This window comes from Streptosporangium sp. OZ121, assembly GCF_051918885.1.
Taxonomy (GTDB): Bacteria; Actinomycetota; Actinomycetes; order Streptosporangiales; family Streptosporangiaceae; genus Streptosporangium.
The window spans coordinates 391,434-504,589 of sequence record NZ_JBPXMC010000001.1 but is presented as its reverse complement, the minus strand read 5'-3'; the positions used below and the strand labels follow the sequence as shown (position 1 = coordinate 504,589).

General features: G+C 71.9%; 96 protein-coding genes (2 of these 96 cut by a window edge). 48 read left to right on the top strand and 48 right to left on the bottom strand.

The genetic code is table 11. The features are described from left to right. Positions 1 to 1,310: the 5' portion of an ATP-dependent DNA helicase gene (locus ACTOQ1_RS02485; RefSeq protein WP_440064102.1), read on the bottom strand. 778 nt of this gene lie to the left of the window's left edge; only the first 1,310 of its 2,088 coding nucleotides appear in the window; the start codon lies at positions 1,308 to 1,310; the stop codon falls past the left edge of the window. A 265-nt stretch (positions 1,311 to 1,575) separates the two neighbouring features. Between ACTOQ1_RS02485 and ACTOQ1_RS02480 the strand changes: the two genes are divergently transcribed. Continuing rightward, on the top strand, positions 1,576 to 3,003 hold the full coding sequence (locus ACTOQ1_RS02480; RefSeq protein WP_440064101.1) for a hypothetical protein: 1,428 nt from the start codon (positions 1,576 to 1,578) through the stop codon (positions 3,001 to 3,003). A gap of 178 nt (positions 3,004 to 3,181) precedes the next feature. Beyond that, positions 3,182 to 4,765 carry a Na+/H+ antiporter gene (locus tag ACTOQ1_RS02475; RefSeq protein WP_440064099.1) on the top strand — a complete coding sequence of 528 codons (1,584 nt, stop codon included), beginning with the start codon at positions 3,182 to 3,184 and terminating at the stop codon, positions 4,763 to 4,765. Here the strand turns inward: ACTOQ1_RS02475 and ACTOQ1_RS02470 are convergent. Continuing rightward, entirely contained in the window at positions 4,762 to 5,019 is a 258-nt protein-coding gene (locus ACTOQ1_RS02470) for a ubiquitin carboxyl-terminal hydrolase 14 (protein WP_440064097.1), read from the bottom strand. The two genes, ACTOQ1_RS02475 and ACTOQ1_RS02470, sit on opposite strands and share 4 nt — an antisense overlap. A 200-nt stretch (positions 5,020 to 5,219) precedes the next feature. Here ACTOQ1_RS02470 and ACTOQ1_RS02465 point away from each other — a divergent pair, with 200 nt between their 5' ends. The 4 genes from ACTOQ1_RS02465 (at position 5,220) to ACTOQ1_RS02450 (ending at position 7,213) form a co-directional block, all read left to right on the top strand. Further along, entirely contained in the window at positions 5,220 to 5,621 is a 402-nt protein-coding gene (locus ACTOQ1_RS02465; RefSeq protein WP_440064096.1) for a hypothetical protein, read from the top strand. A gap of 160 nt (positions 5,622 to 5,781) precedes the next feature. After that, positions 5,782 to 6,123 carry a YidH family protein gene (locus ACTOQ1_RS02460; RefSeq protein ID WP_440064095.1) on the top strand — a complete coding sequence of 114 codons (342 nt, stop codon included), beginning with the start codon at positions 5,782 to 5,784 and terminating at the stop codon, positions 6,121 to 6,123. Positions 6,124 to 6,130: 7 nt separating this feature from the next. Then, positions 6,131 to 6,463, top strand: coding sequence for a DUF202 domain-containing protein (locus ACTOQ1_RS02455; RefSeq protein ID WP_440064093.1), 333 nt, complete (start codon positions 6,131 to 6,133; stop codon positions 6,461 to 6,463). 24 nt (positions 6,464 to 6,487) lie between these two features. After that, complete coding sequence (locus ACTOQ1_RS02450; protein ID WP_440064091.1) at positions 6,488 to 7,213, top strand: hypothetical protein; 726 nt, start codon at positions 6,488 to 6,490, stop codon at positions 7,211 to 7,213. Between the two features lie 64 nt (positions 7,214 to 7,277). On the opposite strand, the gene ACTOQ1_RS02445 is transcribed toward ACTOQ1_RS02450, so the two are convergent. After that, complete coding sequence (locus ACTOQ1_RS02445; RefSeq protein WP_440064089.1) at positions 7,278 to 8,399, bottom strand: ferritin-like domain-containing protein; 1,122 nt, start codon at positions 8,397 to 8,399, stop codon at positions 7,278 to 7,280. Positions 8,400 to 8,492: 93 nt separating this feature from the next. Between ACTOQ1_RS02445 and ACTOQ1_RS02440 the strand changes: the two genes are divergently transcribed. Continuing rightward, positions 8,493 to 9,143 (top strand): TetR/AcrR family transcriptional regulator C-terminal domain-containing protein, encoded by a 651-nt coding sequence (locus ACTOQ1_RS02440; RefSeq protein ID WP_440064087.1) that lies wholly within the window; start codon positions 8,493 to 8,495, stop codon positions 9,141 to 9,143. A gap of 75 nt (positions 9,144 to 9,218) precedes the next feature. Here ACTOQ1_RS02440 and ACTOQ1_RS02435 read toward each other — a convergent pair whose 3' ends face one another. Together ACTOQ1_RS02435 and ACTOQ1_RS02430 are read right to left on the bottom strand one after the other, a co-directional pair. Continuing rightward, a complete protein-coding gene (locus ACTOQ1_RS02435) occupies positions 9,219 to 9,713 on the bottom strand; it encodes a transglycosylase SLT domain-containing protein (protein ID WP_440064086.1) in 495 nt (164 codons plus the stop codon). A gap of 339 nt (positions 9,714 to 10,052) precedes the next feature. After that, positions 10,053 to 10,442, bottom strand: a complete 390-nt coding sequence (locus tag ACTOQ1_RS02430; RefSeq protein WP_440064084.1) for a transglycosylase SLT domain-containing protein — start codon at positions 10,440 to 10,442, stop codon at positions 10,053 to 10,055. 220 nt (positions 10,443 to 10,662) lie between these two features. Here ACTOQ1_RS02430 and ACTOQ1_RS02425 point away from each other — a divergent pair, with 220 nt between their 5' ends. Further along, positions 10,663 to 11,148, top strand: coding sequence for a glutathione peroxidase (locus tag ACTOQ1_RS02425; RefSeq protein ID WP_440064082.1), 486 nt, complete (start codon positions 10,663 to 10,665; stop codon positions 11,146 to 11,148). Here ACTOQ1_RS02425 and ACTOQ1_RS02420 read toward each other — a convergent pair. Continuing rightward, complete coding sequence (locus ACTOQ1_RS02420; RefSeq protein WP_362680727.1) at positions 11,120 to 12,118, bottom strand: LacI family DNA-binding transcriptional regulator; 999 nt, start codon at positions 12,116 to 12,118, stop codon at positions 11,120 to 11,122. The genes ACTOQ1_RS02425 and ACTOQ1_RS02420 overlap by 29 nt on opposite strands. 177 nt (positions 12,119 to 12,295) lie before the next feature. Between ACTOQ1_RS02420 and ACTOQ1_RS02415 the strand changes: the two genes are divergently transcribed. Then, a complete protein-coding gene (locus ACTOQ1_RS02415; RefSeq protein WP_362680724.1) occupies positions 12,296 to 13,516 on the top strand; it encodes an ABC transporter ATP-binding protein in 1,221 nt (406 codons plus the stop codon). A 187-nt stretch (positions 13,517 to 13,703) separates the two neighbouring features. On the opposite strand, the gene ACTOQ1_RS02410 is transcribed toward ACTOQ1_RS02415, so the two are convergent. Next, a complete protein-coding gene (locus ACTOQ1_RS02410) occupies positions 13,704 to 14,456 on the bottom strand; it encodes an SDR family NAD(P)-dependent oxidoreductase (protein ID WP_440064080.1) in 753 nt (250 codons plus the stop codon). Positions 14,457 to 14,678: 222 nt separating this feature from the next. Between ACTOQ1_RS02410 and ACTOQ1_RS02405 the strand changes: the two genes are divergently transcribed. The 5 genes from ACTOQ1_RS02405 to ACTOQ1_RS02385 all read left to right on the top strand — a co-directional run bounded on the left by ACTOQ1_RS02405 (position 14,679) and on the right by ACTOQ1_RS02385 (position 20,493). Continuing rightward, complete coding sequence (locus ACTOQ1_RS02405) at positions 14,679 to 15,113, top strand: DUF6223 family protein (protein ID WP_440064079.1); 435 nt, start codon at positions 14,679 to 14,681, stop codon at positions 15,111 to 15,113. 300 nt (positions 15,114 to 15,413) lie between these two features. Beyond that, the gene (locus ACTOQ1_RS02400; protein WP_440064077.1) at positions 15,414 to 16,640 is read left to right on the top strand and encodes a PQQ-dependent sugar dehydrogenase; all 1,227 of its coding nucleotides are present in this window, start codon (positions 15,414 to 15,416) and stop codon (positions 16,638 to 16,640) included. A gap of 206 nt (positions 16,641 to 16,846) precedes the next feature. After that, the gene (locus tag ACTOQ1_RS02395; protein ID WP_440064076.1) at positions 16,847 to 17,875 is read left to right on the top strand and encodes a hypothetical protein; all 1,029 of its coding nucleotides are present in this window, start codon (positions 16,847 to 16,849) and stop codon (positions 17,873 to 17,875) included. Continuing rightward, a complete protein-coding gene (locus tag ACTOQ1_RS02390) occupies positions 17,865 to 19,655 on the top strand; it encodes a DUF4012 domain-containing protein (protein ID WP_440064075.1) in 1,791 nt (596 codons plus the stop codon). The genes ACTOQ1_RS02395 and ACTOQ1_RS02390 overlap by 11 nt, the downstream gene beginning before the upstream one ends. A 106-nt stretch (positions 19,656 to 19,761) precedes the next feature. Further along, positions 19,762 to 20,493 (top strand): arsenate reductase/protein-tyrosine-phosphatase family protein, encoded by a 732-nt coding sequence (locus ACTOQ1_RS02385; protein ID WP_440064073.1) that lies wholly within the window; start codon positions 19,762 to 19,764, stop codon positions 20,491 to 20,493. On the opposite strand, the gene ACTOQ1_RS02380 is transcribed toward ACTOQ1_RS02385, so the two are convergent. Then, positions 20,471 to 21,862, bottom strand: a complete 1,392-nt coding sequence (locus ACTOQ1_RS02380) for a polysaccharide biosynthesis tyrosine autokinase (RefSeq protein ID WP_440064072.1) — start codon at positions 21,860 to 21,862, stop codon at positions 20,471 to 20,473. The two genes, ACTOQ1_RS02385 and ACTOQ1_RS02380, sit on opposite strands and share 23 nt — an antisense overlap. A 154-nt stretch (positions 21,863 to 22,016) precedes the next feature. Between ACTOQ1_RS02380 and ACTOQ1_RS02375 the strand changes: the two genes are divergently transcribed. Next, a complete protein-coding gene (locus tag ACTOQ1_RS02375; protein WP_440064071.1) occupies positions 22,017 to 22,229 on the top strand; it encodes a hypothetical protein in 213 nt (70 codons plus the stop codon). Further along, the gene (locus tag ACTOQ1_RS02370) at positions 22,222 to 23,406 is read left to right on the top strand and encodes an RNA-guided endonuclease InsQ/TnpB family protein (RefSeq protein WP_440064070.1); all 1,185 of its coding nucleotides are present in this window, start codon (positions 22,222 to 22,224) and stop codon (positions 23,404 to 23,406) included. The genes ACTOQ1_RS02375 and ACTOQ1_RS02370 overlap by 8 nt, the downstream gene beginning before the upstream one ends. 37 nt (positions 23,407 to 23,443) lie before the next feature. Here ACTOQ1_RS02370 and ACTOQ1_RS02365 read toward each other — a convergent pair whose 3' ends face one another. The 6 genes from ACTOQ1_RS02365 to asnB form a co-directional block, all read right to left on the bottom strand. Continuing rightward, positions 23,444 to 24,487 carry an MraY family glycosyltransferase gene (locus tag ACTOQ1_RS02365; protein WP_440064068.1) on the bottom strand — a complete coding sequence of 348 codons (1,044 nt, stop codon included), beginning with the start codon at positions 24,485 to 24,487 and terminating at the stop codon, positions 23,444 to 23,446. Continuing rightward, positions 24,484 to 25,473, bottom strand: a complete 990-nt coding sequence (locus tag ACTOQ1_RS02360; RefSeq protein ID WP_440064066.1) for an NAD-dependent epimerase/dehydratase family protein — start codon at positions 25,471 to 25,473, stop codon at positions 24,484 to 24,486. Before ACTOQ1_RS02360 ends, ACTOQ1_RS02365 begins: the two co-directional genes overlap by 4 nt. Before the next feature lie 57 nt (positions 25,474 to 25,530). After that, complete coding sequence (locus ACTOQ1_RS02355) at positions 25,531 to 26,496, bottom strand: NAD-dependent epimerase/dehydratase family protein (protein ID WP_440064064.1); 966 nt, start codon at positions 26,494 to 26,496, stop codon at positions 25,531 to 25,533. Then, the gene (locus tag ACTOQ1_RS02350; RefSeq protein WP_440064063.1) at positions 26,493 to 27,629 is read right to left on the bottom strand and encodes a glycosyltransferase; all 1,137 of its coding nucleotides are present in this window, start codon (positions 27,627 to 27,629) and stop codon (positions 26,493 to 26,495) included. Before ACTOQ1_RS02350 ends, ACTOQ1_RS02355 begins: the two co-directional genes overlap by 4 nt. Before the next feature lie 492 nt (positions 27,630 to 28,121). Further along, complete coding sequence (locus tag ACTOQ1_RS02345) at positions 28,122 to 29,405, bottom strand: lipopolysaccharide biosynthesis protein (RefSeq protein WP_440064062.1); 1,284 nt, start codon at positions 29,403 to 29,405, stop codon at positions 28,122 to 28,124. Further along, positions 29,390 to 31,300: an asparagine synthase (glutamine-hydrolyzing) gene (gene asnB / locus ACTOQ1_RS02340; RefSeq protein WP_440064060.1), complete on the bottom strand. Its 1,911-nt coding sequence runs from the start codon at positions 31,298 to 31,300 to the stop codon at positions 29,390 to 29,392. The genes ACTOQ1_RS02345 and asnB overlap by 16 nt, the downstream gene beginning before the upstream one ends. Before the next feature lie 398 nt (positions 31,301 to 31,698). Between asnB and ACTOQ1_RS02335 the strand changes: the two genes are divergently transcribed. The 3 genes from ACTOQ1_RS02335 to ACTOQ1_RS02325 all read left to right on the top strand — a co-directional run bounded on the left by ACTOQ1_RS02335 (position 31,699) and on the right by ACTOQ1_RS02325 (position 35,367). Continuing rightward, the gene (locus tag ACTOQ1_RS02335) at positions 31,699 to 32,778 is read left to right on the top strand and encodes a methyltransferase domain-containing protein (RefSeq protein ID WP_440064059.1); all 1,080 of its coding nucleotides are present in this window, start codon (positions 31,699 to 31,701) and stop codon (positions 32,776 to 32,778) included. Positions 32,779 to 32,930: 152 nt separating this feature from the next. Further along, a complete protein-coding gene (locus ACTOQ1_RS02330) occupies positions 32,931 to 34,205 on the top strand; it encodes a hypothetical protein (protein WP_440064058.1) in 1,275 nt (424 codons plus the stop codon). Positions 34,206 to 34,233: 28 nt separating this feature from the next. Continuing rightward, positions 34,234 to 35,367: a glycosyltransferase gene (locus ACTOQ1_RS02325; RefSeq protein ID WP_440064057.1), complete on the top strand. Its 1,134-nt coding sequence runs from the start codon at positions 34,234 to 34,236 to the stop codon at positions 35,365 to 35,367. Positions 35,368 to 35,535: 168 nt separating this feature from the next. Here the strand turns inward: ACTOQ1_RS02325 and ACTOQ1_RS02320 are convergent, their stop codons facing one another. Further along, on the bottom strand, positions 35,536 to 36,405 hold the full coding sequence (locus ACTOQ1_RS02320; protein WP_440064056.1) for a sulfotransferase family protein: 870 nt from the start codon (positions 36,403 to 36,405) through the stop codon (positions 35,536 to 35,538). A gap of 461 nt (positions 36,406 to 36,866) precedes the next feature. On the opposite strand from ACTOQ1_RS02320, the gene ACTOQ1_RS02315 reads away from it, so the two are divergent. Then, on the top strand, positions 36,867 to 39,227 hold the full coding sequence (locus tag ACTOQ1_RS02315) for a collagen-like triple helix repeat-containing protein (RefSeq protein ID WP_440064055.1): 2,361 nt from the start codon (positions 36,867 to 36,869) through the stop codon (positions 39,225 to 39,227). 36 nt (positions 39,228 to 39,263) lie between these two features. Here ACTOQ1_RS02315 and ACTOQ1_RS02310 read toward each other — a convergent pair whose 3' ends face one another. The 5 genes from ACTOQ1_RS02310 to ACTOQ1_RS02290 form a co-directional block, all read right to left on the bottom strand. Then, positions 39,264 to 41,642 (bottom strand): hypothetical protein, encoded by a 2,379-nt coding sequence (locus ACTOQ1_RS02310; RefSeq protein ID WP_440064053.1) that lies wholly within the window; start codon positions 41,640 to 41,642, stop codon positions 39,264 to 39,266. A 150-nt stretch (positions 41,643 to 41,792) separates the two neighbouring features. Beyond that, positions 41,793 to 42,488, bottom strand: coding sequence for a class I SAM-dependent methyltransferase (locus ACTOQ1_RS02305; RefSeq protein WP_440064051.1), 696 nt, complete (start codon positions 42,486 to 42,488; stop codon positions 41,793 to 41,795). A gap of 62 nt (positions 42,489 to 42,550) precedes the next feature. Beyond that, complete coding sequence (gene rfbB, locus ACTOQ1_RS02300; RefSeq protein WP_440064050.1) at positions 42,551 to 43,528, bottom strand: dTDP-glucose 4,6-dehydratase; 978 nt, start codon at positions 43,526 to 43,528, stop codon at positions 42,551 to 42,553. After that, complete coding sequence (locus ACTOQ1_RS02295) at positions 43,525 to 44,592, bottom strand: glucose-1-phosphate thymidylyltransferase (RefSeq protein ID WP_440064048.1); 1,068 nt, start codon at positions 44,590 to 44,592, stop codon at positions 43,525 to 43,527. Before ACTOQ1_RS02295 ends, rfbB begins: the two co-directional genes overlap by 4 nt. Positions 44,593 to 44,713: 121 nt before the next feature. Continuing rightward, positions 44,714 to 45,088 carry a GtrA family protein gene (locus tag ACTOQ1_RS02290; RefSeq protein WP_440064046.1) on the bottom strand — a complete coding sequence of 125 codons (375 nt, stop codon included), beginning with the start codon at positions 45,086 to 45,088 and terminating at the stop codon, positions 44,714 to 44,716. Positions 45,089 to 45,263: 175 nt separating this feature from the next. Between ACTOQ1_RS02290 and ACTOQ1_RS02285 the strand changes: the two genes are divergently transcribed. Continuing rightward, complete coding sequence (locus ACTOQ1_RS02285) at positions 45,264 to 46,280, top strand: glycosyltransferase family 2 protein (protein ID WP_440064045.1); 1,017 nt, start codon at positions 45,264 to 45,266, stop codon at positions 46,278 to 46,280. On the opposite strand, the gene ACTOQ1_RS02280 is transcribed toward ACTOQ1_RS02285, so the two are convergent. Together ACTOQ1_RS02280 and rffA are read right to left on the bottom strand one after the other, a co-directional pair. Beyond that, positions 46,231 to 47,133, bottom strand: coding sequence for a GNAT family N-acetyltransferase (locus ACTOQ1_RS02280; protein WP_440064043.1), 903 nt, complete (start codon positions 47,131 to 47,133; stop codon positions 46,231 to 46,233). The two genes, ACTOQ1_RS02285 and ACTOQ1_RS02280, sit on opposite strands and share 50 nt — an antisense overlap. Next, positions 47,115 to 48,269 carry a dTDP-4-amino-4,6-dideoxygalactose transaminase gene (rffA, locus tag ACTOQ1_RS02275; RefSeq protein WP_440064041.1) on the bottom strand — a complete coding sequence of 385 codons (1,155 nt, stop codon included), beginning with the start codon at positions 48,267 to 48,269 and terminating at the stop codon, positions 47,115 to 47,117. The genes ACTOQ1_RS02280 and rffA overlap by 19 nt, the downstream gene beginning before the upstream one ends. Before the next feature lie 455 nt (positions 48,270 to 48,724). On the opposite strand from rffA, the gene ACTOQ1_RS02270 reads away from it, so the two are divergent. Further along, a complete protein-coding gene (locus ACTOQ1_RS02270) occupies positions 48,725 to 49,984 on the top strand; it encodes a nucleotide sugar dehydrogenase (protein WP_440064040.1) in 1,260 nt (419 codons plus the stop codon). A gap of 102 nt (positions 49,985 to 50,086) precedes the next feature. Here ACTOQ1_RS02270 and ACTOQ1_RS02265 read toward each other — a convergent pair whose 3' ends face one another. Then, entirely contained in the window at positions 50,087 to 50,413 is a 327-nt protein-coding gene (locus ACTOQ1_RS02265; protein WP_440064038.1) for a carboxymuconolactone decarboxylase family protein, read from the bottom strand. Between the two features lie 236 nt (positions 50,414 to 50,649). Here ACTOQ1_RS02265 and ACTOQ1_RS02260 point away from each other — a divergent pair, with 236 nt between their 5' ends. From ACTOQ1_RS02260 to ACTOQ1_RS02250, 3 genes are all read left to right on the top strand, one after another. Continuing rightward, the gene (locus tag ACTOQ1_RS02260) at positions 50,650 to 53,994 is read left to right on the top strand and encodes an AfsR/SARP family transcriptional regulator (protein ID WP_440064037.1); all 3,345 of its coding nucleotides are present in this window, start codon (positions 50,650 to 50,652) and stop codon (positions 53,992 to 53,994) included. A 319-nt stretch (positions 53,995 to 54,313) separates the two neighbouring features. Continuing rightward, positions 54,314 to 55,858, top strand: coding sequence for an MFS transporter (locus ACTOQ1_RS02255; RefSeq protein ID WP_440064035.1), 1,545 nt, complete (start codon positions 54,314 to 54,316; stop codon positions 55,856 to 55,858). A 388-nt stretch (positions 55,859 to 56,246) separates the two neighbouring features. Further along, positions 56,247 to 58,910, top strand: coding sequence for a glycoside hydrolase family 3 N-terminal domain-containing protein (locus ACTOQ1_RS02250; protein WP_440064033.1), 2,664 nt, complete (start codon positions 56,247 to 56,249; stop codon positions 58,908 to 58,910). Between the two features lie 101 nt (positions 58,911 to 59,011). Here the strand turns inward: ACTOQ1_RS02250 and ACTOQ1_RS02245 are convergent, their stop codons facing one another. From ACTOQ1_RS02245 to ACTOQ1_RS02200, 10 genes are read right to left on the bottom strand one after another with little or no spacing between them, the layout of a single operon-like run. Next, on the bottom strand, positions 59,012 to 59,446 hold the full coding sequence (locus ACTOQ1_RS02245; RefSeq protein WP_440064032.1) for a gas vesicle protein K: 435 nt from the start codon (positions 59,444 to 59,446) through the stop codon (positions 59,012 to 59,014). After that, on the bottom strand, positions 59,443 to 59,718 hold the full coding sequence (locus tag ACTOQ1_RS02240; protein WP_440064030.1) for a gas vesicle protein: 276 nt from the start codon (positions 59,716 to 59,718) through the stop codon (positions 59,443 to 59,445). Before ACTOQ1_RS02240 ends, ACTOQ1_RS02245 begins: the two co-directional genes overlap by 4 nt. Beyond that, entirely contained in the window at positions 59,708 to 60,502 is a 795-nt protein-coding gene (locus tag ACTOQ1_RS02235) for a GvpL/GvpF family gas vesicle protein (protein WP_440064029.1), read from the bottom strand. Before ACTOQ1_RS02235 ends, ACTOQ1_RS02240 begins: the two co-directional genes overlap by 11 nt. After that, entirely contained in the window at positions 60,495 to 60,920 is a 426-nt protein-coding gene (locus ACTOQ1_RS02230) for a gas vesicle protein (RefSeq protein WP_440064759.1), read from the bottom strand. The genes ACTOQ1_RS02235 and ACTOQ1_RS02230 overlap by 8 nt, the downstream gene beginning before the upstream one ends. 10 nt (positions 60,921 to 60,930) lie before the next feature. Next, a complete protein-coding gene (gene gvpO, locus ACTOQ1_RS02225) occupies positions 60,931 to 61,377 on the bottom strand; it encodes a gas vesicle protein GvpO (protein WP_440064028.1) in 447 nt (148 codons plus the stop codon). Between the two features lie 45 nt (positions 61,378 to 61,422). Beyond that, positions 61,423 to 61,644: a gas vesicle protein GvpG gene (locus ACTOQ1_RS02220; RefSeq protein ID WP_440064027.1), complete on the bottom strand. Its 222-nt coding sequence runs from the start codon at positions 61,642 to 61,644 to the stop codon at positions 61,423 to 61,425. A 16-nt stretch (positions 61,645 to 61,660) separates the two neighbouring features. Continuing rightward, the gene (locus ACTOQ1_RS02215) at positions 61,661 to 62,539 is read right to left on the bottom strand and encodes a GvpL/GvpF family gas vesicle protein (protein ID WP_440064025.1); all 879 of its coding nucleotides are present in this window, start codon (positions 62,537 to 62,539) and stop codon (positions 61,661 to 61,663) included. 1 nt (position 62,540) lies between these two features. Beyond that, positions 62,541 to 62,981 carry a gas vesicle protein GvpJ gene (gene gvpJ / locus ACTOQ1_RS02210; RefSeq protein ID WP_440064023.1) on the bottom strand — a complete coding sequence of 147 codons (441 nt, stop codon included), beginning with the start codon at positions 62,979 to 62,981 and terminating at the stop codon, positions 62,541 to 62,543. Positions 62,982 to 63,006: 25 nt separating this feature from the next. Next, positions 63,007 to 64,170 (bottom strand): SRPBCC family protein, encoded by a 1,164-nt coding sequence (locus tag ACTOQ1_RS02205; protein WP_440064022.1) that lies wholly within the window; start codon positions 64,168 to 64,170, stop codon positions 63,007 to 63,009. A 5-nt stretch (positions 64,171 to 64,175) separates the two neighbouring features. Further along, on the bottom strand, positions 64,176 to 64,889 hold the full coding sequence (locus ACTOQ1_RS02200; protein ID WP_440064021.1) for a hypothetical protein: 714 nt from the start codon (positions 64,887 to 64,889) through the stop codon (positions 64,176 to 64,178). An 897-nt stretch (positions 64,890 to 65,786) separates the two neighbouring features. Here ACTOQ1_RS02200 and ACTOQ1_RS02195 point away from each other — a divergent pair. Both ACTOQ1_RS02195 and ACTOQ1_RS02190 read left to right on the top strand, forming a co-directional pair. Next, positions 65,787 to 66,479, top strand: a complete 693-nt coding sequence (locus tag ACTOQ1_RS02195) for a hypothetical protein (RefSeq protein ID WP_440064019.1) — start codon at positions 65,787 to 65,789, stop codon at positions 66,477 to 66,479. A 14-nt stretch (positions 66,480 to 66,493) separates the two neighbouring features. Further along, the gene (locus ACTOQ1_RS02190) at positions 66,494 to 69,436 is read left to right on the top strand and encodes an AAA family ATPase (RefSeq protein WP_440064017.1); all 2,943 of its coding nucleotides are present in this window, start codon (positions 66,494 to 66,496) and stop codon (positions 69,434 to 69,436) included. A 238-nt stretch (positions 69,437 to 69,674) separates the two neighbouring features. Here ACTOQ1_RS02190 and ACTOQ1_RS02185 read toward each other — a convergent pair whose 3' ends face one another. Together ACTOQ1_RS02185 and ACTOQ1_RS02180 are read right to left on the bottom strand one after the other, a co-directional pair. Then, positions 69,675 to 69,905, bottom strand: coding sequence for a DUF397 domain-containing protein (locus tag ACTOQ1_RS02185; protein ID WP_440064758.1), 231 nt, complete (start codon positions 69,903 to 69,905; stop codon positions 69,675 to 69,677). Positions 69,906 to 69,938: 33 nt separating this feature from the next. Further along, positions 69,939 to 70,763: a helix-turn-helix domain-containing protein gene (locus ACTOQ1_RS02180; RefSeq protein ID WP_440064015.1), complete on the bottom strand. Its 825-nt coding sequence runs from the start codon at positions 70,761 to 70,763 to the stop codon at positions 69,939 to 69,941. Between the two features lie 192 nt (positions 70,764 to 70,955). Here ACTOQ1_RS02180 and ACTOQ1_RS02175 point away from each other — a divergent pair, with 192 nt between their 5' ends. Both ACTOQ1_RS02175 and ACTOQ1_RS02170 read left to right on the top strand, forming a co-directional pair. Further along, positions 70,956 to 71,363, top strand: coding sequence for an ATP-binding protein (locus ACTOQ1_RS02175; protein WP_440064013.1), 408 nt, complete (start codon positions 70,956 to 70,958; stop codon positions 71,361 to 71,363). A gap of 152 nt (positions 71,364 to 71,515) precedes the next feature. After that, positions 71,516 to 73,345, top strand: coding sequence for a M14 family zinc carboxypeptidase (locus ACTOQ1_RS02170; RefSeq protein WP_440064012.1), 1,830 nt, complete (start codon positions 71,516 to 71,518; stop codon positions 73,343 to 73,345). 39 nt (positions 73,346 to 73,384) lie between these two features. On the opposite strand, the gene ACTOQ1_RS02165 is transcribed toward ACTOQ1_RS02170, so the two are convergent. The 3 genes from ACTOQ1_RS02165 to ACTOQ1_RS02155 form a co-directional block, all read right to left on the bottom strand. Beyond that, positions 73,385 to 74,194: a class I SAM-dependent methyltransferase gene (locus ACTOQ1_RS02165; protein ID WP_440064010.1), complete on the bottom strand. Its 810-nt coding sequence runs from the start codon at positions 74,192 to 74,194 to the stop codon at positions 73,385 to 73,387. 186 nt (positions 74,195 to 74,380) lie between these two features. Continuing rightward, positions 74,381 to 75,916, bottom strand: coding sequence for an aldehyde dehydrogenase family protein (locus tag ACTOQ1_RS02160; protein ID WP_440064008.1), 1,536 nt, complete (start codon positions 75,914 to 75,916; stop codon positions 74,381 to 74,383). 177 nt (positions 75,917 to 76,093) lie between these two features. Then, positions 76,094 to 76,525, bottom strand: coding sequence for a cupin domain-containing protein (locus ACTOQ1_RS02155; protein WP_440064006.1), 432 nt, complete (start codon positions 76,523 to 76,525; stop codon positions 76,094 to 76,096). A 97-nt stretch (positions 76,526 to 76,622) separates the two neighbouring features. On the opposite strand from ACTOQ1_RS02155, the gene ACTOQ1_RS02150 reads away from it, so the two are divergent. The 5 genes from ACTOQ1_RS02150 to ACTOQ1_RS02130 all read left to right on the top strand — a co-directional run bounded on the left by ACTOQ1_RS02150 (position 76,623) and on the right by ACTOQ1_RS02130 (position 84,601). After that, a complete protein-coding gene (locus ACTOQ1_RS02150; protein ID WP_440064004.1) occupies positions 76,623 to 78,122 on the top strand; it encodes an SWIM zinc finger family protein in 1,500 nt (499 codons plus the stop codon). Next, positions 78,119 to 79,531, top strand: coding sequence for a DUF5691 domain-containing protein (locus tag ACTOQ1_RS02145; RefSeq protein WP_440064003.1), 1,413 nt, complete (start codon positions 78,119 to 78,121; stop codon positions 79,529 to 79,531). Before ACTOQ1_RS02150 ends, ACTOQ1_RS02145 begins: the two co-directional genes overlap by 4 nt. Next, a complete protein-coding gene (locus tag ACTOQ1_RS02140; RefSeq protein WP_440064001.1) occupies positions 79,531 to 80,598 on the top strand; it encodes an ATP-binding protein in 1,068 nt (355 codons plus the stop codon). Before ACTOQ1_RS02145 ends, ACTOQ1_RS02140 begins: the two co-directional genes overlap by 1 nt. 102 nt (positions 80,599 to 80,700) lie before the next feature. Beyond that, positions 80,701 to 83,448 carry a DUF5682 family protein gene (locus ACTOQ1_RS02135; protein ID WP_440063999.1) on the top strand — a complete coding sequence of 916 codons (2,748 nt, stop codon included), beginning with the start codon at positions 80,701 to 80,703 and terminating at the stop codon, positions 83,446 to 83,448. After that, positions 83,441 to 84,601 carry a VWA domain-containing protein gene (locus ACTOQ1_RS02130; RefSeq protein WP_440063998.1) on the top strand — a complete coding sequence of 387 codons (1,161 nt, stop codon included), beginning with the start codon at positions 83,441 to 83,443 and terminating at the stop codon, positions 84,599 to 84,601. The genes ACTOQ1_RS02135 and ACTOQ1_RS02130 overlap by 8 nt, the downstream gene beginning before the upstream one ends. Before the next feature lie 146 nt (positions 84,602 to 84,747). Here the strand turns inward: ACTOQ1_RS02130 and ACTOQ1_RS02125 are convergent, their stop codons facing one another. After that, on the bottom strand, positions 84,748 to 85,383 hold the full coding sequence (locus ACTOQ1_RS02125) for an MFS transporter (protein WP_440063997.1): 636 nt from the start codon (positions 85,381 to 85,383) through the stop codon (positions 84,748 to 84,750). A 42-nt stretch (positions 85,384 to 85,425) separates the two neighbouring features. Between ACTOQ1_RS02125 and ACTOQ1_RS02120 the strand changes: the two genes are divergently transcribed. The 3 genes from ACTOQ1_RS02120 to ACTOQ1_RS02110 all read left to right on the top strand — a co-directional run bounded on the left by ACTOQ1_RS02120 (position 85,426) and on the right by ACTOQ1_RS02110 (position 88,457). Further along, positions 85,426 to 85,602, top strand: coding sequence for a TetR/AcrR family transcriptional regulator C-terminal domain-containing protein (locus ACTOQ1_RS02120; protein ID WP_440063996.1), 177 nt, complete (start codon positions 85,426 to 85,428; stop codon positions 85,600 to 85,602). A gap of 49 nt (positions 85,603 to 85,651) precedes the next feature. Further along, positions 85,652 to 87,127, top strand: a complete 1,476-nt coding sequence (locus ACTOQ1_RS02115; protein ID WP_440063995.1) for an MFS transporter — start codon at positions 85,652 to 85,654, stop codon at positions 87,125 to 87,127. A gap of 316 nt (positions 87,128 to 87,443) precedes the next feature. Further along, entirely contained in the window at positions 87,444 to 88,457 is a 1,014-nt protein-coding gene (locus ACTOQ1_RS02110) for an enolase C-terminal domain-like protein (RefSeq protein WP_440063993.1), read from the top strand. A gap of 96 nt (positions 88,458 to 88,553) precedes the next feature. On the opposite strand, the gene ACTOQ1_RS02105 is transcribed toward ACTOQ1_RS02110, so the two are convergent. Beyond that, a complete protein-coding gene (locus tag ACTOQ1_RS02105; RefSeq protein WP_440063992.1) occupies positions 88,554 to 90,032 on the bottom strand; it encodes an LCP family protein in 1,479 nt (492 codons plus the stop codon). 331 nt (positions 90,033 to 90,363) lie between these two features. On the opposite strand from ACTOQ1_RS02105, the gene ACTOQ1_RS02100 reads away from it, so the two are divergent. Beyond that, on the top strand, positions 90,364 to 91,302 hold the full coding sequence (locus ACTOQ1_RS02100) for an alpha/beta hydrolase (protein WP_440063990.1): 939 nt from the start codon (positions 90,364 to 90,366) through the stop codon (positions 91,300 to 91,302). 125 nt (positions 91,303 to 91,427) lie between these two features. Here the strand turns inward: ACTOQ1_RS02100 and ACTOQ1_RS02095 are convergent, their stop codons facing one another. Further along, positions 91,428 to 92,945, bottom strand: coding sequence for an alpha/beta hydrolase family protein (locus ACTOQ1_RS02095; protein ID WP_440063989.1), 1,518 nt, complete (start codon positions 92,943 to 92,945; stop codon positions 91,428 to 91,430). A 142-nt stretch (positions 92,946 to 93,087) separates the two neighbouring features. Here ACTOQ1_RS02095 and ACTOQ1_RS02090 point away from each other — a divergent pair, with 142 nt between their 5' ends. The 3 genes from ACTOQ1_RS02090 (at position 93,088) to ACTOQ1_RS02080 (ending at position 100,053) form a co-directional block, all read left to right on the top strand. Further along, positions 93,088 to 94,215: an exonuclease SbcCD subunit D gene (locus ACTOQ1_RS02090; protein ID WP_440063988.1), complete on the top strand. Its 1,128-nt coding sequence runs from the start codon at positions 93,088 to 93,090 to the stop codon at positions 94,213 to 94,215. Beyond that, the gene (locus ACTOQ1_RS02085) at positions 94,216 to 98,301 is read left to right on the top strand and encodes an AAA family ATPase (protein ID WP_440063987.1); all 4,086 of its coding nucleotides are present in this window, start codon (positions 94,216 to 94,218) and stop codon (positions 98,299 to 98,301) included. A 618-nt stretch (positions 98,302 to 98,919) separates the two neighbouring features. Continuing rightward, positions 98,920 to 100,053, top strand: a complete 1,134-nt coding sequence (locus tag ACTOQ1_RS02080) for an ice-binding family protein (RefSeq protein WP_440063986.1) — start codon at positions 98,920 to 98,922, stop codon at positions 100,051 to 100,053. A 125-nt stretch (positions 100,054 to 100,178) separates the two neighbouring features. On the opposite strand, the gene ACTOQ1_RS02075 is transcribed toward ACTOQ1_RS02080, so the two are convergent. Further along, positions 100,179 to 101,243: a DUF418 domain-containing protein gene (locus tag ACTOQ1_RS02075; protein ID WP_440063985.1), complete on the bottom strand. Its 1,065-nt coding sequence runs from the start codon at positions 101,241 to 101,243 to the stop codon at positions 100,179 to 100,181. Positions 101,244 to 101,354: 111 nt separating this feature from the next. Here ACTOQ1_RS02075 and ACTOQ1_RS02070 point away from each other — a divergent pair, with 111 nt between their 5' ends. From ACTOQ1_RS02070 to ACTOQ1_RS02060, 3 genes are all read left to right on the top strand, one after another. After that, complete coding sequence (locus ACTOQ1_RS02070) at positions 101,355 to 102,470, top strand: sensor histidine kinase (protein ID WP_440063983.1); 1,116 nt, start codon at positions 101,355 to 101,357, stop codon at positions 102,468 to 102,470. A gap of 82 nt (positions 102,471 to 102,552) precedes the next feature. Beyond that, positions 102,553 to 103,206, top strand: a complete 654-nt coding sequence (locus ACTOQ1_RS02065; RefSeq protein WP_440063981.1) for a response regulator — start codon at positions 102,553 to 102,555, stop codon at positions 103,204 to 103,206. Positions 103,207 to 103,271: 65 nt separating this feature from the next. Continuing rightward, on the top strand, positions 103,272 to 104,690 hold the full coding sequence (locus tag ACTOQ1_RS02060) for a serine/threonine-protein kinase (protein WP_440063980.1): 1,419 nt from the start codon (positions 103,272 to 103,274) through the stop codon (positions 104,688 to 104,690). An 11-nt stretch (positions 104,691 to 104,701) separates the two neighbouring features. Here the strand turns inward: ACTOQ1_RS02060 and ACTOQ1_RS02055 are convergent, their stop codons facing one another. Together ACTOQ1_RS02055 and ACTOQ1_RS02050 are read right to left on the bottom strand one after the other, a co-directional pair. Further along, the gene (locus ACTOQ1_RS02055) at positions 104,702 to 104,869 is read right to left on the bottom strand and encodes a hypothetical protein (RefSeq protein ID WP_440063979.1); all 168 of its coding nucleotides are present in this window, start codon (positions 104,867 to 104,869) and stop codon (positions 104,702 to 104,704) included. An 83-nt stretch (positions 104,870 to 104,952) separates the two neighbouring features. After that, entirely contained in the window at positions 104,953 to 108,504 is a 3,552-nt protein-coding gene (locus ACTOQ1_RS02050) for a WD40 repeat domain-containing serine/threonine protein kinase (RefSeq protein ID WP_440063977.1), read from the bottom strand. 91 nt (positions 108,505 to 108,595) lie between these two features. Between ACTOQ1_RS02050 and ACTOQ1_RS02045 the strand changes: the two genes are divergently transcribed. Further along, entirely contained in the window at positions 108,596 to 108,754 is a 159-nt protein-coding gene (locus tag ACTOQ1_RS02045; RefSeq protein ID WP_440063976.1) for a hypothetical protein, read from the top strand. A 161-nt stretch (positions 108,755 to 108,915) separates the two neighbouring features. Here the strand turns inward: ACTOQ1_RS02045 and ACTOQ1_RS02040 are convergent, their stop codons facing one another. Together ACTOQ1_RS02040 and ACTOQ1_RS02035 are read right to left on the bottom strand one after the other, a co-directional pair. Further along, the gene (locus ACTOQ1_RS02040; RefSeq protein WP_440063974.1) at positions 108,916 to 109,125 is read right to left on the bottom strand and encodes a DUF397 domain-containing protein; all 210 of its coding nucleotides are present in this window, start codon (positions 109,123 to 109,125) and stop codon (positions 108,916 to 108,918) included. Then, positions 109,116 to 109,946 (bottom strand): helix-turn-helix domain-containing protein, encoded by an 831-nt coding sequence (locus tag ACTOQ1_RS02035; protein ID WP_440063973.1) that lies wholly within the window; start codon positions 109,944 to 109,946, stop codon positions 109,116 to 109,118. Before ACTOQ1_RS02035 ends, ACTOQ1_RS02040 begins: the two co-directional genes overlap by 10 nt. Before the next feature lie 192 nt (positions 109,947 to 110,138). Between ACTOQ1_RS02035 and ACTOQ1_RS02030 the strand changes: the two genes are divergently transcribed. Beyond that, positions 110,139 to 110,696 carry an ATP-binding protein gene (locus ACTOQ1_RS02030; protein WP_440063971.1) on the top strand — a complete coding sequence of 186 codons (558 nt, stop codon included), beginning with the start codon at positions 110,139 to 110,141 and terminating at the stop codon, positions 110,694 to 110,696. Here ACTOQ1_RS02030 and ACTOQ1_RS02025 read toward each other — a convergent pair. Then, entirely contained in the window at positions 110,681 to 111,061 is a 381-nt protein-coding gene (locus tag ACTOQ1_RS02025; protein WP_440063970.1) for a VOC family protein, read from the bottom strand. The two genes, ACTOQ1_RS02030 and ACTOQ1_RS02025, sit on opposite strands and share 16 nt — an antisense overlap. 175 nt (positions 111,062 to 111,236) lie before the next feature. On the opposite strand from ACTOQ1_RS02025, the gene ACTOQ1_RS02020 reads away from it, so the two are divergent. After that, positions 111,237 to 111,884, top strand: a complete 648-nt coding sequence (locus tag ACTOQ1_RS02020) for a hypothetical protein (protein ID WP_440063969.1) — start codon at positions 111,237 to 111,239, stop codon at positions 111,882 to 111,884. Positions 111,885 to 112,077: 193 nt separating this feature from the next. Next, entirely contained in the window at positions 112,078 to 112,980 is a 903-nt protein-coding gene (locus ACTOQ1_RS02015; protein ID WP_440063968.1) for a DNA-3-methyladenine glycosylase family protein, read from the top strand. A gap of 13 nt (positions 112,981 to 112,993) precedes the next feature. Here ACTOQ1_RS02015 and ACTOQ1_RS02010 read toward each other — a convergent pair whose 3' ends face one another. Further along, positions 112,994 to 113,156, bottom strand: partial view of a class I SAM-dependent methyltransferase gene (locus tag ACTOQ1_RS02010; protein WP_440063967.1) — the 3' end only. The gene runs 566 nt beyond the window's last position; the window shows 163 of its 729 coding nt (coding positions 567–729); its start codon lies off the right edge, out of view — the gene reads right to left on this strand; the stop codon is at positions 112,994 to 112,996.

Here is a 113,156-nt window from a genome sequence, read left to right as displayed (position 1 = left end):
GCCAGGCCGTCGAAGGCGCCGCCCAGGGCGAGCGTGGCCGAGGTCAGGATGACCGTGCGGTCGCCGAAGAGCTTGTCGCGGAGCATGCCCGCCACCGTCAGCGGCGCCACCCGCAGCAGGGGCGGGCGCCGGTCGGTGCCCGCCTCCAGCCAGACCACCTCGGCGCGGTCGACCTCCTCGGCGTGGCCGAAGGCGTCGAGCATGCGCTGCGCGGTGTCGTGGACCTCGTCCAGCGAGGTGAAGGCCGCCCTGCGCAGCCCCGCGCCCTCCGGGTCGTCCTTGTCGCCGTTGCGCGGGCCGAGGGCCGTTATGCACGCCCACGCCGCGTCGCGGACCAGGGCGAGCGTCATCCCGAGCACCTGGGGAAGCTCGTCGAGGCGCCCGGCGGGAGCGGCGGCCAGCAGGGCCTTGAGGTCCTCGCCGCTCTCCATGAGCCGGTCGGCGAGGTGCTGCTCGATGAGCTTGCCGACCCGCCGCGCGGCCACGGTGACCATCGTCTCCGACAGCTCGCCGCTGACCACGGAGGTGACGCGGTCGACCAGCTCGTGGGCCTCGTCGACCACGACGACCTCGTGCTCGGGCAGGAGCGGGAAGTCCTCCATCGCGTCGATCGCGAGCAGCGCGTGGTTGGTCACGACCACGTCGGACTCGCCGGCACGGGCGCGGGCCAGCTCGGCGAAGCACTCGGTGCCGCTCGGGCAGCGGGTGGCCCCCAGGCACTCCCTGGCACTGACCGAGAACTGCCGCCAGGCCTGCTCGTTGACGCCGGGGACGAGCTCGTCGCGGTCGCCGGTCTCGGTCTCGTTCGCCCACTCCTGGATGCGCTGGACCATCCGGCCCGTCGCGTTGACCTCCCGGGGGTCGAAGAGCTGGTCCTGCTCCTCGTCGGGCCACCCCGCGCTCGCCTTGTAGCGGCACAGGTAGTTGCGGCGGCCCTTGAGGATCGCGAACGCCGGCTCGTGCGGCAGCTGCGGGGCGAGCGCCTTGGCGAGGCGCGGCAGGTCGCGGTCGACGAGCTGACGCTGGAGGGCGATGGTGGCGGTGGAGACGACCACGGCGCCCTTGGAGGTCATCGCGTGCCTGATCGAGGGGATCAGGTAGGCGAGCGACTTGCCGGTGCCCGTGCCCGCCTGCACGGCCAGGTGGTCGCCCGACTCGATCGCGTGCTGCACCGCCCTCACCATGGTGATCTGGCCGGGGCGCTCGACCCCGCCCACCGCCTCGACGGCGGTGCTCAGCAAATCCTCAACCGGGGGAATATCCACCTTTGAGGAGACGTCTTCGGATGGGGCGATGGAGTCGGTCGGCACGACAGCCAACCGTACCCGTTCGGCCCGACAGTCGCGGCTGCTCCGGCGAGTCGCGGCGTGGACGCATACCCGTATTCCGGAACCCGAGGTTCACCCCACATGGCAAACTGGCGGGATCACCCGGCTCATCAATCCTCGTAAGGTCAAGGGAAGGTCTACCGTTCTGGTGCCGCTGGGGCGGAAGATAGGGATGCAAAGACCGGTTCGGTAGGGTTTCCCGAGGTCGAGTGGACGAATAAAGGCTGGTTAAAGCACTATGTCCTCCATGTCGGAAGTTGTCCCGTTGCCGTCGTTCGGCGAGGTGTTCTTTGACGAGCGTGGCCAGGAGCGGGTGCTCCGGGTCACCTGGCACGAAGGCACGCTGGTGCTGAGCCTGTGGCGCGGCGAGATGTGCACCGCGAGTTTCCGCATGCCCATGAGCGACGTGGGGCGCCTGGTCGACACCCTCGACGAGGGCTTCGTCGAGGCCGGTGGGCAGTACCCCGACGAGGTGGGCGAGCCCGTGCACGCCGAGCAGCCCCCGCAGGACGAGCCGCAGGTCTACGGCGAGTATCCCGGCACCGGCCAGTACGCCCGGCCCCGGCCCGAGGACTACGCCCAGCCGCAGCAGTATCCCGACCCGGCGGGCCACCTCCCCTCGGTCCCCTCGCCGCTGGACGAACCCCGCCAGGTCGCCGCCCTCGGCCCGAACGACGTGCTCGTCGCGCGGGGCGTGGTGCCGCCGCCCCTGGACCGGCCCGACCGGATGCCCCCCGGGTACGGCTCCTCCGACGCCGTGCCGCGCGAGAACATGATCGTGAACGACTCCCTGCCCTACGGGCAGCCGCAGCCCGTCGAGCCGCTCGGCGCGGGCCCCGTCCTCGGCGTCCCCGGCGTCCCCGGTGAGCCCGCCTACCAGCTGTCCGGCGACCGCTACCCGCCCGCGCAGCCCCCGTACGGCGCCCAGCAGCCGGACCCGTACGCCGCGCCCGCCCAGCAGCCCGATCCCTACGCCGCCCCGCCCGCCCAGCAGCGGCCCGACCCCTACGCCGGGCCCGCCGACCGGTTCGGCGCCCAGCAGCCCGACCCGTACGGCGTGCCGCCCCAGCCCCGGCCCGTCGACCCGTTCGCGCCCCCGGAGGGCCGGCAGAAGCCGGCCGCCCCGTTCACGCCGCGCCCCGACCAGTTCTTCGGCCAGTTCGCCGACCCCGCCCAGCGGCCGGAGCCCGACCCCTACGGGCAGGGCCAGCAGAACTCGACCGACCCCTTCGGGTTCGCCGCCCAGCAGCAGGCCGCCTACGGGAACGCGCAGGCCGACCAGTACGGCGGCTACCCGCCCCCCTCGCAGCCCGATCCGTACGCGTTCGGCGCCCAGCAGCCCCACCAGTCCCACCAGGCCGGTCACCCGGCCGACCTGCGCGACCTGTACGGCTCGCCGCCCGCCTACCCGCAGCAGGACGTCGACCCGTCCGACCCGCTGGGCCTGCTCGGCCAGGCAGCGCCCGCGGCGCCCGACCAGAGACTGCCCCGCCCCTACGTCCAGGAACCGCCGCACTCCACCGGCGAGAGGCTCCGCCCCGAGCAGCGCTACGACGAGCAGCGCTACGACGACCGCCGCCGCGACGAGCGCCAGTACGACGACGGGCGCCAGTACGAGGGCGGGCGCCGCGAGGGCCGTCGCCGCGACGACCGGGACGAGCACCGCGACTGGTGATCTCCCTCCGGGACCCGGCGCCGCCGCGCCCCGGTCGCGAGCTCGCCGCCGGAGGAGATACCGTGTGGCGTCCGCCGGGTCCGTGGTCCGGCGCCGTGTGGTGGTTTCGGCCGCCCCGGGCGGTTCGCGAGGCGCGCCGGGACGCATAGGCTGATCGATTCCTATCGGGCGGGGTGGCGTGGACGAGTCGACGGTGCTGCAGATGCTGGCCGTGTCGGTCGTCGCGATCGCGGTGGCCGCGGTGGCCAGGCGCAAAGGATGGCCGGCGCCGCTGTTGCTGGTGCTCGCCGGGGTGGTGCTGTCGCCGTTCGTCCCCACCTACGAGCTCGACCCCCAGCTGGTCCTGCTGGTCTTCCTGCCCCCGCTGCTCTACTCGGCGGCGATCGACAGCTCCTACCTGAGGCTCAACGACTTCCGCAGGCCGGTCGCGCTGCTCTCGGTCGGCCTGGTGCTGTTCACCACGCTGGTCATCGGGTGGGTCACCCACCTGCTCCTGCCCCAGCTGCCGCTCGCCGCCGCGTTCGCGCTGGGCGCGATCGTGGCCCCGCCCGACGCGGTCGCCGCCGTCGCCGTGGCCCGCAGGCTCGGGCTGCCCCGCAAGGTGGTCACCATCCTGGTGGGGGAGAGCCTGTTCAACGACGCCACCGCGCTCACCGCCTACCGGGTGGCCATCGCCGCCGCGGTCGGGCAGGGCATCACCTGGCAGCACGCCGCCCTCGACTTCGCCCGCTCCGCGGCGGGCGGCGTGGTGATGGGCCTGGCGCTCGCCTGGGTGCTGGCCTGGGTGCTGGTCCGGCTGCGCGACGCGCTCGTCGAGAACACCGTCATGCTGCTCATCCCCTTCGCCGTCTACCTGGCGGCCGAGAGCGTGCACGTCTCCGGCGTGATCGTCGTGGTGATCGTCGGCCTCTACATCGGCCACCGCATGCCCAGGGCGGGCTTCGGCACCCGGCTGCTGTCCGACGCGGTCTGGAAGGTCCTCGACTTCTTCCTGGAGACGATCGTCTTCGCGCTGATCGGCCTGCAGATGTGGCCGATCATGAGGGGGCTGGAGTGGGGCGACGGGTGGAAGCTCGCCGGGATGGCGCTCACCGTCTTCGCCGCCGCGGTGGTCGCCAGGGTGGTCTGGGTCGTGCCCAGCATCTATTTGCCCCGGATGCTGTCGAAGAAGATCCGCAGGACCGAGACCCACGTGCCGACCTGGCAGAACGTGACCATCGTGAGCTGGGCGGGCATGCGCGGCGTGGTCTCCCTGGCCGCGGCCTTCGCCATCCCGGAGAACTTCCCCGGCCGTGACCTGCTCCTCTTCCTCACCTTCTCGGTGGTGATCGGCACCCTCCTCGTCCAGGGCCTGACGTTCCCGGCGTTGATCCGCAGGCTGAAGGTCTCCAACGAGCAGGAGACCTACACCGACAACCTGGCGGAGGCGGCCGCGCAGCAGGCGGCCGCCACTGCCGCGCTGGCCCGGCTGGACGAGCTGGTGGCGGAAGGTGTCGACGAGCTCCACCGGGAGGTCGTCGACCAGCTCAGGTCCCGCGCCGAGCGCCGTACCCTCACCGCCTGGGAGCGCCTGGGCGGCGGCACGGGGCCGGAGGGGGAGGAGACGCCGAGCAGCGTCTACCGGCGGCTTCGCCGGGAGATGCTGACGGCCGAGCGCGACGTGTTCGTCCGCCTCCGCGACGAGCGGCGCATCGACGACGAGGTGCTCCGCCGGGTCCTCCACGAGATCGACTTCGAAGAGGCCACCCTGGAGCGGGGCTAGCCGATGACGTTGTCCACGTAGCACCAGCGCCAGTCCTCGCCCGGTTCGAAGGAGGCGACGACCGGGTGGCCGTCCTGCGCGAAGTGGGCGGTGGCGTGCTTGCCGGGCGACGAGTCGCAGCAGCCGATGTGCCCGCAGGCCAGGCACCTGCGCAGGTGGACCCAACGGCCGCCCGTCGCCAGGCACTCCTCGCACCCCTGCGGAGTACGCGCGGGCGTGTCCTGGGCCTCCACGATGTGCTCACAGGTTGTCATGGTCTCCCCCTCATGTGACTACAGATGATCGTACGACCATCGCGGCGTCCCGAATCCGCCACCTCCCGCGTTCCGGTTTCGCGATCTTCCCGCGTCCCGGTTCCGCCGTCTCCCCGGCGTTCCGGCCCGCCGTCGGATCGGCGGGTAACGAGCCGGTACGGCGGCGCCTGCCGTGGCGGCCCGTTGGGTAGGGTCTGGGCATGCGACCCCTTCCGCGACGAATTCCCGTCCTCGCCGCCTCTGCGCTGGCCGCCGCCCTCATCACCACCGGCTGCTCCGAGCTCCAGGAGGTGAGCCAGGGCATCGACAAGGCGCAGCAGTGCGTGCAGGCCGCGGGCATCGTCACCGAGACCGCCGCCAAGGTCTCCGGGCTGCTCGACGACCCCGCCGCCATGGAGCAGGCGCTGAACGAGGGCGGCGCCAAGCTGGGCGACCTGGCCGACAAGGCGGCCAACACCTCGCTGAAGGAGGCCGCCGAGGGCGTCTCAGGCACCCTGGAGGGCTTCGACGTCACCGACGCCAACAGCGCCGTCGACGCCGCCCAGAAGGTGGCCACCGACTCGGTGCAGTGGGTCCAGCAGCTGACCAACGCCTGCGGGTAGCCTCCGCAGCCCCGGTGCGGCACAGCTCATCCCGCCGGGGATGGGGGCCCCGCCCGGCGGGGCCGGCCGGAGGTGCCCGCGGGTACCTCCGGAAATCCCGGGTTCTCTAGGGGAAATGTGGTTGAAATACCGTCATTCCTATGAAGCCCCAGGACAGTTCATGAACTCTCCGGACCATGAGCCGGATCCCCGGTTCACCCTTGCCAACGAACGCACGTACCTGACCTGGTTGAGCACGTCGCTCGCGCTGAGCGCGGGCGGCGTGGCCATGGCCGCCGTCTCCTCCGATGTCTTCGTCCCGTGGATGCGCACCGTGCTCGCGGTGGTCCTGGTGTCGCTGTCCGCGCTGGCGGCCGCGATGGCCTATCCCCGCTGGCGCCGCGTCCAGCGGGCCCTGCGCAGCTCCGCCCCGCTCCCGCCCCCCGCCCTCGCACCCCTGTTCGGGTACGGCGTGGCGGCGGTCGCCGTGCTCGCCCTGATCCTCATCCTGCTGTCCCGGTGAGCCCCCGGTGAACAGGCCGTGGGACGCGGGTCTGCAGAACGAGCGGACCCGCCTCGCCTGGGTCCGCACCACCGCCCTGCTGGCCGTCACCAGCCTGGCCGGCGCGGGGGTCGCCCTGCGGGCCGGCACGCCCGCGGTGGCCGTCGTCCCCTTCGTCCCGGCCCTGTTCTGCGCCGTCCTGCTGCTGACCCACACGGGCATCCGCTACCGGCGCGGCCAGGAGGCCCTGCACGGGAGCCGTCCCCTCGACAACCGGGCCGACGCCCTCATCGCCTGGCTCGGTACCCTCGCCGCCGTGGCCGGAGCCTTCGCCTTCGTGCTGGGAAGGTTCGGAAGGTAAAGAAATGCGGCAAGATATCGCAGCATGTCACGCTTCGATGATCTGCCCGGCTACGCGGCGTCGATCGCTTCGCTGATCGACGCGGTCAATCTCGGCGTTCACATCGCGAGCAGGCCCCTCAGCCGGGAGCTCACCGAGCGGTCCGGCCTCCAGACGGACCTGCTGGTCGATCTCCGATTCGTGCTCCCCGCCAGGCCGCTCACCGCCGAGGGGCTGGCCGCCCTCTACCGCTACAACCCCGTCGACCGGCCGGAGATCGACGTACAGATCGCCCAGGGCACCCTCGTGGACGACGGCGGCGCGCTGCGCGCCACCGCGGCCGCGCTCTCCTTCATCGCCTCCCTGTACGAGGTGCACGCGGCGGTGACCGGCGAGCTGTGGGCCGCCCAGGCCGACCGGCTGCCCGAGCTGGCGGATCTCGCCGGCAGGCTCCTGGCGGCCGGTGCCGCCGGTGGCGGCGGCGCGGCCTTCGCCCAGGCCTCGCCGCCCCACGAACCGGTGGGGACCCCGCCGGGCGTGCTGCTGTTCAACCGGCTGGCCGTGTTGCGCTACCACCGCGCCGACGCGCACGCCGGCGCCTGGATGCGGGAGGGCCTCACCGCGGCCCAGATCATCGCCCTGCCCCCGGGGCCCGCCCGCGACCGGATCGAGGCGGAGACGAACCGCCGCGCCGCGCGGCCGTACGAGAGCCTGACCACCCGTGACCGGCAGGCCCTCCTGCTGGGTCTGAGCGCCCTCGACCTGCCCTGAGGCCCCTCGGGCGCCGAGGAGCCCGGTCCTCGGGAAGGTCCGCCGGGGGGATCAGGTCATCAGGTCAGGATCGCGGCTCCTCGCCGAGGGAGACGGTCTCGGCGACCTCCGCGTGGCGTTCGGCCTCCTCGGCGGCGAACCGCTCGGCGTCGAGCCTCTCGGCGATGTCCTCGTCCTGCCGCATCAGCTTGTCCAGGCTCTGACCCGCCATGTCCAGCACGCCCATGTCGGCGTAGGCCTGCTGCAGGCGGGGGCTCCACAGCCCGATGTCCTTGACGCAGGGGACGATGCGGCTGAAAAGCAGAGAGCGAAAAATCCTGAGATATTCAGACTTGTCGACGCACTCCATGGCCTCGTTGACCTCGGCCTTGGTCAGCCCCAGGTTCTCCCACGTCTCCCGGCCGCGCAGCCGGTCGCGCATCAGGTAGCAGCCCTCGATGACGAAGTCCTCGCGCTCGCGCAGCTCGGACTCGCCGAGCTGCGCGTAGTAGTCGCGCAGCGCCATCCGGCCGAAGGCGACGTGCCGGGCCTCGTCCTGCATCACGTAGGCGAGGATCTGCTTGGGCAGCGGCTTGGTGGTGATGTCGCGCATCACGCCGAAGGCGGCCAGGGCGAGGCCCTCGATGAGCACCTGCATGCCGAGATAGGGCATGTCCCAGCGGGAGTCGCTCAGGGTGTTGTCGAGCAGCGACTTCAGGTGCGGGTTGATGGGGTAGGCCAGGCCCACCTTCTCCTGGAGGAACCGCGCGTAGGTCTCGGCGTGTCGCGCCTCGTCCATGGTCTGGGTGGCGGCGTAGAACTTGGAGTCGAGGTCGGGGACGGACTCCACGATCCGCGCCGAGCAGATCATCGCGCCCTGCTCGCCGTGCAGGAACTGGGAGAACTGCCAGGAGGCGTTGTGCAGGCGCACCTCCTTGCGCTGCCTGTCGTCCATCCGCTCCCAGAGCGGGGTGCCGAAGATCGCGATGGTCTCGTCGGGGACGCCGAGCACGTTGTACGGATCGACCTCCAGGTCCCAGTCGATGCGCTTGACCGAGTCCCACTGCTTGTCCTTGCCCTTCTGGTAGAGGGCGAGCATGCGGTCCCTGCCGTCGTCGTACTCCCAGGTGAAGCGGGCGGCCCCGGCCGCCTCGACGTCCCAGGTGGAGAGCTCGGCGGGAATGGTGTAGAGATCGTGTGTCGACATGCGGCCTCCAGAGACGTACACCGTACGTATCCATAGAGGTTGTCACGTACGCTGTACGTACGTCAATGGAACCGATGAGGGGACGACGGCCATATGCCTGTCCAGCCACTGTCCCGGCCGCGCATCGTCGCCTCGGCCATCGCGCTGATCGAGCGGGAGGGCGCCGACGCGGTGTCGATGCGCGCGATCGCCGCCGATCTGGGCGTGGGTGTGATGTCCCTCTACAACCACGTGCCGAACAAGGAGGCGCTGCTGGACGCGGTGGCCGAGACCGTCCTGTCGCAGATCGAGTTCACCGACGACCCGGACGCCGAGTGGACCGACCGGGTGCGCATGCAGGCGCTCGCCTTCCGGCAGATCGCGAGCCACTACCCGCGCTGCACGATGGTGGTGGTCAGCCGCCAGCTCCGCTCCACCGCCGGGCTGCTCCCCGTGGAGCGGGCGCTGGACACGCTGCGCGAGGCGGGGTTCGGCGGTGACGAGGCGGTGCGCGCCCTGCGCGTGTTCATCGCCTACATCGTGGGCTCGCTGCTGCGGGAGGTCGGGGTGACCCCGACGTTCGCCCCGGTGCACCGCTCGGACGTCAGGGTCGACGAGGTCGATCCCGTGCTGTTCCCCCAGGTCGGCGAGCTGGCTCCGATACTCAACGAGTGCGACCACGAGGCCGAGTTCGCCTTCGGGCTGGAGATGCTCATCCAGGCGATGGCGGTGCGGCTCGGGAGGCCCGGAAGGCCCGGGAGGTGACGCCCGGGGCCCTGGGGCCCCGGGCGTCTGGAGAGTGTTCCCTTCCCCTGGACACTCTCCGTGTCTCCGCGGGGGTCAGTACCAGTTGCTCGACCGGAAGTGACCCCACGCGCCGCACGGTGACCCGTAGCGGCTCTTGATGTAGCTCAGACCCCAGTGGATCTGTGTGATCGGGTTGTATCGCCAGTCCCTGCCGCTGCCGCCCATCTTCGAGCCGGGCAGCGCCTGCGGGATGCCGTACGCACCCGACGAGCGGTTGTACGCGCGGTGGTTCCAGTTGCTCTCCCTGGTCCAGAGACTGTCCAGGCAGCGGAACTGGCGGTGCGGCCACGCTCGGCGGGACACGAGACGATAGGCGATCGTCTTGTTCCTGCCCTTGGCGGTCCTCGCGACCGCTTTCACCCTTGGCTTCACCTGGGTGGCCCAGGTGAGGCGGTACACCGTCCTCGCCGTCCCTTTCCTGGACGTCTCGGAGGTGCTGTCAGCCTGCCCCGTCGTCGGTGGACCGACCATCGCCGAGGCGGTGAGCACGGTCATGACGGTGTTGCGCAGAACGCGGTAGCTGTTCACGTGGATCCTTGTCCTCGGGCCGCGTGCGGAAGGCGCGGGAGGGCACGTGGTGCCCTCCGGCGTCCGACGATCCGGCGTCCGTGGCTCGGACGGGGAACGTCCGCGCGGTCTCTCCGGCCTGTTTCCGGCATGAGACGCCGCGGCGATCTCTCTAGGCCGCTTTCTATTACGCGAGAGCGCGCCGGGCGGCGGATGGGACACGCGAAGGAAAGGTGTTTGCCCGATCTTCGGGATTTACGGGTGATTCGGAGAAGGGGCGGTTACGACCGGCGAATCACCCATGCTGGGAGACGGTGTGAAAATCACCCTGCCATGGGGTTTCAATTCACCGTTCCCTGATCAGTACCAGCCCCGCGTCGTGAAGTGCGCCCACGCCCGGCACGGCGAGCCGTAGCGCTGCTTGATGTAGCCGAGCCCCCACCTGATCTGCGTCCTGGGGTTGGTGCGCCAGTCGCGTCCGGCGCTGGCCATCTTGCCGCCGGGCAGCGCCTGCGGGATTCCGTACGCGCCCGACGAGCGGTTGTGCGCGCGGTGGTTCCAGTTGCTCTCCCTGGTCCAGAGCCTGCTGAGGCAGGCGAACTGGCTGTTGTTCCAGCCGTGCGCGGACACCATGGGCCTGGCGACGGCCTGGTTGCCCGGTCTTGCCGAGGACGCCTGGGCGACCGTGGTGGTGCCGAGGGCGAGCACCGAGGTGATCACCAGCACACCGGTACGGCGGAGCGTCGACATGGGACTCCCTGTGCTTCGGGGACGGGGGACGGCCGACACGATGCCCGGCCATCCGGCGGCGGGCCAGTCGACAGCGCCTGTCAGGGGTCCTGTCAAAGATCGGTAAGAGAATGATCAGAGCATTGGTGAGGCGGGCGTCGTCTCACCTGTGGTGTCGGTCACATTTCACTTGGTGGACGTCATAACTCTCAAATGTGACAGAGGGATTAGGGTGCCGATCATGGGAATCCGTGATATCGCCATTCACACTCTTTCCGGCGCGCCCACCACTCTGGCCGAGCTGGCCGGGGACCGGGCCGTCCTCGTCGTGAACGTCGCCTCCAGGTGCGGCCTCACCCCCCAGTACGCGGGCCTCGTCGACCTCCAGCGGACCTACGGCGAGCGGGGCTTCACCGTCGTCGGCGTGCCGTGCAACCAGTTCTACGGTCAGGAGCCGGGCACCGCCGAGGAGATCCAGGAGTTCTGCTCCACCACCTACGGCGTCGACTTCCCGCTGCTGGCCAAGACCGGGGTCAACGGCGACGACAGGCACCCCCTCTACGAGGCGCTGACCAGTGCCCCCGACGCCAACGGCGAGGCCGGTGACGTCAAGTGGAACTTCGAGAAGTTCCTCGTCGCGCGGGACGGGGAGGTGCTGGCCAGGTTCCGGCCGACCGTCCAGCCCGACGACCCCGCCCTCATCGCGGCGATCGAGAAGTCCCTTTAGGCGCGCAGCTGCCCCTGACGATCAGTTCCGTGGGCAGCAGCACGCCCCGCGGCCTCCTGGCGCCGCCGCGCAGCACCAGCTCGGCGGCGCGGTAGCCGATGTCCCTGGCCGGCTGGGCGATCACCGTCAGCGGCGGTGAGCACAGCTCGGCCCAGGGCACGTCGTCGAACATGATCAGGGACAGGTCCCTGGGAATGCGCAGGTCCAGCTCCCGCGCCGCCAGCACGGCCGCCTCGCCCAGCAGGTTGCCCCCGGCCAGCACGGCGGTCAGGTCCGGCCGGTGCTGGAAGAGCCCGGCGGCGGCGGCGTACGCGGAGTCGCGGCTGCCCCGGGCGACGACGATCAGCTCCTCGTCGACGAGGGGCCCCAGCGCCTGCCTGAAGACCGACAGGCGCTGCTCCTGCCCCGGGCCGCCCAGATAGGCGACGCGCCGGTGTCCCAGCCCCGTGAGGTAGTCGACCGCGGTCCTGACCCCCGCGCGGTCGTCGGCCACCACCGCGGGGATGTCGTCGCGCCCGGCGGCGAGCCGGTGCGCGAACACCGTGACCACCCCGGCCCGCAGGGTCGGCGCCCAGCTGTCGCCGTCGCCCGAGGGGACCGCGATCACCCGGTCCACGCCCTGCTCCAGCAGCGTGCCGATCAGCTCGGCCTCGGACTCGGGATCGTCGCCGGTCGCGCCCACGATCACCGGCTCGCCCGCCGAGCGCGCGCAGGCCAGCACGCCGTCGGCCACCCGGCCGTAGAAGGTGTCGGTGATGTCGGGCAGCAGCAGCCCGATCCCGCCCGAGCGCCGCTGGCGCAGGTTGCGCCCGAGCGCGCTGGGCCGGTAGTCGAGCTGGGCGGCGACGGTCAGCACCCGCTCCCTGGTCTCCGGGCTGGCCGATCCGCCCGACAGAACCCGGGAGACCGTGGCGACCCCCACCCCGGCCGCCCCGGCGACGTCCTTGATCGTCGTACGACGCATGTTCATGGAAACGATTCCATCATGATTTCCAGGTTCGATCCAGTGCGAAGCGGCAACAGCGGTCCTGCTGACAGGCCAGAACCGGGCAGACTCTTGACACGGATGTCCGTTTCCGATGAGATGCATGAAAACGTATCCAATATCGGGTGAACGCGGGGTTGGCCCGAGGCGACAAGGACTTCCATGGCATCCATTGTTCTCAGCAAAGTCGACAAGATCTACGCGGGCGGCGTCAAAGCCGTGAACGGCCTCGACCTTGAGATCAAGGACGGGGAGTTCATGGTGCTGGTCGGGCCGTCCGGATGTGGCAAGTCCACCGCCCTGCGCATGATCGCCGGGCTTGAGGACATCAGCGGCGGCGAGATCTCCATCGGCGACCGGGTGGTCAACCACCTGCCTCCGAAGGACCGCGACATCGCCATGGTCTTCCAGAACTACGCGCTCTACCCGCACATGACCGTCGAGGAGAACCTCGCCTTCGGTCTGAAGCTCCGCAAGATGCCCAAGGCGGAGATCGCCAAGCGCGTCGGCGAGGCCGCCAAGATGCTCGGCCTGGACCAGTACCTCAAGCGCAAGCCCGCCGCCCTCTCCGGTGGCCAGCGCCAGCGTGTCGCCATGGGCCGCGCGATCGTGCGCGAGCCGCAGGCCTTCCTCATGGACGAGCCGCTGTCCAACCTGGACGCCAAGCTCCGCGTCTCCATGCGGGCCTCCCTCAACACCCTGCACGAGCGCCTGGGCGTGACGACCGTGTACGTCACCCACGACCAGGTCGAGGCCATGACCCTCGGCGACCGCGTCTGCGTGCTGCGCGACGGCCTGCTCCAGCAGGTCGACACCCCGCAGAACCTCTTCGACAAGCCGGTCAACCTGTTCGTCGCGGGCTTCATGGGCTCCCCGTCGATGAACTTCGTCAACGCCGAGCTGGTGCGCGGTGACGGCGGCGCCGCCGTCGCCTTCGCGGGCTTCAAGCTGCCGGTGCCGGCCGAGACCCTCGCCGAGAAGCGCGGCCTCGACCAGTACTTCGGCAAGAAGATCATTCTGGGCATCCGCCCCTCCGACTTCGACGACTCGATCGCCGCCAACGGCTCCTCCTCCGGCTGGGTCCGCCTGCCGGTGCGCGCCGAGGTCACCGAGGAGCTGGGCTCGGAGATCAACGTGCTGTTCCTGATCGACGCCCCGCCGGTCCAGCACCAGGACACCGTGGCCGCCGCCGCCGACGACGGCGAGGAGGACGCGACGCTGCCGCTGGTGGGCGACAAGTCGCTGTGGACCGCCCGGGTCAACTCCCGCAGCCACGTCCGTCCCGGCCAGAACATCGAGCTGATCGTCGACACCCACAACCTGCACTTCTTCGACCCGGTCTCGGGCCTGGCGATCGGTCACGAGGCCAACGCCCGCGTCTGATCCACCGCGCGGGCCGCCGTCAGCGGCAAGGCCCGTCCCGACCACCACCGCAGGCCGGAAGGGCCCGCGCCACGACCCCCTCCCGTGGCGCGGGCCCTTTTCGTCTTCTTCGTCTTCTCGTCTTCTTCGTCTTCGCCGGTGGTCTCCCACCGCCGGTCTCCAGCGGTCTTTCTCCCGGGGTCTTCCCTCAGCGGCGGGCGAGGCGGCGCGAGAAGCGGCCGATCGGGCCGAGGGGGAGCAGCCTGCCGACCCTGACGATCACCTTGTAGCGCAGGTCGGGGATGCTCACCCGCACGCCCCGGGCCAGATCGCGCATCGCCTCGCGGACGACGTTGTCCGCCGACAGCCAGAAGAACTCGGGGATGCCCGACTTGTCCATCGAGGCGCGCTCGTGGAACTCGGTGTGCACGAACCCCGGGCACAGGGCCATGACCCGCACGCGGCTGTCGGCCATCTCGACGGCCGTGGACTCGCTGAAGCTGACCACCCACGCCTTGGACGCGCTGTAGGAGCCCCGGGGGAAGAACGCCGCCACCGACGCGACATTGATCACCGCGCCCCGGTCGCGGGCCCGCATCCCCGGCAGCGCGGCCAGCGTCAGCCGCAGCACCGCCTCGCAGTGCAGCTTGAGCATCCGCAGCTCCTCCTCCGCGGGCACGTCGAGGAAGTGACCCCGGTGGCCGAAGCCCGCGTTGTTGACCAGCAGGTCGACTCCCTCCCCGAGCCGCCGCTCCACCGCCTCCAGGCCCTCGTCGGTCACCAGGTCGGCGACGAGCACCTCGCTGCTCACCCCGTATCGCAGGCGCAGTTCCTCGGAGACGGAGACGAGACGCTTCTCGTCGCGGGCGACCAGGACGAGTGAGAATCCGTCGGCGGCCAGGCGGCGGGCGAAGGCGGCACCGATGCCGGCCGTCGCCCCCGTGATCAGTGCGGTTGGCATGCCAGCAGTCTAGGGACGACGCCGTGGACCGGACGTACGGGCCTACCGCGGATGCAGCAGGTCTTCGCGGCTCGTGCGGCGCCTGCGGTGGCTCGTGCGGCGCCTGCGGTGGCTCGTGCGGCGTCTGCGGTAGGGAGAGGTGTCTCCGTCAGCGGGATGACCGGCGACGGGTTCAGCGGACATAGTTCTGGCGTCCAGTCGCAGGAAGCGAAGGAGAACGTCATGTCCGTCCTGTTGGTGCTTGCCGCGCAGACGGCCTCGCCGGTCTGTACGACGTCGGCGGAATGCGCGGGCCAGGGTGTCGATACCTTCCTCGGGACCACGCAGCGAATCTGGGCCAGTGTGGCCGCGCTGGTGGCGCTGGGCGGCGTGGTCATCGGCTGGCTGGCGCTGCGCTCCGTGCGCCGCATCGGCAACGGCGGAAGGAGGGGAGCCATCGTGGCCCTGGTGGCGGGGTTGACCGGCGGGCTCAACGGCGCGGTGAATCTGGCCGTCGCCGACGGTGGTCTCGGCACCGGCAACGGAGTGTTCGGGGGAGCCATGGCCCTGGTGTTCGGGCTGGTCGGCGCGGTCCTCGGCGGGCTGGCTCTGACCCGCTCCCGCCGCGCCGAGCTGCTGACCGCGGCGAGTACGAGCGCGCGATCGAGGCCCCGATGACCGTACACGCCTCGATCACCGCACGGCGATCGCTCCTCGTGATCTTGTATGTACGTACAGGCGGACAGCTGTACATCGACCTCGGCTCGGGCCAGGAAGGCGATCACTGAGGCCGGGTACGCGCCGGCCGGGCTCGCCACCCAGCGGACAGGCCGGGGAGAAGGCCGGGGAGAATGGACATGCGCGGACGGGGGAGGGCAGGGGCGTGCGGGAGTCGCCCGGCGCGGCCGGAACCTTCGCGGCGCCCGGCGCGTACAAGTGATCGCCTGAGCAGGTGACGAACACAGGAGGCTGAGAACCGTGCCGATCTCCCGCCGGACAGGACGCCGGACAGGATGGGGCCTGGCCCTGCTGAGCGCGGCGCTGGTCGCCTGCTCCTCCACCGGCGCCACCGAGACCACCGGGACCACCGGGTCCGCCGACTCCGGATCCGCCCCTCCCACCGCGTCGCCCACGGCTACGGGCGCGGAACCCACCGGGAAGACGGGGACGGACGTCGCGCCGAAGGTCCGCTTCACCGAGTTCGCCCGGCTCGACATGCCGGTGGCGATGGCCCTGCGCGAGGACGACCCGACGCTCTACATCGCCGAGCAGACGGGACGGCTGCGCGCGGTGAAGGACGGGAAGGTCGCCGAGGCGCCCGTCGTCGACCTCTCCGGGGAGATCAGCACGGGCAACGAGCAGGGACTGCTCGGGGTGGCCTTCCACCCGGACGGGAACTTCCTCTACCTGAACTGGACCGACCGCGAAGGACACACCCACCTCACCGAATGGGCCTTCTCCGGCGGGAAGGCGACCGGCCGCAGGGACGTGCTGACCCAGCGGCAGCCGTACGCCAACCACAACGGCGGGCAGCTCGCCTTCGGGCCCGACGGGCACCTCTACATCGCCCTCGGCGACGGCGGCAGCGGGGGAGACCCGCAGGGCAACGGCCAGAACCTGGACACCTGGCTCGGCAAGATCCTCAGGATCGACCCGCGCGGCACCCCGTACAAGGTCCCCCGCGACAACCCGTTCGCCGGCAGGCAGGGCGCCAAGCCGGAGATCTGGTCCTACGGCCTGCGCAACCCCTGGCGGTTCACCTTCGACGCGAGGACCGGCGACATGTGGATCGGCGACGTCGGCCAGAACGCCTGGGAGGAGGTCGATTTCGAGCCGAAGGGCGAGGGCGGCCGCAACTACGGCTGGAACCTGAAGGAGGGCACCCACCCCTTCGAGGGCGGCGACGGCGGCGACGGCGGCGACACGGTGGATCCCGTCATCGAGTATCCGCTGGGCGAGGGCGGCAACTGCTCGGTCATCGCCGGATACGTCTACCGGGGCAAGAAGATCCCCGGCCTGGAGGGGCGGTTCGTCTACGGCGACTTCTGCGCGGGCTGGGTCAAGGCCGCGCCCCCCGGCGGGAAGGGGCGTGGCGACGATCTCGGCACGGTGGAACAGCTGTCGTCCTTCGGCCAGGACCACGACGGCGAACTGTACGCGCTCAGCCTGTCGGGGCCCGTCTACCGGGTCGAGGCCGCGCCGTGACCCGTCCGGCCCCGGGCAGCTCTCCGCCGGGACGGACCGTCTCGTCACCATAAATGATCAGAGAACAATCGGCGATCATTCGGTAAGGGACGTGAGCCGATCGGGCGGGCTTTTCGATAGGAAAATATAACGGGTTCCTGAGGCATGTCGTTTGTGTGCCAAGCGTCTGTTCCTGGACTGATCATATTCGCCATGAGGAGCCCGAAATGGCCGGAAAGTTCATTGTGTCCATTCTTCTCACGGTGATGGCCGGGAGCGGCGCGGGGATGGGGGCGGGCGGGACGGCGACCGCCGAAACCGGCCTCCGGACGTTGGCGGCGTCCCCGTACCCCCCGTCCGTCGACTTCGCCGCCGCCGCCGCGAGGCTCGCCGCCGAGGCCGAAGAGGTCCTCGCCGACGCCGAGGGCGTCGCCTCCGAGGCCGAGGCCGTCGCCTCGCAGGCCGAGGCGATCGCCACCGCCGTGGAGAACCTCGCCGGCGTCGTCGGCGGAGCGAACTTCGACGCCCAGCGGGCCTCCGTCGCCTCGGCGCGGGCCAGGCTCCGCGCCGTACGGGACGGCGAGGACGGCGCCACCAGCGCGGCGAGGGTCGCGCCCGCCGCCGCGCGGCTCGTCTCCGCGGCCCGGCGGGCCGCCTCCGCCGCGGAGATACGCCCCGGGGACGAGGGGGACGGCTCCTACGCCGCGTCGCTCGCCGCCCAGGCGGAGAAGATCGCCGCCAGGGCCAGGGACATCATCAAGAGGGCCAGGGAGATCGCCGGCAGGGCCGGGGACATCGCCTCCGAGGCCGGCGGCCTCGCGGTTCTCGCGGCGCCGTTCGACTCCGCCGCCGCGGTGGTGGCCACCGGCGCCCAGCGGGTGGCCACCGAGGCCGAGGAGATCGCCAAGGCCGCCGCGATCCTCGCCTCCGCCGCGGAGTCCCTCGCCCTCGCCGCCCGGAACCTCGCGCGCCTCATCGCCGACGCCGAGGCCGACACGGGTGACGGCGACGGCGACGGATTCGGGGACGGAGACGGTTTCGGGGGATGTGGCGACGACTGCGGTGACGACTGCGGCGACGGCGACGAGGGGTGCGTCCGCGGAGCCTCACTCGAGACGGGCGGCGGTGACGGCGGGCTGCCCTTCACCGGAGCGCCCCTGACGGCCGTGGTCGCGGTGGGCGGTGGCCTGCTGGCCGCCGGGGCCGCGGGCATCCTGATCTCCGTGCGGCGCCGTCGATCCTCCAGTGGCGCGTAGCGGGCGCAGCCGGCATCGGGTACCGCCGAGAAGGCGCCGCCGGGCCGTCACGGCCTGCCTGCTGGCCCTCGCCGTCGCCGTACCGGCCGGGGGCTGGTCCGCCCACCGCGGCCTGAGCGTGCGAGATCACCTGGAGGCGACCGAGAACGCGCTGATCCGGCTGCGCGCGGCGGTGGGCACGGGCGAACCCGGCCTCATGGCGGGGCCGCTCGCCGAGGCCCGGCGGCACGCGGCCGAGGCGCGACGGCTGACCGCCGGCGTGGACTGGTCGGTGCTCACCCGCACCCCGATGCTGGGCGACGCCGCGACGACCGTCCGGGCACTGGCCGAGGGGGTCGCGGAACTGACCGACGTGCTGGACGGCCTCCAGCGGGCCGGCGCGGCGTTCGTCGCGGCGGCCACGCCCTCCCCGGGCGGCCCGAGGCGGCTGCTGGCCATCGCCGAGACGGCGGCGCCGGTCCTCGGCGACGCCGTCACCCGGCTCGCGCGGGTGAGCGCCCGCCTGGCGGCCGTCCCGGCGCACACCGGCGTGGACCGGCTGGACCGGGCGCGCGGCACGGCGCTGCGCGAGGTCGACCGGCTGCGCGCCACGCTGGGCGACGTGGCGACGGCCGCCGCGCTGCTCCCCCCGATGCTGGGCGGCGACGGCCCGCGCCGCTACTTCCTGGCCTTCCAGACCAACGCCGAGGCGCGGGGCACCGGAGGGCTGGTGGGAGCCTTCGGCATCCTGAGGGCCGACCGGGGCCGGATCTCCGTCGAACGGCTGTCCGCCGACACCGGCCTGTTCACCAGCCCCGTCCCCGTCGCCGACCACGGCCGGGAGTTCCTGCGGCGCTACGGTCCGGGCGCGACCAGGACGCTGTCCGTCTCCAACCTCTCCCCGCACTTCCCGTACGCCGCCGCCACCTGGGCCGGGTTGTGGGAGCGGCGGGCCGGCACCCGGCTCGACGGCGCCGTGGCCGTCGACCCGGCCGGGCTGGCCCACCTGCTGCGGCTGATCGGCCCGGTCACCCTGCCCGGAGGGGAGAAGGTGACCGGGGGAAACGTCGTCGACCTCACCGAGCGGGCGGCCTACGCCCGCTACGCCGACCCGATGGCGCGCAAACGCTTCCTCCTCGAGATCGCCGGTGCCGTCGGCGAGGCGCTGCCCAGGTCGCCGGCCGACCCCGCGGCGCTGCTGCCCGTGATGGGCCGCATGGTGGGCGAGCGGCGGATCCAGGTGTGGAGCCGCCACGGCGCGGAACAGCGGATCCTGGCCCGCGCCCCCATCGGCGGCGTGCTGCCGTCGCGGCCGGGGCCGTTCGCGGGACTGGTGGTCAACAACTCCGCCGGAGGCAAGCTCGACTACTACCTGGACCGCTCCCTCGACTACGAGCTGGGCCCCTGCCGGGACGGCCTGCGCTCCTCGACGGTGCGGGTCGGGCTCACCAACGACGTCCCGCGGGGGACGCTGCCCTCCTATGTCACCGGCCGGCTCGACTCCTCCCGGGGTCCCCGCGTCCCCGGCTCCAACCTGCTGTGGGTGTCGCTGTACGGCGCGCTCGGCGGCCGGCTGACCGGGGCCCGGCTCGACGGCGACCGGACGGCCGTCGTCAGGGGGACCGAGCGGTCCCACCCCGTCTACTCGGTGATGCTGGAACTCGCCCCCGGGCAGTCGAGGTCCCTGGAGTTCGACCTCACCGAGGTCGCCTCGCCGGAGCCGCCGCTGGTCCCCGTCCAGCCGCTCGTCCGGCCGCAGCGGACCCGCGTCACCGAGGACCCACACGGTTGCGCACCCTGATGGGAACGGACCTCTTCCGTACGATCTGTCGCGTGCGTCGGTATAAAAGGGCAAAGAGCGGTGTGCCGCCGGCGGCGGCGCACGGGAGCCGATCTACCCTCTCGTCATGAGGGCCTCACCGGAGCACGCCGGGATCGCGCGGAGCCCCGCGACCGGAGGAGCCGCCGTGATCACCGGCTGCGGGGAGACCGGGCTCGCCCCGCCCGGACACGAGGGCTGCGGCTCGCGCTGCTGGCGGGACGTGCGGAAGGCGCCGGCGCCCCGGGAGGGCGCCCGGTTCAGCATCCTGTTCGTGTGCACGGGCAACATCTGCCGTTCCCCGCTCGCCGAGCGGCTGACCCGCGCGGCGCTCGGGCCGTGCCCGGCGGTTCAGGTGACCAGCGCGGGCACCCACGCCCGGCCCGGGATGGAGATGGCCGGGCACACCCGGCGCACGCTGGTGCGGCTCGGCGGGGACCCCGCGGACTTCGGCTCCCGCCTCCTCGTCCCCGGCCTGGTGGCCGAGGCGGACCTGGTGCTCACGGCCACCGGCCGGCACCGGGCGCACGCGGTGGCCCTGCATCTCGCGGCGGCCACCCGGACCTTCACCATCGCCGAGTTCGGCACGCTGGTGGGAGCCGTACCGCCGGGGAAGATCACCCGGTATCGCGATCCCGTGCGCCGGGCCCGCGCCCTGGTCGACGAGGCGCGGGCGCTGCGCGGGCTGGTGCGGGTGGACGAGCTCGACATCGCCGATCCCTACCAGGGTTCCCGGCTGGCCCACCGGGCGGCCGGGCGGAGCATCGCGAGGGCGCTCGCCGTCCCGCTCCGGCTGCTCACACACCCACAGGCTGATTGACCTTGGACGTGGACTTCTTGGGCTCGTACCCGTAGCCGTAGCCGTACCCGTAGCCGAAGTACGTGTTGTCCTTGAGCGGGAAGAAGTTCAGGACGGTCCCCACCACGCGGGCGTTGACCGACGCCAGCAGCTCCGTGGCGCGCGCCATGTGCTCCCGCCGGGTCTTGCCGTGGCGGGTGACGAGGAGAACGCCGTCGCAGAGCGCGCCGAGCGTCGCGGCGTCGGTCACCGGCAGCAGCGGCGGCGCGTCGATGATCACCATGTCGTACGTCTCGGTCAGCTGGGCCAGCACCTCGCGCATCCCGCCGGAGCCGAGCAGCTCGCTCGGGTTCGGCGGGATCTGCCCGCTCGGCAGGACCGACATGCCCGGCTCGCCCCAGACCTGGATGACCTCCTTCAGCTGGGCCCTGCTGATCAGCACGTCCGTCAGGCCCGTCGTCCCCTCGATGCCGAGATAGCCGGGGATGGTCGGGCGGCGCAGGTCGCCGTCCACCAGCATGACCCGCCATCCGGCCTGGGCCAGGGTTATCGCCAGGTTGGCCGAGATCGAGGACTTTCCCTCGCTCGGCAGGCAGCTGGTGACCACGAGCGACTTCGGCTGCCGGTCGACGCCGATGAACTGCAGGTTGGTGCGGAGCGTGCGAAACGCCTCGGACCTGGACGACCGGCCCTGGTTGCGCACGATCAGCGGATGGCGCCGCGCGTCCCGCTCGTAGCCGATGACTCCCAGGGTCGAGCTGCCCGACGCCTGCTGCAGTGCCTCCGTCGACTTGACGGTGGTGTCCAGGCGGTCACGGACGACGATGACGGCCATGGCCAGGATCAGGGCGACCAGCAGGGCCATCGCCAGGTTGACCACCGGCCTGGGACTGACCGGAGCCTCGGGCGTCTCCGCCCGGTCCACCAGCGTGATCTTCACGATGGGGCGGCTGGAGGGGGTGGGCCGTTCGATCTGGTCGATGAGCTCGGCGAAGCGCTCGCCCAGGGCGTTGGCCAGGCCGGCGGCCCGCGAGGGGTCGCGATCGCCGACCGTGGCGCGCAGCAGCACGGTGCCGGGGACGGCCTCCGCGGTGATGTTCGCCTGCACGCGCTCCACGTCGTCCTCGCCGGTGATCTGGCCGACCACCCGCCGGCTGGAGAGGAGGGTCGCGTACGAGTGCACCCGCTGCGCCGACAGCATTCCCGCCTGGTAGGCGGTGGACAGGCTCCCCTCCCTGTCGTGGCCCGAGACCAGCATGGAGATCGTCGCGACGTACTTCGGCGGCGTGCCGGCCGTGACGACGGTCGCCGCGCCCACGGCCAGGATCAGCGCCAGGAGGATGAACGGCCAGTTCCTGCGCGCGAGCCGCGTGTAGTAGAGGAGCTCCATCAGATCCTCCCGAGGGGACCGTCGCCTTTAGGCGACGGGGGAATCGGGAGCGGGAGGGCCGTCAGAGCCCGAGTGTGCCCTGGCCGGTCAGGTCTGCGCATTGGAGATTTCCGATCGTCGCGCGTTGGATGGATGGTGCTGTTGTAATGGTCGTGTGACTCGTCAGGTGCGCACCTGTCCCGGTGCGGCGTACGACCTCGGATACCACGTGGTGTGGTGTCCGAAGTACCGCCTGGAGGAGTTGTACGCGCTGTGGTCGCGGTCGTTCTTCGTGGCCACGGCCGGCGCGGTGTCGGTCGATACCGTGCGGCGCTCCATCGAGCTCCAGGACGATCGTGTCCCCACGGGCGGGGGTGCTCGTGCGTAGGTCGTTCAAGTTCCTGCTGCGTCCCACCCGCCATCAAGAGGTCGCCCTCACCGCGTGCCTGGATGACCACCGGCAGTTGTACAACGCCGCGCTGGAGCACCGCCGCACCGCCTACCGCAAGGCAGGCGTGACGGTCCGCTACGGTGAGCAGTCGGCCGACCTCAAGCACATCCGCGCCGACGACGCAGACGGTCAAGGCCGCTGGTCGTTCTCCTCCCAGCAGGCAACTCTGCGCCGTCTCGACAAGGCGTTCGTCGCGTTCTTCGCCCGCTTCCAAGCCGGGCGCACACCGGGTTTTCCTCGTTTCAAGGGGCGCGGCCGGTTCGACACGGTGACCTGGCCCAAGGACGGCGACGGCTGCCGGTGGGACTCCCAGCGCGAACACCCGTCCGCGACGTTCGTCCGCCTCCAGGGCATCGGGCATGTACGCGTTCACCAGCACCGCGCGGTGCGTGGCATCGTGAAGACGATCAGCGTGAAACGTGAAGGTTCGCGCTGGTATGTGATCCTCGCCTGCGACGACGTGCCCGCCGAGGCCCTGCCCGCCACAGGCGCCACCGTCGGGATCGACATGGGAGTGGCCTCGCTGGTCACCACCAGCGACGGAGAACACTTGGACAACCCGCGCCACCTGGCGGCCTGCGCAGAGCGCCTGGCCGTCGCGCAGCGGGACCTCGCCCGCACCAAGCGCGGCTCCAATCGGCGCCGCAAGGCGGTGGCGCGGCTCGCGGCCCTGCACGGCAAGGTCCGCCGCCAACGCCTCGACGGCGCGCACAAGGCGGCCCTGCGCCTGGTGCGGGCCTACGACGTCATCGCGCATGAGGACCTGCGGATCGCCAACATGACCCGATCGGCGTCCGGCACCGTGGAGGCACCCGGCCGCAACGTCGCGCAGAAGTCCGGCCTGAACCGCAGCATCCTGGACGCGGGTTGGGGGGTGTTCCTGGCGATCTTGTCGCACAAGGCTGAAAGCGCCGGTCGAGAGCTGATCGCGGTGAACCCCGCCCACACCTCCCGCACCTGTGCCGCCTGCGGGCACTGCGCGCAGGAGAACCGCCTCACCCAAGCCGGGTTCCACTGTCAGCGGTGCGCTCATACGGCGCACGCCGACATTAATGCGGCGATCAACATCCTCAGGGCAGGGCTTGCCCTTCGCGACGTCGCGCAAGCGGCTTAACGAGAAGCCGCTCCCTTCAGGAAGCGGAGGAGTCACGTCAGTGCCGCCTTTCGCGGATCTTAGGGAGAGGTTCGGAGGAGAGGGACGGCGAGCGCAGGCGTCCGCGCTCGCCCCGCAGCAGGCAGATGAGGACGACGGCGATCGCGCAGGCCGCGGCCGTCGCGGCGAGCGGGGAGACCCGGCCCAGGGCCATCGCGAGGCAGAGGGCGCCGGAGATCGCCGCGATCGCGCCGAGCGCCGCCGCGACCGCGCGGGTTCCCAGGCCGGTCCGGCGCAGCCGGTGGGACACGTGGTCGGTGCCGCCCTGCAGCGGTGAGCGGCCCGCCAGCATGCGGGAGGCGAAGACCACGCAGGTGTCGAGGGTCGCCAGGAAGGTCGGCAGGAACAGTCCGGCGACCGCCGCGTCCGCGGGGCGTCCGACGGCGAGGACGGCCGCCGAGCAGGCCAGCGTGAATCCGATGAACAGCGACCCCGAGTCGCCCATGAACACCCGCGCGGGCGCCCAGTTGTACGGCAGGAAACCCAGGCACGCGCAGGTGAGCGCGCACAGGAGCAGCGCGAGCGCGAGGTGGCCCTGCGCCAGGGCGGTGGCCGCCAGGAGGGCCGCGGTGACGGCGGTGACGGTTCCCAGCGCGCCGTCCATGTTGTCCAGCAGGTTGAAGGAGTTCGTCACCACGACGATCCACGCCACGGTGAGGACGCCGTCCAGCCACGTCCCGGTCACGGTCGCCTGGACGCCGGAGAGCACCACCCCGATCGCCACCGCGGTCTCCACGGCCAGCCTGGTGACCGCGGGCAGCGGGGCGATGTCGTCGATCAGCCCGAGGACGGACACCGCGGCCGCGGCGAGGACGATCGCGGTGATCTGCAGGTCGGCGAGGCCGAGGGCGATCAGGGAGGGCACGACGGTGCCCGTCACGATCGCGATGCCGCCGATGTACGGGGTCGGGCGGGCGTGCACCTTGTGGCCGCCGGGGCTGTCGACGAGGTTCCAGCGGACCGCGAGACGCCTCAGCGGTACGACGGCCGTGGCGCTGAGCGCGCAGGCCGCTCCCGAGACGAGGGCGACGGTCCCGCTCACGGGGTGGACGCCGCCGGCTCCCCGGAGGCCTCCCTGATGATCTCGGTGAGGATCTCGTCGAGGCTCCGCCGCGGGACCCAGCCGGTGAGCGCGCTGAGCTTCGCGGTGTCGGGGACCCTGCGGGTCATGTCCTCGAATCCCCGCTCGTAGGCCTCGGAGTAGGGGATGAGGTCGATCCCGGAGGTGGACCCGGTGAACTCGACGATGAGCTTCGCCAGCTCCATGATGCTCACCTCGTCGCCGGAACCGATGTTGAAGGTCTCACCGATCGCCGCGTCCTCGTCGAGCAGCCTGAGCAGCGCGTCGACGACGTCCGCGACGTGCGCGAAGCAGCGGGTCTGGGTCCCGTCGCCGAACACGGTCAGCGGGACGGCCGAGAGCGCCTGCCGGACGAGGCTCGGGATGACCATGCCGTAGCTCGGGCTCTGCCGCGGGCCCACCGTGTTGAACAGCCGGACGATGATCGTCGGCAGGCCGCGCTCCTTGTGGTAGGCGTTGGCGAGGATCTCGTCGACGGCCTTCGCGGTGCTGTAGGCCCAGCGGACCACGGCGGGGCTGCCCAGGATGCGGTCGGAGTCCTCGCGCAGCGCGCCCGAGGAGTTCTTGCCGTAGATCTCGCTCGTGCTGGTGATCAGGATCTTCTTCCGGTACCGGTGCGCGGCCTCGATGACGATCTCCGAACCCCGGATGTTGGTCGTCAGGGACCGCAGCGGCTGCTCGACGATCAGCTTGACGCCGACCGCGGCCGCCAGGTGGACGACGACGTCGCACCGGTGGACCAGCTCGTCGACCATGAGCTCGTCCAGGACGGAACCGTGCACGAAGCGCAGGTTCGGGTGCGGCCTGAGGTTCTCCAGCCGTCCCGTCGAGAGGTTGTCCAGGACGACGACCGAGTCGTCGCGGGCGAGCAGGGCGTCGGCCAGGTGCGAGCCGATGAATCCGCTGCCGCCCGTTATCAGATATCTGGTGGATGATGTCTTGCTCACGGGCTTCTCCTCATCATGTGCTTGGAGAGATCTCTGTCGTCGGCGGGAGACGGCCGCTCACGCCTGCATGCCGGCCACCGCCTCGACGTTGTCGGCCCGCGCCCTCTCGAACCAGGCCACCGTGGTGCGGAGCCCGTCCTCCAGGGAGACGGGGCGCGCCTCGGGGAACAGCTCGCGCAGCAGGCGGGCGGAGGCCTGGGACTCCCGGACGTCGCCCCTGCGCGGTGGCAGGGAGACCGGCTCCACCACCCGGCCGAGGATCTCGGAGAGGAGGTCCATCAGGTGCCGCAGGGAGACACGGGTGCCGAAGGCCAGGTTCACCGGCTTGGTGCTCGTCACCCGGCGGGCGGCCGCGTCGGCGAGGATCCCGGTCACCGACTCCACGTAGGTGAAGTCCCGCGCCTGGCCGCCGTCGCCGTGCAGCGGGACCGGCTCGCCCCGCAGCGCCGCGGAGACGAACGCCGGGATCACCGCCGCGTACGCGTGCCCGGCGCTCTGCAGCGGGCCGTAGACGTTGAAGAAGCGGAACGGCAGGACCGGCAGGCCGTAACTGTGCGCGTAGGCCAGCGCGTAGGCCTCCGCGGCGAGCTTGCCGGCCCCGTACGGGCTGAGCGGCCTGGTGGGCAGGTCCTCGTGCTTGCGGGGTTCGGGACGGTCGCCGTACACCGAGGAGGAGGAGGAGAGGATCACGTGCGGTCTGCTCGCGCGGCACGCCTCCAGCACGTACAGGGTGCCGGTCGCGTTGACGGCGTGCGAGGCGAGCGGGTCGGCCAGCGACCGGGGCACCGAGGGCCTGGCGGCGAGGTGTATCACGTGCGTGGCGCCGGCCACCAGGTCCGTCAGCAGGTCCCGGTCCAGGATGCTGCCGATCACGACGTCGGCCTCGACGCCGTCGAGGTTGGCGAGATCCCCGCTGCTCAGGTCGTCCAGCACCGTGATGTTCCCGACGTCGGGCCTGGCCGCCAGCGTCCGGCAGGTGTGCGCGCCGATGAAGCCGGCGCCGCCCGTCACCAGCACTCTCATCGGCTGTTCCCCCGCGCGAGCAGGTGCCGGCCGCGCGTCTCGCACAGCGACCGGTAGAGGCTCTCGGTGTCCGAGACGAGGCGGTCCAGGGCGAACGCGTGCGTCGTCCAGCCGCGGGCCGCGTCGCCCATCCGGCGGGCGAGGCCGGGATCGGACAGCAGGCGGACGGTGTGCGCCGCCAGTTCGTCCGGGTCGAGGCTCGACAGCAGGCCGGTGTGCCCGTCCCTGACGACCTCGGCGACGCTTCCCACCCGGGTGGAGACCACGGGGGTGCCGGCCATCCCCGCCTCGACGAGCGTGAGCGGGGTGCCCTCGTTGTCCGAGGTGAGCAGGACCACGTCGGCGGCGGCGTAGACCGTCTCCACGTCCCTGCGCCAGCCGAGCAGGTGGAAGGAGTCGCGGACGCTCTCGGCGTCCCGTTCGACCTGCCGCCCGAGCTCGCCGCCGCCGCACATGACGAAGTGGCAGCCGGGGATGCGGCCGAGCACCGCGTGGGCCACGGCGACGAACCGGTCCGGCCGTTTCACCTGGGTGAGGCGGCCCACGTACGCCACCACGGGCGCGTCCTGCGGGATTCCCAGCGCCGCGCGGGCCGCGCCGCGATCGGGGACCGGTCCAGGCCGGACCCCGGGCGGGATGACGACGTACTGCCCGGGACGGCCGATCCCCGCCTGCAGTAACTCGTCCCTGACCCGGGCCCCCACCGTCACCAGCCGGTCGGACACGCGGGCCAGCAGCCGTTCGGTCCTGACGTAGAGGTGACGTCTGGGCGGGGAGAAGTATCCGTGCAGGAGGTGCCCGTGGAACACGTGCACCCGGGCCGAGCCGACGCCCGACAGGCAGGAGGCCGCGCGTCCGAGCGCGCCCGCCTTGGCGGTCCGGGTGTGGACGATGTGCGGGCGGAACCCGCGCATGGCCCCGGTCAGCCCGGCCAGCGCACGGTAGTCGTCGGCCGGCCGGACCGAACGGCCGAGCCCCGGAATCCGGTGGACCTCCACCCCCGAGTCCCGGAGGCGGAGATGGTCGCCCTCGCCGCCCTCGACATGGCCCGTGTAGAGGCGGTGGTCGAATTCCTCGGGGTTCAGTCCCTCGTACAGTCCCATGACCTGAGTGGCCGGTCCGCCGACATTCATACGTGCGATGATCTCCATGACACGAATCCGACCGTCCGGCTTCATTACGGGCTCCTCGGTGATGGGCCTGGTCACTTCGGAGAAACTAACCTCTTTTTGATTCGTTCACCGGCATCGTCACGGCGGCGGCGGGATGTTTTCCCTTCTCCCTACCTGAACATGATCTAAGCCCCCACGCGGCTGGGCCGAGCATCACCGTCATCGGTGAAACGGGCAGGTCGGAGGCGACCGCAACCGCGAGCAAGATCATATGAATCGCGACCTATGACCTTTTTGGAAGAGCATTGTGCGCGCAGAAATGGAATGGTCGATGATGACAGGCCCGGCAGATCGCGATTGCCATACTCGGTCGAGGTTTCGGCGGTCGACGAGCCGGTCATCCCCTCGGGGGCGCGGTCAGGGTAATGTCACCGCGGAAAGTCTGACCCCCGTTCGACGATTCGGCGTTGTCGGCCGGAATTCCGGCGGGAGGCCGATCGCGCCGCCCCGGGATCACGGGTGCGGGAAAGCCGAGACCGCGGAACGCAGGTCGGACAGGCGCGGCAGCAACTCCCGCACCCCGGTCGCGGTCGTCCTGGCGAACCAGGTGATCTCGGCCGCCGCCAGGGCGGTGTAGGCGGTGCTCGCGGCCAGGGCGGCGCCGGTGGCCCCCCACCGGGGGATGAGCAGGGCGTTCAGCGCCAGGTTCGCCGCGAGGGCGCCGGAGGCGAAGGCGGTCATGGTCATCGGGCGGCCCAGCCGCACCAGATACTGCTCGACCGGCCGGAGCAGCGACAGGGCGACGATGCCGGGGGCCAGGAGGAGTATCGGCGTCACGCTGCCGGCGAACGCGGTGCCGTAGAGCAGCGGGACGAGCACCGGTGAGGCGGCCGCCAGGGCGCCGGCGAAGACGGACGACAGCAGCAGGTTGAGCCGCAGGACGCGGACGCTGACGTCCCTGGCGCCGAGCTCGTCCTCGACCGCCTGGCGGGGGAGCGCGACCTGCGTCACCGCGTCGGCGGGCACCCGCGAGAAGGTCAGGAACGCCGCTCCGACGGTGTACAGGCCCACCTCGGCGGGGGAGACGAGGACGCCCAGCAGGAAGACGTCGGCGGTCAGCAGGAGATGGAACGCCGCCAGCCCGGCGTGGTACCGGCACGACAGGGCGAGCTGGCGGCGGGTGAGCGCCGGTTCCACGCGCATGGCGCGCAGGCCGAGCGGCCGCAGGAGCAGCCAGAAGGGCGCGCTCACGGCGGCCGTCCAGCAGACGATCACCGCGGTGAGGGTGAGGTTCCCCGTCGCCGCGAGCACCAGGATCGGCAGGTTCAGGATGAGCGCGGACGCGACGACCCCCCGGTTGACCAGGCTGTTGCGCGACCGCAGCAACGCGATCCCGTTGAGGTTGACCGCCGCGACGCCGAACGGTACCGCGAGCAGGGCGATGACGAGCAGGTGAGGCGAGGGAAGGGGGAGGAACGCGGTCACGGCCGCCAGGGTGGCCGCGGCGGAGGCGAGACCGAGGACCAGCCCGAGGAGCAGGCCGTTGCCCGCCAGGGCGCGGTGTCGCGCGGGGTCCTGCCACAGCGCGATCTGCGACCTCCAGATCGACAGGTTGCCCAGGACGACCGCGATCCCGCCGGTGGTCGCGATCATCGCGTAGACGCCCCGGCCCTCGGGCTGGAGGGTGCGCGCTATCAGGACGCCCGTCATCGCCGCCAGGGTCAGCCGCAGGACGTGGCTGGCCATCGTCTGGACGGCCTGGGTGAGGGCCGCGCTCCCCTTCAGGACCCCGGGCATCCGATCTCCGCCATGACGGGGCCACCCGGGACCGCGTGCGCCCGGTGCCAGAGCTCGAACTGCAGCAGCGCCCACAGCCGGTCACCGTGGTCGGCTCCCTCGGCGTGCTGCCGGAGCAGGTCCTGGACCGCCTCCTGCCGGAACAGCCCCCTGCCCCTGGCGGCGCCGTCGGTGAGCACGTCGTGGGAGAGCTCCCGCAGCTCGCCCCTGAGCCAGGTGGCGAGCGGCACGCCGAACCCCCGCTTGGGACGGTGCGGGAGCCGGTCCGGCAGCCAGGGGGCGACCGCCCGCCGCAGCAGCAGCTTGGTCCGCCGGTCGCGGACCTTCAGCGGGTCGGGGAGCCCCGCCGCCCACTCCATCAGGTGGTGGTCCAGGAACGGTGAGCGGGCCTCCATCGAGTTGGCCATCGTGGTGACGTCGACCTTGACCAGCAGGTCGTACGGGAGGTAGGTGGTCGTGTCGACGTCCAGGACACGGCCGAGGGCGGTCACCGCGGAGGAGTCCCTGAAGGTCTCCTCCAGCAGCCCGTGGCTGTCCACCCCCGCCAGCCGCTCGCGGAGCGCGGGGCCGTAGAGCTCCGCCTTCTGCTCGGCCGTGAAGCAGGACATCAGGCCGGCGTAGCGCCGCGACGGGTGCTCCGCGGCGAACCGCATGACGCGGCCGAGCAGCCGGAGCGACGATCCGTACCCGCTCCGCTCGGTGATGAGGGTGCCGGCGCGGGTGGACGCCGCCGCCAGGGCGCGGGGCATGGCCGGGATCCTGCCGGCCTGGTTCATCAGGGCGTAGCGGCGGTAGCCGCCGAAACACTCGTCGCCCCCGTCGCCGTTGAGCACGACCGTGACGTGCCGCCGGCCCATCCGCGCCACGTGGAAGCTGGGGACGGCCGAGGAGTCGGCGAACGGCTCGTCGAAGTGCCAGGCGAGCAGGGGCAGGACGCCGAGGAGGTCCGCCGTCACGACGAGCTCGTGGTGGTCGGTGGAGTAGCGCTCGGCGACCAGCCGGGCCTCGGCGCGCTCGTCGTAGCGGTCGTCCTCGAAGCCGACGCAGAACGTCTTGACCGGCTCGCGGCTCTGCATGGCCATCGCCGCCACCACGGCCGACGAGTCGATCCCGCCCGAGAGGAACGCCCCGATGGGGCGCTCGCTCACCATGCGGATCCTGGTCGACTCCAGGATCAGCTCGCGCAGGCGCTCCTCCTCCTCCCGCTCGTCCGTCACCACTCGCGGGGTGCGGTCCAGCTCCCAGTAGCGGTGCGTGGTGACCCGCCCCCGCTCCCAGACCAGCACGTGGCCCGGGGGCAGCTTGTGCACGCCCTGGTAGATCGACCACGGCGCGGGCACGTAGCGGTAGGTCAGGTAGTGGTGCAGCGCCACCGGGTCGATCTCGCGGCGCATCCCGGGATCCCTGGCCAGGGACTTCAGCTCCGAGCCGAACCAGATCGAGGCGTGGTCGGACCTCCAGTACAGCGGCTTCTTCCCGACCCGGTCCCGGGCCAGGACCAGCCGCCGCCGGTCACGGTCCCAGACGGCGAAGGCGAACATCCCCCGCAACCGGTGGACCATGTCGACGCCGTACTCCTCGTAGAGATGGGCGAGGCACTCGGAGTCGCCCGCGGAGCTCAGGCGGTGGCCCCGGCTCGCCAGGTCCCGCCGGAGCTCGGCGAAGTTGTAGATCTCACCGTTGAAGACCGACACGACCCGCCCGCCCTCGCCGTAGACGGGCTGGTCGCCGGTCGCCACATCGATGATCGCCAGCCTGCGCATGCCGAGCGCCGCGTGCTCGTCCTCGTGGAAGCCGGAGCCGTCCGGGCCCCGGTGCGCGATCACCTCGCACATGCGGCGGACGAGTTCGGGATCGGGATGCGACATCGACACCATTCCGGCTATCCCGCACATCGGGCCCTCCATTGCTCACCGGCGCCGGCGGCTCGTGACGCCCCTGCCCCGTGCCCTCGTGACGAGCCTGGACGTCCGGGACCCGCCGTTACCGCGATCTTGCTGAGAGTAACCGACCCCGGCCGCTCGCAGGCTGTTGGTGCCGGGGGGCGTGTCGCGGCGAACTCCAACCGCTGGTAAGGATCACGAAGATCATTGCTCGCGCGGGAGCCGCCGGGCGCCGCCCGGCGGCCATGACGTGCGAGCTTGTGAGCGAACGTGGTGAACGGCATGGCTCCGTGCTCGTCGTGGGCGTCCGGCGCGTATGCCCGCCCACCCGGCGGACGCCCGTGGCGGGCCGCCGGGAACCGGCCGCGACGTCGCGGCCCTTCACTCCCTCTCGCTGAACGGGTGGTCGGATGACCTTTGCGGAAGACACGACGGCTGACACGGGTGCCGGTGTCCTCCGGCACCCCGCGCTGTGCTGTCCCCGGTGCGGTGGTCCGCTCCGCGACGAGGCCGAGCCGCGCGATGGTGGTCCGCGCGATGCCGGTCCGCTCCGCGACGGGGCCGGGTCGTACGGGGCCGAGGTGCGCGGGGCCGAGGCGCACGGGGCCGAGCTGCGCTGTGCCGGGTGCGGGGCGGGCTATCCAGTCGACGACGGGATTCCGCGGTTCGTCCCCCGGGACAACTACGCGGAGGGGTTCGGGTTCCAGTGGAACAGGCATCGGCTGACGCAGCTCGACTCGCACGTCGGCATGCCGATCTCACGTGATCGGCTGATGACGGGGAGCGGCTGGTCCGCGGACGGGCTGCGGGGCCGGAGCGTGCTCGAGTGCGGCAGCGGGGCGGGACGCTTCACCGAGGTGCTGTGCGAGACCGGCGCCCTCGTGACGTCCTTCGACATCTCCGGCGCGGTCCATGCCAACGCCGCCTCGAACGGCCGTTTCCCCAATCTGAGACTCGTCCAGGCGAGCGTCTACGAGCTGCCGTTCCCCGAGGAGTCCTTCGACTTCCTGCTCTGCCTCGGAGTCGTCCAGCACACCCCGGACGTGGAACGGACGTTCAAGACGCTGCTCCGCTACCTGAGGCCGGGGGGCCGGTTCTGCGTAGACGTCTACGCGGCGGTGATCGCCTACCCCCACCTGCGGCAGCTGATCCGTCCCTTCACCCGGCGGATGCCTCCCGCGCGGCTCTACACCCTGGTCGAGAGGGCGGTGCCGCGCCTGCTGCCGCTGTCCATGGCGCTCAGCGCCGTCCCGGGCGTGGGACAGGGGCTCGCGCGGCTGGTGCCGGTGGCCAACCACCGGCACCTGGGCCTGACGGACGAGGAGACGATGCGGAACTGGTCGGTGCTGGACACCTTCGACTGGCTGTCCCCGCGGTACGAGAAACCCCAGACCCGGCGGCGGATCAGGCGCTGGACCGAGGACCTGGCCCTGCGCGACGTCTCGATGGAGAGACGGCGCGGGATGTACGTGATCCGCGGCGTCAAATGACCGGCCGGCCGGGAGGCCACGGGCTCCCCGGGCTTTTGGAACGCCCTTTCCGGTGTGCCCGGCGGGTTTCCCGGGGAGGCTCCGCCGGCCCGCCGATCGCGTGGCGGGCCCACAGCGCATGACCTCGATGCGTTTCTAAGGTGATCTCATTCATGGAGTATTTTCTCGTCTTCTCGATGGCGGTATTTCTGGTTTTCCTGACCTATGCCAGTTTGGGGATGGAGCAGGCGAGCCGGGCGATCCCGGTGCTGCTCCTCGCCTTCGCCGCCCGCCTGGTCGTGCACGTCCTGGTGATGCAGCCCCGCCTCATCGAGTACGGCGGCGACAACCGCGTCTATCTGGCCAGGGCCATGGAGGTCGCCGCCTACTGGAGGTACGAGGGTTTCTGGTTCGTCACCTCCGACCAGATTCCCTCCATCTACTCCATGGAGGTGCCGTGCAACCTCTTCGGAGTCATCGTCTACCTGTGCGACGGACCGGCCACGCTGGCCTGCACGGCGGTCCTGGCCACCCTGTCCGGTGGGCTGTGCATCGTCATGTACAGGTTCGCGCGAACCGTCGGGGCCGACGAGCGGGCGGCGTTCCGGCTGCTGGTCGTGGTCGCCTTCCTCCCCGCCCTCCTGCTGCACACGTCCGACACGTTCAAGGACGGGATAAACGCGTTCCTCGTCGTCGCCTGCCTGTGGCTCGTGGTCTCCAACGTGCGGCGCTTCGACGTGCGGAAGCTGGTCGCCGTGATCCCGCTGCTGTGGGCGCTGTGGCACGTGCGGCCGTACATGGTGCTCATGTGCGCGGTGCCCCTGGTGTTCGGGCTCTCCCCGGTGAGGCGGAAGCTGTCCGTCCGCTCCCTGATCGTGTCGGTCCTGGTGCTGATCCCCGTCCTGGTGCTCATCGCGCAGGCGGACGGCGGGGCGTCCTTCACGGCGCTGCAGGAGCAGCTGGACCAGGGCCAGTCGGAGATGGTCCGCAGGTCCAGCGCGGAGGGCGGCTCCGGCGTGCTGTTCGAGGACGGCGGCGACGCCTGGGGCGCGCTCGTGCCGAAGGTGTTCTACACGCTCCTGGCCCCGTTCCCCTGGACGGGGGGCAGCATGGCGCTGCAGCTCGGAAAGGTGGACACGCTTTTGTGGTACTACCTCCTCTACAGCGCGCTGCGCGGGGCGCGCCGGCTGTGGGGGCACGACCGGGCGCTGCTGTTCGCCCTCGTGCTGTTCGTCGCCCCGGGCACGATCGCCTACGCGACGACGATGTCGAACATCGGCCTGATCTTCCGGCAGCGAATGCCGATCATGCTGGCCGTCAGCGTGCTGGCCGCGGTCGCGTGGACCGAGGCCGGGCGCGTGGGGCGCCCTCGATCCCGGCGGCCCCGGCACGCGCCGGGTCCCGCCGTCCCCCTCCAGCCCATCGCCGGATCCCGGGTGGCGCGGTGACCCCGCCGCCCCGACCAGGAAGGACGCGATGAGGGATCTTCGCGTGTGCGAGGTCGTCAAGACCCTCGACGCCGGGGGCGTCGAGGTGCTCCTCGTCGAGCGGCTGCGGCGCGCTCCCAGGGTGAACAAGGACTACACGGTCGTGTGCCTCCAGGCGTCGACCGGCGAGCTCGTGGAACAGCTGCGGGCCTCGGGGATCACGGTCGTCGACCTCAGCTCGAACGCGCGCCCGCTGGCCTACCTTCACCTCGTCAGAACGGTTCACCGGCTCGCTCCCGACGTGCTCAACGCGCACTCGCCGACCCCCGCCGCGGTGCTCTGGCCGTTCGCCAGGATCGCCCGCCGGCGGCCGGTCCTGGTGTCGACGGTCCACTACTGCCGACGGCCGTCCACCGTCCGCTTCGGCCGCCTGACGGCGGCGGTCAGCCTGCTCCTCGACTACCTCGTCCGCAGGCTCGACGACCGGACGGTCGCGGTCTCGTCACAGGTGGCGAGCTCCCCCTCCGTCCGGGGAGCGCGCCACCTGCTGACCCGGGTGCACGGCGTGGACGTCATCGGGCAGCGCTCCTGGGCGATGCGCGCGGGCACCGTCAGGCGCCAGTTCGACGTGCCGGAAGGGGCGTTCCTGGTGGTCTGCGTCGCCAACTTCCGGCCGGAGAAGAACCACGCGCTGCTGGTCAGGGCCGCGGCCGAGGTCCTCCTCGCGCGACCGGACGCGCTCTTCCTGCTGGCCGGGGACGGGCCGCTGCGGGAAGGGATCGTCCGCGAGACGGAGCGGCGCGGGCTGGAGGGCCGGGTACGCGTCCTGGGCCCGGTGAGGCAGGCGAGGAGGCTGGTGGCGGCGGCCGACCTGCTGGTCCTGAGCTCGCACTACGAGGGGCTTCCCGTGGTCGTCATGGAGGCGCTCGCGGCCGGCGTGCCGGTGGTCTCCACCGAGGTCGGGGGGATACCGGAACTGGTCTCCTCGGGCTGGAACGGGATCCTGACCGAGCCCGGGTCGCCGGAGGCCCTGGCCGCGGGGATCCTCAAGGCGATGGAGCCGTCCATGCACCGCCGGCTGCGGTCCGGAGCCGCCGCCGGCTCCGAGAGCGTGGAGATGGCCGGGACGGCCGAATGGTTCGAGCACCTCTACGAGGAGCTGGCGGCGGCGCGGCGCGCCTGAGGCCAGCGGCGCGCCCGCCGGGCCCGCCGGGCGTACGGTCGCCCGCCGAGTGTGCGGATGCCCGCCGGGCGTGCGGTCGCCCGCCGGGTGTGCCGTGATCGAGGCCCGCGGCGCGCCCGCCGTCGCGGGCGTCCGGGGAGCGCGCTCCCCGGACGCCCGGCGTCGAGCTCAGGCGCGGTAGCCGAAGTCGTGCAGGTGCCCGGCGAGGGAACGGTCGAGCAACGCCAGCTGCGACGGGGTGAGGTCGTGCCGGAAGGCCTCGCGCCGGGCGGAGGAGAAGGTGTGGCGCGCGAAGGTGCGCTCGAACCCGGGCGTCCAGGCGAGCCCGAGGAAGTCGAGGATCACGTCCGTCTGCTTGCGCGGGTCGGCGAGCAGGTCCTCGTAGCGCACCTGCAGCCACAGGTCCGGCGGGACGGCGGCGCGCGCCACGGCGGTGGCGTCCATCAGCAGCTTCCAGCCTATTCCCGCGAGATGGACCTGCGAGCGTCCCGCCTCGTCCCACTCCCTGGAGTAGGCCTCGGGCAGGGGGCCGAAGTGCCACCCCGGCGCCCCGAGGTGCCCGCGCCACCACGGCATCTGCAGCCACGAGTTGGCCACGGCGCGCCCGTCGCGCACGATGTGAACGAAGCGCGCCTCGGGGAACACCTCGTGCAGGAACGCCGCGCGGGGCCACCCGGTGAACTTGTGGACGTAGCGCCCGACCCGTTGCGCGGCGGCCCGGCTCCCGAAGAAGGTCCTCAACCGTTCTTCCAGCCAGGGCGTGACCTCGGCGGCCGAGAGGTCCTGGAAGGAGTCGACGATCAGCGGCGAGACCTCCCGCCTCAGCGCGCGGTGGGCCTCGCAGGGGCGCAACCGTTTCTCCGGGAAACGCAACGGCGCCCGGCGGTAGATCTCCCCGCCGATCCGCTTCGCCGAATCCGGGACCCGGGGGAAACGGTCGTCCAGGTTGGTCACGAATCCCAGGTCGGGATGACCGGTGAGCACCTCATGAAGAAGTGTGGAGCCGCAACGACCGCTGCCGACGAGAAAATCGAGCACTTTCCTCCCCGTTCCGAATGGTGCCGGAAATAACGATCCGGTTCAGCGGAACCGGGCGGGGTCTCCGACGTTAACATATCCGCCGGAGTTGTCGTCGGATGTCGTCTTCGCAGGTCCGTCGCCTGTGAAGCGGCCGGGGAAACCCAAGGGCCGAAAACCTGCGACCCGGATTCGAGTGATTGCCGGTAACGGCCGGACGGTGCCGTCCGGCGCGGCATACCGCTCCCGTCCGGCACAAAAGCCTGGCAAAACATCGCGGGCGGCGAATGTCCGGGACCGGTGAAGGTGCCCGCGTCGCCAGACTTACACGCATGATCAAATCGGCGTCCGGCAGCGATTCGACACTGAGCCCGCCCGAAGCGGCCGCGGACCCCAAAACGCCGGACATACTCCACCGAAAAAGGCGATTCTCTCGAATATGGGGAACGCCGCCCGTTCTCCTCCGGAAGTGGTCGCCGGCGGTGTTCGCGATCGCCGTCGTGGTGGCCGTGCTGACCTTCTACGGGGTCTCGGCCGCGGACATGGCGTTCTTCGGCGGCTACGTCGCGCTGGGCCTGGCACTGCCCGGCCTGTTGCTGGTCCGGGCCCTGTACCGCGGGACGCGCAGGCTCGCGCCGGTGGAGGAGGTCGCGCTCGGGCTGGCACTCGGCTACGCCGTGGAGGTGCTCGTCTACGTCGCCGCCCGGGCCGCCGGGTCGCCGTCGCTCGTCGCGGCGTGGCCGCTCGCCACGTACGTGGCCTTCGCCACCGCCCCCCGGCTGCGCCGGCACTGGAAGGGCGCCACCCGCCCGTGCGCGCCCGCCTGGTACTCGTGGTCCCTCGCGCTGCTCGTCGCCTACGTGGCCGCCTGGAGCTCCTTCACCTTCTTCAGGACGACCCCCCTCACCTGGCCGGGAATCGGGACGTCCCTGTTCGACATGCCGTACCACCTGGCCCTGGTCGGCGAGCTGAGGCACCACGTGCCGCCGACGGTGCCCATGGTCTCCGGCGAGCCCCTGCTCTATCACTGGTTCGTCTACGCGCACCTCGCGGCGGCGAGCTGGACCACCGGGGTGGAGCCGCTGGTCCTGCTGTTCCGCCTGGGGATGCTGCCCATGCTGGTGGCGTTCGTCGTCCTGGTGGGGGCGATCGGGCACCGCGTCACCGGGTCCCGGGCGGGGGCGCTGCTGGCCATCGGAGGCACGATCTTCGTCGCGGTTCCGAGCCTCTACGCGAACGCGAACGGGCTGTTCACCTGGACGGGCGTCCAGCACTCAGCGTGGGAGAGCCCCACCCAGACCTTCGGGGCCCTGCTGTTCGCCCCGGTGGTCCTCCTCCTGCTCGACCTCCTCGAACGCCGGCGGCGGGCGCGCGGGGCCGGCGGGTGGCCGCTGGTGGGCGTCTTCCTGGTGGCGGTCATGGGGGCGAAGGCCACGTACCTGCCCATGCTCGTCGCCGGGCTGGCCGCGGTGGCCGCGGTCGAGGTGTGGGTGCGGCGCCGGTCGCCGCGGCCCGCGCTCGCCGCGCTCGGGATGGCGGCCGCGTGCCTCGGCTACGCGCAGTTCGTGCTGTTCGGCGGCGCGAGACAGGCGACGATCGTCGACCCCCTCTCGCTCATGCGCAGAACCTGGGGAGAGCTGACCGGCCTGGGGGAGAACGCCGCGCCACCGCCCGCCTCGCTGGCCGGGATCACGCTGCTGTACCTACTGTGCTGGGCCGTCACCTGGTGCGGGGTGGCCGGCCTGCTGCGCCGGCCGCGGCTGCTCGCCCGCCCCGGGGTGGTGCTCATGCTGGGCGTCGGCGCGGCGGGCGTCGGCGCGGTGGTCCTGCTCGGGGGCCCCGCCATGAACCAGGGCTACTTCCTGCAGGGGGCCTACCCCTACCTGGCGGTCGCCGCGGCCTACGGTTTCCTCGTCGTCGCGCGCGGGGAACGGGCGTCGATCCTGGCGACGGCGTGCGCGGCGGGCGCGGGGGTGGCCGTCGCCCACCTGGTCCGCACGCTGTCCGGCGTCGAGGTCCCGCTGCCCCCGGGCGAGCCCGAGACCGCCCTGTACCGTCCGTACCTCGTCCTGTCGGCCCTCGCCGTGGCGGTGGCCGTCGTCCTGGTCGCGACGAGGCGCCGCTTTCGCGGCTGGACCCTCGTCATCGCCCTGGTCACCGCCGTCGGCCCCCTCTCCGCCTGGCACGCCCGCGCCCTGCTGATCATGCACGGTGGCGGCGAGGGCGGCGTCTACCGGGTGAGCCGCCCGGCGGCGCCGCAGGTCCCGCCCGGCGCGCTCGACGCGGGACGGTGGCTGCGCGCCCACTCCGACCCCGGCGACCTGGTCGCCACGAACGCGCACTGCGCCTGGGGGCGCGAGCCGTGCGACAGCCGCCACTTCTGGCTGTCCGCGCTGTCCGAGCGGCGCGTGCTCGTCGAGGGGTGGGCGTACACCGCGTCGAACCTGGACCGCTGGCGTCCGGGCGAGCCGATGACGGGGCTCCCGTTCTGGGACGGGGAACGGATCCGGCTGAACGACGAGGTCTTCCGGGCACCCACGGCGGCCTCGGTACGGCTCCTCGGGGAACGGTACGGGGTGCGCTGGCTCCTCGCCGAGGAAAGCGGGCCCGGCCCGGCCCCGGCCTTGGGCCCGGAGCCCGGAGCGACCGGGGAGGCCGGAAAGTCCGGGAAGCCCGGAGAGATCGGGAAGTCCGGGGAGGCCGGGAAGGCCGGAGAGCCCGGGAAGGCCGGGGAGATCGGGGATTTCGCCGACCTTCGGTTCCGTGCCGGGGCCTACGCCGTCTACCGGATCCCGGACCCCTCCGGGCCTTCCCGGAACGTGTTCCGTGAACCCGGGCCGTAGCGCGGACTCACCGAACGCGCCCCCGCCCGGCCGCCCTCACGCCGGTTCGCCGGGCAGCCGGTAGACGGCGTAGTCGCCGGAACGGAACCGCAGCGTCGCGAAGGCCCCGAGGCCGGGAACCGGGCCCCCGCGGTGCTCGTCGGCGACGAGCCAGCGCACCCCGTGACGCTCGCGCAGCTCCCGGACGGCCTCGCCGGTGGGCGCCTCGAAGACGGCGTCGTTCAGCGCGAGGAGCCGGGCGTCCCAGAACGGGAGCTCCAGCGCGGGCAGCTCCGGACGCCAGCGGGCCGTGTTCCTGGAGGTGTAGGTCCACCCCTCGACGAGGACGCGCCGCTCGGACAGCGCGGCCACCCAGAAGTGCCTGCCGTCGCACGGCTCCTCACGCCCCCAGCGGCAGTGCGCGTTCGTGGCGACCAGGTCGCCGGGGGCCGAGTGGGCGCGCAGCCAGCGCCCCGCGTCGAGGGCGCCCTCCGGGGGCGGCGGTGCGGCCACCGGAGGCAGCCCGCCCCCGGTGGCCGCACCGCCGCCCACGACACTGCTCACGACACCGTCCACGACCCACAGGGCGCGCGCGTGCACGACGGCGGGCAGGCCGACGACCGCGAGCGCGGTGACGACGAGGGACCAGGCCCGCAGGCGCCCGCTCGTGACGGCCAGGACGGCCGCCGCCGCGAGGATCGCGACCAGCAGCACGACGTACGGCAGGTAGAGGACGGTGTCGTCCGTCCCCGGCCGCAGGGGGATCCTGACGCCGCACAGCAGGGGGATCAGGTAGGCGGCGGCCAGCCCGGTCCCGGCCGCGCACAGCGTCGCCCGGCGTGACTGCCGGGCCCGCCGAGCCAGGGTGACGATCCCGAGGGCCGTGACGGCCGCCAGGTAGGGGTAGGCGCCCCAGAGGAAGAAGAGCTGGCTCCGGCCGGGATGCCCGAGCAGCAGGGCCGCGCCGACCCCCGCCGCGCCGATGCCGAGCGTGAGCGCCACGCCGGGGCGGGCGAGCAGCCGCGGCCGGCTCAGCAGGCCGGAGATCCCGCCCCACGTGACGGCCCAGCACAGCAGGAACACCGCCACCATCCCCAGGATCGAGAGCGGCGGGGGATCGGTCCCGTCTCCCGCGCCGGTCATCTCCCGCCAGACCGTCTCCATGAAGGAGAAGGGGTCGACGACGAGTGCCTGCCTCGCGCCGTCGAACAGCACGAACTGCGCGAACAGGAAACACGCCGCCGTCATCCCGAGCGCGGCGAGCACCGGCCCGGACGGCCGGCGCCGCCTGACCGCCCCGGCGGCGGCCACCGCCAGCAGCCCCGCGCCCAGCAGCGGGACGTACGTGGCCTTCGCCCCCGCCACCGCCACCAGGAAGACGCCCAGCAGCGCCCAGTGCCCGGCGGGCCGCCGGCGGCGCTCCAGGAGGTCGAGGAGGAACAGCACGACGGGCGCGAACATCAGGGCGCCGAACGTCTGGGTGGGGCTCGCCCACATGAGGTCGGGAACCCCTCCCCAGGTGAAGGCGCCGTTGCCGCCCAGGTAGAGGCTCGGTGTCGCCACGAGCACCGTGCCGGCCGTGGTCAGGGCCGCTCCCGCCCAGGAGCCCGTGATCCGCCGCCCGGTCATCCCGGCCAGGACGACGAACGCGGCCAGGACGGGAAACATGCCCAGCCGGAACAGCAGCACCAGCGGCTCCACCCCGGTCACCCAGCTCGCCGCCGCCAGGTGCGCGTAGACGAACCAGTGGTAGGAGAGGGGTTCCCCGGCCACCATGGGGACGGTGGGCGGCAGGTGGTGTCTCAACTCGCCGACCAGGGCCAGGTGGAAGGGCATGTCGGGGAAGGACCGTCCGAGGGCGGGCCAGCTCAGGGCGTTGAGTCTGAAGAACGCCACGGCGCTCCAGGCGAGCAGGTAGGCCGCCGGCAGTGCCAGGAACCACGACCACCAGGCGGGCGCCCGCTCCCGGCGGGCCGGGGCGACCGTCCAGTGCCGGCGCAGCCGCGGGACGGCGAGGAAGAGCAGGCAGGTGCCGGCCGGCCAGGCCAGGACGAGCAGCGGCACGCCGAGGGCACGGGCGCCGACGTAGGCGAAGACCTCCACGGCGTAGCCGAGCGCCAGCCCGAGCGCCACCTCCTCGGCGAGCGTGCGCCTGCCCCGGTACAGGAGCCGGAGCAGCAGCACGCCGGGGAGTCCCACGCACAGCACGACGTAGAGGCCGAACAGGACCATGTCCGGGACGGAGACGCCGTACAGGGCCGCCACCGTCGCGGTGAGGGCCGTCATCGACACGGTGGGCGCCCACCCGAGGAGGCCCTTCGTCCCGCGGGGCGGGGTTGCGCGACCTCGTCCGGCCGGGGGCCCGTCCGGCTCGTCGTCCCCGGCGGTCATGAGCGGGCCAGGCGCGGGAACCCGGCGGGGTGGGGTTTCTGTCATGCGCCCGAGCCTGGTGAAACGAGCGACGCCGGCGGCACCCGGCGCTCGCGCCCGTCGATGTCTTTTCCCGTCCTTGGCCGGGTTTTCACGACCGTCGGGGAACGCCGCCCCGGGGCGCGGGCACCGCCACGCGCCGGCCCGGGGCGGGGGTCAGGGGCGGTGCGCCCGGACGACGAGGGAGACGCCCGGCAGCGACCCGACGGGCAGATACCTCTCGGCCACGACCACGGCGGTCAGGGCCGCGTTCACCAGGCGCGGCGTCTGAGTGACGTCCGAGCCGGAGATCTTCCTCCTGCGCAGGGCGACGACCGGCCGCAGCAGGACGTTCCAGCTCCACAGGCGGTCGACGACCAGGCCGGCGCCGGTCAGCAGGGCGTTCAGCCCCTCCCGCGTGTACCGGCGGACGTGGCCGGACGCCACGTCGTGCGCCGACCACAGCGCCATGTCGCAGGGGACCGTGATCAACGCCGTTCCGCCCGGCCGGAGCACGCGCACCAGCTCGCCGGCGGCCCTGCCGTCCTCCTCGATGTGTTCCAGCACGTCGAACGCCGTGACGAGGTCGAAGTCCGCGTCCGGCAGGGGCAGGTCCCGGGCGTCGGCGTGGATCGCCCGCAGGCCGCGCTCCCTGGCGAGCTCCACCGCGGTCTCCGAGAAGTCCGCGACCAGCGCGTCCCATCCGTGCCCGACGAGCACGCGCGTGTTGCCGCCCCCGGCCGCGCCGACGTCGAGCGCCCTGCCGGGCGGGCCGAGCCCGCGCAGCTCGCGGGCGAGGATGGCGCGCCGCTCGCGGTACCACCAGTGGCGGTCCTCCACCTCGACGGTACGGAGAATCTCCGTGACCTCCATGTGTCCTCCCAGACGTATGCCTTGGCGTTCCGGCGTTCCGGCGATCGGCGGCCTCATCGGCCTCAGCGGCCGGTGCGTCCCGCGGGACGCCACCAGCTCTCGTGGTCGCGGTACCAGCGCACGACGCGTTCCAGCCCGTCGTCGAAGCCCACCCGGGGCTCGTACCCGATCGCCCGGATCTTGCGGCTGTCCACCGAGTAGCGCCGGTCGTGCCCCAGCCTGTCCGGCACGGTCTCCACCATGTCCCAGCCCAGGCCGAAGGCCGACAGCAGCCGCTCGGTGAGCTCCCGGTTGGTCAGCTCGACCCCGCCGCCGATGTTGTAGACCTCGCCGGGCCGGCCCTTGTCCAGCACGAGCTGGATGCCCCTGCAGTGGTCGTCGACGTGCAGCCATTCGCGGACGTGTTCGCCGTCCCCGTACAGGGGGACACGGCGCCCGTCGATCAGGTTGGTGACGAAGAGCGGGATGACCTTCTCGGGGTGCTGGTACGGGCCGTAGTTGTTGGTGCAGCGGGTGACCCGCACGTCGAGCCCGTAGGTCTGGTGGTAGGCCCGGCACAGCAGGTCGGCCCCCGCCTTGGCCGCCGAGTAGGGCGAGTTGGGCAGCAGCGGCCGCGACTCGTCCCACGAGCCCGCCGCGATGGACCCGTACACCTCGTCCGTCGACACCTGCACGACCGTGCGCACACCGGCCTCGAGCGCCGCCTGGAGCAGGCACTGCGTGCCGTGGACGTTGGTGACGACGAAGTTCCCGGGGCCGGTGATCGAGCGGTCGACATGCGTCTCCGCGGCGAAGTTCACCACGATGTCCTGGCCAGGCATCAGCTCGGCGAGGAGCCGGGTGTCGATGATGTCGCCCTTGACGAAGGTGTGGCGGGGATGGTCGGCGACCGGGCCGAGGTTCGCGATGTTGCCCGCGTACGTGAGCTTGTCCAGCACCGTCACGCGGGCGTTCTCGTACCCGGGATAGAGCCCGGACAGCAGCGACCGTACGTAGTGGGAGCCGATGAACCCGGCGCCGCCGGCGACCAGGATCCTCATGCGCGCACCTGGACCCTGCTGTGGTCGCCGATCATGAGCTGATGCGTGTTGGGCAGTCCCACGGCCCTCGTCACCTCCACGTTCCGGCCGATCAGAGAGTATGTGAGCCCCGAGACTCCCCTGATGGCGGAGTCACCGAGGACGATGCTGTACTCCACGCCTGCCTCCTCCAGCACGCACCCCTCGCCGATCGAGGTGTAGGGGCCGATGTACGACCCTTCGATCCTGGTGCCGGCGCCGATGATGGCCGGGCCCCGGATCACCGACCTCTCGACGGTCGTGCCAGGCCCGATGTCGACGCGGCCGGTGATCTCGGAGAACGCGTCCACCGTTCCCCGGACGTCCGGTTCGAGCGCCTCCAGGACCATGCGGTTGCACTCCAGCATGTCCTGCAGCCGCCCGGTGTCCCTCCAGTAGCCGGTGACGAAGTGCGAGTGCACCCGGTGGCCGTTGCCGATGAGCCAGGTGATCGCGTCGGTGATCTCCAGCTCGCCCCGGGCGGAGGGCATGATCGCCCGGACCGCCTCGTGGATGACGGGGGAGAAGGTGTAGACGCCGACGATCGCGAGGTCGCTGCGCGGGTTCCTCGGTTTCTCCTCGAGCCCGACGATCTCCCCGTCGGGCCCCAGCTCGGCGACCCCGTAGAACTGGGGTTCGGCGACCTTCGTGAGCAGGATCTGCGCGTCGTGGTCGGCCTCGCGGAAGGCGTTCACCAGGTCGGCGATGCCGTCCAGCAGGAAGTTGTCGCCCAGGTACATCACGAACGGCTCGTCGCCCAGGAACTCGCGGGCGATGAGCACGCAGTGGGCCAGGCCGAGCGGGGCCTCCTGGCGGATGTAGGTGACGTCGAGACCGAATCTCGAACCGTCGCCGACGGCCTCCCGTACCTCGGGGCCCGTGTCGCCGACGATGACGCCGACACTCGTGATCCCCGCGTCCCTGATCGCCTCCAGCCCGTAATAGAGCACCGGTTTGTTGGCGACGGGGACGAGCTGTTTGGCGGACGTGTGGGTGAGCGGGCGCAGCCTCGTCCCCTTGCCGCCCGCCAGAACAAGTGCCTTCAACGCTCTTGGATCCCTCCACGAGGAACGCGCGGCCACGGGGCCGATCATCGTTGAAAGCTACGGGGACATCCGTCCGGAGACCGTTCGCCGCCATCGCTTTTGCGGAGAAAAAGGGAAGGCGTTACCGGGCCTGGACATTGGCGCGTTCCCTGAACGTCCAAACCCGGTGTATCGCGTAGCTGACCGTCGGGCTGACGACCAGCAGCAGCGCCTGGGCCGCCATGACGGGAAGGTGGAACAGCTCCACCAGCACCGGGAGCCCGGCGAGCGAGGTCGCGAGGAATCCGAGCCCGACCGCGTAGAAGCGCAGGTAGCCGGTGAGCCACGACCGGCCGTGAGCGCGGAAGACCACCAGCCTGTACCAGGGATAGACGATCACCACGGTCGTCAGATGGGCCGCCATGGCGAGGAGAAGGTACGGGACCGCATCGTTGGCGGCGAGCAATCCCAGCCCCAGGAGAGAGCAATAGAGCAGGGCCGTCGTGGCGCTGGCCATCAGGTATGTGATGCGCTGTCCCCCAAGAGCGGGGATAAAACCTCGCCGTCGGTCATGTGGATGCTTTCCGTGTTTAGTCCGATTTTTAACATGCACCATGTCAGGCCTTTGTCGGAATGTATCGCGCGATGATCGAATGGATTTTATCCTGCTGTAAGAATTAATCGGGGGATTAATGTCCGTGTCGGTGGTTATTCCGTGTTACCGCTCCGCGCGTACTCTTCCGGTGCTGGTGAACAGGCTCATGGCCGTCCTTCGTGAGCTGTCCACCCCCCACGAGGTGATCCTCGTCGTCGACGGAAGCCCGGACGACACCTGGCGGACGGCCGCCGAGCTCGCGCGGCGTGTCGACGGTGTGCGCGCCCTGCACCTGTCCCGCAACTACGGCCAGCACAACGCGCTGGTCGCCGGGATCAGGGAGGCGGAGTTCGAGGTCGTCGTCACCATGGACGACGACCTGCAGCACCCGCCGGAGCAGATCCCCCTCCTGCTGGCCGCCCTCGAGGGCGACCGCCTCGACCTCGTGTACGGCGTCCCGCGCCGAGAGGAGCACGGCCTGGTCCGCAGCCTCGCCTCCCGGTCGGTCAAGACCGCCATGGCCGGTGGGCTGGGCATCCGCGCCGCGCGGACGATCAGCGCCTTCCGGGCCTTCCGTACGCGCCTGCGCGACGGCTTCCAGGGGCTGTCCGGGCCGCACGCCTCCGTCGACGTGGCCCTGTCATGGGTGACCACCCGGGTGGGGTCGGTCCGGGTGGACATGAACGAGCGCGACCACGGGCGCTCCAACTACACGCCGGGCCTGTTGCTGCGGCACGCGACGAACATGCTCCTCGGCTACAGCACGGCCCCGCTCCGCGCGGCCAGCTACCTCGGGTTCCTTATCGGCGTCGTCGGCCTCCTGCTGGGCGGCGCCGTCCTGTGGGACTTCGCCACCGGCGACACCACCGTGGCCGGGTTCACCACCATCGCGTCGATGATCGCGATCTTCTCGTCCGCCCAGCTGATGGCCGTCGGCGTGCTCGGCGAGTACGTCGGGCGCGTCCACGGCAACGGGATGGGGCGGCCGACCTACGTCGTGTGCGAGCGCGTCGGGTCCTCGGCCGCCTCGGCCGCCTCGGGCGTTCCCCGGCGGCCGGGCGGCGCTATCGCCGCCGTCCACGCAGCAGCCGGCTCCGGATCAGGTGAACGGTGAGGAAGGTCAGGGCGGGTTCGAACCCGTACCTCGCCCACGCCCGCTGCACCCCGGTGTTGTGCCCCTGGGTGGAGATGACGACCTCCCGCGCGCCGCGGGCCAGGGCGCGTCCCTCCACCGCCGCCAGCAGGTGGGCGTAGAGGCCGCGTCCCCGAGCCCGGGAGATCACGCCGGCGAGCAGGATCTCCGTCCGGTCGGCGTCGTCCGCGAGCGTGGCCAGCGCGAGAATCCCGTCCCCGGCCGCGGCGGGGCGACGATCGCCTTCCGCGGGCGGGAGCCCTTCCGGAGGCGCGGCGGAGGGAGATGCGGCGGTCGGGAACGCGGCGGGTGGGGGCGCGGCGGAACCGGGGCGGCCGGCCGGGCTCCACTCCCGCAGCGCCACGCATCCCCCCTCGGAGGCCGACCGCAGCGCCCACTCCCGATAGCCCGCCAGTGCCTCGGCGCTGTCGAACAGGGGATTGGCCAGGTAGTGGTTCCGGTAGGCGGCGAAGATGTCGGAGACCGACTCGCGCACCGCCGCCGGGGTGACCCGCTGCGTCGGCTGGAGGTCCCCCGGCGGTTCCGGCGCGCGCCCGCCTCCCGCGCGCAGGCGCCAGTACGTCAGCGAGTCCGCGAACACGGCGGTGCGGCCGAGCGCGGTCAGCTCGGCGAACCAGCCGACGTGCTCGGCCGGGTACCTGAGCACGATGACGTCCGCCCTCGACCCCAGGACGGCCTCGCGAACCGCGGGGAACGGGGATCGGGCCTGCGCGGGGACGGTGAGGCGCTCCACCGGACGGCCGAACCTGGCCGAGTCGAGCGGGGACTCCGCGATGCGCGGGGTCCCGCTCCCCATCACGTCCCGCCAGGCCATCGGCCCACCTCGTGGCTCCGGACGGCGTCGATCACGCGCGTCACGCCGGTCGCGCCCAGGTCGGCGAAGAGCGGCAGCCGCACCAGCCGGTCGGCGACGCTCTCGGTGACCGGGCACCCGCCGGGGGCCGTCCGGCCGTACCGCAGACCGGCCGGGGCGGTGTGCAGGGGCTGGTAGTGGAACGTCGCCTGCACGCCCCTGTCCCCGAGGTGGGCGATGAGGGCCCCGCGGCTCGCCAGGTCAGGGAGCAGCAGGTAGTACAGGTGCGCGGGGTGCGCGCACCCGTCGGGGACCGTCGGCAGGCGGACCCCGTTCTCGGCCGCCCACCCGGCCAGGCCCTCGTGGTAACTCCGCCAGACGGCGAGGCGCCGGGCCTGGGTCTCGGCGAACGACTCCAGCTGGGAGGTCAGCTGCGAGGCGAGGATGTCCGACAGCAGGTAGCTGGAGCCGATGTCGACCCACCGGTACTTGTCCACCTGGCCGCGGAAGAACCGGCTGCGATCGGTGCCCTTCTCCCTGATGACCTCGGCGCGCGCCATCAGGTCGGCGTCGTTGAGCAGCAGCGCGCCGCCCTCCCCGCACTGCACGTTCTTGGTCTCGTGGAAGCTCTGCGCGGCCACGCTGCCGAACGCTCCCAGCGGACGCCCCCGGTAGGAGCCGCCCAGGCCGTGCGCGTTGTCCTCGACGAGGGGGAGGGCGTACCGGTCGCAGATCTCGCCGATCTCCTCCATGGCGCACGCGACCCCGGCGTAGTGGACGACCACCACGGCCCGCGTACGGTCGGTGATCGCGGCCTCGATCAGCCGCTCGTCCATGTTGAGGGTGTCGGGCCTGCAGTCGACGAAGACCGGCACCGCGCCGCGCAGGGCGTAGGCGTTGGCCGTCGAGACGAAGGTGAACGACGGCATGATCACCTCGTCGCCGGGCCGGAGGTCGAGCAGGATCGCCGACATCTCCAGGGCGTGCGTGCAGGAGGTGGTCAGCAGGACCTGCCTGGCCCCGGTCATCTCCTTCAGCAGCCCGGCCGCCCGCCGGGTGAACGGCCCGTCCCCGGAGGTGGACCCCCGGCGCACGGCCTCCGCGAGATAGTCGAGCTCGTTCGCGGACAGGTGCGTCCGGTTGAAGGGGATCCTCACCGGGGCGTCCGCGGCGGTGCCCGCGGGAGCCGGGGGCGGGGCGGGAACGGGATTTCGCGGAAGGACGCGAGGACGCGCGCCGCCCGCCATCAACCGGTCCTCTTCTTTGATTCGGTGTCGATGCCGCACGTCGAATGCACGGGTGAATGTTACTGATGATCCTTGTCGCTCGCGCGGACCGACATGCGGGCGGACGGGTCCCTCTCGCCGATGGCCGGCCGGGCTTTCTCGCCGCTCTGAACTGGGAAGATGATTTTTCTGTCAGAAATATGAGATATTTTCCTCCTTTATCGAAGATATTTCCGAATACCCCATGGGTGATGCCGGTCGCGGGGTCGCCTTCCGGTGAATCGGATCGCGACACGCCCGGATTGTTGCTGAATCGGCCTGGCGATAATACCTGCTCCTAAAGTCGTTTCGTATTCTCTTTTTTCCGAGGTGGCGGAGGTCCTGCCGTGGGCGAGAAACTTGTCGTGGTCGGTCAGGGGTATGTCGGCCTGCCCCTGGCGATGCGGGCCGTCGCGGCGGGGTTCGACGTGGTGGGCGTCGACGTCGACCGCCGGAGGGTGAAGCGGCTCAACGCCGCCGAGTCCTACGTCGAGGACGTCGGCGACGAGACACTGGCCGCCGCCCACCGCACCGGCCGCTACCTGGCCGCCGCCGACTACGCCGCCGCCGAGGGGTTCGACGTCTGCGTGGTGACCGTGCCGACACCGCTCCGCGAGGGCGTTCCCGACCTGCGCCACATCGGCGCGGCGGGGGAGTCGCTCGCTCCCCTGCTGCGGCGGGGCGCCACGGTGGTGCTGGAGTCCACCACCTATCCGGGGACCACGGAGGAATATCTGCTGCCCCTGCTGGAGGAGGGCTCCGGGCTGTGCGCGCCCCGGGACTTCCACCTCGGCTACAGCCCGGAGCGGATCGACCCGGGCAACGAGCACTGGCGCCTGGAGAACACCCCCAAGGTGGTCTCCGGTGTCGACGGGGCGTCCCTGGAGCGGATCCGGGCGTTCTACTCGCGGATCGTGGGTGAGGTCGTGCCGGTCTCCTCGACGCGGGTGGCCGAACTGTGCAAGCTGCTGGAGAACACCTTCAGGCACGTCAACATCGCCCTGGTGAACGAGCTGTCGATCTTCGCGCAGCAGCTCGGCATCGACGTCTGGGAGGCCGTCGACGCCGCCTCCACCAAGCCGTTCGGCTACATGCGCTTCACCCCGGGGCCCGGCGTCGGCGGACACTGCCTGCCGATCGACCCGTCGTACCTGTCGTGGAAGGTCAAGCGCAGCCTGGGGCACAACTTCCAGTTCGTGGAGCTGGCCAACGACATCAACGCCCACATGCCGGACCACGTCGTGCACCGGGTCGGTCTCGCGCTGAACCGGTCGCGCAAGCCGGTCAACGGCAGCCGGGTGCTCGCGCTCGGCCTCGCGTACAAGAAGAACGCCGGGGACTGCCGCGAGTCACCCGCGATCGACGTGGTCAGGGGTCTTCGCAAGCTGGGCGCGGACGTACGGGCCGCCGACCCGCACGTGGACTGCTTCCTGCTGCCGCAGGGCATCGAGATCGTCGCGTTCTCGGAACGGGAACTGGCGGACGCGGACGTGGTGGTGGTCCTCACCGACCACGACTGCTTCGACTACGGGCTCGTCCAGAGGGCGAGCGCCCTCGTCTTCGACGCCAGGAACCGCTGCCGGGGACCCAACGTCGAGAGACTCTGACCTCGCGCCGCGGGCGAGCGGCCGGTTCCGGTTCCGCCGGGAGGACCCGCGCCGTGCGGCCGCGATCCCGGGAGGCGGGCGGTCGGCCGGTCGCGCCGGGCGTCAGGACCTCATGACGCGGGCGATCAGCTCCTCGACCTGGCCGTTGAGCCTGGCGCCCCGGGGCCATCCGGCGTAGTGGGTGAGGAAGACGACGACCTCGCGGAGCTCGTCGGGGGTGAGGTCGCCGGTCCGCAGCGCCGCGTCGAGCTGGACGTCGACGTCCTCGCCCATGCCCTGGCCGACGAGCAGACCGACCAGCAGCATGCGCCGGTCGCGATTCGAGATCCCTTCCCTGGACCACACCTCGGCGAACAGATTCTCGGCGGTCGCCCCGAATGGGTCGCCGGGCTCGTTCTCGCCGTGGTCCCAGCCGTAGACCTGTTTCATCGAACACCTCCGTGTGGAGCCCCCCGGCAGCCGTTCCCCCGTGGGGACGGCCAGTGGAGTCCCTACCCCGCCTGCCTCGCCCCTTCTGGCACCAAGGAAAGATCTTTTTTCACTAAAGTTATGACATGTAGATATACGTCGTACCAGAGGTCATCCGGCATTACACGCGTGGACCCCGATCGGCGGTGGCGAGCGGAAGGAGAAGCGAAAAGGGGAGAAGCCACGATAATCGGGCTATGCGGTTCGACATCCTCGGTCCCACCCGGATCCGGCTCGACGGCGGGCGCGTGGTCACCGTGGGCGGGCAGGGGATGCGCGCGCTGCTCGTGATGCTCCTCCTCGACGCGGGGAGGGTGGTGACCACCGAGCGGCTGATCGGCGGCCTGTACGGCGACGATCCGCCCGCGAGCGCCGCCAACGCCCTGCAGTCCCAGGTCTCGCGGTTGCGCAGGACGCTCGGCGTCCAGGAGATGATCGAGTTCCACCCGGCGGGATACCGGATCGCGGCCGGTGCCGACACCGTCGACGCCCACCGCTTCGAGCGGCTCGCCGCCGAAGGCCGCCGGGCCCTGGTCTCCGGCGAGCACGGCAGGGCCGTCGGGCTGCTGGGCGAGGCACTCTCCCTGTGGCGCGGGCCCGCCCTCGCCGACGTGGGGGAGTCGCCGTTCGCCCAGGCGCCCTCGGCCAGGCTGGAGAGGCTCAGACTCGACTGCGTGGAGGACCGCGTCCAGGCGGAACTGGAGCTCGGCCGCCACCGCGAGCTCGTCGCCGAGTTGCAGGAGCTGACCGCGGCCCACCCCTTCAGGGAGCGGCTGTACGGGCAGCTGATGCGTGCCCTGTACAACGCGGGCAGGCGGGCCGAGGCCCTGGAGGTGTACGAGGGGGCCAGACGGATCCTCGGTGAGGAGTTCGGCGTGGACCCGTCGGCGGAACTGGCCGCCGTGCACCTGGCGGTGCTCAGGGCCGACCCCGCCCTGACCGGCGCCTCCGGCGACGTCGCGGCCGACGCGACGGGCGATGTCACAGGCGATGTCACAGGCGACGGCGCGGCCGACGACGCCGCGCCCGTCCGATCGGGCCTGTGGGCCCCGCTGACCAGTTTCGTCGGCAGGGAGGACGAGATGTCCAGGCTCCGCGCGCTGCTCGGCGAGGCGAGACTGGTCACCCTGGTCGGTCCCGGCGGCGCGGGCAAGACCCGGCTGGCCGGTGAGGTCGCCGCGGGGGAGCGGGGCGACGTGTGCTTCGTGGAACTGGCCCCCGTCCTCGGCGAGGGGGAGGCGGCTCAGGCCGTCCTCGGCGCGCTGGGCGTCCGCGACGCCGGACTGTTCCCCGGCTCCGCCCGCCCGACGCCCGCCCCCCTGGCCAGGCTGGTCGCGGTGCTGGCCGACCGTCCCGTGCTGCTCGTCCTGGACAACTGCGAGCACCTGGTCGCGGAGGTCGCCGAGCTCGCCGACCGCCTGCTCGCCGCCTGCCCGGGGCTGCGCGTCCTGGTCACCAGCAGGGAGGCGCTCGGCATCACCGGAGAGGTGATCCACCCGGTCGCGCCGCTGCCGGTGCCGAGGACGGGCACCGCCGCGGGAGAGGCCCTGGCCTACCCGGCCGTGCGGCTCCTCGCCGACAGAGCGGCGGCCGTGCTCCCCGGCTTCCGCGTCGACGACGCCAACGTCGAGCAGGTGCTGGGCATCTGCCGGGCCCTGGACGGACTGCCGCTCGCGCTGGAGCTGGCCGCGGCGCGCCTGCGCTCCCTGCCGGTGGCCGAGGTGGCCTCCCGGCTGGACGACCGGTTCCGGCTGCTGTCGCGCGGCAGCCGCACCGCGCTGCCCCGGCACCAGACGCTGCGCGCCGTGGTCGCCTGGAGCTGGGACCTGCTCGACGACGACGAGCGGTCGCTGGCCGGGCGGCTCACCGTCTTCGTGGGCGGCGCGACGCTGGAGGCGGCCGGGCGGGTGTGCGGGCTGCGCGAGGACGAGGCCGTCGACCTGCTGAGCTCCCTGGCGGAGAAGTCGCTCGTCGAGCGGGTGGGCGAGCGCTACCGGATGCTGGAGACCATCCGCGTGTACTGCGCGGAACGGCTGGCCGAGACCGGTGAGACCGAGGCGCGCCGCGAGGCGCACGCCGCGTACTACGCGGACCTGGTGGCCACGGCGGACTCCCACCTGCGCGACGCCGGGCAGCTGGAGTGGCTGCGGCGGCTGGACGAGGAGCACGACGACCTGCACACCGCGCTGCGCTGGGCCGTCGACACCGGCAGGACCGGGCTGGGGCTGCGCCTGCTCGCCGGGCTCGCCATGTACTGGTGGCTGCGGGGCCGCCGCTCGGAGGGCGCGGCCATCGCCGCCGACCTGCTCGCCGCGATCGGGTCGGTCCCCGCCGAGGGTGCGACCGGGGCCGCTCCGGCCGGGAGGTCGGCCGGGGGGCCGGCCGGGTCCGCGCCGGTGGAGCACGCGATCGGGCTCGCGCCGTTCGGGGACGTGACGGGGTCCGCTCCGGCGGGGAACGCGACGGCGGCCGTTCCGGTCGAGGGGATGGAGGAGGAGTACGCCATGTGCGTGCTCGTGGCCTCCTCCGGGGAGACGCGGTCGCCCAGGCATTTCGCCCTTCTGGAGACGATCGTCCAGATCATCCCGCCGATCGACCTGCCGTACCGGTGGCCGTTCCTGGGCATGCTGTGGCCGATGTTCACCGGTCCGCCCGACTTCCTGCCGGAGGAGCCGAAGGTTTTCGTCATCGCCGACCCGTGGCTGCGGGCGCTGTCCCACTTCGGTTACGGCTACTTCTACCGGTACGGCGGCGACGCCGGGAGCGCCGAGCGCTCCTTCGGGGAGGCGCTGGAGCTGTTCCGGTCCCTCGGGGAGCGCTGGGGGAGCGCGCTCACGCTGGCCGAGCTGGCCGGGCTCGCCGACCTGCGGCAGGACAGGGACGCGTCGCGCGCGCTGGGCGGGGAGGCGCTTCGCCTGGCGGAGGAGCTCGGGTCGGACGAGGACATCGCGGAGCTCGTCTGCCGCGGGGCCGCGGGGACCGTACGCGACGGCGACCTCGCGACCGCCCACGCCGAGTACCTTCGCGCGATCGACCACGCCCGCCGGGCGGGCGCCCCCGACGTGATGGCCAAGGTCCACCACGGTCTCGCCGAGATCGCCAGGCTTCGCGGGAATCTGGACGAGGCGCTCGACCTCGCCCTGCGGGCCCTGGAGCTGTGCACGCAGGAGTGGTACAGCACCGAGGAGATCCGGTTGCGCATCATCGTCGATCTGGGCCGGATCGCCGCGTCGGGCGGAGACGGCGCCGGGGCCGGGACCTGGTACCGCAGGGCACTGGAACCGGCGCTGCAGCGTTACCCCCTGGTGGCGGGCTCGGCGATCGAAGGGCTGGCGGAGGTCGCGTTGCTGGAGGGCGACGCCAAGGGCGCGGCCCGGCTGCTGGGCGCGGCCGCGGCCCTCTGCGGCACCGCCGCGGCGGACTCCGGCGCCGGTGTCACGGCGGCCGTCCGCGCCCGGATGGGCGACGCCGCGTACGAGGAGGAGTGGCGCGCGGGAACCCGGATGTCGCGGAGCGGGATGCTCGCGATGCTCGCCCCGTGACCCCGTGACCCCGTGACCCCGTGACCCCGTGACCCCGTGACCCCGTGACCCCGTGACCCCGGCCTGACGGCCCAGGCGGCCACGACGGCCCGGACGACCCCGACGGCCCGAACGGCCCGAACGGCCCGGATCGGCCCGGATCGGCCCGGACGGCCACGGCCCGGATCGGCCCGGACGGCCACGGCCCGGATCGGCCCGGACGGTCCCGGCACCGGGCCGGCCCGACGGGGATGGAGGCGTGGACGGCACACGCCCCCGGTGCGGCGGGCGTCAGCGGGAGGTGCGTGGGCCGTCAGCGCCGCCGGTCACGATGACGGGCATGAACGATCAATCTCCGGTCACGGGTCGCCGCAGATGGGCGACCCTCGCCGTCGCCTGCCTGGCGGCACTGCTCCTGTCCGTCGACGTCACGGTCCTGCATCTCGCCCTTCCCCAGCTGGTCGCCGACCTGCGGCCCTCGTCGACCCAGATCCTGTGGATCGGCGACGCGTACGGCTTCGCGCTCGCCGGGTTGCTGATCACGATGGGCAACGTCGGCGACCGGATCGGCCGCAAGCGGCTGCTCCTCGTCGGCGCCGGGGCCTTCGGCGTGGCCTCGGCGGTGACCGCCTACGCCCCCACCCCCGAGCTGCTCATCGCCGCCCGCGTCCTGCTCGGGGTGGCGGGTGCCACGATCATGCCCTCGACACTCTCGATCATCCGCAACGTCTTCACCGATCCGAAGGAGCGGACCACGGCGGTCGGCCTGTGGAGCGGGATGGGCGCGGCCGGGTTCGCCCTGGGACCGGTCGTCGGCGGCCTGCTGCTCGACCACTTCTGGTGGGGCTCGGTCTTTCTCATCAACCTGCCGGTGATGCTGCTCATCCTGCTCGCCGGCCTCGTCGTGCTCCCGGAGTCGCGCAACCCCGCCGCGGGGCGGGTGGACCTCGTGAGCGTGCCGCTGTCTATCGCCGGGGTGATCGGCGTGATCTACGCTGTAAAGGAGGCCGCCGTGCACGGTCTCACCGGCGCCGGTGTCCTGGTCCCGGGGGCCGTCGGGATCGCCGCCCTGGCGCTGTTCGCCCGGCGGCAGACCCGGCTCGCCGAGCCGCTGATCGACATCCGCCTCTTCCGGCGCCGGGCCTTCACCGCCTCGGTCGGCGCCAACCTCGTCGCCATCTTCGGCATGTCCGCGCTGTCGCTGATCTTCGCCTGGTACTTCCAGCTCGTGCTGGGCTGGTCGCCCCTGCGGGCCGGTCTCGCGGGACTGCCCGGGGGCATGTCGGCGGCGGTCGGCGGGGTCCTGGCGGCGGGGCTGATCACCCGCTGGGGCCGGGCCAGGGTGGTGGCGCTCGGCCTGGCGATGACCGCCGCGGGTTTCGCCTGCTACAGCCAGACCGCTCTCGACACCCCCTACCTCTACTTCCTCGCCCCCATGATCGTCTGCGGGGTGGGCATCGGGCTGACGTTCGCCGTAACCAACGACACCGTGCTCGCGAGCGTGCCCAGGGAGCGGGCCGGCGCCGCGGCGGCGATCTCCGAGACCTCCTTCGAGCTGGGCGGCGCGCTGGGCATCGCCGTCCTGGGCAGCGTCCTCACCGGCGTCTACCGGGGCGAGCTCAGGCTTCCGGCGGGGGTGCCCGGCGAGGTGGTGGGCCTCATCAGGGAGTCGCTGCCCACCGCCCTGGAGGCGGCAGCGGCACTGCCCGCCCGGCTGGGCGGGTCCGTCGCCGAGGCCGCCAGGCTGGCCTTCGTCGCCGGGGTCCACGTGACCGCGATCACCGCCGCGGTGACGATCGCCGTACTCGCGGTGGTCTCGCTCGTCAGCCTGCGCGGCGTCCCCGACGTGATCCCCGAGGAGCTTCTTCCCGAGCCGCATCGGTGACTCGTGCGGCACCGTACGAGCGTCGTACGAGCGCTGTGCGGATGTCCGGGCGTGGACGCTTCGGCGAGGACGCCCCGCGCCGGGGCGTCCGCCGTTGACGGCGGCGACACCGCGTCCTGACCGCCCGCCGTCCGGCGAAGCCTCGTCGCGGGGGCGCCCGGTTTGCTGAGAGCGCTCTCATGTGGATGTCGCACCCGCTGGTGCGGACGCGGCGATGCGCCTGGTGGAAGCGGTTCGCGAGCGGCGAAACGCCCGTGAATCACAGGCTGGGTCGAGAGAGCGCTCTCGCGAGGGTATTGACTCAGCTGTGTCACAGCGTCAGGATCTGCGCAGTGCGGACTCGGGGGATTCGCCACGCCCATCGCAGTACCTGAAGAACGGATCCTCGATGATCAGACCCTTCGCCCGACCGGGCGCCCGCCGGAGCGGACTCGCGGTGCTGGCGAGTCTCGCCGTCCTCTCAGCGGGTGCCACCGGGATTCCGAGCGCGGGCGCCGAGACCGCGACGGGCGGCCGGCAGCCGGTGATCGGCAAGCCCGCCCTGGACTCCCACGGCTGCGCCCGCATCGAGAGGAAGCTGCCCACCCTGTCCGAGTGGCCCAAGGTCGAAAGCAGGATCGGGCGGAACCGGTCCGACGAGAAGCGGGTGGCGAAGATCCTCGCGGGCATGACGCTCGCCGAGAAGGTCGGCCAGATGACCCAGCCGGAGATCGCCGCGATCACCCCCGACGAGGTCAGGCAGTACTTCATCGGCTCGGTGCTCAACGGCGGCGGCTCCTGGCCGGGCCGGGACAAGCACGCCACGCAGAAGGCCTGGCTCGACCTCGCCGACGCCTACTGGAACGCCTCCGTCGCCACCCGCGCGAAGATCCCCGTCATCTGGGGCATCGACGCCGTCCACGGCGACAACAACGTCTACGGCACGACGGTCTTCCCGCACAACATCGGGCTGGGCGCCGCCCAGGACCCGTGCCTCGTGCGCGACATCGGGGCGGCGACCGCCCGGCAGATGCGCGCCACCGGCCAGGACTGGGCGTTCGCGCCCAGCGTCTCCGTCCCCCAGGACGACCGGTGGGGCCGCACGTACGAGGGCTTCTCCGAGGACCCCCGGATCACCCGGGCGTACGGGTACGAGGCCGTCAGGGGCCTGCAGGGCAGGCACCCGCGCGGCATCGGCCACGACGGCGTCATCGCCACCGCCAAGCACTTCATCGGTGACGGCGGCACGCTCAAGGGCGTGGACCAGGGCGTCAACCCCGCCTCCGAGGCCGAGATGATCAACGTGCACGGCCAGGGCTACTACGGAGCCCTGGCGGCCGGGGCCCAGAGCGTGATGGTCTCGTTCAACAGCTGGACGAACGCCGAGCTCGGTATCGCCGAGGGCAAGCTGCACGGCAGCAAGCGCGTCGTCAACGACATCCTCAAGCAGAAGATGGGCTTCGACGGCGTCGTCGTCTCCGACTGGAACGGCATCGGCCAGGTCGCCGGGTGCACCAACGCGAGCTGCCCCCAGGCGATCAACGCGGGTATCGACGTGGTGATGGTGCCCAACGACTGGAAGGCGTTCATCGCCAACACGATCGCCCAGGTCGAGAGCGGCGCGATCCCGGTGGCGCGCATCGACGACGCGGTGACGCGCATCCTGCGGGTGAAGCTGCGCGCCGGGGTGCTCGACGGTCCCAAGCCGTCCAGGCGCGCCTTCGCCGGTTCGGCCGAGGCGCTGGAGTCGAAGAGGCTCGCCAGGGAGGCCGTGCGCAGGTCGCAGGTCCTGCTCAAGAACAACGGCAGGGTGCTGCCGCTGGCCGCCGACTCCAAGGTCCTGGTGGTCGGCAAGAGCGCCGACAGCCTGCAGAACCAGACCGGCGGCTGGACCCTCACCTGGCAGGGCACCGGCAACGTCAACGCCGACTTCCCCAACGGCACGACGATCCTCGGAGGCCTGCGCGAGACGCTCGGCGAGGCCGACGTCACCTTCAGCGAGACCGGCGACGGCGTCGACCCCTCGGCGTACGACGCGGTCATCGCGGTGATCGGCGAGACGCCCTACGCCGAGGGCGTGGGCGACCTCTCGCGGCGCACGCTGGAGGCCGCCAAGATCTACCCCGCCGACCTCGCGGTGCTCGACAAGGTCACCGGCAAGGGCGCGCCCGTCGTCACCGTCTACGTCGGCGGCCGGCCGCTGTGGATGAACAAGGAGCTCAACCGCTCCGACGCCTTCGTCGCCGCGTGGCTGCCCGGCACCGAGGGCGGCGGCGTCGCCGACGTGCTCGTCCGGGGCAGGCACCGTGACGGCTTCACCGGCAGGCTGCCGTACTCGTGGCCGAAGAGCGCCTGCCAGTCGCCGCTGAACCCGGGCGCCGAGGGCTACGACCCGCTGTTCCCGCTCGGGTACGGCCTGCGCGACGGCCAGAGCGGGTCGGTCGGGACGCTCGACGAGACCGCGCCCCCGTTCGGCTGTGGCGAGCAGGGCGGTGGCGGCGAGGCGAGCGAGGAGCTGGAGATCTTCAACCGGACCGACATCGCGCCGTACAGGAGCTTCATCGGTTCCCCGGAGAACTGGGGCGGCACCGAGATCGGCGCCGACGGCCAGGCGGCGCACGCCGAGATCGGCGTGGTGCAGTCGGACGTCAACGTGCAGCAGGACGCCCTGAAGGCGACCTGGACCGGCACCGGTCCCGCCCAGATCTACATGCAGAACCCGGCGGGCGGTACGGACCTGCGGGGCTACCTCAACGCGAAGGGGGCGCTGGTCTTCGACACGATCGTCCACCAGCCCCCGGCCGCCAGGACCGTGCTCAGCGTCCACTGCGTCTACCCGTGTTTCTCCGAGGTGGTGGCGACCTCCCTCTTCCAGGGGCTTCCGGTCGGTACGAAGTCGACCGTCAAGATCCCCATCGCCTGCTTCGCCGCGGGCGGCCTCGATCTGGAAGTGGTCAACACCCCGTTCCTCGTCTACACCGAGGGGGCCTTCTCCGCCTCGTTCGCCAACGTCCGCTGGGTGCCGCAGGCGGCCGACGATCCCGACGCGAAGAAGTGTGAGGACCTGACCTAGGAAGAGGACCTCACCCGGGAATCCGAAGGCGACGTGGCCGGAGGGGCTCGCCCCTCCGGCCACGTCGCGCGTCCGGAGGACTGCACGACTCCCGGCGGGCGTCAGTCGGTGGGCAGGAGGGTTCCGAGCGGCCCGAGGTCGAGGTTGAGATCGGACGGCGAGAGCCCGAAGCGCTCGCACAGCTCGGTCATGGCCTCCTCGAGGCGCATCAGCGTCACGCCCAGCACCTCCACCTGCTCGTCCGACAGGTCCCCCTGGTCCATCCGGCGCACGCACTGGCGTTCCACCAGCTGCCGTATCAGCTCGACGAGGGTGAGCACGAGGCGGGTCAGGTCCCGCTCGACGGCCTCCGGGTCGGTGTTCACCCGCCACCGGACGGCCCGCGGCGCTCCTCGCGCGTTCCCGGCCGTGCCCGCGGGCGCGGTTCGCGTGACCTTGAACCTTCTCGCGGCGGGGCGCGGCCGCTCCCGGGTGACGCGAGGGCCCTCCGTGCCGTGGACGTCCTCCGCGAGGGGGTCGCCGGGGAGGCGGGTCACGGCGGGCCTCCTTCCCCTGAGGTCCCGAGGAGTGTGACCGCACCGGGTGGCCGGGCGGACGGGATCGGGTCGGAGTCCCGTACGGAGGTGATCAGGGCGCGCAGGGAGATGCGGACGAGGTCGATGTCGGCGATGGACAGCACGAGGTCCCCGCTCACGACCACCCCGCCGGCCAGCAGCCGGTCGAGCAGGTCCACGAGTGCCACGCGCTCGGGGGGAATGCGCCCCTGGGCGGCGAGCTCGGCGCCTCGTGGCCGGTGGTCACCGGTCATCGGACGTCTCCGCGCGGGCCGGGCCGAGGTCCATCGAGGTGAAGGAGTACGGTGCCCAGGGACCGGTGAGCTGCATCTCGATCCCCTGGCTCCGCAGCGCGTCGACGGCCGCGGTGAACTCCTCGCGGCGGTCCTCGGCGACGAGGTAGGCGCCGTTGAGCAGCATGACCTCCTCGCGGCCGGACAGTTGCGGGTCCTGCGGCCGGTGGCGGTGGCCGGCGACCGAGACCGACAGCAGGGCGGCGTGAATGTCCTCGGCACGCCGCGCCGCCCGGCGCCAGGCGTCCTCCCGGCCGCGCAGGCTCGCCCGGCGGCGTTCCAGGTACGCCCTTCCCGGGCTGTCGGTCTTCGCGGGCGCCTCCTCGGCGCGGGGAGCGTCCGTGCCCGGTTCGGCGTACGCCTTCACCCCCCACTCCCTGCACCCGGTGACGTGGGCGAGCAGCTCGGTGAAGTCGTCGTGCCTGCGCCGGAGCAGGTCGCGGACCTGGTCCTCGGTGCTGTAGACCGTCACCAGCCGGACCGGGGCCGTGGGAGCCTCCTCCGCCACGGCCTCCACGACGCGGTTGTGGGCGCGGGCCGTCCCCCCGACCCAGTCCAGGTCCTCCAGGGAACGTCGCAGCGGCTCCTCGCCGAACTCCTCCAAAGGCACCGGGCTCACGTACGCGACCAGGCCCTGGTGGGTGATCGCGCGCACCGGCGCTCCGGCCACGCCCACCACGTGACCCGGGAGGACGCGGCCCACGTCCCGGGCGATCGCGTAGAGATACGTGCCCGCCTCAGGCATCGCGCTCCTCCCTCGGCCTTGCGGCCCTTCTCGGCTCCCCGGCGTCATCGGGCGAACGGGCGCGCTCCCCCCTGCCGAGGGAACGGCGCCGGGTGCCCTCGCCGGTCTCCACAGTGGCCAGCCGCTCGCGGAGGACGCGGTTCTCCTCGACCAGGTCGCGATCGCGGGAGGTGAGCCACGGGTCGTGTTCCCACCAGTCGATCCCCAGCTCCCGCGCCGTGTCGACCGAGGCGATGAGCAGGCGCAGCTTGATGGTGAGCAGCTCGATGTCCAGCAGGTTCACCCGGATGTCGCCCACGATCACCACACCCCTGTCGAGCACCCGCTCCAGGATGTCGGCGAGGTTGCCGGACGACTCCCGCCCGCCGGGCGTCCCCCCGCCGTAGGACCGGGGGAAGGCGCCGCCGGGTCGCGTCACGTCGGCCACGTCAGCCCGCCTCGCCGCTGTCCGCCCGGCCGCGCCTGTAACGCCTCGCCCTGCGGTACGACAACAGGTCGCCGGCGGGGTCCATCTCGATCTGGTAGAGCGACAGCATGTCGCCCGACGAGGGGACGTGACGGTCCTCGACGACCTCGACCTCGACCAGCCAGCCGTCCTCGGTCCGTCGCACCAGCGTCACCCCCTCCGTGTCCTTCGCGGTCAGGCTGACGATGTGCCGCAACCCGGCCGCTCCGGCGGTCGCCGCCGACAGGGCGGGGGAACGCCGCCGCGGCTCCTTCGCGGGCTCGTCCTCGTCCTCGTCGAGGTCCTCGTCGAGGTCCTCCTCGTCCAGGTCCTCCTCGTACGGTTCCTCGTCCTCGAAGGCCTCGTCACCGGCGGTTCTGTAGGAATCGTCGGTGGAGCGTTCCTCACGGGTTCTGCGCCTGACAGGCACGCGATCACTCCCCTCGTCGTCTCCGTGCCGGTGCGGTCGTACCGGCTAGGCGATCATCTCTGTGAGAATCCGCTCCGCCGCCGCGGCCTCCTCCTCCTCGGAGATCTCGCCGCGGGCCCTGGCCTCCGCCAGTTCCTCCAGACGGCGCCTGACCGCCGCGGGACTCCGGAGTTCCTGCTCGGCCTGTTCCTGAAGCAGCTCCGCGAGCCGGATCAGCCCGCGCAACGGCGCGAACGGCAGTCCGAGGATCAGCCCCAGCGGTTCCACGATCGATCACCTTCCTTCACGTCCTGACGAAGTCGTACGCCGCCAGCGGACCGAGCAGGCGCAGCTCGACACGGCCGGCCCACCGGGTCCGGAACTCGTCCAGGGCCTCCTCGATCTCCGGCCGCCGGTCGGCGTCCGCGAGCAGGGCCACGTGGGCGGCGTCCTGCTCGTGGGTGGGCTCGCGCACGACGATGGAGACGCAGAGCGGGTCGAAGGTGTCGACCAGCGCGCCGGTGTCGGCCTCACGCTTGGCCGCGATCGACGTGTTGACCAGCTCTCCGATCCGCATCCTCGCGTCCCACGTCACCTCCTCGGGCTGTCCGCGGATCTCGTCGCGCAGCCGCGCGATCTCCGGGTTCTCGTCGAGCACCTCCCGCAGGACGGCCTGCTCGACGTAGCGCCCCTTCACGACGTACTCCACGCGTCCCTCCAGCTCGTTCAGCGTGGCGAGGAACTCGTCGTGGTAGGGGGCGAGCAGTTCGTCGACGACCGCCCGGGCGTCCGTCACCACCGCCCCGAAACGCAGGGGGAGCACGGGCACCTCCGCGGCGGTGGCGTCCAGCAGCCGCTGGTGGGCCATGAGGTCGGCCGGCCTGCCGAGGGGGCGGTCGGTGGAGATGCCGCTCACCAGGGCGGCGATCTCTTCGTGGCGCACCAGCTCGACCGCGTTGGGCGGGTCCCCCACCCCCCGGGTGCCCGGGGTCAGCTCGACGTCGGAGGGAATGATCCCGTACACGTAGGTGCCGGTCACGCGCCCGGGGGCGTCGGGTCCTCCGGACCGGGCCGTGGCGGCCCGATCACCGCGACCGGTGTCGTGCCGTCCGGCCGTCCTGGGGGCCTCGGTCCTGGACCTGCCGGTCCGGACCGTTCCGCGCTTTTCACTGGAACCGCGCATCTCACTCCTCCCTGCGCCGCTTGCGGCGGGGCGCCGGCTCGCGCTCCTCGCCGGCCTCCGCGAACTCGTCCTCGCCGGACTCGCCGCTCGTCAGGCCGCGGAGCTTCTCCTCTGCCGTGTCCAGCAGTCCCTGCGTCGCGCCCTTGACCTTTTTCCTGCTGCCGTTCTCCGTCATGCCCTCCACCAGCTCCGGCAGCCCCTTCTGGTTGCCGGTCTGGGTGAGGTCGAGGCGGTTGACGGCCTCGGCGAAGCGCAGGTAGGTGTCGACGTTGGCCACCACGACGCGTGCGTCGATCGTCAGCAGCTCGATCCCGACCAGGGAGACCCTGACGTAGGCGTCGATCACGAGTCCCTTGTCGAGGATCGTGTCGATGACGTCGGCCAGGCCCGATGAGGACCCATGGCCGCTCGCCCCGCCGCCCGAGGGCTGAACGATGGTCATGGCGTTTCCTCCCTGGTCTCCCCGGTCACGTACGGCTTGCCGCCTTGCGGCGGACGGGGCGCCTGGGCGCCTCCTTGGCGTTCTTGGGACCTGCGGTGCCGCGGCGCTGCGACGGGCGCTTGGGCTCTTCCTCTTCCTCCTCCTCTTCCTCGGGCTCCTCTTCCTCTTCCTCTTCCTCTATCTCGTCTTCGTCTTCTTCCTCGTCCTCGTCGGCCGCGCGCTCTTCCTCGGGCTCCTCTTCCTCTTCCTCTTCGAGTTCGTCCTCCTCGGGCTCCTCGGGCTCCTCCTCGGTCTCGGCGCGATCCTGCTCAGGGCCTCCGGGCCCCTCCTCCTCGGCCTTCTTCTTTTCCTCCTCCTCGCGGAGTGCCGTCTCCTGGTCCTTGACGACCTCGCTGTCGCGGATCTCGCCGCGCCACCCCTCCAACTCGTCGGGATGCAGGAGCACCCGGCTCATGACGTGCCGCCGGAAGTGCTTGAGCTCGAGGCGCGCGCGCCTGCCCTGGGCACGCCACAGGTTGCCGGTGCGCTCGAAGAGGCCCTGCGGGTAGTACTCCAGGACGAGCAGGATCCGGGTGAGCTCGGGAGCGACCTCGTGGAAGGTCACGGCGCCGTCGACGTGGCCCTTCTGCCCCTTCGACCGCCAGATGATCCGCCTGTCCGGCAGCTGTTCGAGGATCGTCGACTCCCAGATCCTGCGGGACCAGAAGACCTTCGCCGTCCACTCCAGTTTCTCGTCGGACTTCTGCTCGACGCCCTCGACCTTCTTCATGAAGCTCGAGAAGTCGCCGAACTGGGTCCACTGGTCGTAGACGACACGGACGGGGGCGCCGACGTCGATCGTCTCGATGATGTTGATCATCTTCAGCTTCCCGCTCTGACCACCCTTGCCGCCTCCGGTGAACTTCTTGACCAGGCCGCCGACCGCCATCTTGCCCAGCCCCTTCACCATGCCTCCGGCGATCGCCGTTTTGGGGTGTTTGGAGCCGGTCAGCGCGCTGATCAGACTGGATCCGCCGCTTCCGGCGTAGTCGGTCAGACGGCCGGTCACGCCTTCGACCTTTCCGCTCACCGACGACAGAGCCCGCTCTCCGAGGGCTCCCATGAGGTTGTGGAATTCCTGGCTGAGCCGGTTGGTGGGCGGCTCGTCGCCGCCCTCACGGTCGGGACGCTTTTTTGAGGTCTCGGCCATCAAGGTCACCCCCGTGCCCTGGCGGGCGTCGGCTTGCTGCGGGAAGAGGCCGATCCGCTCCGGGAGGGAGGCCGGCGCTTGGCCTTGGGCCGTGGCTCCTCTTCCTCTTCTTCGTCCTCTTCGTCCTCCTCGTCACCGGAGTCCCGGGGTGCCTTCCGGGTGGGCTTGGCCGCACCACGGCGTTTGGAGGAGGCGGGACGCCTGCGGACGGGCGGGGCTTCCTCTTCTTCCTCTTCCTCTTCTTCCTCGTCCTGCTCCTCCTCGTCGGTCTCCGGCTCCTCTTCGTCCTCCTCGTGTCGCCGGGCCTTCCTGCGGGACAGGATGCCCTTTATGCGCCCGCGGCGTCCCTTGGGCTCCTCGCCTTCCTCGCCCTCCTCGGGCTCCTCTCCCAGGTCCTCCAGGTCCTCCAGCGGGTTGCGCAGGGACTCCGCCCGGTCGTGAAGCCTGGTGCTCAGCGAGTCGATCTGCCTGCTCACCGCGGCCTTGGCGGCGGCCTTGCTCGCGTCCACGAGATCGCCCCGGACGCTTTCGGTGATCTTCGCCAGTTCCGGGGAGGAACTGAGCACCTTCAGCCCCTGCTGGAGAAGGTCGCCCTGGCCGGAGGTCAACCGGCCGGTCGCCCCGGCGGCGGCCAGCGCCATCGCCAGCCGTAGCTTCTGGCGTCGCCCCAGGAGGTAGCCGCCGGCTACGGCGAGGGCTATTCGTACTTCATTGTTCACGATCATCACTCCTTGTCGGCTGTCTCGTCGTGCGCTCCACCTCCCCGAGGGGTTTTCACCGGCACATCGCTAAGGAAGGCTGCATTGATGAGTTTTTATGCCTTTTCTTTTAAAGGCATAAAATCATTATATTTCGTAGGCCATAGATCTCCTTACCCTGAAAAATCTGAATAAGGGTATATATGGGTAAAAAGGTAACAAAAGGGGCATTGCTCTGGCCGGGGGTGTTCCGCGAGCTCTTTCGTGTCCTCCGCCGGAGTGCGCGCGCCCGTGTGGGGCGGGTGGGGGCGTGTCCGCCCTAACGCGGCGGCCCGATCACCGGGGACCCGCCACCCCCACGGGGGCCGGTGATCGCCGGCGGCCGTGACCTCGACCGGTGGCGACGGCTCACGATCGGCTTTTGAGAATTCATCGCGGAACATGATCCGTCGTTATTGTCAATGTCGCTCCGAATGGGTACGCGCGCCATTCGTCGATTCATGTCATGGCGGGGAGAGGATCCTCCGCGGCCGGAGTCCGGTCCCTCTCCGCCCCGGCCGCGCCGGGGACGGCCGGAGTCCGGCCTGGGGCCGCTCGGGAACATCGCGGGGCACGGCCGGCGGGCTCCGCACCGGTTCCCGCCCGCTCGCGGCACGGTTCGGCGCGTCGTGTGGTCCGGGGATCGTCCGGTCCGGAGAAAAAGGGAGAGGGAAGGCCCGCCCGGCCTCTGTTCCGAAGCGGAGGTTGAGGGTTCAATGATGTCGGGAATCCAACAGCGGCACTGTGTAACAAGTGAAGCCGGGTTCCTGGAAAGATTTGGTCAATTTTTCGCAGATTGGGAGAGCCAAGAGAGGAGAGAGTTGCCTGGAAAACGGGCACAACCACCTCGTTAACCCGTAAAGCGGAGGTATAGCCCTGGTGAAAAGATCGAGGGCCGGGTTCGCCGTGGTGGCCGTGGCGGTCGTCTCCGCCATGGTCGGCGGGCTCACGGGATGCGCACGTGCCGAGTTCACCTACGTTCGCCACGACGACGGGCAGACGTACTTCAAGGTTCCGGCGACCTGGCGGAAGGTCGACCAGGCGGCGCTGGACAAGGCGACCATCGGGGCCGATCCCGAATCGGCCACCGCGCGGCTGCGCAAGCAGCTCATCTGGTCGGCCGCCTACGACGCCCACGCCGAGCCGTCCGCCGACCACCTTCTCGGCTACGGCACCGGAGACGAGCCGTTCGTCTTCGCCCGGATCGCCAAGCTCCTCCCCGAGGAGCAGGACTCGTTGTCCCTGAACACCATGCGCAACTCCGTCCTGCCCGTCACCGAGACGGTGCGCAAGGAGTACGCGGAGATCCCCGGTTATCCGTTGCGGGACTTCGAGCTGCTCGCCGACGAGGTGCTCCAGCCGGGAGACGGCCTGCGCGGGGTGCACGTGCGGTTCAACTACGAGATCCAGGGGGCCGGGATCGAGACCTTCGACCTCACCTCCTACCTGGCCCAGGACGGCAAGCAGATCTCCACCCTGCTGATCCGTTGCTCGGCCGCCTGCTACCGGAAGCGCGCCGGGGAATTCGAGAAGATCGCGCAATCTTTCAAGGTCAAGCGGCTCGCCGGGTGAGGAGAAGCCCGTCCATGAAGTCACCTCCACCGCCTCCCAACTTCGAAGGACTCCGGGCTCCCGGCTCCGGGCCGACGGATCCGCATCCCGACAAGCGCAAGAAGATGCCGTTCTGGGACCGGATCAAATTCCTGCTCATCCTGACGATCATCTACTTCATCCTGGTGTGGAGTGAGATGGCCTCGTACGAGGGCATCATCACGTTCCGGGATGCGATGATCATCACCGCGATCGCGGCGCCGTGGATCTTCTGGCTCCTCGGGGCGGAGTTCCTGCGGCAACTCCACTTCTTCGTCAGCGAGCGGTCCGCCGGATACAACCGGTTCTGGACGCGCGGCGTGTTCGGCGGCTTCGAGCGCTGGACCCATCGCCGCTTCTCCGACTGGAACCGTTTCAGGATGGCGCGCGCCATCAAGTGGGCGTTCTGGATCGCGGTGCTCGCCCTCATCCTCGGCGAGGTGCTGGACACCTCTCCGGCGCTCGCGCTGTTCCAGGCGCCCGCGCTGCTCTGGCAGGCCCTGCCGTACATGGCGCAGCTCGCCTTCGCGTTCTTCTTCATCGCCTTCCAGTTCATCGGCCTGTTCTGGCTGCTGTCGCGGGGCGGCGTGGAGACGTACTTCCCCGACGACATCAAGACCCGCTTCACCGACGTCTGGGGCCAGGACCACGTCGTCGAGCGGGTCAAGGAGAACATCGTCTTCCTGGAGAGGCCGGACGCGATCGAGGAGCGCGGCGGCTACGTGCCCAGCGGCCTGCTGCTGTGGGGCCCGCCGGGCACCGGCAAGACCCTGATGGCCGAGGCGGTGGCCGGGGAGACCGGCAAGCCGTACGTGTTCGTCGACCCCGGCGCGTTCGTCAACATGTTCATGGGCATCGGCATCCTGAAGGTGAAGTCGCTGTTCAGGAAGCTGCGCAAGCTCTCGCTGCGGTACGGCGGCGTGATCGTCTTCTTCGACGAGGCCGACTCCCTCGGCAAGCGCGGCTCGCTGGCGCAGCAGGGCCCCAGGGGCGCCCCCGGGTTCTCCCCGCACACCGCCGGATGCCACGGCTTCGGCTACCTCAGCGAGGACACCCGCTGGCTGCTGACCCGCCAGGGCGCGGCCGAGCCGAAGGAACCCGACACCGGCCGCAGCCGCTTCATGATGGGCGGCATGGGCGGGGGCGGCGGCGACCCGGGCACGCTGCAGGCGCTGCTCACCGAGCTGTCCGGCCTGAAGAAGCCGAGGGGCATCGTCAACCGGCACGTGCGAAGGCTCTTCGGCATGCGGCCCAAGCCGCCGCCGAAGTACCGGATCCTGGTCATGATGGCCACCAACATGCCCAACTCGCTGGACGAGGCGCTGCTGCGGCCGGGCCGCATCGACCGCATCTACAAGGTGGGCTACCCGTCGAAGGCGGGCCGGGTCCGCACCTACCGCGGTTACTTCGACAAGGTCGACCACGAGCTGACCGACGCGCAGCTGGACAAGCTGGCGACGATCACGCCCTACGCCACCGGTGCCACGATCAAGGACCTGGTGAACGAGTCTCTGATCACCGCGATCCGCGACGGCCGGGAGACCATCACCTGGTCGGACGTGACCCGCGCCAAGCGGCTCAAGCAGCTCGGGCCGCCCGAGGACGTGGAGTACATCGAGCGCGAGCGGCACGCCGTGGCCGTGCACGAGGCCTGCCATGCCGTGGCGGCGTACCGCACCCGCTACCACCTCGAGATCGACATCGCCACGATCGAGAAGGGCGCCGACTATCTCGGCATGGTCGCGAGCATCAAGCCCGAGGACCAGTTCACCCGCTGGAAGTCCGAGCACGAGGCCGACATCATGGTCTCGCTCGCCTCCCTGGCGGGGGAGCGGATGTTCTTTGGCGACGACAACTCCTCCGGTGTTTCCGGCGACCTGTTCTCCGCGACGTACCTCACCGCGCTGATGGAGGCGCACTGGGGCATGGGCCGCGGGGTGACCTCGGTGCCCGCGCTGCAGGAGCTGGAGATCATGGGCGGCAAGTCGATGCCCAAGCCCGGCGGCGGGGGGATCGGCTTCACCAAGGCGCCGGGCGGCGGCCAGCCGCTCGCACCCGACGTGCTGGGCGAGCGCATCGAGTTCAACCTGGTGGGCCTGCTCGACCGGACCGAGGAACTGCTGCGCGAGCACCGGCGGGACGTCCTGTGCCTGGCGCACGCGCTGGAGGCGCACAAGACGCTCAACGGTGACGACGTGGTCGCGATCCTGGAACGCAGGCGGGGGCCGTTGATCGACGGCTCCGTCTACCTCTCGGAGGACTTCTACGACGAGATCGAGGAGTATCACCTGGAGGCGGCGCGGGCGCACCGCGAGCACAGCCACGTGGCGCGCGCCCTGCCCGTCCCGCCGGCGCTGCCCCGGCTCGAACCCGCCGCGGTCGTCCACGGCGCGGTGCTCACGGGCAACGGTCACGGTTCCACGGTGTCGAGCACGGTGCCGGGTATGGTGCCGGCCGCTGTGTCCCCGGCGTCCCCGGCGTCCCCGGCGGCCATGGCCGAACCCGACTTCGTGCCCTGGGGCGACGACACCCCGGTGCGCCGCCCGTCACCGCCGTCGCCCACGCCGCCGCCCGCCGCCCCCGCGACGCGCGGCGGGAAACCGCGGACGGTGTTCGTGATCGCGGCCAGCCTGGCCGCGCTGGCGACCTTCACGGCACTGGGCACCTACGCGCTCAACGGCGGGACGGTCGCGCTGGGCCGGGCCGGCTCGCCGGATTCCGGCACGCTCGTGGTGGTGGTCGTCGCCGTGCTGGCGGCGATCGTGGGGGCGGCGATCGTGGCGGCGGTCACCCGGGGGTCGCAGGCGGCCAGGGCCAGGGCCGAGGCCCAGCGGGACAGCGCCGTGGAACGGGCCCAGCTGCTCGCCGCGGCGATGGACCCCGAGGTCGCCATGCGGATCCTCGGCTACAACGGCGACGGCGAACGGCCCCCGCGCTGAGGATTCCCGGCGGGTCGCGGAATTTCCGACAGGCGACGAGTGGCGAGAAACGAGCGACGAGTGACATGGAAGCGAGGCGACGAGCGGCGAGAAACGAGATGACGAGCGACGAGGCAACGAGCGCCGATGACGGGCGACGAGTGACGGGCGACGAGCACAGCCCGCCGGGCCGAGGCCGCGGGCGGGCTGTGGTCGGAGGTTCCGGGGAAACCGTGAGGCAGGTCTCCCCGGAGGTCCGTCAGTCGAACTCGCCGTCCTTCACGCCGCCGACGAAGGCGTCCCACTCGCTCCGGGTGAACGCCAGCGCCGGGCCGCCCGGATCCTTGGAGTCGCGGACGAGGTAGAGGTGGTCGGAGTCGGCCTTGTGGACGGCGACCGCCGCGTCACCGGGGACGACCGCCACCTCCACGCAGTTGCCTCCGTTGGTGCTGCGGACGCTCTTACGCCACTGGGCGCCGGACAGATCCATCGTGGACCCTCGCACTTTTTCTTCCTTCGGGTACTAGGGGGTGGAAAACCTTCTCGCCATCTGGGCGATGAAGGCCGCCGACGCCTCCTGACTGAGAGCCATGGCGCAGAGGCTCTCGAACATGGAGGCGTATCGGCTGACTTGCGCGGGGTCGTCCGGCACGTTCCCGCTCGCGGCCTGCTCCAGGTAGAGCAGGTCGGGATCCTCCGGTTCGGGGAAGCTGAGCAGGCAGAACTGGCCGTCCATCGCGGGGTGGGCCCCCGCGGAGAACGGGATGACCCGTATCTCCACGTTGGGCAGTCCGCTGAGGTGGACGAGATGCTCCAGCTGCTCCGACATGATGTCGCGACCGCCGATCCGACGCCGGATCACCGCTTCGTCGAGCACGGCTACGAGGTGGATCGGGTCACCGGGTCCGTGCAGCAACCGCTGACGCGAGATGCGCACGGAGACCGTCTCCTCGACCTTGGAGGGGGTCTGCACTACTGAGGTCGCCTCGGTCACCGCGCGTGCGTACGGTTCGGTCTGCATCAGGCCGGGGACGACCAGCGGCTCGTACGAGCGCACGAGCGACGCCTCCGCCTCGAGCCCGATGTAGGAGTCGAAACCGGGTTTCAGGGTCTCGCGGTGGGGGTGCCACCAGCCCCGCCTCCTGGCTTCGACGGCCATCTGGATCAGGGAGTCTCGAGCCTCCCCGGTCACGCCGTACACATCGGTGAGGGCCGACACGTCCGAGGGGCGAGGCCGGGACAGGCCCGTCTCGTACCTCCAGACGGTGGTGTCGGTGGAGCCGATCCGCTCGGCCACCTCCACCCGCGTCAGCCCGCTGTCCTTTCGCAGACGGCTCAGTTCAGCCATCAGACGGCGATGACGGGCCGTGGGGCTGCGTCGAGAAGCCACGCATCTACCTCCCTCCGTCCTTTGATAGCAAATCTGTGGAATCCCAACATGAGGTATTGCAGTCCTTGATAGAACAGTTCACCGTGAGTGAGTGTGCCATCTCACAGGGCGATGTGCATGGAATATGCGTGTCAGGGAGTGAGGTCAATCATGACGACCGGACGGCGGGCCGTCTCACCCCGATCAACGGTGACCCTCAAGGGGGTCCCGGAGTCGGTGTCGGTGGCGCGGAGCCGGGTCAGGGAGCTGCTCGGTGAGGGGCACCCCGCGTCCGACGACGTCGTCCTCCTGGTGAGCGAGGTGGTGACGAACTCGGTGCTCCACTCCGGTTCCGGAGGGGGCGGCGAGGTCGCGATGACGGTGGCGGTGGGGTCGGCCGCGGTGCTGGTCGAGGTCTGCGACGCCGGGTCCGGGGCGTCGGCGCCGCACGTGCGCAACGACCCGGAGGCGGAGGGCGGGCGGGGCATGTTCCTGGTGGATCTGCTCGCCGACAACTGGGGCATCCAGGACGACGCCCCCGAGGGGTCCAGGACGCTCTGGTTCGAGGTCGTCTTCTGAACCTCTCTCGTTCTCACCCCGCTCCTTTCCATGGCGCGGAGCCGAGTTCCCGCCGCCCCCAAAATTTGGGCCTTTGCTAATCAACGCGGCTGTTTGACTCTCGGTGGAGGCACGCGACAAAACCCTAGAGTGCGTGCCTGAGGAGGACGCAGGTGAGACGCCGTCTGATCGTGGTGTTCGCCGCCTTGGCGCTGTTGTGCCTCGGTGTGACCGGGGCGGGAGCCTCGGCCGAGCCACAACCGAACAGCCAGTACAAGGTCCAGGGGCCGAGCACCGCCCAGCAGCGAAGCGCGGTGGCCGCCACCGGTGCCGCGATCGACCAGGTCGACCCCGACTCGGTCGTGATCACCGCCAGCGAGGCCGAGGTCGCCGAGGTCAAGAAGCTCGGCTACACCGTCACGAAGATCCCCAGGTCGTTATACCCGACCGGGCCGGAGCAGCGCTCCGACTTCCCGTCGGCGGACTCCGGCTACCACAACTACGCCGAGATGACCGCCGCGGTGAACCAGATCGTCGCCGACCACCCGACGATCGCCCGCAAGATCAGCTACGGCACCTCGTACGAGGGACGCGACCTGATCGCCGTGAAGATCAGCGACAACGTCGCCACGGACGAGAACGAACCCGAGGTGCTGTTCACCCACCACCAGCACGCCCGCGAGCACCTGACCGTCGAGATGGCGATCTACCTGCTCAACCTGTTCACCGACGGGTACGCCACCGACAGCCGCATCGCCAACCTGGTCAACGGCCGCGAGATCTGGATCATGCCGGACCTCAACCCCGACGGCGGCGAGTACGACATCGCCACGGGCTCCTACCGCTCCTGGCGCAAGAACCGCCAGCCCAACTCCGGTTCCTCGGCCGTGGGCACCGACATGAACCGCAACTGGGGCTACAACTGGGGCTGCTGCGGCGGCTCCTCCGGCTCCCCCTCCAGCGACACCTACCGGGGCTCGGCGGCCGAGTCGGCCCCCGAGGTGCGGGCGGTCGCCAACTGGGTGCGCAGCCGGGTCGTCGGCGGCGTGCAGCAGATCAAGGCGCACATCGACTGGCACACCTACAGCGAGCTGATCCTGTGGCCGTACGGCTACACCTACAACGACACCGGCCCCGGCCTGACCCAGGACGACCGCGACGCCCACGCGGCCCTGGGCCAGAACATGGCCTCCACCAACAACTACACCCCCCAGCAGGCCAGCGACCTCTACATCACCGACGGCACGATCGACGACTGGCTGTGGGGCGTCTACAAGATCTTCAGCTACACCTTCGAGATGTACCCGGTCAGCTCCTCGCCGGGCTTCTACCCCCCCGACGAGCAGATCGTCCCGCAGACCACCCGCAACCGGGAGGCCACGCTGCGCTTCCTGGAGTACGCCGACTGCGTCTACCGGATCATCGGCAAGGAGTCGCAGTACTGCGGCACCGGCACCCCGCCGGTGACCGTCTACTCCGACGAGTTCGAGACGGCGACCGGCTGGACGACCAACCCGTCCGGGACCGACACCGCCACCTCCGGCCAGTGGGAGCGCGGCGACCCGGCGGCCACCACCTCCAGCGGCGCCAAGCAGCTCGGCACCACCGTCAGCGGCACCAACGACCTGGTCACCGGCAGGCTCGCGGGCGCCTCGGCCGGCGAACACGACATCGACGGAGGCATCACCAGCATCCGGTCACCGGCCATCACCCTGCCGTCGACCGGGACGCTGAACCTGTCGCTGTCGTGGTATCTGGCGCACGGTTCCAACGCCTCCAGCGCCGACTTCTTCCGGGTGAAGGTCGTCGGCTCCACCACCACCCAGGTGTTCCAGCAACTCGGCGCGGCCTCCAACCGCAACGGTGCCTGGGCCGTGGCCACCGCCGACCTGTCCGCCTTCGCCGGGCAGAGCGTCCGGATCCTGATCGAGGCCGGTGACGCCTCCGGCGCCTCCCTGGTCGAGGCCGGGGTCGACAACGTCAAGATCACCCAGCAGCCCTGATCCTTCCTCGGGGCGTCTCCACCGGGGGCGCCCCGAGCTTCAGGCGCGGCAGACCAGCTCGCCGTGGAGCAGCGACAGCCAGCCGTCCGGCTCCCCGGCCCAGGCCCGCCAGCCCTCCGAGACGCGGCGCAGGTCCTCCTGGGCGGCGGCGCCCGAGGCGAGCGCCTGGCGGGCCATGTCGGACTCCAGGATCCGCTCGGCCCACATGCCGCCCCACCACGCGCGGTCGTCGGGAGTGGCGAAGCACCAGGTCGAGGAGGTGGCCGAGACGTCGGTGAACCCGGCCGCGTGCGCCCACGACAGCAGCCGCCGTCCCGCGTCGGGTTCGCCGCCGTTGGCCCTCGCCACCCTCTGGTACAGGTCCAGCCATTCGTCCAGCTCGGGCGTCTCGGGGAACCAGGCGAACGCGGCGTAGTCGCTGTCGCGCACCGCGACGATCCCGCCCGGCCTGCAGACCCGCCGCATCTCGCGCAACGCCCGGACCGGGTCGCCGACGTGCTGCAGCACCTGGTGGGCGTGGACGACGTCGAAGGTGTCGTCGGGAAACTCCAGCGCGTGCGTGTCCGCCACGGCGAACGTGATGTCGGAGCGCCCGCGCCGCGCCGCCTCCGCGCGGGCCGGCCCGAGTGCCGCCTCGGTGATGTCGACCGCGGTGACCGCGCCGGGCGCGATCCGCTCCGCCAGGTCGACGGTGATGGTGCCCGGCCCGCAACCCACGTCCAGCAGCGTCATGCCCGGCTTCAGGTGCGGCAGGAGGTGGGCCGCCGAGTTCTCCGCCGTACGCCACCTGTGTGACCTGAGCACGGACTCGTGGTGCCCGTGCGTGTATATGGCGTCCTTGCCGGTCATGAGGTCCTCCCCGTTCTCGTCCGCTGGTCGGACCATAACACGGGTCTCATATTTCAAGAAAAATAGTCTCACCATATGAGCGTCATGAACGTGGCGGGAACCACCCGCGGGTGGCGTCAGGGCATGCGAAGGGCCGGTACCGGCACGTCCGGCCGGTACCGGGCGACGTCAGGGACGTCAGGCGCGTCAGAGGCGGAACCCCAGGTCGGGGACGATCTCGGCGACGTCCATCTGGGCCTTCTGAAGCCTGCCCGAATGGTCCCAGTTCATCGCCTGCCACCGGGTGAACTGGTCGAGGACCCACATCCCCGACTGGCGACTGCCGTTGCCCGACTTGCCGTTGCCGCCGAAGGGCAGGTGGGCCTCCGCGCCGGAGGTGGAGTTGTTGACGCTGACCATGCCCGCGCCGATGCCCTCGCGGAAGCGGAAGGCCGACGCCGGGTCGGTGGTGTAGATGGACGAGGAGAGCCCGTAGCCGGGGAGGTTGGCCAGGTCGACGGCCTCGTCCAGCGTGCCGAAGGACGTCACGCCGACGATGGGACCGAAGGTCTCCTCCAGGAAGAGCCGGTCATCGGGACGGACGCCGTCCACGACCACCGGGTGGTAGTAGAGGCCGCCGTCCCCGGTGAAGTCGCCGCGCGGGTTGTCCGGGGTGATGCGGCCGACGGGACCGGAGACGACCGTGTGGTGCGGCTGGATCCAGCCCAGATACTCCTCGTAACGCGAGGCGAACCTCCGGTCGAGCAGCGGCCCGCACAGCACGTCCCCCGCGGGGTCGCCGACCGCGGCCCCGGCCACGGCGTGTGCGTAGCGGCGGAGGAACTCCTCGTGGACGCTCTCGTGCACGATCACCGTGCCGAGCGACGTGCAACGCTGCCCGGCGGTGCCGAAGCCGGCGAACAGTGCGCCCTCCACGGCGAGGTCGAGGTCGGCGTCGGGCATGACCACCATCGGGTTCTTGCCGCCCAGCTCCAGGCAGGGGGACTGCAGGTGGCGCCCGCACAGTTCGCCGACGCGGCGGCCCACCTCGGTGGAGCCGGTGAACCCGACCTTGTGCACCGTGCCCTCGGCCAGCGCCGCCTCCAGGCCCTCGAACGTCGCGGCGCCGTCGGCGAGGACCAGGTTCAGCACGCCGTCGGGCAGGCCGGCCGCGGTGAACAACCGGTAGAGCGCGTGCGCGGAGGCCGCCGCGTACTCGGCGGGCTTCCACACCACCGCGTTGCCGCACAGCAGCGCCGGGACGAGGTACCACGACGGCACCGCGACCGGGAAGTTGCCCGCGGTGATCACCGCGGCCACCCCCACGGGGACCCGGAAGGTGAACAGGTTCTTGTCCGGCATCTCCGAGGGAACCGTCTGCCCGTACAGCCGCCTGCCCTCGCCGAGGAAGAAGTCGCACGTGTCGACGATCTCGCGTACCTCGCCCAGCGCCTCGGCGTACGGCTTGCCGATCTCGCGGGTGACCAGGCGGGCCAGCTCTTCCGCGTTGGCCTCCACCAGACGTCCGATCGAGGCGACCACCCGTCCCCGGACGGGCGCGGGGACCCGCGCCCACTCCCGCTGCGCGGTGGCGGCCGTGCGGCACGCGGAGGAGAACGTGCTCGCGTCCGCCAGCCGGACCCGCGCGACCACCTCGTCCCCGCGAGCCGGGTTCACCGACTCGTAGGCCGTGCCGCTGGACGTTTCTTTTCCGCCGATGACGGAGACGATCTCGCTGGTCACCTTCGACCTCCCGGTGTCGACCTGTGACCGCATTCTCCCCGCGTCGGGGGAGGCCGTCACATCGACCGGGAGGGCGTTCGCGTCGTCTCCCCCAGCGGCCCGTCCGTCACGCCGTCCGTCACGGTGTTCGTCGCATCGTCCGCCGTGTCGTCCGTCACGTCGTCCGCACGCCGTCCGTCAGGCCATCCGGAAATCGGCGAAGTCGAAACCGGGGGACACGACGCAGCTCACCAGCACGCCCTCGGCCCCGGCCGGGCGGGCGGCCTGCCAGGTGCCGCCGGGCAGCACGGCCTGGAGGACCTGCCCCTCCTCCACCAGCGGCCCCAGGGTCACGGTGGAAGGTGGCTGGCCCTCGTGACCGCCGAGGATCAGCGTCAGCGGGCCGCCCCGGTGCCAGAACCACACCTCGTCGGAGGCGACCACGTGCGGGCGCGACTCCTCGCCCGGCTCCAGCAGGAAGTAGATGCCGGTGGCGGTGGCCCGCGTGCCGGCGTACCCGGGCGGGGTGAGGTCGACGGAGGTCCTCCAGGTCTCGCGGAACCAGCCGCCCTCGGGGTGCGGCAGCAGGTCAAGGGCCTCGGCGAGCGGAGGACGCGAAAGGGTCGTCATCGCACTGATTCTAGGGACCCGGTCCCGGAGGGTGCGCCGTGGGACGACGGTTGAGGACGGGCCCGGATTTGTCGGCGGGGTTGGCTAGGTTCGGTCCGTGATCGAACGGTGGAACCGGGATCAGGTGCTGGCGCTCGCGCCCGACGCCTCGTCCCAGAAAGCGGCCCGGGGGATCTCCTCTCCCGGCAAGTGGTCGGGGTCCGGAGCCACCGCCGACGCGGTGTGGGGCGAGTGCGCGGGCAGCGGCTCCAAGCCCTACCGGACGTGTGTCGACCTGTCCGAGCCCGCCTACCGGTGCAGCTGCCCCAGCAGGAAGTTCCCGTGCAAGCACGCTCTCGGCCTGCTGCTCCTGTGGTCGGCCGACGGTGTCCCCGCCGCCGGGGAGCCCGCCGACTGGGTGGGCGAGTGGCTCGACGGGCGGCGAGGCCGCGCGGCCAGGGCCGCGGAGGCGGGGACGGCTCGCGCCGCCAAGGCCGCCGAGGCCGGTCCCGCGGACGGCCGCCGGGCAGCGCGGCGCGAGCAGCGGGTGACCGCGGGGCTGTCGGATCTGGAGCGCTGGCTCGCCGACCAGATCAGGCAGGGCATCGCCGGGTCACGGCGCCACGACCTGTGGGACGACCTGGTCAAACGCCTGGTCGACGCCCAGGCGCCCGCCGTCGCGGGCTCGCTGTCCCGCCTCGGCGCCGTGCTGGACGGCGACGACTGGCCCGCCCGCCTGCTCGGTGAGTACGCGCTGCTGCACCTGCTCTGCGTGGCCCACCGCCGTCTTTCCTTCCCGGACGGCGACGGGGCCGGTTCCCAGGGGGCGGATCGGGAAACGGCTCCCGCCGAGCTTCTCGAAAGGGTGCGCGACCGGATCGGCTTCCCGGTGACGAAGGAGGAGGTGCTCGCCCGCGGTGCCGTCCGCGACCGGTGGGACGTGCTGGGACGGCGCGACGAGGAGCACGACCGGCTGATCGCGCGCCGGGTCTGGCTTCGCGGGCGCGCGACGGGCCGGGCGGCCCTGGTGCTCTCCTTCGCCCCGGTCGGGCAGGCCCTCGACGCCTCGCTCGTCACCGGCACGACCATCGACGCCGACCTGGCGTTCTATCCCGGTTCGGCCCCGCTGCGCGCGGTGGTCGCCGCCCGTCACGATCCCGCTTCCCGTGACGCCGTCCAGCACGGTGCCGCTCGTCACGACCCCGTTCCGGACGATCCCGCCGGGGACGAACACCTCGGCGACGACGCCGTCCGGGACGAACCCGCCGGTGATGACGCCGCCCGTCGGCATGCCGCCCGTCACCGTGTCACCCCGGCCGGTCCGCCGCCCGGCTCGACCGTCGAGCAGGCCCTCGACGAGGTGGCCGAGGCACTGGCCGGTGACCCCTGGCTCGACTCCTGGCCGCTCGTGCTGGCGGGGGTGACTCCCGCGGGGAGCGGTTCGCGGCTCCTGGCCGGGCCCTCCGGCGGGCTGCCGCTCCACCCGTCCGCGGGCACCCCGTGGCGGCTGGTCGCCACCTCCGGCGGTCACCCGCTGACCGTCGCCGTCGAATGGACCCCGAGGGGACTGCGTCCCCTCACGACCTGGGACGAGGAAGGCCGGGTGATCGTCCTGTGAGCGCCTCCGCCGAATGGGAGGACCTGGTGTCCGCCGCGCTCGTCGGGACCGACCGGCGCCCCCTGCCCGGTCAGGGGGCGAGCGAGGTCGAGCTGCTCGGGCGCGCGGCCGTGCACACGCTGCGGATGCGCGCCGGGCGGAGGCCGGTCGTCCCGGCCGAGTCGCCTGCCGTCGCGGCCCCCGAGGAGCAGCCCGCGGTCTCGCGCGCCGCGGGCGACAGGCTCGCCCGCATCCTCGGCGGTGAGCAGCCGAGGCTGCTCACCGAGTGGCTGGAGACCGCGGCCGCGCGCGGATACCGCCTCTCGCCGCACCTGCTGCCCGAGCTTCTCGACCACGCGGCCAAGGATCGGTCGATCCGCCCGCACCTCGGGGTCCTGGCCGGAAACCGGGGACGCTGGCTGGCGGGACTGAACCCGGCGTGGGGCTTCCTGCTGGAGGAGGTCACCGGGGTCGCCGGCACCGGCGCCGACGGGGCCTCCCAGGTCTGGGAGTTCGGCACCTCCGGTGACCGCCGCGTCCACCTGGGAGCGCTGCGGGCGGCCGACCCGGCCAGGGCGAGGGAGCTGCTCGCCGCCACCTGGGAGAAGGAGACGCCCGACGACCGGGCGGCGTTCCTGGAGGTCCTCGTCACCGGGCTCTCACCCGACGACGAGCCGTTCCTGGAGGCCGCCCTCGACGACCGCCGCCGCGAGGTCCGCCATCGGGCCGCCGACCTGCTCACCCGGCTCCCCGAGTCGCGCCTGGCCCTGCGCATGGCCGAGCGGGCCGCCCGGTACGTCACCGTCGTCGACGGCGAGATCCACGTCGACCCGCCGGTGGCCTGCGACAGCGCCCTGGAGCGCGACGGTGTCCGGGCCAAGGCGCCCCGGGGGATCGGCCAGCGGAGCTGGTGGCTGCAGCAGACCGTGGCCCGCACCCCGCTCGGCGTCTGGCCCAGGCTGCTCGGACGGCCGCCCCGCGATCTGGTCCGGATGAAGATCGTCGACTGGGGTCGCGAGGTCATGGCCGGCTGGGTCAGGGCCTCCGTCCTCCAGGCCGATCCGGAGTGGGCGCTGGAGCTTTTCGCCTGGGATCCGCTCGCCGACCTGCTGGCCGCGCTGCCCCGTGACAAGCAGGAGATCGTCGCGGCCGACTTCGTCCGGCGGCACGGCCTGGACGGCCAGCTGATCATGGTTCTCGGCGGGGCCGCGGCTCCCTGGGGGCCCACCCTGGCCACGGCCGTCCTCCAGAAGATCATCGATGTTTCCGGGACCCAGCCGTGGAACCTCGGGGAGCTGACCAAGCTCGCCGGTGAACGCATCGACCCCGCCCTGCACGGCATGGCCGGGCGGCTCTCGCCGGAGCCGTCCATCCAGGAGGTCGCCGCCCTCCTGCGTTTCCGTGACGACATGTTGAAGGAGCTCACGTAGTGACAACGGTTCTGCGGGCCCATGCCGAAGACCAGTACGCCGAGGAGCTGGCGATCCTGGCCAAGGGCGACGACCGCCCCCGCCCGCCGGGGTGGAAGCTGTCCCCCTGGGCGGTGACCGCCTACGTCCTCGGCGACGGGGACCAGATCAGCCCCAAGTACATCGGGCCGCGGCGCATCGTCGAGGTGGCCGTGGCGACGCTCGCCACCGACCGCGCGCTGCTGCTGCTCGGCGTGCCGGGCACCGCCAAGACCTGGCTGTCCGAGCACCTGGCCGCCGCGATCAGCGGTGACTCCACCCTCCTGGTGCAGGGAACGGCCGGCACCGCCGAAGAGGCCGTCCGCTACGGCTGGAACTACGCCAGGCTGCTGGCCGAGGGCCCGTCCATGGAGGCGCTCACGCCGAGCCCGGTGATGCGGGCGATGGCCGAGGGGCGGCTCGCCCGCGTGGAGGAGCTGACCCGCATGCCCTCCGACGTCCAGGACGCGCTGATCACCGTGCTGTCGGAGAAGACGCTGCCGATCCCCGAGCTCAACCGGGAGGTCCAGGCCGCGCGCGGTTTCAATATCATCGCCACCGCCAACGACCGGGATCGCGGCGTCAACGACCTGTCGAGCGCGCTGCGCCGCCGGTTCAACACCGTCGTGCTGCCGGTTCCCGCCACCGCGGAGGAGGAGGTGGACATCGTCTCCCGGCGGGTCGGCCAGCTCGGCCGCTCCCTGGAGCTGCCCGAGACCCTCACCGGTCTGGAGGAGATCCGCCGCGTCGTCACGGTCTTCAGGGAACTGCGCACCGGCGTCACCGAGGACGGCCGCACCAAGGTCAAGTCCCCCAGCGGAACGCTCAGCACCGCCGAGGCCATCTCCGTCCTCACCAACGGCATCGCCCTGGCCGCGCACTTCGGTGACGGGGTGCTCCGCCCCTCCGACGTGGCGGCCGGCATCGTCGGCGCCGTGATCCAGGACCCGGTCTCCGACCGCGTCGTCTGGCGCGAATACCTGGAGACCGTGGTGCGCGAGCGCCAGGACTGGCGCGACTTCTACCGGGCCTGCCGTGACGCGGGCTGAGGCGACGGCCCCCGGGACGGGCGTGTTCCCGGTCCTCGCGTCCCCGCTTCCCGCGTCGCCGGTGTCGTCGGCGGCGGTCCCCCGGCCGGGCGGGGGGCACGGATGAGCGTCTCCGTGCTGGGCATCCGGCACCACGGCCCGGGGTCGGCGCGGTCCCTGCGCGACGAGCTCGAACGTCTCAAGCCGGACGTCGTGCTCATCGAGGGCCCGCCCGAGGCCGACGAGCTGGTCACGCTGGCCCATGACCCCGATCTCCAGCCGCCGGTCGCGTTGCTCGCCCACGTGCCGGGCGAACCGGCCACGGCCGCGTTCTGGCCGTTCGCGGTGTTCTCCCCCGAGTGGCAGGCGATCCGCCACGCCGTCGAGGCGGGCGTCCCGGTCCGCTTCTGCGACCTGCCGGCCGTGCACAGCCTCGCCTCCCGTCCCGGCGCGAGCGGTCACGCGGAGCCGGGGGAGACCGGTGACGCCGGACCGGCGCAACCCCGGGAGGGGGAGACTCCGGAGGGCGCCGGGGCGCGGGGACCGGGCGGGATGGTCCCCGGCTCCCCGGGGGAGACGACCGGTGGTGAGAGGGACGGCCACACGGACGGCGACACGGACGGCGACACGGACGGCGACGCGGGCGGTGAGCCGGACGATGCCGCCTCGGCGGCCGTGCGGATCGATCCGATCGGGGCTCTCGCCCGCGCCGCCGGGTACGACGACCCGGAGCGGTGGTGGGAGGACGCGGTCGAGCACCGTGGCGACACCCCGTTCCACATGATCGCCCAGGCCATGGAGGCCGTCCGCGAGGGGCATGTCGCCGACGAGTACGAGGCGCGGCGCGAGGCCTTCATGCGTCGCACGATCCGCAGGGCGGTCAGGGACGGGTTCGAGCGGATCGCCGTGGTCTGCGGGGCCTGGCACGTCCCCGCGCTGGCGGGCACGGCGCGCGAGGGCGCGCCGTGGGGGGCCGGGCTGCCCACCGTGAAGGCCGACGACGCGCTGCTCAGGGGGCTGCCCAAGGTCAGGGCCGAGATGACCTGGGTGCCGTGGACGTACGGGCGGCTGGCCGCCTGGAGCGGGTACGGCGCGGGAGTGACCTCCCCGGGCTGGTACCACCACCTGTTCGCCTCACCCGACCGGCCGGTCGAGCGGTGGCTGACCGGGGCGGCCGGGGTGCTCCGCGAGGAGGACCTGCCGGTCTCCTCCGCGCACGTCATCGAGGCGGTGCGGCTCGCGGAGAGCCTGGCCGTGCTCAGGGGACGGCCGCTGGCCGGGCTGGCGGAGGTCACCGAGGCGGTCAGGGCGGTGCTGTGCGAGGGCGACGACCTGCCGGTGGAGCTGATCCAGCGGCGCATGGTCGTGGGGGAGCGGCTCGGCCAGGTGCCCGACGCCACCCCGATGGTCCCTCTCCAGCGCCACCTGCGCGAGGAGCGGCGGCGGGTGAAGCTCAAGCCCGAGGCGCTCGATCGGGAGTACGACCTCGACCTGCGCAAACCCCTCGACCTGGAGCGCAGCAGGCTGCTGCACCGGTTGCGCCTGATCGGCGTCGACTGGGGCACTCCCCGCGAGAGCAGGGGCAAGGGCACCTTCCGCGAGTCGTGGTCGCTCGCCTGGCGGCCCGAGTTCGACATCGACCTGATCGAGGCGGGCGCCTGGGGCACGACCGTCCCCGCGGCGGCCGCCGCCCGCGTCCGCGACCTCGCCGACGGGGGAGGGCCGTCCGGCCCGGCCACCCGGGGCCGGGCGCCCGGCGGGAAGTCCGGCCCGGGGACGGCCGGTCCTGGAGGAAACGGCCCGGGAACGGCCGGTCCTGGAGGGAGCGGGCCGGGCGGGAGGGGAGGGTCCGGCGGCACGTCCGGTGGCGTCACGCTGGCCGGGCTCACCGGCCTGGTGGAGCGCTGCCTGCTCGCCGACCTGCCGGAGGCGCTGCCGCACGTGCTCGACGCCCTGTCGGCGCGGGCCGCGCTCGACGGTGACGTCACGCACCTGATGGCCGCGCTCCCCGCGATGGTCCGCGCCCAGCGCTACGGCGACGTGCGCGGCACCCCCGCCACCGGCCTGGTCACCATCGTCGAGGCCATGATCACCAGGATCTGCGTCGGCCTCGGCGGGGCCGTCACCGGTCTCGACGACGACGCCGCCCGCGACCTGATCCGCCACATCGACGCCGTCCACGCCGCCGTCGCCCTGCTCGGCACCGGATCCGTCCGCCCGGACGGTTCCCCTGCCCTCGGCGGTCCCGGGCAAATCGACGGTTCCGGGGAAGGAGAAAGGGATGTGTCCGAGGGCGCGGGCGCGGGTGGCTCGCGAGCCCCGGGAGATTCGGCCGGTTCCGGGGAGGAGACGCCGCAGGGCCGGTGGCTGGTGGCGCTGCGCGGGGCCTCCGGCCGCGCCGACCTGCACGGGCTCATCGAGGGACGGCTCACCAGGATCCTGCTGGACGCCGCCGACCTCGACACTGCCGAGGTGGGACGGCGGATGTCGCGGGCGATGTCGGCGGGGCACCCGCCGGCCAGGGCGGCCGCCTGGATCGAGGGGTTCCTGGCCGGGGGCGGGCTGCTGCTCGTGCACGACCCCCGGCTGCTCGGGCTGGTCGACGAGTGGCTCACCGGGCTCGCCCCGGAGACCTTCGTCGACGTGCTGCCCCTGCTCCGCAGGACGTTCGGCGCCTTCGCCGCCCCGGAGCGGCGCTCGATCGGCTCGCGTGTCCGTTCCCTGGGGGCGGGCACCGGCGGCCTGGCGCCGGACGCGGAGGACTTCGACGAGGAGCGCGCGGCGGCCGCCGTGCGGACCGTGCTGACGATTCTGGGACCGGCGACCGCGGGGCCGGCGATTGCGGGAAGGACGGGCAGTGCCGATGGATGAGAGGCTCCGCCGCTGGCGGATGGTCCTGGGCGGAGACGCGGACGGCACCGGGTGCTCGCTCACCGGGACCGACGCCCAGATGGACGGCGCGCTGGCCGCGCTGTACGACGGCGGCGGCGATGGTGGTGCTCCGGCCGAGCGGAGCGGGGGCCTGGGCGCCTCAGCGCCCAGGGTGGCGCGCTGGCTGGGCGACATCCGCTCCTACTTCCCCTCGACCGTCGTCCAGGTCATGCAGAAGGACGCCGTCGACCGGCTGAACCTGACCCGGTTGCTGATGGAGCCGGAGATGCTGGACGCGGTCGAGCCGGACGTCCACATGGTCGGCACGCTCCTGTCGCTCAACCGGGTGATGCCCGAGAAGGCGCGCGAGTCGGCCAGGGCACTGGTGCGAAAGGTCGTCTCCGAGCTGGAGCGGAAACTCGTGCAGAAGACGAAGGCCGCCGTGACCGGCGCCCTGGACCGCTCGGCCAGGACCCACCGGCCCAAGCGGGCCGCCGACATCGACTGGGACCGCACGATCCGGGCAAACCTAAAGAACTACCTGCCCGAGCGCAACACCGTGATCCCGTCGAGGCTGGTCGGATACGGCAGGCGGCAGCGGGCCGTCCAGCGCGAGGTCGTGCTCTGCATCGACCAGAGCGGGTCGATGGCCGCCTCCGTCGTCTACTCGAGCGTCTTCGGCGCGGTGCTCGCCTCGATGAGCTCGCTGAGGACCTCGCTGGTCGTCTTCGACACGGCGGTCGTCGACCTCACCGACCAGTTGCACGACCCGGTGGAGCTGCTGTTCGGCACCCAGCTCGGCGGCGGCACCGACATCAACCGGGCCATCGCCTACGGGCAGGGTCTCATCACCCGTCCCAATGACTCGATCTTCATCCTGATCAGCGACCTCTACGAGGGCGGCGTGCGGGAGGAGATGCTCCGCAGGGTCGCCCAGATGACCGCGGCCGGTGTCCAGGTGATCGTGTTGCTCGCGCTCTCCGACGAGGGCGCGCCCTTCTACGACCACGACAACGCCGCGGCGCTCGCGGCCATGGGGGTGCCGGCCTTCGCCTGCACTCCCGACGCCTTCCCCGACCTGATGGCCGCGGCGATCGAGCGCCGCGACATCGGCCAGTGGGCGGAGCGCCGGCTGGAGCGCGCCGCCACCTGACCCCGTCCCGGCGAGGGCGGCAGGGCCACGGGGGCCTGTCCTCGCCGGGACGCCAGGAAGGGCCGGGTCACCTTCGCGGAGGTCGCGGTGCTCGGGGCGCCGTGAACGGGCGGGCCCTCGGGAGCCCGCCCGTTCGCCGGCGGGTGTCAGTGCGCGACCTCCTGCTCGGTCCGCGCCCGCCGGGGGAGGAGGAAGGCGGTCACGAAGGTGACGGCGAGCAGGCCCACCTCGACCCAGATCGTCAGCAGCATCGCGTCCTCAAGGCTGCGGCCCTGCCCGACCAGGCCGAAGAAGAGCGTCCCGATCGCCGCCGTACCCAGGGCGCCGCCGAGCCGCTGGACGGCGGTGAGGGTGCCGGAGGCGGAGCCGGACTCGTGGGGCTCCACCCCGGCCAGCACGATGTCGAAGAACGGCGCCATGATCAGGCTCATCCCCGCGCCGGTGAGCAGCAGGGCGGGGGCGAGCTGCCAGGGGGTGACGCCCATGCCCGTGACGTTCAGGGTGAGGGCGACCCCCGTGACGCCCCCGGCCATCGCGACCGCGCCGATGTGGATCAGCCTGCGCCCCACCTTCCTGGCCAGCCCCGAGGCGTTGACGAAGCCGAAGCCGACCAGGGTGCCGATGGCGTTCGGCAGGCCCGCGAGCCCCGCCTTCAACGGGTCGTAGCCCAGGGCGATCTGGGTGTAGAGGCCGAACACCAGGGAGAAGCCGACCATCCCGGAGAAGAAGACGAGGCCGGTGATCAGGCCGCCGGTGAAGGAGCGCTTGCGGAACAGGCTCATCACCACCAGCGGGTCGCCGCCCGCGCGCTCCTTGCGGGACTGGTGCAGATCGCCACGTTCTACCGCAGTCTGCCCGCCGACCGGTTCCCCAACATCGTCGCCCAGGTCGACACTTCGATGGCGGCCAACGGCACCGAGCGGTTCGAGTTCGGGCTCGACCTGCTCCTGCGGGGCCTGGTCTCCCACGTCCGGGACGCCGGTCCTACGACCAAGGGCTGATCCGAAAGCCTGATGCGTGCCACCGCGCGCCGGCCGTACCGTCGACCCCATGACTACCGTGATGACCGACGAGCCTCCTGCCGGGATATTCGCCCGGAGTCACCGCGCCCTGACGGTCGGGATGGTGGCCCTCATCTCTCTGGCCGCCTTCGAGTACCTCGCGGTGGCCACCGCCATGCCGGTCGTGGCCGACGAGCTGGACGGTCACGCGTTGTACGGGCTGGCGTTCAGCGGGGCGCTCGCGGCCGGGGTGGTCGCGACGGTGCTGGGCGGGTGGTGGGGCGACCGCGGGGGGCCGGTCGCGCCGTTGTGGACCGGGGTGGTGGTCTTCGCCGCCGGGCTGGTCGTCGCCGGGGTGGCGCCGACGATGGACGTGTTCGTCGCGGGCCGGTTCGTCCAGGGCTTCGGCGCGGGCATGTTGCAGGTCTCGATGTACGTGCTGGTCTCGCGGTCCTACCCGGCGGACCTTCACCCCCGGGTGTTCTCGATCTTCGCGACCGCCTGGGTGGTGCCCTCCATGGTGGGGCCCGCGATCACCGGTGTCGTGGTGGAGAACGCGGGCTGGCGCTGGGTCTTCATCGGAGTGACGGCGATCCTCCTCCCGGCGGCCCTGCTGCTCTGGCGCGGGCTGGCCTCCGCGCCGATGACAGAGCCGGTGACAGAGCCGGTGACAGAGCCGATGACAGAGCCGGTGACGGAGCAGGGGCCGGTGTCGGGGGCTGGGACGGTGTCGGGGGCGATGCCGGAGCGGCCGTCCGGCACCCGCTCCTCGATCGCGCGCCGGCTGGGCTGGGCGCTGCTCGTCGCGGCCGGAGCGGCGCTCATGCAGTACGGCGCGTCGGCACTCACACGGTCCGGCGGTGCGGCGCCCGGCACCGGGTTCGTCCTGCTCGCCGCCGGCCTGGCCATGCTGGTCGCGGCGCTGCCCAGGCTGCTCCCCCCGGGAACCCTGCGCGCGGCCCGCGGCCTGCCCTCGGTGATCTCCCTGCGGGGGATCGCGGCGGGCGCGGCCATCGGCGGCGAGGCGTTCCTGCCGCTGATGCTCAACGAGGAGCGCGGCCTGTCGCTGACCATGGCCGGGCTCACCCTGACCGGTGGCGCGCTGAGCTGGTCGTTCGGCTCCTGGGTGGTGGGCCGCAAGCGGTTCGACCGGGTCCTGGTGCTGCGCTCCGGCTCGGTGCTGATCGCCGTGGGCCTCGCGCTGATGGGCCTGGCCGTCTTCGCCGCCGTCCCGGTCGCCACCGCCTTCCTCGGCGAGATCCTGCTGGGGCTCGGCATGGGCATCGTGTATCCAACGCTGTCGGTGCTCATCCTGGAACTGTCGCCCCCGGGCGAGGAGGGGGAGAACAGCGCGTCGCTCGGCGTCGCCGAGTCGGTCTACACGGTCGTCGCGGTGGCGATAACCGGAGCGCTCCTGGCGGCCCTGGGCGCCGCCGCCGCCGTCTACGTGCTCTGCTTCGGGCTGACGGCGCTGATGGCGGCCACCGGAGCCCTGGTCTCCGGACGCGTCCTGCCCAGGAGCTGACTTCCCTCGTCCTTCAACCCCTCAACCCCTCAACCCCTCAAGCCCTCCTGGCCCCCTGGCCCCCTGGCCCCCTGGCCTCCTGGCCTCCTGGCCTCTCCGAGCCGGAAAGGACGGAAGTACCGGACCGGATTCCCCCTCCGCGCCGGAGGCGTTCCCAAGCCACCGTGGCACCATGGGAAGAACGCCGTTCTTCGCGGTGTTGAGGGGGGAGTCCCGCCTCCGGGCGGGATTCGCGTTTCCAGAGCCCGGGTCCTCCGAGCCTGGGAAGTCGTCGGAGCCCGGAGTCGTCCGGGCTCGGAGAGGTCCAGGGGGGTCCATGCCGCGCGTCCGTGAGCTTGAGGTGTTTCGGCTGGTCCTGCCGTACGGCAGGCGGCCGGAGAGCATCCTCGTCCGGCTCACCGACTACGGAGGCATGACCGGGTGGGGAGAGGTCGTCGACGCCGACCCCAAGACCTGGGTCGCGTTGGAGGAGGGGCTCGCCCAGGCGCTGATCGGCGTCGACTGGGAGCATCCCGACGAGCTGGGAGCCGTCCCCGGGGGGTCCGCCGCCGACATGGCCTGCTGGGACCTGTGGACGAAGATGCGCGGGGTGCCGCTGGCCCACGCGCTCGGCGGCACCCGCACCTCCCTCATGGCCACCGTCAGGATCGGCGCCGACCGCAACCTGGAGAGCCTGGTCGCGAGGGTGAACCGGCACGTCTGCGCCGGATACGCCCACGTCACCCTGGACGTCCACCCCGGCTGGGACATCGAGCCGCTGCGCGCCGTCCGCCGGGCGTACCCCGCGCTGGGCATCGGTGTGGACGCCCGCGGCGCCTACACCGACGTCGACGCCCTCGAGGCGCTGGACGCCTACACGCTCTCCGTCATCGAACGCCCCTTCACCGGTCTCGCGAGTCTCGGCGACCACGCCGACCTGCAGGAGCGCGTCGCCGCCCCGGTGCTGCTCGAGGTCGCCTCGGCCGCCGAACTGGACGAGGCGATCACCGCGAGGGCGGGCCGGGCGCTGCTGCTCCGTCCCGCGGCCCTGGGCTCCCTGCGCGAGGTGCGGCGGGTGCACGACCGCGCGGTACGCGCCGGATGGGAGATCGCCTGCGCCGGGGGCAAGGGCACCGGGCTGGCCCGCGCGGCCACCGTCGCCGCGGCCAGCCTGCCCGGCTGCGACCTGCCCTGCGACGTGGCCGAGCCGCCGCGCAGCGCGCAGATCGTCGACCCGCCGGTCGGCGCCTCGGGCGGTGTGGTGGCGGTGCCGCTCACCCAGGCGGGCCTCGGTCACCGCATCGACGAGGACCGGGTCCGCCGCCTGTCCAAGGAGTCGTACTCGGTCTAGCCCACGGTTCGCGCGGGGAGCCGGCCCGGCCGCTCGGCCGCACCCTGGCCTGCCCGCCGCCAGTGACGAACAGTGGACGGGGAGACAGGGCCCCGCTCAGCCGCAGCCCTCGGTGATGCCCTTGGGAGAGGTCGGATCCGGTTTCGCCGTGGTGCTCGTCCCGGGGCGGGGGGTGCGGGTGGGTCCTCGCTCAGCCGCGGCCTTCGGCGTGGCGGTGGGGGCCGCGGTGGCGGTGAGGGGGCGCCGGGTGACGGCCGAGGCGCGCAGGGCCTTGGCGGTGACCGTGCGGATCTTGCTCCAGTCCGGGTAGCCGGTGTTGATCAGCGGTGGGACGAACTGGACGCTGGTCACCTTCGCGTTCTTGACCTTCAGCGCCAGCGGGACCAGGTGCTCCAGCATCGGGCGCGGGATGTCGGTCCGCAGCAGTTCCTTGGTGGCCAGCGCGACCTGGTTGAAGCGGGACAGCACGGTCGCCGGGTCCGACTGGGAGAGCAGGGCGCCCAGCACGCAGCGCTGGCGTCCCATCCGGGTGTAGTCGTCGCTGTTGGTGCGCGAGCGGGCGAACCACATCGCGTCGGCGCCGCGCAGCTTGCGGGTTCCGGCCTTGACCAGGCCCTCGTCGTACTTGCCGAAGACCACGTCCTGGGGAACGGTCAGCGTCACGCCCCCGATGGCGTCGATCAGCCGGGCGAAGCCCCACATGTTGACGAGGGCGTACCAGTCGATCTTCAGGCCCAGCGTGTAGCCGACCGTGTCGATGAGCGTCTTGGTGCCCTGGCCCTTGCGGCCACCGAAGATCTCGGGGTGGGAGTCGGCGTACTCCCAGACCGCGAAGAGCAGGTCCTCGCGCGAGCCGTCGGGGTTGGCCGGGAGCCGGAACCCCTCGGGGAAGCGTTTCGCCATGGGGGAGCCGGGCACGAAGCGGACGTTCTCCAGGTTGCGCGGCAGGCTGAGCAGCACGGTGTTGCCGGTCTTGACGTCCACGCTGGCCACGTTGATGCTGTCGGTCCGCACGCCCACCCGGTGGGTGTCGGCGTCGCCGCCGAGCAGCAGGATGTTCACCCGGCTGCGGCCCGCCCACGGGTCGTCCTCGCCGCCCCTGCCCCCGTCGCTCGCGGGGCGTGGCGTGGACGGGGCGTTGAAGACGTCGTCCAGTGCCGACTGCGAGACCGCCGTGTACTGACCGACCAGGCCGAACGGCAGGAGTACGGCCACCGCGAGCGTTCCCGCCACGCCTCCGGCGATCGCCTGTCCCACGCCGGGCAGCGTGCCGGGGTTCATCACGACGAACGAGTGCACGACCAGCGCGAACCAGGCGGCGCCGAGCGCCAGGGAGACGACCACGGTGACGTTGGTCAGCGTGGAGGAGGCGGCCAGCCGCCCGGCGATCCCGCCGAGGTCGGAGGTGAGCGCCACCCAGAGCAGGGCCAGCAGCAGCGCCGTGTACGTGCACAGGATCGCCAGCCCCGTCCTGCGCCATCCGGCGCGCAGGTGCGCGGCGCCCGGGACGATGGCGGCCAGTGCCGTCCAGCCGATGACCGTGCCGACTCCGGGCGGCTTTGATCTGTCCCGCAACTGCTCCCCGTTTCCTCGCGCTTGACCGCCGCAGGGAGATGGTAGGGGGGCGAAACCAGGTCGCGGGCGACAAGTCGGTGAACAACTCGGGAAGCTAATGCTCCTATATCGCGTCATTTCTACAGCAATAAGAATCGATCATGGTTTTCGCTGGGATCGAATCGCGGCGTCGCCGCGGTGATTCCCGGTCGCCCGCGCCGGCTCGCCCCTGGCGGAACCGTCACGGTCTCTCCGGAGGAACGCCCCCGTGGCCTTCCCCGCCGGGTCCTCCGGTCCTCCTCGCGAGATCCCCCTGGTGAGCGGACAATCCGTACGAACTACCCTGGCCGTCATGCCCGACGTTCTCGGTCCCGACTACGAGCTCACGGTCCTGCCGATGGCCGATGACGACGAGGGGGCGGTGGTGGCCTCGCTGGTGCGGCGGCGTGCCGCCGAGCCCGCCCGCGGAGCCGTGCTCTACCTGCACGGCTTCACCGACTACTTCTTCCAGACCCACCTGGCCGACCACTTCGTCGCCAGGGGCTTCGACTTCTACGGGCTCGACCTGCGCAAGTACGGCCGCTCGCTGCTGCCGCACCAGACCCGCGGGTTCGTGCGCAGCCTCACCGAGTACTTCCCGGAGATCGACGAGGCGGTACGGATCATCCGCGAGCGCGACGGGCACGATCACGTCGTCCTCAACGCCCACTCCACCGGGGGCCTGATCGCCCCGCTGTGGGCCGACCGGGTCCGCGGACGGGGGCTGGTCCAGGCGCTGGTGCTCAACAGCCCCTTCCTCGACCTCAACGTCCCCGCCCCCGTGCGGGTCGCCGCGGACCTGCTGCGGGTGCAGCTGTCCAGGCTGCCCACCCGCACCGTCCTGCCCATGGTGACCGCCACCGCGTACGGCACGAGCCTGCACCGCAGCCACCACGGCGAGTGGGACTTCGACCTGGAGTGGAAGCCCATAGGCGGGTTCCCGGTGCACGCGGCCTGGATCGGGGCGGTCCGCCGGGCGCAGCGCAGGCTGCACGACGGCCTCCGGGTGGACGTGCCGGTGCTGGTGCTCTGCGCGGAGAAGGGCCTGCGGCTGCGCGCCTTCGCGCCGGAGGCGCAGGAGGCGGACGTCGTGCTCGACCCCCGGCTGATCGCCCGCTGGTCGACCAGCATCGGCTCACACGTGACGTGCGTCCGCGTGCCGGGCGGCATACACGACCTGGTGCTGTCACCCGAGCCGGTCCGCAAGCGCGTCTTCGCCGAGATGGACCGCTGGCTCGACGGCTGCCCCTGACGGTCACGAGGACCTGACACCGCCTTCGGCCGTCGTGGCCCGCGCCGGGCCCGCGCCGGGCCTGCGCCGCGGCCTGCCAGGGGACGCGGGGGGCGAGGGACGCCGCGGCCCCACCGGGGAAAGCCCTACCAGGGAAACGAGAACAGGCCGTAGTAGGCCGCGGCCACCAGCAGCAGGCCGGTGCTGCCCAGCACCCCGGCCACCGCGAAGCTCTGCGGACGGGAGGGCTGCCAGCCCTCCCGCAGGCCCGACACGACGGCCGCCACGCCCGTGACCTCCTGCAGCAGCATCAGCAGCGCCAGGATCCTGATGACCAGCCACCCGGCGAGCACCGCGGGCCACGCCCCGGCCTGGTTGACCGAGAACAGCACGAGCAGCGTGATGAACGCCACCACCGAGACGAGCAGCCCGACCCCGGTCCACGCCATCCGGCGGAACCGCCGCCGCATCGGCGGCCAGATCAGGACGCCGGCCTCAGCGGCAGCCGCCCGGCCGCGCAGCCGCGCGGCCATCTCCGCCACCGGCCCGACCACGTAACCGACCACGGCCAGGCAGAGCGTCAGGCCGATCACCGTACCCCCGGCGTACCAGGGAGCGGCAGGGACGTCGCTCGCCTCCAGGCGCTGGACCGGCGTGGCGCCGGCGATGTGCACCGACGGCGAGGCCGTGCCCGGCAGGCCCAGCACCCAGTTGGCCAGCGTCCGAAGGTAGTCGGGGACGAGAGGGCCGCCGTGGAAGCGCATGCCGTGGTCGGCGCGGTCGAGGTAGCGGATCGTGTAGGCGCCGTTGCCGCCCTCGGCGAGCGCACCGGTCAGCGCCTTGCTGCTCTCCACGAACGGGATCGAGGGATCGCGCGTGCCGTACAGGGCCAGGACCGGCTGCCGCAGCTCGCGCAGCGCGGGCAGGCCGTCGTAGCGCAGGAAGTCCGCGTCCACGGCGCCGATCGCGCGAATGAGAAGCTCGCGGACCCCGCTGGGCGCGTACAGCCGCTGGAGCTGCTCGCCCAGCGCCCACGTCACCTGCCGCATGGGGGAGACGTTGGGGGCCGACACCAGCACGGTGAACCCGACGGCGCCGCTCTCGTTGGCGGCGAGGGGCACCACCCAGCTCCCCTCGCTCACCCCCCAGAGTCCCACCCTGGCCGGGTCGACGTCCTCGCGCGAGCGCAGCTCCTTCAGGACGCGCAGGGCGTCGCGGGCGAGGAGGCCGAAGTCGCGCTTCATGAAGTCGTAGCCCACGGTCCGCTTGTCGTAGACGAGGGTGACGATCCCGGCCCTGGCCAGCCACTCGGCCTGGGTGGTGAACTCGCCCCTGACCCCGGGGCCCGCCCCCTGCACGAAGACCAGCGCCGGGTGCCGCCCCGGTGCCATCGGCGCGCGGATGGTCGCTCCCAGCAACGTGCCGTCCTCGGCCGTGACGGTGACGTCCTGCGTGGTGATCTGCCTGTCCGCGGCGACGTACCGGAGCTCGGACGGCGGCTGGGGCGGAAGGGCCTGGAAGACCGGGTCGACGTGCAGGGGGGTCGGGTCGAACGGCGGCGGCAGGGTATAGCCCACCGTCGCGAGAACCACCAGGATCAGGCCGGAGGCGACGCTCAGAACACCGCGGCCCACCTGGACACCCACGCGATCCCCGATGGTCACTCGCCTCCGCGATCGTCGTTGTTCCGGTATCGTTCCATCCGATCTTCAAGCGTACTCATCACCGGAAGCCCCCACCAGAGCGGGGGATTCACGTGACGCGAGTGGCCACATTTGTCGCTGAGTCCTGTTAGCTTCGTGCGACATGCGGGTGTTGCACACATCGGACTGGCACCTGGGCCGCTCGTTCCACCGGGAGAGTCTCCTGGCCGCCCAGGGCGTCTTCGTCGACCACCTGATCGAGACGGTCAGGTCGGAGCGGATCGACGTGGTCGTGGTCTCCGGTGACGTCTACGACCGGGCGCTGCCCTCGGTCGACGCGGTCGACCTGTGCAACCAGGCGCTGCGCCGGCTCGTCGACGCCCGGGTGCGCACCGTGCTGATCAGCGGTAACCACGACTCGGCCCGCCGCCTCGGCTTCGGCGCCGACCTCATCGACGCGGCGGGCGTCCATCTGCGCACCGACCCGGAGCGGGTCGGCGAGCCGGTCGTCGTCGGCGACGTCGCCTTCTACGGCATCCCCTACCTGGAGCCCGAGCTGGTACGCGTCCCCTGGGAGCTGTCCGAGCGCACCCACACCGCCGCGATCGAGCACGCCATGTCCCTGGTCCGCGCCGACCTCGGGCGGCGCGGACCCCGGTCGGTGGTCCTCGCCCACGCGTTCGTGACCGGGGGGCAGGGCAGCGACAGCGAGCGCGACATCAGCGTGGGAGGCGTCGCGCACGTCCCGGTGCGCGCCTTCGACGGCGTCGACTACGTGGCGCTCGGCCACCTGCACGGCCGCCAGCGGATGAGCGAGACCGCCCGCTACTCCGGCTCCCCGATCGCCTACTCCTTCTCCGAGAGCGGCCAGACGAAGGGCTCCTGGGTGGTCGACATCGGCCCCGGCGGCTACGAGGGCGCCGAGTTCGTCGAGACCCCGGTGCCCCGGCCGGTCAGCCGCCTCACCGGCCGCATCGACGACCTGCTGGCCGCGCCCGAGTACGCCCGTCACGAGGACCACTGGCTCCAGGTGACGCTCGTCGACCGGATCCGGCCCAAGGGCGCGATGGAGCGGCTCCGGTCCCGCTTCCCGCACACGCTCGCCCTGTCCTTCGAACCCGAGGGCGGGGTCCACGAGACCGTGACCCGCGCCAGGGCGGCCGGGCGCCCCGAGATCGACGTCGCCCTCGACTTCGTCCGCGAGGTGCGCGGCGAGGCCGCCGACCCCGCCGAGACCCGGCTGCTGCGGGAGGCCGTGGAGTTCTCCCGCATGAAGGAGGCGAAGGCGTAGATGCGCCCGCACCGTCTGTGGATCACCGCTTTCGGCTCCTTTCCCGGTGAGGAGCAGGTCGACTTCGACGCCCTCGCCGAGGCGGGGCTGTTCTTGATCCACGGCCCCACCGGCGCGGGCAAGACCACCGTGCTCGACGCGCTCTGCTACGCCCTGTACGGCAGGGTGCCCGGCAGGCGCGACAGCGCCAAGAGCCTGCGCTGCGACCACGCCCCCCCGGGCCGGGGGCCCAGCGTGGCGCTGGAGGTCACGGTCAGGGGCCGCAGGCTGAAGATCACCCGGTCGCCGGCCTGGCAGCGCCCCAAGCTCAGGGGCACCGGCACGACCAGGGAGAACGAGAAGGCCCTGCTCCAGGAGCTCGCGCCGTCCGGGGAGTGGGTGGGGCTGACGACCAGGGTCGACGAGGCGGGGGAGTTCGTCGGCACCCTGCTCGGCATGAACGCCGAGCAGTTCCTCCAGGTCGCGATGCTGCCCCAGGGGGACTTCGCCAAGTTCCTGCGCGCCGACGGCGAGGATCGCCGCAGGGTGCTGGAGCGCCTGTTCTCGGTGAAGATCTACGCCACCGCCGAGTCCTGGCTCGCCGAGCAGCGCACCGAGGCGTACCGCGAGCAGCAGACCCTCCGCAAGGAGGTCGACTTCGCCGTCAAGCGCCTGGAGGAGGCCGCGGGCCCCGCCCTCCTGACCGCGCTGGCCGATCTCCCCGAGCCGCGGGTCGCCACGGAGTTCACGGAGCCGGGAGAGTCCGTGAAGCTCGTGGAGTCCGCGCAGTCCGCGCAGTCCGTGCGGTCCGTGGAGTCCGTGGAGGACGACCCGCTGGGGTGGGCCCACGCGCTCGAGAACCTCGCGCGCCTGGAGGTCGCGCGGCTGGACGGGCAGGGAGCCGAGGGCGAGGCCGCCGTACGGCGGGCGCGCGAGAGCCTGGAACGCGGTGCCGCGCTGGCCGACCGGCGACGGCGTCACGCCGAGGCGCTGACCAGGAGCCGGGCGCTGGAGGAGACGGCCGAGGAGCGGGCCGACCTGGAGACCATCCTGGAGGAGGCGGCGGCCGCCGACCGGGTGCTGCCGCTGATCCAGGGCGCCGAGCAGCGCGCCGAGGCCGCGTCCAAGGCCCACCACCTGGCCGCCGACGCCGTCGCCCGCGCCCTCCCCCTCCTCGGTGCCCCCCTCGACCGGTGGGACGCCGTCCGCGACCATACCGGCACCGACCACACAGGCACCGCCCGCGACGGCGTCGGTACGGCGGGCGCGGCCCACGGCGACGACGCCCGTGACCACGGGGGTGCCGGCGCCTACGACAACACCGACCCCACGGACGCCGGCGCCCATGAGGATGTCCGTGACCCCACGGACGCCGGTGCGGACCGCCGCCACGCCGTACTCGGCCACCTGGCCGCGCTGGAGCGCGACCGCCGGAGCGAGATCACCCGCCTGGGCGAGCTGCGCGCGGAGGAGTCACGCCTGGCGGGAATCGTCCGGGAGCGGGAGAGGACCGCTCGCGAGATCGTCGAGCTGGCCTCCGCTCAGGCAGAGGCCGACGCCCGCCTGAAGGCCCTCCCCGGTCTCCGCCGGGAGCTGGACGAACGTCTCACCGCCGCCCGCCTGGACGCGGCCCGCGTCCCCGCCGCCGAGTCGGCGGTGGAGGGTGCCGTCACCCGCCTCCGGGCGGCCGAGCACCGCGACCGCCTCGCCGCCGACCTGTCCGCCGCCCGCGCCGACCTCGTCGCCCGGCTGGCCGCCTTCCCTCCGGAAGTGCGCGAGGCCCTCGGCCCTGACGAGGTGCGCGAGACCTTCGACCCCGGGGAGATCCGCGAGATCCTCACCGCCCAGGAGAGGGAACGCGGGCGGGAGCTGGCCGGGCTTGAGGGGCTGCGGGTCGAGGAGGCCCGGCTGGCCGAGCTCGACGGGCTGATCGCCGCGCTCGACGCCGAGCTCCCGGAGGTGGTCCGGCAGGAGGCCGAGGTCCGCGAGACCCTGGAGGGGTTGCCGGCCGCGTCGGCGGAGGCGTCCGCCAGGCTCGGTGAGGCCAGGGCCGCCGCGGCGGGGATCCCGGCGGCGCGGGCGAGCGCCGACACCGCCGCCGCGGTGCTCGCCGCGGCGCGGCGCCGCGAGACGCTCCGCGTCGAGCTGGAGTCCGCGCGCGCCGCGCAGACCGAGGCCACCGACCTCGCCCAGACGCTCCGCGACCGGCACCTGGACATCCGGCAGGCCAGGATCGACGGCATGGCCGCGGAACTCGCCGCCAAGCTCACCCCCGGCCACCCCTGCGCGGTCTGCGGCTCACCCGATCACCCCGCCCCCGCCGCCCCGGCCGACCAGGCACCCACCGCCGACGACGAGCGCGCCGCCCAGGGCGCCTACGAGGCGGCCATGGAACGGCGCCAGGCCGCGGGAAACACCGTCACGACGCTGGTCTCCCGCCTCGACGAGGCACTCGCCGTCGCGGGAGAGGCGACCGGCGAGGAGGCCGGGGAGATCCTCGCCGAGGCGGGCCGGCAGCTGGAGGCGCTGACCTCCGCCGCGAGCGCCGAGGAGGCCCTCGCCGCCGAGGTGGAGCGGATCGCCGCCGAGCTGGACGGCGCGAGGACCCGGGCGGCGGAGATCGCCCGGCGGCTCGCCGAGGGCCACGCCCGCCGTACGGGCTGGCAGGCCGAGCGCGAGCGCCTCACCGCCCGCCTGGACGGCGCCCGGGGCACCGACCCCTCGGTGCGGGCCCGCCGTGACCGCCTGGCACGGGAGGCCGCGCTCCTGTCCGCCGCGCTCACCGCCGCGACCCGCGCGATCGAGGCCGCCGCGGCCCACCGCGAGGCGCGTGACCGGACCGACCTGGCCGTACGGGACGCCGCGGGCGAGCTCACCGAGGCGGAGCGGGCGCTGGCCGCGCTCCGCGAGTCGGCGGGGGCCGAGCCGGTGCTGGCGGCCGAGGCCGGGCGGATCGCCGCCGAGTCCGAGCGGCTCGGGGAGCGCTCGCGCGAGCTCGCCGTCGGGCTGGCCTCCCGCCGTACGAACGTCGAAAGGCTCGGTGCCGACGCCGAGCGGCTGGCCGCGCGCCTCGACGAGGCGCGCGGCCAGGACCCGACACTGGCCGCCAGGCTGGACCGGCTGGCCGACGAGGCGGAGCTGCTGCGGGAGGCCGTCGAGGCGGTCAGGGACGAGCGGGTCACCGCCGCCGAGCTCGCGACGGCCCGAGACCGGGCGCTGGGCGCCGTCGTCGAGGCGGGCTTCCTCGGGCTTGACGACGCCCGCGCCGCCGTCCGCTCTCCCGCAGACCGGGAGGAGAAGGCCGCCCGGCTCCGCGAGCTCGCCCAGGAGGGCGCCGCGGTCGCCGCGATGCTCGCCGATCCCGAGCTGGTCGCCGCCGCGGCCGAGCCGGAACCCGACCTCGCGGGGCTGCGCGAGGCGCGGGACGCGGCCGACGCCGCCCACGCCCGCCTGCTGTCCGAGCGGGACCGGAGCGAGGCCCGCCTGGCCCGGCTGGCCGCGCTCCGCACCGAGCTGGCCGCCTGCCTGCGCCGCTGGGAGCCCGCCGACGAGCGGCACCGGCTGACCGAACGGCTCGCCACCCTGACCGGCGGCAACTCCACCGACAACCGGTGGAAGATGCGGTTGTCGTCCTACGTGCTCGGCGAGCGCCTCAGCCAGGTGGTCGAGTCGGCCAACGAGCGGCTCGACCACATGTCGGGCGGACGCTATCTCCTTGAACACAACCGCGACCGCTCCGCCGGAGACCGGAGCAGGTCCGGCGGCGGGCTCGGCCTGCACATCCTGGACAGCTGGACCGGCGTGGGCCGTGACCCGGCGACCCTCTCCGGCGGCGAGAGCTTCATCACCTCGCTCGCCCTCGCCCTCGGCCTGGCCGACGTGGTCACCGCCGAGGCCGGGGGAGCGGACCTCGGCACGCTCTTCGTCGACGAGGGCTTCGGCACCCTGGACGAGGACACCCTCGACGGGGTGCTCGACATCCTCGACGGCCTGCGCGACGGCGGCCGGGCGGTCGGCATCGTCAGCCACGTCGCCGAGCTGCGCACCCGGGTGCCCGCGCAGTTGCACATCCGCAAGGAGCGCCGGGGTTCGACCGTCCGCCAGTGACCCGTCCGCCAGTGACCCGTTCGCCGGTGACCCGTTCGCCAATAACCCGACCGCCGGTGACTCGATGCGCCGGTGCCCCGTCCGCCGTCGCCCGCGGGAGGAACCGGTAACCGGTAACCGCACCGGCGCCGGAGAGGTGGAGGCGGGCGCCGGTCGCCGACAGCGCGGCGGCCGGGGGAGCGGATCGAGACGGTGCTGCCGCTTCGGGAATCGGCGGCGATCGCGACGATGATCCTCGCAGGTCAGCGACACGCCGTTGGTTTCACGGCCATTACCGCGAGGACCCTCTATTCTCGGCTACAGCGAGATCGTCATTCGGGCGGCGCGTGGCCGCGAGACGGTCTTCGGACGGGGCACGGTCCGCGACGGGCAGAGGTGCCGCCGCACGTGACCGGCGAGAGGGCGGCCGGTACGCAACCGGTCGCGCCCCTGTGCCGTCTCGGCCCCGACCTGGATCACCGATCCGGTGACGACCGTCAACGGCACGCCCGCCCGGTCGTGGAGGCGGAGCAGGGCATGGCCGATCCGCGCCGATCCGCGGCGGCACGGTTCACCGGACGACTTTCACGAGTCGGCGCCCTGAGCCGCCGTGGCCTTGGAGGTAGAGGAGAGGGACGTATGAGGAGCCTCATCTGGGCCGGACCCGCCGTGAGCGTGCTCCTGTCCTGTCTTCTTGTCGTTCTCCTGACCGTGCTCCCGGCCGGGCGGTCCGGCGCGAGTGCAGCGGATCCGCCGGTGGCTCTCGGCGCGGCCGGGAGTTTCGCCGTCCTGGCCGGCGACTCCGTGGTCAACACCGGCGCCAGCGTCATCACCGGCGACCTCGGGGTGACCCCGGGCGTGACGGTGTCCGGTTTCCCGCCCGGGAGCGTGGCCGGGACGATCCATGTGAACGACGCCGCCGCCGTCCAGGCCCAAAGTGACTTCACCCTCGCCTACAACGACGTCGCCTCCCGCACTCCCACCGCCACCGTGCCCACCGACCTCGGCGCCACCACGCTGACGCCAGGGGTCTACACCTCGCTCTCGGGCACCTTCAGCAACACCGGCGCCCTCACCCTGGACGCCCAGGGAGACCCGGACGCGATCTTCATCTTCCAGGCCACCTCCACCCTGCTGACCGCGGGCGCCAGCACGGTGACCCTCATCGGCGGCGCCCAAGCTCGCAACGTCTTCTGGCAGGTCGGCACCTCGGCCACGCTGGGAGCCGCCTCCACCCTTTCCGGCACCATCCTCGCGCTGGCCTCGATCACCGCCGGCGCCGGCATGGTCGTCGACGGGCGCTTCCTGGCCCGTGACGGCACCGTCACCCTGGACAGCGACACCATCACCCGCCCCGCCGGCACGCTGTCCATCAGCACGCCCCAGAACGCGAACCTGGGTTCCGCGAAACCGGGCTCCGAGGTTTCGGCCCGGCTCGGCGCGGTCACCGTGACCGACACCCGCTACGCCACCGACGCCGCCTGGACCGCGACCGTCAGCTCGACGACCTTCACCACCGGTGACGCCACCGCCTCCGAGACCATCGCCAGAAGCCTCATCGACTACGCACCCGGCGCGGCCACGGCCACGACCGGGGTCGCGGAGTTCACCCCCGGCACCCCCGGCGGCCTCGGCTCCGCGCGCACCGCTTTCTCCGCCTCCGAGGGCACGGGCGAGAACTCCGCCACCTGGAACCCGACGATCACCGTGACCCTGCCCGTCGGCGTCCGTGTCGGCACCTACACCGCCACCATCACTCACTCGGTCACCTGAGCCGCGGCCACAGCACCGTGTCCGGGCCGGCCGGGCCGGCCCGGAACACCGAACGCGCTCAGCGCACGCGGGCCCGGCGAGCCGCCCGGCCGCCGCTTCCCGCTTCCCGGATGTGAACCCGGCGGTCAGGGGGTGCGGCGCAGAGGCGGGCGGCGGGCCCAGGTGGCCCACCGCCAGAGCCATTCCAGCGGGCCCTGGCGGTAGCGGCGCAGCCAGAGCGTGGACACCAGCCACTGGGGGAGGAGAACGGCCCCGGCGATCAGGAGCACCGTCGCCGACGACCAGCCGTCCGGCGAGCCGCCGATGAGGCGGGCCGCCACCAGGACGAGGATCGTGGCGGACAGGTAGTTGGTCAGCGCCATCCGGCCCAGCGGCGCGAAAATCCTCCGCAGCACCGGACGGAGCGGCGTTCTGAGCAGGAGCAACAGGACGCACACGTAGACGCCCGCCATCAGCGACCCGGCGAGGCCGAACCAGGTGTTGAAGTACGCGTCGCCGGCCGGCGTCTCGAGCTGCAGCCACACGGCGGGCACCGCCCCCGCGGCGAAGAGCAGGGCCAGCGCGGCCGGAACGCGGACGGAGCGCTCCATCCGGTCGATCACCCCGTACCGGGTGAGTGCCGACCCCAGCAGGAACAGTCCGGGCACCAGCGGCACACCGTTGCTGTCGAGGATCAGCGGCGTCGCGATGAGGACGGCGGCGAGCCCCGCGACGACCCGGCGCGGCAGCCAGGTCGAGGGCAGCAGCACCAGCAGGCCGACGACGGCGTAGATGGTGAGGATGTCGCCTCGCCACAGCAGGAACATGTGGGCCAGGCCCACGGCGAGCAGGACCAGGAGCCGGCGGACCAGGAGCACCCGCGGGCGCGGGGCGTGGCGTCCCGCGGAGTCCAGCAGCAGCGAGAAACCGACGCCGAACAGCAGGGAGAAGATCGGGAAGAAGCGCTGGTCGACGAAGAGCCCCAACCCCAGCCAGGCGTCGTCCTGACCCGGGGCCACCACCACGGACCGCGTGACCTCGGTGGCGTGGATCATGTGGGCGATCGGCTTGACGTTGGCCAGCAGGATTCCGCACAGGGCGAACCCGCGCAGCACGTCGAGCGCGGCGACACGCGGCCGGCCGGAGAAGGTCGTCGTAGGGTGTCCCGGCCCGGTGGCCTCCGGCGCCGGGGGGAGCGTTTCATGTGGCATGGGACCTCATCCTGTGGACTCCGGCCCGCTCCCACATCGGCGGAAAGCAGGGAGGGAACAGTACTTTCGGCCGGTACAGGCCGGTGGGACGCCTCCCCTAGCCTGGAGGCCGTGGGTGTTCCCGATCGGTTCGAGGTGGCGGCCGGCGCCGGGCTCGGCGCCGTGTTCGCGGTGGCCGTGGCCTTTCAGGCGTACCAGGTCGCCGGCAGCTGGGGCGCCGGGTACTGGCCGTTCGGCGCGGCGGTCGCCGCCTGGGTGTGCGCGCTCGCCCTGGTGCGCCGCCGCGACCCGCTGTGGACCGCCGTCGCCGGCCTCACCGTGGCCGCGCTCGCCGTCCTCGTCACCCGCCTCGTCCACCTGCCCGCCGAACCCAGCCCCGCCGCGTCCCTGGGGGCGGCGGTGCTCGTCGGCTCCGCGGTCAGGACGCTGCCCGCCCGCACGGCCTGCGCGGTGGCCGCCGCGGGACTGGCCGTGGTGGCGGGCGGCCTTCTCGTCAACCCCGGTTCGGCCGTTCCGGTGGTGAGCGGCCTGCTCTGGCTCGCCGCCCTGACGGCAGGGGGCGGCCTCCGGCTGCTCGCGGCCCGCCGCCGTACCGTCGCCGAGCGGGTACGACGTGCCGAGCGCCTTGAGCTGGCCAGGGAGCTGCACGACGTCGTCGCCCACCACATCACCAGCATCGTGCTCCAGGCCCAGGCCGCCCGGCTCGTCACCGCCAAGCACCCGGAGAGGACGGCCGGATCCCTCGCCGGCATCGAGACCGCGGGCTCGGAGGCCCTGGCCGCCACCCGCCGCGTGGTCGGCCTCCTGCGTGACGCCGCTCCCGCCGCCGAAGGCCACGAACGGCTCGGCGAGCTGATCGAGGGCTTCGAGAGCCACGGCCGCCGGGCGCACCTGCGGCTGGACGCCGAGCCGTCCGGCTGGCCGCCCCAGGTGAGCAGCACCGTGTACCGGATCGTGCGGGAGGCGCTGACCAACGTCTCCCGGCACGCCCCGCACGCCCGCGAGGTCACCATCGGCATCACCCAGCACGAGAGGGCCGTCACGGTCGAGGTAGAGGACGACGCCCCGCGACTGCCCGCCCGCCGCTACCGCCGCGCCGGGTACGGCCTCATCGGAATGAGCGAACGCCTCGAAGCCCTCGGAGGCACCCTGACCACCGGCCCTCGCCCCGGCTCCGGCTCCGGCTGGTCCGTCCGCGCCACCATCCCCACCGGAGAGCACCGATGAGACCGCCCGCACCCGTCAGGCCCGCACCCGTCAGGGAGCTCCGATGCCGGATGGCGCGGCCCCTGCCCGTCGGGGAGTGCCGATGACCATCCGGGTGCTTCTGGCCGACGACCAGGAGATGGTCCGGGCCAGCCTGCGGATCATTCTCGAGGACCAGCCCGACATCACCGTGGTCGCCGAGGCGGGCGACGGCGTCGAGGCGATCGAGCAGGCCCGCAGGACGCTTCCGGACGTGTGCCTGGTGGACGTCCAGATGCCCCGCCTCGACGGGATCGAGGTCGCCCGCGCGCTGGCCGGAGCCCCGCCCAGGGTGGTCATGGTCACCACGTTCGACCTGGACGAGTACGTCTACGGCGCGCTGCGCTGCGGCGCGGCCGGATTCGTGCTGAAGGACGCGGGTCCCCGCCTGCTGGTCGAGGCCGTGCGGGCCGCGTACACGGGAGACGCGCTCATCTCACCGTCCATCACGCTGCGGCTGCTGCGCCACCTCACCGACCGCGGGACCCGGACCGGGGCCCGCGTGCCGGCCCAGCCCCTGACCGCGCGGGAGACCGAGATCGTCCGGGCGATCGGCAGGGGACGCACCAACCAGGAGATCGCCGACGAGCTGTTCATCTCGCTGAGCACGGTCAAGGGGTATGTGTCGGGCATCACGGCCAAGCTCGGCGTACGCAACCGGGTCGAGATCGTGGCGTGGGCCTGGGAGAGCCGAGGCCGGGGCGGGCCGCCCCGGTAACCGGTAGGCATCGGATGTAGTGATATCAGTGACATATGGGCTCAATCATCGGGTAGGCATGCCCAATGTCTTCTTTGCGCTACGAAGGGTGGCTGCTGGCCGGGCGCTACCGTCTCCTGGCCGGGCTGGGCAGAGGCGGCACGGCGACGGTGTGGCGCGCCCATGACGACCTCCTCGACCGTGAGGTCGCGGTCAAGGAGGTCGAGCTCCCCGATCACCTGGCCGGGCCGGAGCGCGAGGTCCTGCTGGAACGCACCATGCGGGAGGCGCGCCTCGCCGCGCGGCTGCACCACCCCAACATCGCCGCGGTGTACGACGTGGTGCGGGCCGACGACTCCCTGTGGATCGTGATGCAGCTCGTGCGCTCGCGCAACCTCGCCGAGGTGGTCGCCGAGGAGGGGCCCATGCGCGCGCCCACCCTCGCGCGGGTCGGGCTGGACGTGCTGTCGGCGCTGGAGGCAGCCCACGCGGCCGGAATCATGCACCGCGACGTCAAACCCGCGAACATCCTGCTCACCGAGGAGGGGCAGGCCATCCTGACCGATTTCGGGCTGGCCGCCGCTGTCGACGAGGACGTGTCTCTCACCAGGACGGGGATGGTCGTGGGCACGCCCGCCTACATCGCCCCCGAGCGCGCCGGCGGCGTCGCGTCGAGTCCGGAGAGCGACCTGTGGTCCTTCGGGGCCACCCTGTACGCCGCCGCCGAAGGCCGCTCCGCGTTCGGGCGCAGCACCGCGCTGGCCACCCTCGCCGCCGTGCTGACGGCCGATCCCGAACCGTTCCGGCATGCCGGGCCCCTGGCGCCCGTCATCGCCGGCCTGCTCGACAAGGACCCCGCCCGGCGCACCGACGCCGCCCGTGCCCGGAAACAGCTGGAGGACGTGGCCACGCTGTGGGAGCGGGACGCGGACGTCACCGCGGCGCCCTTCCTCGCCGCCGGCGTCGTGGCGTCGGCCGCGGACCGGCGGTCCACCGGGCCCATCGAGGCCGACCGCCGCTCCACCGGTCACCACTTCCACGGAGACGCCGGCCGTGGTCCCACCGGGTACCACCTTCGTGAGGAGGCCGGGCCCACCTCGGCACACCGGCGGGTCATCGGGCGCCGGCGCCTGTCGGCGGGTGTCGCGGTTCTGGCCGTCGGCGTTCTCGCCGGCGCGGCCCTCACCGCCGGATGGCGCGGTGACGAGTCCGGCCGGCCGGAGCCGGTCGCTCCTTCCGGGACCGCTCCCGTCACGGCGCCACAGGCCACCCGTACCCCCGAGACGCGGCAGGTGATCGACGACGAGCACCCCACCGCCGCACCTCGCCGCAGCGGACGGACCGACGTCGCCCCCAGGGCGGCGACCACTGGCTCCCCCGGGAGCGGCACGTCCGGGATCGCCGCCAAGGAGCCCAATCCCAACTCCGGTAAGAACAAGGACAAGAGCGGGAAACACAAGCCGACGCGGCGCGGGAACAGCCAGGGAAACGGGAAGGGGCACTAGCGCTGCGTTCTTCATAACCGGTAGACGAACGTGCGGCGCAGGGTACGGGGCTGGGGTGGTGGTCGTCCCCAGATCCAGGGCTGGGCGTGGGCGTTGAGTTGCGCGGTGGCGACGGCGGCCGCGTGGGCGATCTCGATGGCGCCGGCGAAGGTCTGTCCGGCGAACGCGGCCCGGCGCACCCCAGGTCAGCAGGGATCTCCATCCTCATTCGGGAACATCGCACCAATAGCCGCGCGGCGGCGCGGCGCCGGGTTCGGCACGCTCAGCAGGTCTTCCGGTAGGGGACCTCGGGGATGTGGGCCGCCCAGTCGGCCGGTGTCAGCGGGCTCACCTGGGCGCAGAGCTCCCGTTTGACCTCGGCGGGGGCGATGAGGTGGGTGCGGAGGTGTGTTTGACCGTCGACAGCCAGCACGGCCGTGCCGTCCGAGGTGAAGGCCAGTGACTTGAGCGTGCCCCCCAAGCTGGATTTCCTGGGGGGGAGGCCGGCGAGCGGGAGGCCGATGGGACGGTTGGCGGTGACGTCCCACAGCCGGATGCGGTTGGTGGCGTCGAGGACGACCAGCAGGCGCCCGTCGGGAGAGAAGGCCGCGAGGTCGCCGCCGATGGTCGTCCTCGCCACCGGCTGGAGTGTCCTGCCGTCCCGAAGCACCATCGTGCCCTGGTAGGTGTTGTCCGCGAGGAGTCCGTTGGGGCTCATCGCCAGCAGATCGCTCACGCCGGAGTCCGGCGAGACCAGGCGCCTGCCGGTGGAGACCTCGACGACGCCCTGGTCGTCGGCGGAGATGACGGTCCGGCTGTCGCGACTGAACAGGATGGGGACCTCCCATGTCTCCACCCCCCAGACCTCGTAGGTTCCGGCGGACGGCCGCCCGGGGGAGGCGGCGCGCCGGGTCGCCGAGGCGATGTCCCACAGCTCCAGGAGAGACGCCTTCTTCTCGCTTTCGGCGAGCACGGCCAGGGTCCTGCCGTCGGGCGAGAAGCCGAACGAGGCCGAGGCGTCGCTGAGTGAGCGCCCGGTTGCCAGGGTGGCTTTCCTGGTGGCGGTCGTGGTGTCCCAGATTTCGATGTCCCCGTTCCTCTTTCCCAGGCCCAGGAGCCGGCCGTCCACGGACAGTTCGTACTCGCTGTAGTAGTCGTTGGCGGGGAGCACACTGCGGCGTGCCGCCCGGATGGGATCCCAGATCTCCCACTGTCCGAGGTATCCGAGGGCCAGGGTCGAGCCGTCGGTGCTCAACCTCGTGTAGGGGCGATGGCCGTCCCGGCTGAGAGAACGCGAGGGGAGGAGCGGGCCGAAGGAGATGACGGTGGTGACGTTCTGGGAGTCGATGCAGCGCAGGGTGCGGTCCCCCGGACCGAACGCGTAGTGATAGCAGTTGTCATTGACGTAGGTGAAGACGGGGTCGTCGTCAAGGGTGCCTGGGTCGGTGTGTTTCCAGGGCCCCATGTCCGCGGTATCCCAGGCAGCGCCGTTGAAGGCGACGTACCTGCTGGTGGCGCTGAAGACGATCCCCTCGTTTTGCGCGGGCGCCGGGATCGTCCGCCACCGTACCTGTTCGGGGTCGAGCCGGTCGTAGCGGACGACCCCCAGCCGCTTGCCATGCACGAGGGCGAGGAACCTGCCGTCCGGGCTGAGCACGATCCTGGAGATCCTCTCTGGGCCGGTGGTCAGCCGTACGGTGCGTGCCTCGCGGCCGGTGCGCAGGTCCCAGAAGTTCAGCGACGTCTCACGGGGGACGATCAGATGTCTCCCATCGGGGGTGAACTCGGCCGAGCTCAGGAGGTGGGGAATCCTCACCAGGCGCCTGCCGGTGGCGGTGTCCCACAGGCTGGTGCTCGCGGGCTCACTGAGCAGCAGCCTGCTACCGGTGTGGTCGAGTCCGAAGAAGACGGTAGGAGCGCGGAAGGTGACTGGCCGCGGCCGTCCGCTCGCCGTGTCGAACAGGGTGATCGTGCGGTCCCTCCGGAGCAGCGCCACGACCTTGCCGTCGCCGCTGAGCATGGGATCGCTGAAGGCCCGCATGTCAAGGGGCTCGCCGGGGAAGGCGAACGACCGCACCACCGCGCGCGCGTCGATGTCGGCGATCCTCACCTCGTTGCCCTTGGCGAAGACCCGCAGACGGCCGGTGGCATCGCCGCCCCTCCTCCAGCTCCCGTCGATTCCCGGGGGCTGATAGGTGTACAGCTCCGGCTGGCTGTACAGCGTCAGCAGGGCGTGGCGCGCCTCGTAACTGCCGGGCACCAGGGTGGCGGCGGCCAGGGCGAGTCTCTTGGCGGTGAGCGGATCGCTGCGGCGCAGGCCGGTGGCCAGTCCCGCCACACGGGTGCCGACGGCCTGCTTCAGCTGCCGGAAGATGGTCAGGTTCCTGTCCTGCAGGCTCCGGCTCTGGACGACCGCGATGGCCGCCGTGGTGCCGGCCAGCACGAGCAGGATCGCCAGCGTCGCGCTCAGCAGTGAGCGGAGGCGTCCCCGGCGGCGGCCCAGTGCCGTACACGCGTCGAGAAATGCCTGCTCGGTGTGGTTGAGGGGAAGACGGCGGGAACTGGCCGCCCAGGACTGCGCGCGGCCCAGGGCCGTTCCCTGGAACAGGTCGCTGCTTTTGCGGCCGTGGTCGTCCCAGAGCCGGGATGCGCCGGCAAGGGTCTGATGAATGCCCAGACCTTCGCGTTCGGCCTCCACCCATTCGCCCAGGCGGGGCCAGGCCCGGATCAGTGCGGCGCTGGAGAGCGTGACCAGGCCGTCCTGCCAGGCGAGGATCTCGGCTTCGGTGAAGACGCGCAGGACATGCTCGATGTCCTGTTCGCTGGTCTGGCCGTCGGCGAAGTCGGTTCTGCGGGCCGAGCGCAGGCAGTCCTCGGCGTGTTCGCCGGGGGCGACCAGGCGCAGGAGTATCCGGGGGACGGCCTCCTGCGCGCTCGTGCCGAGGCGGGTGAACACCTCCTCTGCCGGCTCGCCCTGGGACGGTGCCGTGGTCGTGGTCGCCTGTTCGGCAGCGGCCTTCTTCTCGGCCGCAGCCGGATCCGCCACGCCGACCAGACCGAGGAGTATGTCTTCGGCTTCCGGCCGGTCCGCGGGGATCTTGGACAGGGCCCGCTCCACCAGATGGCAGAGCGGCTCGTCCAGGACAGAGGTGTCGGGATGGTGGGTGAGGACGCGGTGGGCCACCCGCGGCCATTCGCCGGCGAACGGCGGCGTGCCCGTCGCGGCGAACAGCACGATCGCTCCCCACGCCCACACATCCACGGCAGGCGAGGGGCCCTGGCCCTGGAACAGCTCCGGCGCCATCCACGACAGCGTGCCCTTGAGCAGTCCGGTCGTACTGCTCGACATGTCCTGGGTGCGGGCGATGCCGAAGTCGATGACGCGCGGCCCGTCCGGGCCCAGCAGTACATTGGCCGGTTTCAGGTCCCGGTGCGTCACCCCCGCCCGGTGGATGGAGCACAGCGCCGTCGCGATGCCGATCGCCAGGCGTAACAGTTCGCCGCTGCCGTAGGGTCCGTGCTCCCGTACCTCGCTGTGCAGGTCCGGCCCGGGCACGTACTCACTGACCAGGTACGGCGGCGCATGATCGAGATCGACCTCGATGATCCGCGCCGTGCAGTACGGCGCCACCCGGCCCAGCGCCTCCACCTCCCGGCGCAACTGGTCGCGGTGGTCACCGGTGACGACGGCGCCGTGCAGCGCCTTGACCGCCACCCGCCCGCCAGCCCTGTCGTACCCCTCGTAGACGACGCCCTGACCGCCGACACCGAGCCGCCGCGCCAGCCAGTAGGCGCCCAACTGCCTGGGATCGCCGGGAAGCAAAGGTGTCGCCATCACCAGTCTCATTTCGTAACGTAGTGATCGTCAGTCACATAGACGCCGCCACCGGCGTGAAGGTTCGGCACCGTAGGGCCTGTTCTGTGTCGTGCAGGGGTACGCCCAGCAGGCGAAGGCGCTCGCCGACGAGAGGCTGGCGAGCTGGGACGACTACTTCCTCACTCCGAGGCAGCACGCCCTGTTCGCCGAGGAACTGAGCGAGCACGCCAACGAGATCTACGCGGAGGAGAAGAGGAAGATGAGCTGACGGCTCCACCGGCCGACCGGCGTGTCACGCGGTCGCCGGGAGCGCCCGGGGCCGGGGTCGAGCGGGGTGCACAGGGGTCGGGCGGGGCGCGGGGGCTGAGCGGGGCGCGCAGGGGCCGGGCCCCGCGTCGGCGAGGGCCCGGCCCCTGAGGCTCGGAACGGTCAGCCGAACTCGCCGTTCTTGACGCCGTCGATGAAGGTGGTCCACTCGGTGGCGGTGAAGACGAGTGCGGGGCCGGTGGTGTCCTTGCTGTCGCGGACGGCGCGGCGCCCGCCGGACAGTCCGGCGACCTCGACGCACTCGCCGCCGTTACTTGACGAGCGGGTGGATTTGACCCACGTCGCCGCTGCCAGTTCCCGGTTCAGGTCCATTTCTTGGTCGTCTCCTTGATCAGCTTCAACGACTCGCGCTGGGACAGCGCCTCGACGCGGATCGCCTCGTACCGCAATGCTAGGGCGGCGACCTCGTCGGGGCGATCGGTTACCTGACCCGCACCGGCCGACTCGATGTAGGCCGCGTTGACCACGCCCCTGCGCGCGTGCGCGAGGACGAAGCCCCCGTTGATGCCGGATGTCGTGCGAGCTTCGATGGGGAGGATCTGGATCGCGATGTCGGGGCGCTCGCCCATCTCGGCGAGGTGGTGGAGTTGTGCCGCCATCACACCGTCCGCGCCGATGGGACGGAGCAGGACGCCCTCGTCGAAAACCGTCCAGAGCATGGGGTGGTTCGTCCGGTCGAGGATGGCCTGGCGGTCCATCCGGGCCGTCACGTACTCCTCCAATTGCTCGGGGGTGATGCGGGGCTTGCTCCGCAGGATCGCCTCGGCGTAGTCACGGGTCTGGAGCAGGCCCGGGACGATGAGAGGATGCCAGGCCCGCAGGGTCTCGGCCTCCCGCTCGATCTCGATCCAGGGCCTGAACCAGTCGGGCAGCTGGCTGCCCGCGTGGCTGACGAGATCCCACAGGTTCGTCAGGGCGCCGTCGAGCTTCAGGACCCTGTCGATCTTCTCGGTCATCTCCCGGGGAGCCTTCCGATGGGCGAGCTCCACCATGCTCACCAGGCTGACCGACCACCCGATGCGATCGGCCAGCTCCTTTTGACTGAGCCCTGCCTCTTTGCGACGCCTGCGGAATTCTGCGGCGAAATATTCCTTTGGGGAGACCGTGGAGCCGATGCCCGGGGGGATGGTCATTTCTGTCCTCTCGTGAACACCCACCCGTTTCTGTGAATACACGCCCGGCTCCACATAACCGTGTAGTGACCGTGCGTTCGGAGCCACTACCGACAGTAATGGTTGTTTGGGATTCTTGGAATACCCGGCGGGCGGTCGCCGGGGATCAGGTCAATGAGGCGAGAAAGCCCGGAGGGCGAAAGGGCGTTCACCATGCAAACGGCCAGAAAGCTAGGGGAGATCTTCCTGCGGAGAGAGCCGGAATCGGTCTCACGCGCACGCGCGACGGTGCGCGAGCTCCTCGGTCCCGATCACCCCGCCTACGAGCGGGTGCGGCTGGCCGTCCCCGGGCTCACCGCGAACGCCGTCGGGCACTCCACCCCCGGTCCGGTGGGCGACCTGGTGATGGTCGTCCTGAAGGTGGTCGACGACTTCATATACATGGAGGTGACCGACCCCGGTTCCGCGTCCGGCAAGCCGTGCCTGAAGGATCCCTCCCCGGACGCGGAGAACGGGCGAGGGCTGTTCATCGTCGACGAACTCTCAGCGGGAAACTGGGGCGTCCGCGACTTCGGGGCGGGTGGCCGTACGGTGTGGTGCGCCATTCCGGCCGAACTCGCGGCTCCGTGGAAGAGGCCGTCGTCCTCGCCGTACGGCCGGAATAGCGGACGCTGCGGTCTGCGATACATGGCAATCAGCAGGAAAGCAGAATCCCACACTCTACAAACACGCTGTGTATGTCTTGCGTGTTTTCGCTACTCGTCCGTGTAAAGGCAGAACGGGTGTCCGGCGGGGTCGAGGAGGACCCGGACGTCGTCCTGCGGCTGGTGGGCGGCGAGTGTCGCGCCCGTCTCGATCGCGTGGGTGACCGCGCCGTAAAGGTCACCGACCTCCAGGTCGAGGTGCAGCATCATCTGCTGCGAGCCGTCGGCGTTCGGCCAGACCGGTCGTACGTAGTCCTTGGATGTCTGGAAACCCAGGTACGTGCCCCCGCCGGCCGGTGCGACCGTGGCCCAGCCGGGCTCGTCCTTGGTGATCTTCCAATCGAGAAGGCGCGCGTAGAACCGCGCGAGTTCCTGTGCGTCGGGTGCGTCGAGTACCACACCCCAGTAGTGAGAGTCCGTTCGTCCGCGCATGGCTGCGTCCTGCCCCGAAAGCCGCTCGGATCACGCGGCGCGTGGGCATCACCGAGGTGCTTGTGCGGTTATCGGAGGTGTCAGGCAATATTTCAGAATTTCAGAACATGTTGTGCTTTCGGGTTGCGGGGCCTTCGCGGAGCTCGCAGACTCGTGCCCTGTGATCAACCGGGCGATGGTGACGATGGTGACGATCTGTCTGCTCCTGGGCGGGACCGGTGCCTGTCTGATCCTTGGCGAAACCGGTGCGGCCGAGGTGGGCTCCACCAGGATTCCCAAAGGGTTCCTGCTGACCGAACCCACGGCGAGGGCGCCGCTTCCTCCCGTGGCTGTGGGCGAGGAGTGGTGGAAGATCAGCGACAGTACGTCCCGGCAGTTCGAACTCAACCCCTGTGGCACGAAGGGGAAGTCCCATGACGGCCGCGTCGCGATGCGAACGATCACGCACCTGACCAGCGGTCCCTCCTACGACAGCGAGCAGCTCGCGCTGTACCCGAGCGCGGGATCCGCCCATGCCGCGTTCCTCAGGCTCAGGACGGATATGAAACAGTGCGCGAAGCAGGAGACCGCCGCCCGTCCCGGGCGTGTTCACGTCGGCAGGGCTTTGCGCGCCGGGGACGAGGCCATGATCGTCGGAAGCCACTTCTCCAGGAAGGGGAAGCGTGATCGTGAACCCAGCTCGCTGTGGGGCGTCGGCCGCCGGGGTGCCGCCCTCTTCCTCTACACCCACGACATCGCCGACAGGGGAGTGAGCGAGAAGATCGCGGGCCAGGTGAGGGAGATGGCGGAGAAGGTTTGCGCCCTTCGCGGGGTGTGCGGGTAGGACGGTCGTCGCTCTCCTGGACACTGCAGGTATGCGTGACGAGAACTCCAGGTCGGGGGATCGCACCGTCCAGGCGGGGTCTGGCTGTGTGGATCACTCTCGGTCGGGACCCGGCTGTGCGGATCACTCCCAGGCGAGATTCGACTGTGAGAATTACGCCTTTCCCGTACCGGCCCCGTCCAGCGAACGGCCGGTGGCCGACGACCACGGGACGGTGTCGCTGCGGCTGCCGTTCCGGGCTCCGCTGTGCCCCGGCAACCTGTTCGGGCATCTCGCCGCGACCGCCGTGCCCGGGGTGGAGGAGTGGCGCGACGGCGCGTACCGCCGCACGCTGCGCCTGCCGCACGGCCACGGCGTCGTCACCCTGTGGCCGATGCCCGACCACGTCGGCTGCCGTCTGACCCTCAGCGACCGCCGTGACCTCTCCACCGCGATCAGCCGGTGCCGGAACCTGCTCGACCTCGACGCCGATCCCGTCGCCGTCGGAGACATCCTTCGCGCCGACCCGGCGCTCGCGTCGTTCGTGGACGAGCATCCCGGCCGCCGGGTGCCCCGCACCGTCGACGGGTTCGAGCTGGCGGTACGCGCGGTGCTCGGGCAGCAGGTGTCCACCGCGGCCGCCCGCACCCATGCCGCCCGGCTGGTCACCGCGCACGGCGAGCCGATCACGGACCCCGAAGGAGGCCTCACCCATCTCTTCCCCACCCCCGGGGCGCTGGCCTCGCTGGATCCGGGCAAGCTCGCCCTTCCCCGGACGCGCCGCGCGACGCTCATCGGCCTGATCGCCGCCCTGGCGGCCGGTGAGATCGATCTCGGCGCCGGAGGCGACCGGCGTCGAGCCCGGGCGCAGCTCTCGGCGCTTCCCGGACTCGGGCCCTGGACGGTCGAGACCATCGCGATGCGCGCTCTCGGCGACCCCGACGCCTTCATCCCCGCCGACCTCGGGATCCGCGTCGCCGCCCGCAGGCTCGGCCTTCCCGTCACCCCCGCGGCGCTCACCCGCCGTGCCGCCGCCTGGCGCCCCTGGCGCGCCTACGCCGTCCAGTATCTCTGGGCCACCGGCGACCACCCGGTCAACCGGCTGCCCGCGGCGTGAAGCCGGCTGGGCTTCAGGCCGTGCGCTCGGCGACGAACACGAACTCGCGACCCGGGCGATCAGGAGCCTCGCGCACGTCCAGTACGCGATATCCGTTGGCGACCAGGCTCGCCTCCACCTCGTCGTGGCCGCGGAACCGGAGGGTCGAGTCGGAGGTGACCACCGCGCCGTCCGAC

What these genes read in the sequence shown, in the direction of transcription:
- ACTOQ1_RS02480 (WP_440064101.1), top strand. Translation starts at nt 1,576, where the DNA reads ATGTCGGAAGTTGTCCCGTTGCCGTCGTTCGGCGAGGTGTTCTTTGAC.
- ACTOQ1_RS02470 (WP_440064097.1), bottom strand. Translation starts at nt 5,019, where the DNA reads ATGACAACCTGTGAGCACATCGTGGAGGCCCAGGACACGCCCGCGCGT.
- ACTOQ1_RS02465 (WP_440064096.1), top strand. Translation starts at nt 5,220, where the DNA reads ATGCGACCCCTTCCGCGACGAATTCCCGTCCTCGCCGCCTCTGCGCTG.
- ACTOQ1_RS02460 (WP_440064095.1), top strand. Translation starts at nt 5,782, where the DNA reads ATGAACTCTCCGGACCATGAGCCGGATCCCCGGTTCACCCTTGCCAAC.
- ACTOQ1_RS02450 (WP_440064091.1), top strand. Translation starts at nt 6,488, where the DNA reads ATGTCACGCTTCGATGATCTGCCCGGCTACGCGGCGTCGATCGCTTCG.
- ACTOQ1_RS02445 (WP_440064089.1), bottom strand. Translation starts at nt 8,399, where the DNA reads ATGTCGACACACGATCTCTACACCATTCCCGCCGAGCTCTCCACCTGG.
- ACTOQ1_RS02440 (WP_440064087.1), top strand. Translation starts at nt 8,493, where the DNA reads ATGCCTGTCCAGCCACTGTCCCGGCCGCGCATCGTCGCCTCGGCCATC.
- ACTOQ1_RS02430 (WP_440064084.1), bottom strand. Translation starts at nt 10,442, where the DNA reads ATGTCGACGCTCCGCCGTACCGGTGTGCTGGTGATCACCTCGGTGCTC.
- ACTOQ1_RS02425 (WP_440064082.1), top strand. Translation starts at nt 10,663, where the DNA reads ATGGGAATCCGTGATATCGCCATTCACACTCTTTCCGGCGCGCCCACC.
- ACTOQ1_RS02420 (WP_362680727.1), bottom strand. Translation starts at nt 12,118, where the DNA reads ATGAACATGCGTCGTACGACGATCAAGGACGTCGCCGGGGCGGCCGGG.
- ACTOQ1_RS02415 (WP_362680724.1), top strand. Translation starts at nt 12,296, where the DNA reads ATGGCATCCATTGTTCTCAGCAAAGTCGACAAGATCTACGCGGGCGGC.
- ACTOQ1_RS02410 (WP_440064080.1), bottom strand. Translation starts at nt 14,456, where the DNA reads ATGCCAACCGCACTGATCACGGGGGCGACGGCCGGCATCGGTGCCGCC.
- ACTOQ1_RS02405 (WP_440064079.1), top strand. Translation starts at nt 14,679, where the DNA reads ATGTCCGTCCTGTTGGTGCTTGCCGCGCAGACGGCCTCGCCGGTCTGT.
- ACTOQ1_RS02395 (WP_440064076.1), top strand. Translation starts at nt 16,847, where the DNA reads ATGGCCGGAAAGTTCATTGTGTCCATTCTTCTCACGGTGATGGCCGGG.
- ACTOQ1_RS02385 (WP_440064073.1), top strand. Translation starts at nt 19,762, where the DNA reads ATGAGGGCCTCACCGGAGCACGCCGGGATCGCGCGGAGCCCCGCGACC.
- ACTOQ1_RS02380 (WP_440064072.1), bottom strand. Translation starts at nt 21,862, where the DNA reads ATGGAGCTCCTCTACTACACGCGGCTCGCGCGCAGGAACTGGCCGTTC.
- ACTOQ1_RS02355 (WP_440064064.1), bottom strand. Translation starts at nt 26,496, where the DNA reads ATGAGAGTGCTGGTGACGGGCGGCGCCGGCTTCATCGGCGCGCACACC.
- ACTOQ1_RS02350 (WP_440064063.1), bottom strand. Translation starts at nt 27,629, where the DNA reads ATGAATGTCGGCGGACCGGCCACTCAGGTCATGGGACTGTACGAGGGA.
- ACTOQ1_RS02345 (WP_440064062.1), bottom strand. Translation starts at nt 29,405, where the DNA reads ATGCCCGGGGTCCTGAAGGGGAGCGCGGCCCTCACCCAGGCCGTCCAG.
- asnB (WP_440064060.1), bottom strand. Translation starts at nt 31,300, where the DNA reads ATGTGCGGGATAGCCGGAATGGTGTCGATGTCGCATCCCGATCCCGAA.
- ACTOQ1_RS02335 (WP_440064059.1), top strand. Translation starts at nt 31,699, where the DNA reads ATGACCTTTGCGGAAGACACGACGGCTGACACGGGTGCCGGTGTCCTC.
- ACTOQ1_RS02330 (WP_440064058.1), top strand. Translation starts at nt 32,931, where the DNA reads ATGGAGTATTTTCTCGTCTTCTCGATGGCGGTATTTCTGGTTTTCCTG.
- ACTOQ1_RS02325 (WP_440064057.1), top strand. Translation starts at nt 34,234, where the DNA reads ATGAGGGATCTTCGCGTGTGCGAGGTCGTCAAGACCCTCGACGCCGGG.
- ACTOQ1_RS02310 (WP_440064053.1), bottom strand. Translation starts at nt 41,642, where the DNA reads ATGACAGAAACCCCACCCCGCCGGGTTCCCGCGCCTGGCCCGCTCATG.
- ACTOQ1_RS02305 (WP_440064051.1), bottom strand. Translation starts at nt 42,488, where the DNA reads ATGGAGGTCACGGAGATTCTCCGTACCGTCGAGGTGGAGGACCGCCAC.
- rfbB (WP_440064050.1), bottom strand. Translation starts at nt 43,528, where the DNA reads ATGAGGATCCTGGTCGCCGGCGGCGCCGGGTTCATCGGCTCCCACTAC.
- ACTOQ1_RS02290 (WP_440064046.1), bottom strand. Translation starts at nt 45,088, where the DNA reads ATGGCCAGCGCCACGACGGCCCTGCTCTATTGCTCTCTCCTGGGGCTG.
- ACTOQ1_RS02285 (WP_440064045.1), top strand. Translation starts at nt 45,264, where the DNA reads ATGTCCGTGTCGGTGGTTATTCCGTGTTACCGCTCCGCGCGTACTCTT.
- ACTOQ1_RS02280 (WP_440064043.1), bottom strand. Translation starts at nt 47,133, where the DNA reads ATGGCCTGGCGGGACGTGATGGGGAGCGGGACCCCGCGCATCGCGGAG.
- ACTOQ1_RS02265 (WP_440064038.1), bottom strand. Translation starts at nt 50,413, where the DNA reads ATGAAACAGGTCTACGGCTGGGACCACGGCGAGAACGAGCCCGGCGAC.
- ACTOQ1_RS02260 (WP_440064037.1), top strand. Translation starts at nt 50,650, where the DNA reads ATGCGGTTCGACATCCTCGGTCCCACCCGGATCCGGCTCGACGGCGGG.
- ACTOQ1_RS02255 (WP_440064035.1), top strand. Translation starts at nt 54,314, where the DNA reads ATGAACGATCAATCTCCGGTCACGGGTCGCCGCAGATGGGCGACCCTC.
- ACTOQ1_RS02250 (WP_440064033.1), top strand. Translation starts at nt 56,247, where the DNA reads ATGATCAGACCCTTCGCCCGACCGGGCGCCCGCCGGAGCGGACTCGCG.
- ACTOQ1_RS02240 (WP_440064030.1), bottom strand. Translation starts at nt 59,718, where the DNA reads ATGACCGGTGACCACCGGCCACGAGGCGCCGAGCTCGCCGCCCAGGGG.
- ACTOQ1_RS02235 (WP_440064029.1), bottom strand. Translation starts at nt 60,502, where the DNA reads ATGCCTGAGGCGGGCACGTATCTCTACGCGATCGCCCGGGACGTGGGC.
- ACTOQ1_RS02215 (WP_440064025.1), bottom strand. Translation starts at nt 62,539, where the DNA reads ATGCGCGGTTCCAGTGAAAAGCGCGGAACGGTCCGGACCGGCAGGTCC.
- gvpJ (WP_440064023.1), bottom strand. Translation starts at nt 62,981, where the DNA reads ATGACCATCGTTCAGCCCTCGGGCGGCGGGGCGAGCGGCCATGGGTCC.
- ACTOQ1_RS02205 (WP_440064022.1), bottom strand. Translation starts at nt 64,170, where the DNA reads ATGGCCGAGACCTCAAAAAAGCGTCCCGACCGTGAGGGCGGCGACGAG.
- ACTOQ1_RS02190 (WP_440064017.1), top strand. Translation starts at nt 66,494, where the DNA reads ATGAAGTCACCTCCACCGCCTCCCAACTTCGAAGGACTCCGGGCTCCC.
- ACTOQ1_RS02185 (WP_440064758.1), bottom strand. Translation starts at nt 69,905, where the DNA reads ATGGATCTGTCCGGCGCCCAGTGGCGTAAGAGCGTCCGCAGCACCAAC.
- ACTOQ1_RS02180 (WP_440064015.1), bottom strand. Translation starts at nt 70,763, where the DNA reads ATGGCTGAACTGAGCCGTCTGCGAAAGGACAGCGGGCTGACGCGGGTG.
- ACTOQ1_RS02175 (WP_440064013.1), top strand. Translation starts at nt 70,956, where the DNA reads ATGACGACCGGACGGCGGGCCGTCTCACCCCGATCAACGGTGACCCTC.
- ACTOQ1_RS02165 (WP_440064010.1), bottom strand. Translation starts at nt 74,194, where the DNA reads ATGACCGGCAAGGACGCCATATACACGCACGGGCACCACGAGTCCGTG.
- ACTOQ1_RS02155 (WP_440064006.1), bottom strand. Translation starts at nt 76,525, where the DNA reads ATGACGACCCTTTCGCGTCCTCCGCTCGCCGAGGCCCTTGACCTGCTG.
- ACTOQ1_RS02135 (WP_440063999.1), top strand. Translation starts at nt 80,701, where the DNA reads ATGAGCGTCTCCGTGCTGGGCATCCGGCACCACGGCCCGGGGTCGGCG.
- ACTOQ1_RS02130 (WP_440063998.1), top strand. Translation starts at nt 83,441, where the DNA reads ATGGATGAGAGGCTCCGCCGCTGGCGGATGGTCCTGGGCGGAGACGCG.
- ACTOQ1_RS02125 (WP_440063997.1), bottom strand. Translation starts at nt 85,383, where the DNA reads ATGAGCCTGTTCCGCAAGCGCTCCTTCACCGGCGGCCTGATCACCGGC.
- ACTOQ1_RS02115 (WP_440063995.1), top strand. Translation starts at nt 85,652, where the DNA reads ATGACTACCGTGATGACCGACGAGCCTCCTGCCGGGATATTCGCCCGG.
- ACTOQ1_RS02110 (WP_440063993.1), top strand. Translation starts at nt 87,444, where the DNA reads ATGCCGCGCGTCCGTGAGCTTGAGGTGTTTCGGCTGGTCCTGCCGTAC.
- ACTOQ1_RS02100 (WP_440063990.1), top strand. Translation starts at nt 90,364, where the DNA reads ATGCCCGACGTTCTCGGTCCCGACTACGAGCTCACGGTCCTGCCGATG.
- ACTOQ1_RS02090 (WP_440063988.1), top strand. Translation starts at nt 93,088, where the DNA reads ATGCGGGTGTTGCACACATCGGACTGGCACCTGGGCCGCTCGTTCCAC.
- ACTOQ1_RS02085 (WP_440063987.1), top strand. Translation starts at nt 94,216, where the DNA reads ATGCGCCCGCACCGTCTGTGGATCACCGCTTTCGGCTCCTTTCCCGGT.
- ACTOQ1_RS02080 (WP_440063986.1), top strand. Translation starts at nt 98,920, where the DNA reads ATGAGGAGCCTCATCTGGGCCGGACCCGCCGTGAGCGTGCTCCTGTCC.
- ACTOQ1_RS02075 (WP_440063985.1), bottom strand. Translation starts at nt 101,243, where the DNA reads ATGCCACATGAAACGCTCCCCCCGGCGCCGGAGGCCACCGGGCCGGGA.
- ACTOQ1_RS02065 (WP_440063981.1), top strand. Translation starts at nt 102,553, where the DNA reads ATGACCATCCGGGTGCTTCTGGCCGACGACCAGGAGATGGTCCGGGCC.
- ACTOQ1_RS02060 (WP_440063980.1), top strand. Translation starts at nt 103,272, where the DNA reads ATGTCTTCTTTGCGCTACGAAGGGTGGCTGCTGGCCGGGCGCTACCGT.
- ACTOQ1_RS02050 (WP_440063977.1), bottom strand. Translation starts at nt 108,504, where the DNA reads ATGGCGACACCTTTGCTTCCCGGCGATCCCAGGCAGTTGGGCGCCTAC.
- ACTOQ1_RS02040 (WP_440063974.1), bottom strand. Translation starts at nt 109,125, where the DNA reads ATGGACCTGAACCGGGAACTGGCAGCGGCGACGTGGGTCAAATCCACC.
- ACTOQ1_RS02035 (WP_440063973.1), bottom strand. Translation starts at nt 109,946, where the DNA reads ATGACCATCCCCCCGGGCATCGGCTCCACGGTCTCCCCAAAGGAATAT.
- ACTOQ1_RS02030 (WP_440063971.1), top strand. Translation starts at nt 110,139, where the DNA reads ATGCAAACGGCCAGAAAGCTAGGGGAGATCTTCCTGCGGAGAGAGCCG.
- ACTOQ1_RS02025 (WP_440063970.1), bottom strand. Translation starts at nt 111,061, where the DNA reads ATGCGCGGACGAACGGACTCTCACTACTGGGGTGTGGTACTCGACGCA.
- ACTOQ1_RS02020 (WP_440063969.1), top strand. Translation starts at nt 111,237, where the DNA reads ATGGTGACGATGGTGACGATCTGTCTGCTCCTGGGCGGGACCGGTGCC.